78 protein-coding genes and 2 tRNA genes (1 of these 80 cut by a window edge) are annotated in these 103,547 nt (G+C 41.7%); 30 read left to right on the top strand and 50 right to left on the bottom strand.

All coding sequences use genetic code 11. The features are described 5' to 3' along the window. The 6 genes from HX021_RS12410 to HX021_RS12385 all read right to left on the bottom strand — a co-directional run bounded on the left by HX021_RS12410 (position 1) and on the right by HX021_RS12385 (position 3,173). Positions 1-72, bottom strand: a tRNA-Asp gene (locus HX021_RS12410). A 58-nt stretch (positions 73-130) separates the two neighbouring features. Beyond that, positions 131-204, bottom strand: a tRNA-Asp gene (locus tag HX021_RS12405). A 73-nt stretch (positions 205-277) separates the two neighbouring features. Then, positions 278-1,351, bottom strand: a complete 1,074-nt coding sequence (gene prfA, locus HX021_RS12400; RefSeq protein ID WP_286590681.1) for a peptide chain release factor 1 — start codon at positions 1,349-1,351, stop codon at positions 278-280. A 98-nt stretch (positions 1,352-1,449) separates the two neighbouring features. Beyond that, a complete protein-coding gene (locus HX021_RS12395) occupies positions 1,450-1,779 on the bottom strand; it encodes a DMT family transporter (protein WP_286590680.1) in 330 nt (109 codons plus the stop codon). Positions 1,780-1,845: 66 nt separating this feature from the next. Then, positions 1,846-2,466 (bottom strand): Crp/Fnr family transcriptional regulator, encoded by a 621-nt coding sequence (locus HX021_RS12390; protein WP_286590679.1) that lies wholly within the window; start codon positions 2,464-2,466, stop codon positions 1,846-1,848. Further along, a complete protein-coding gene (locus HX021_RS12385) occupies positions 2,418-3,173 on the bottom strand; it encodes a UDP-2,3-diacylglucosamine diphosphatase (protein WP_286590678.1) in 756 nt (251 codons plus the stop codon). The genes HX021_RS12390 and HX021_RS12385 overlap by 49 nt, the downstream gene beginning before the upstream one ends. A 364-nt stretch (positions 3,174-3,537) precedes the next feature. On the opposite strand from HX021_RS12385, the gene HX021_RS12380 reads away from it, so the two are divergent. Continuing rightward, positions 3,538-5,661 carry a prolyl oligopeptidase family serine peptidase gene (locus HX021_RS12380; protein ID WP_286590677.1) on the top strand — a complete coding sequence of 708 codons (2,124 nt, stop codon included), beginning with the start codon at positions 3,538-3,540 and terminating at the stop codon, positions 5,659-5,661. Between the two features lie 130 nt (positions 5,662-5,791). On the opposite strand, the gene HX021_RS12375 is transcribed toward HX021_RS12380, so the two are convergent. The 18 genes from HX021_RS12375 to HX021_RS12290 all read right to left on the bottom strand — a co-directional run bounded on the left by HX021_RS12375 (position 5,792) and on the right by HX021_RS12290 (position 23,906). After that, a complete protein-coding gene (locus tag HX021_RS12375; RefSeq protein WP_286590676.1) occupies positions 5,792-6,985 on the bottom strand; it encodes a thioredoxin family protein in 1,194 nt (397 codons plus the stop codon). Between the two features lie 158 nt (positions 6,986-7,143). Next, positions 7,144-8,331 carry a C1 family peptidase gene (locus HX021_RS12370; RefSeq protein ID WP_286590675.1) on the bottom strand — a complete coding sequence of 396 codons (1,188 nt, stop codon included), beginning with the start codon at positions 8,329-8,331 and terminating at the stop codon, positions 7,144-7,146. A gap of 198 nt (positions 8,332-8,529) precedes the next feature. Then, a complete protein-coding gene (locus tag HX021_RS12365; protein ID WP_286590674.1) occupies positions 8,530-9,582 on the bottom strand; it encodes a TerC family protein in 1,053 nt (350 codons plus the stop codon). A 1-nt stretch (position 9,583) separates the two neighbouring features. Further along, positions 9,584-10,555 carry a polyprenyl synthetase family protein gene (locus tag HX021_RS12360; RefSeq protein ID WP_286590673.1) on the bottom strand — a complete coding sequence of 324 codons (972 nt, stop codon included), beginning with the start codon at positions 10,553-10,555 and terminating at the stop codon, positions 9,584-9,586. A 50-nt stretch (positions 10,556-10,605) separates the two neighbouring features. After that, positions 10,606-11,169 (bottom strand): DUF3109 family protein, encoded by a 564-nt coding sequence (locus tag HX021_RS12355; RefSeq protein ID WP_286590672.1) that lies wholly within the window; start codon positions 11,167-11,169, stop codon positions 10,606-10,608. A gap of 5 nt (positions 11,170-11,174) precedes the next feature. After that, entirely contained in the window at positions 11,175-11,960 is a 786-nt protein-coding gene (locus HX021_RS12350) for a DUF3108 domain-containing protein (protein ID WP_286590671.1), read from the bottom strand. Positions 11,961-12,054: 94 nt separating this feature from the next. Beyond that, positions 12,055-12,600: a DUF2480 family protein gene (locus tag HX021_RS12345; RefSeq protein ID WP_286590670.1), complete on the bottom strand. Its 546-nt coding sequence runs from the start codon at positions 12,598-12,600 to the stop codon at positions 12,055-12,057. A 61-nt stretch (positions 12,601-12,661) separates the two neighbouring features. Continuing rightward, positions 12,662-14,767 (bottom strand): peptidylprolyl isomerase, encoded by a 2,106-nt coding sequence (locus HX021_RS12340; RefSeq protein ID WP_286590669.1) that lies wholly within the window; start codon positions 14,765-14,767, stop codon positions 12,662-12,664. Between the two features lie 227 nt (positions 14,768-14,994). Then, complete coding sequence (gene lptC / locus HX021_RS12335; RefSeq protein WP_286590668.1) at positions 14,995-15,621, bottom strand: LPS export ABC transporter periplasmic protein LptC; 627 nt, start codon at positions 15,619-15,621, stop codon at positions 14,995-14,997. Between the two features lie 4 nt (positions 15,622-15,625). After that, on the bottom strand, positions 15,626-16,951 hold the full coding sequence (gene bamG / locus HX021_RS12330) for a BamG family beta-barrel-assembly machinery protein (RefSeq protein WP_286590667.1): 1,326 nt from the start codon (positions 16,949-16,951) through the stop codon (positions 15,626-15,628). Positions 16,952-17,116: 165 nt separating this feature from the next. Next, positions 17,117-18,100 carry a DUF6427 family protein gene (locus HX021_RS12325; protein WP_286590666.1) on the bottom strand — a complete coding sequence of 328 codons (984 nt, stop codon included), beginning with the start codon at positions 18,098-18,100 and terminating at the stop codon, positions 17,117-17,119. A gap of 20 nt (positions 18,101-18,120) precedes the next feature. Next, positions 18,121-18,330, bottom strand: a complete 210-nt coding sequence (locus HX021_RS12320) for a CcmD family protein (RefSeq protein WP_286590665.1) — start codon at positions 18,328-18,330, stop codon at positions 18,121-18,123. A 150-nt stretch (positions 18,331-18,480) separates the two neighbouring features. After that, the gene (gene ccsA / locus HX021_RS12315; protein ID WP_286590664.1) at positions 18,481-19,149 is read right to left on the bottom strand and encodes a cytochrome c biogenesis protein; all 669 of its coding nucleotides are present in this window, start codon (positions 19,147-19,149) and stop codon (positions 18,481-18,483) included. Positions 19,150-19,186: 37 nt separating this feature from the next. Further along, complete coding sequence (locus HX021_RS12310) at positions 19,187-19,846, bottom strand: heme exporter protein CcmB (RefSeq protein ID WP_286590663.1); 660 nt, start codon at positions 19,844-19,846, stop codon at positions 19,187-19,189. 77 nt (positions 19,847-19,923) lie between these two features. After that, positions 19,924-20,322 (bottom strand): hypothetical protein, encoded by a 399-nt coding sequence (locus tag HX021_RS12305; protein WP_286590662.1) that lies wholly within the window; start codon positions 20,320-20,322, stop codon positions 19,924-19,926. 104 nt (positions 20,323-20,426) lie between these two features. Further along, positions 20,427-22,262, bottom strand: a complete 1,836-nt coding sequence (locus HX021_RS12300) for an ABC transporter ATP-binding protein (protein ID WP_286590661.1) — start codon at positions 22,260-22,262, stop codon at positions 20,427-20,429. Between the two features lie 155 nt (positions 22,263-22,417). Further along, complete coding sequence (locus tag HX021_RS12295; protein WP_286590660.1) at positions 22,418-22,945, bottom strand: hypothetical protein; 528 nt, start codon at positions 22,943-22,945, stop codon at positions 22,418-22,420. Positions 22,946-23,117: 172 nt separating this feature from the next. Further along, positions 23,118-23,906 (bottom strand): SAM hydrolase/SAM-dependent halogenase family protein, encoded by a 789-nt coding sequence (locus HX021_RS12290; RefSeq protein WP_286590658.1) that lies wholly within the window; start codon positions 23,904-23,906, stop codon positions 23,118-23,120. Between the two features lie 420 nt (positions 23,907-24,326). Here HX021_RS12290 and HX021_RS12285 point away from each other — a divergent pair, with 420 nt between their 5' ends. The 11 genes from HX021_RS12285 (at position 24,327) to HX021_RS12235 (ending at position 33,981) form a co-directional block, all read left to right on the top strand. Beyond that, positions 24,327-25,292, top strand: coding sequence for a PhoH family protein (locus tag HX021_RS12285; protein ID WP_286590657.1), 966 nt, complete (start codon positions 24,327-24,329; stop codon positions 25,290-25,292). Between the two features lie 41 nt (positions 25,293-25,333). Next, entirely contained in the window at positions 25,334-26,284 is a 951-nt protein-coding gene (locus HX021_RS12280) for a phosphoribosylaminoimidazolesuccinocarboxamide synthase (RefSeq protein ID WP_286590656.1), read from the top strand. Positions 26,285-26,317: 33 nt separating this feature from the next. Further along, positions 26,318-26,698 carry an STAS domain-containing protein gene (locus HX021_RS12275; RefSeq protein ID WP_286590655.1) on the top strand — a complete coding sequence of 127 codons (381 nt, stop codon included), beginning with the start codon at positions 26,318-26,320 and terminating at the stop codon, positions 26,696-26,698. Between the two features lie 54 nt (positions 26,699-26,752). Further along, positions 26,753-27,664 (top strand): ribonuclease Z, encoded by a 912-nt coding sequence (locus HX021_RS12270; RefSeq protein WP_286590654.1) that lies wholly within the window; start codon positions 26,753-26,755, stop codon positions 27,662-27,664. Between the two features lie 75 nt (positions 27,665-27,739). After that, positions 27,740-28,798, top strand: a complete 1,059-nt coding sequence (hisC, locus tag HX021_RS12265; RefSeq protein ID WP_286590653.1) for a histidinol-phosphate transaminase — start codon at positions 27,740-27,742, stop codon at positions 28,796-28,798. Positions 28,799-28,802: 4 nt separating this feature from the next. After that, positions 28,803-29,942, top strand: coding sequence for a bifunctional histidinol-phosphatase/imidazoleglycerol-phosphate dehydratase HisB (gene hisB / locus HX021_RS12260; RefSeq protein WP_286590652.1), 1,140 nt, complete (start codon positions 28,803-28,805; stop codon positions 29,940-29,942). Between the two features lie 67 nt (positions 29,943-30,009). Then, positions 30,010-30,609, top strand: coding sequence for an imidazole glycerol phosphate synthase subunit HisH (gene hisH / locus HX021_RS12255; RefSeq protein ID WP_286590651.1), 600 nt, complete (start codon positions 30,010-30,012; stop codon positions 30,607-30,609). 12 nt (positions 30,610-30,621) lie between these two features. Next, on the top strand, positions 30,622-31,374 hold the full coding sequence (locus HX021_RS12250; RefSeq protein WP_286590650.1) for a 1-(5-phosphoribosyl)-5-[(5-phosphoribosylamino)methylideneamino]imidazole-4-carboxamide isomerase: 753 nt from the start codon (positions 30,622-30,624) through the stop codon (positions 31,372-31,374). A gap of 1 nt (position 31,375) precedes the next feature. After that, complete coding sequence (hisF, locus tag HX021_RS12245) at positions 31,376-32,128, top strand: imidazole glycerol phosphate synthase subunit HisF (protein ID WP_286590649.1); 753 nt, start codon at positions 31,376-31,378, stop codon at positions 32,126-32,128. A gap of 87 nt (positions 32,129-32,215) precedes the next feature. Then, positions 32,216-32,800: a bifunctional phosphoribosyl-AMP cyclohydrolase/phosphoribosyl-ATP diphosphatase HisIE gene (hisIE, locus tag HX021_RS12240; RefSeq protein ID WP_286590648.1), complete on the top strand. Its 585-nt coding sequence runs from the start codon at positions 32,216-32,218 to the stop codon at positions 32,798-32,800. A 275-nt stretch (positions 32,801-33,075) separates the two neighbouring features. Beyond that, on the top strand, positions 33,076-33,981 hold the full coding sequence (locus HX021_RS12235; RefSeq protein ID WP_286590647.1) for a WD40 repeat domain-containing protein: 906 nt from the start codon (positions 33,076-33,078) through the stop codon (positions 33,979-33,981). A gap of 15 nt (positions 33,982-33,996) precedes the next feature. Here the strand turns inward: HX021_RS12235 and msrC are convergent, their stop codons facing one another. From msrC to HX021_RS12200, 7 genes are all read right to left on the bottom strand, one after another. Then, entirely contained in the window at positions 33,997-34,470 is a 474-nt protein-coding gene (gene msrC, locus HX021_RS12230; protein WP_286590646.1) for a free L-methionine (R)-S-oxide reductase MsrC, read from the bottom strand. Positions 34,471-34,690: 220 nt separating this feature from the next. After that, complete coding sequence (locus tag HX021_RS12225) at positions 34,691-36,547, bottom strand: beta-N-acetylhexosaminidase (RefSeq protein ID WP_286590645.1); 1,857 nt, start codon at positions 36,545-36,547, stop codon at positions 34,691-34,693. Between the two features lie 93 nt (positions 36,548-36,640). Further along, on the bottom strand, positions 36,641-36,781 hold the full coding sequence (locus HX021_RS12220; RefSeq protein ID WP_286590644.1) for a hypothetical protein: 141 nt from the start codon (positions 36,779-36,781) through the stop codon (positions 36,641-36,643). 3 nt (positions 36,782-36,784) lie between these two features. Beyond that, positions 36,785-37,366 carry a Holliday junction branch migration protein RuvA gene (gene ruvA, locus HX021_RS12215; RefSeq protein WP_286590643.1) on the bottom strand — a complete coding sequence of 194 codons (582 nt, stop codon included), beginning with the start codon at positions 37,364-37,366 and terminating at the stop codon, positions 36,785-36,787. Positions 37,367-37,399: 33 nt separating this feature from the next. Next, complete coding sequence (locus HX021_RS12210) at positions 37,400-39,682, bottom strand: NADP-dependent malic enzyme (protein ID WP_286590642.1); 2,283 nt, start codon at positions 39,680-39,682, stop codon at positions 37,400-37,402. 93 nt (positions 39,683-39,775) lie between these two features. After that, positions 39,776-41,200, bottom strand: coding sequence for a D-alanyl-D-alanine carboxypeptidase/D-alanyl-D-alanine endopeptidase (gene dacB / locus HX021_RS12205; protein WP_286590641.1), 1,425 nt, complete (start codon positions 41,198-41,200; stop codon positions 39,776-39,778). Positions 41,201-41,377: 177 nt separating this feature from the next. Continuing rightward, on the bottom strand, positions 41,378-42,868 hold the full coding sequence (locus tag HX021_RS12200) for a TlpA family protein disulfide reductase (RefSeq protein WP_286590640.1): 1,491 nt from the start codon (positions 42,866-42,868) through the stop codon (positions 41,378-41,380). Positions 42,869-43,373: 505 nt separating this feature from the next. Here HX021_RS12200 and HX021_RS12195 point away from each other — a divergent pair. Next, positions 43,374-45,149: an aminopeptidase P family protein gene (locus tag HX021_RS12195; protein WP_286590639.1), complete on the top strand. Its 1,776-nt coding sequence runs from the start codon at positions 43,374-43,376 to the stop codon at positions 45,147-45,149. Between the two features lie 166 nt (positions 45,150-45,315). Here HX021_RS12195 and HX021_RS12190 read toward each other — a convergent pair whose 3' ends face one another. From HX021_RS12190 to HX021_RS12180, 3 genes are all read right to left on the bottom strand, one after another. Beyond that, positions 45,316-45,723 carry a response regulator gene (locus HX021_RS12190; RefSeq protein ID WP_286590638.1) on the bottom strand — a complete coding sequence of 136 codons (408 nt, stop codon included), beginning with the start codon at positions 45,721-45,723 and terminating at the stop codon, positions 45,316-45,318. Further along, on the bottom strand, positions 45,720-47,597 hold the full coding sequence (locus tag HX021_RS12185; protein WP_286590637.1) for a PAS domain-containing sensor histidine kinase: 1,878 nt from the start codon (positions 47,595-47,597) through the stop codon (positions 45,720-45,722). The genes HX021_RS12190 and HX021_RS12185 overlap by 4 nt, the downstream gene beginning before the upstream one ends. A gap of 233 nt (positions 47,598-47,830) precedes the next feature. Continuing rightward, complete coding sequence (locus HX021_RS12180; protein ID WP_286590636.1) at positions 47,831-49,609, bottom strand: alpha-L-fucosidase; 1,779 nt, start codon at positions 49,607-49,609, stop codon at positions 47,831-47,833. A gap of 239 nt (positions 49,610-49,848) precedes the next feature. Between HX021_RS12180 and HX021_RS12175 the strand changes: the two genes are divergently transcribed. The 3 genes from HX021_RS12175 (at position 49,849) to HX021_RS12165 (ending at position 56,477) form a co-directional block, all read left to right on the top strand. Further along, positions 49,849-52,935, top strand: a complete 3,087-nt coding sequence (locus HX021_RS12175) for a SusC/RagA family TonB-linked outer membrane protein (protein WP_286590635.1) — start codon at positions 49,849-49,851, stop codon at positions 52,933-52,935. Between the two features lie 99 nt (positions 52,936-53,034). Further along, on the top strand, positions 53,035-54,591 hold the full coding sequence (locus tag HX021_RS12170; protein ID WP_286590634.1) for a RagB/SusD family nutrient uptake outer membrane protein: 1,557 nt from the start codon (positions 53,035-53,037) through the stop codon (positions 54,589-54,591). Beyond that, entirely contained in the window at positions 54,585-56,477 is a 1,893-nt protein-coding gene (locus tag HX021_RS12165) for an alkaline phosphatase (protein WP_286590633.1), read from the top strand. The genes HX021_RS12170 and HX021_RS12165 overlap by 7 nt, the downstream gene beginning before the upstream one ends. Before the next feature lie 56 nt (positions 56,478-56,533). Here HX021_RS12165 and HX021_RS12160 read toward each other — a convergent pair whose 3' ends face one another. The 3 genes from HX021_RS12160 to HX021_RS12150 all read right to left on the bottom strand — a co-directional run bounded on the left by HX021_RS12160 (position 56,534) and on the right by HX021_RS12150 (position 59,091). Next, on the bottom strand, positions 56,534-57,961 hold the full coding sequence (locus HX021_RS12160; RefSeq protein WP_286590632.1) for a hypothetical protein: 1,428 nt from the start codon (positions 57,959-57,961) through the stop codon (positions 56,534-56,536). Between the two features lie 192 nt (positions 57,962-58,153). Beyond that, on the bottom strand, positions 58,154-58,621 hold the full coding sequence (locus HX021_RS12155; protein WP_286590631.1) for an RES family NAD+ phosphorylase: 468 nt from the start codon (positions 58,619-58,621) through the stop codon (positions 58,154-58,156). Next, complete coding sequence (locus tag HX021_RS12150; RefSeq protein WP_286590630.1) at positions 58,621-59,091, bottom strand: Xre family toxin-antitoxin system antitoxin; 471 nt, start codon at positions 59,089-59,091, stop codon at positions 58,621-58,623. The genes HX021_RS12155 and HX021_RS12150 overlap by 1 nt, the downstream gene beginning before the upstream one ends. Before the next feature lie 562 nt (positions 59,092-59,653). Here HX021_RS12150 and HX021_RS12145 point away from each other — a divergent pair. The 8 genes from HX021_RS12145 (at position 59,654) to HX021_RS12110 (ending at position 72,562) form a co-directional block, all read left to right on the top strand. Beyond that, positions 59,654-61,417, top strand: coding sequence for a hypothetical protein (locus tag HX021_RS12145; RefSeq protein ID WP_286590629.1), 1,764 nt, complete (start codon positions 59,654-59,656; stop codon positions 61,415-61,417). Beyond that, positions 61,401-64,931 (top strand): DEAD/DEAH box helicase, encoded by a 3,531-nt coding sequence (locus HX021_RS12140; protein ID WP_286590628.1) that lies wholly within the window; start codon positions 61,401-61,403, stop codon positions 64,929-64,931. Before HX021_RS12145 ends, HX021_RS12140 begins: the two co-directional genes overlap by 17 nt. A 19-nt stretch (positions 64,932-64,950) precedes the next feature. Then, a complete protein-coding gene (locus HX021_RS12135; RefSeq protein ID WP_286590627.1) occupies positions 64,951-65,658 on the top strand; it encodes a hypothetical protein in 708 nt (235 codons plus the stop codon). Further along, a complete protein-coding gene (locus HX021_RS12130; RefSeq protein WP_286590626.1) occupies positions 65,646-66,296 on the top strand; it encodes a hypothetical protein in 651 nt (216 codons plus the stop codon). Before HX021_RS12135 ends, HX021_RS12130 begins: the two co-directional genes overlap by 13 nt. Positions 66,297-66,300: 4 nt before the next feature. Continuing rightward, positions 66,301-67,053 (top strand): hypothetical protein, encoded by a 753-nt coding sequence (locus HX021_RS12125; RefSeq protein ID WP_286590624.1) that lies wholly within the window; start codon positions 66,301-66,303, stop codon positions 67,051-67,053. Positions 67,054-67,089: 36 nt separating this feature from the next. After that, entirely contained in the window at positions 67,090-67,461 is a 372-nt protein-coding gene (locus HX021_RS12120; protein WP_286590623.1) for a hypothetical protein, read from the top strand. A gap of 315 nt (positions 67,462-67,776) precedes the next feature. Further along, positions 67,777-71,031 (top strand): SusC/RagA family TonB-linked outer membrane protein, encoded by a 3,255-nt coding sequence (locus HX021_RS12115; protein WP_286590622.1) that lies wholly within the window; start codon positions 67,777-67,779, stop codon positions 71,029-71,031. A 7-nt stretch (positions 71,032-71,038) separates the two neighbouring features. Beyond that, a complete protein-coding gene (locus HX021_RS12110) occupies positions 71,039-72,562 on the top strand; it encodes a RagB/SusD family nutrient uptake outer membrane protein (RefSeq protein WP_286590621.1) in 1,524 nt (507 codons plus the stop codon). 58 nt (positions 72,563-72,620) lie between these two features. On the opposite strand, the gene HX021_RS12105 is transcribed toward HX021_RS12110, so the two are convergent. The 4 genes from HX021_RS12105 to HX021_RS12090 form a co-directional block, all read right to left on the bottom strand. Further along, the gene (locus tag HX021_RS12105; protein ID WP_286590620.1) at positions 72,621-73,706 is read right to left on the bottom strand and encodes a Gfo/Idh/MocA family protein; all 1,086 of its coding nucleotides are present in this window, start codon (positions 73,704-73,706) and stop codon (positions 72,621-72,623) included. 41 nt (positions 73,707-73,747) lie between these two features. After that, positions 73,748-74,362 (bottom strand): barstar family protein, encoded by a 615-nt coding sequence (locus tag HX021_RS12100; protein WP_286590619.1) that lies wholly within the window; start codon positions 74,360-74,362, stop codon positions 73,748-73,750. Position 74,363: 1 nt separating this feature from the next. Continuing rightward, complete coding sequence (locus HX021_RS12095) at positions 74,364-76,289, bottom strand: heparinase II/III domain-containing protein (RefSeq protein ID WP_286590617.1); 1,926 nt, start codon at positions 76,287-76,289, stop codon at positions 74,364-74,366. 383 nt (positions 76,290-76,672) lie between these two features. Beyond that, the gene (locus tag HX021_RS12090; RefSeq protein ID WP_286590615.1) at positions 76,673-79,066 is read right to left on the bottom strand and encodes a TonB-dependent receptor; all 2,394 of its coding nucleotides are present in this window, start codon (positions 79,064-79,066) and stop codon (positions 76,673-76,675) included. A gap of 318 nt (positions 79,067-79,384) precedes the next feature. Between HX021_RS12090 and HX021_RS12085 the strand changes: the two genes are divergently transcribed. Then, positions 79,385-79,885 carry a hypothetical protein gene (locus HX021_RS12085; RefSeq protein WP_286590614.1) on the top strand — a complete coding sequence of 167 codons (501 nt, stop codon included), beginning with the start codon at positions 79,385-79,387 and terminating at the stop codon, positions 79,883-79,885. Positions 79,886-80,175: 290 nt separating this feature from the next. Beyond that, a complete protein-coding gene (locus HX021_RS12080; protein ID WP_286590613.1) occupies positions 80,176-82,539 on the top strand; it encodes a glycoside hydrolase family 3 N-terminal domain-containing protein in 2,364 nt (787 codons plus the stop codon). A 51-nt stretch (positions 82,540-82,590) separates the two neighbouring features. On the opposite strand, the gene HX021_RS12075 is transcribed toward HX021_RS12080, so the two are convergent. From HX021_RS12075 to HX021_RS12040, 8 genes are all read right to left on the bottom strand, one after another. Continuing rightward, positions 82,591-83,634: a sialidase family protein gene (locus HX021_RS12075; RefSeq protein ID WP_286590612.1), complete on the bottom strand. Its 1,044-nt coding sequence runs from the start codon at positions 83,632-83,634 to the stop codon at positions 82,591-82,593. A gap of 134 nt (positions 83,635-83,768) precedes the next feature. Next, positions 83,769-85,205, bottom strand: a complete 1,437-nt coding sequence (locus tag HX021_RS12070) for an alpha-L-fucosidase (RefSeq protein WP_286590611.1) — start codon at positions 85,203-85,205, stop codon at positions 83,769-83,771. Positions 85,206-85,279: 74 nt separating this feature from the next. Beyond that, positions 85,280-86,863 (bottom strand): SusD/RagB family nutrient-binding outer membrane lipoprotein, encoded by a 1,584-nt coding sequence (locus HX021_RS12065; protein ID WP_286590610.1) that lies wholly within the window; start codon positions 86,861-86,863, stop codon positions 85,280-85,282. An 11-nt stretch (positions 86,864-86,874) separates the two neighbouring features. Further along, positions 86,875-90,201, bottom strand: a complete 3,327-nt coding sequence (locus HX021_RS12060) for a SusC/RagA family TonB-linked outer membrane protein (RefSeq protein ID WP_286590609.1) — start codon at positions 90,199-90,201, stop codon at positions 86,875-86,877. Between the two features lie 22 nt (positions 90,202-90,223). Further along, positions 90,224-91,348, bottom strand: coding sequence for an ROK family protein (locus tag HX021_RS12055; RefSeq protein ID WP_286590608.1), 1,125 nt, complete (start codon positions 91,346-91,348; stop codon positions 90,224-90,226). A 542-nt stretch (positions 91,349-91,890) separates the two neighbouring features. Then, entirely contained in the window at positions 91,891-93,471 is a 1,581-nt protein-coding gene (locus tag HX021_RS12050) for a SusD/RagB family nutrient-binding outer membrane lipoprotein (protein ID WP_286590607.1), read from the bottom strand. A 19-nt stretch (positions 93,472-93,490) separates the two neighbouring features. Further along, complete coding sequence (locus HX021_RS12045) at positions 93,491-96,715, bottom strand: SusC/RagA family TonB-linked outer membrane protein (RefSeq protein ID WP_286590606.1); 3,225 nt, start codon at positions 96,713-96,715, stop codon at positions 93,491-93,493. Positions 96,716-96,761: 46 nt separating this feature from the next. Then, positions 96,762-97,928: an ROK family protein gene (locus HX021_RS12040; protein WP_286590605.1), complete on the bottom strand. Its 1,167-nt coding sequence runs from the start codon at positions 97,926-97,928 to the stop codon at positions 96,762-96,764. A 237-nt stretch (positions 97,929-98,165) separates the two neighbouring features. Here HX021_RS12040 and HX021_RS12035 point away from each other — a divergent pair, with 237 nt between their 5' ends. Next, complete coding sequence (locus HX021_RS12035; protein WP_286590604.1) at positions 98,166-99,377, top strand: acyltransferase family protein; 1,212 nt, start codon at positions 98,166-98,168, stop codon at positions 99,375-99,377. A 94-nt stretch (positions 99,378-99,471) separates the two neighbouring features. Continuing rightward, positions 99,472-99,750: a 30S ribosomal protein S15 gene (gene rpsO / locus HX021_RS12030; protein WP_286590603.1), complete on the top strand. Its 279-nt coding sequence runs from the start codon at positions 99,472-99,474 to the stop codon at positions 99,748-99,750. Between the two features lie 111 nt (positions 99,751-99,861). Here rpsO and HX021_RS12025 read toward each other — a convergent pair whose 3' ends face one another. Then, the gene (locus tag HX021_RS12025; protein ID WP_286590602.1) at positions 99,862-100,521 is read right to left on the bottom strand and encodes a DUF6266 family protein; all 660 of its coding nucleotides are present in this window, start codon (positions 100,519-100,521) and stop codon (positions 99,862-99,864) included. A 622-nt stretch (positions 100,522-101,143) separates the two neighbouring features. On the opposite strand from HX021_RS12025, the gene pnp reads away from it, so the two are divergent. Both pnp and HX021_RS12015 read left to right on the top strand, forming a co-directional pair. Further along, the gene (pnp, locus tag HX021_RS12020; protein WP_286590601.1) at positions 101,144-103,330 is read left to right on the top strand and encodes a polyribonucleotide nucleotidyltransferase; all 2,187 of its coding nucleotides are present in this window, start codon (positions 101,144-101,146) and stop codon (positions 103,328-103,330) included. A gap of 149 nt (positions 103,331-103,479) precedes the next feature. Continuing rightward, positions 103,480-103,547, top strand: the 5' end (the start) of a protein-coding gene (locus HX021_RS12015) for an RNA polymerase sigma factor (RefSeq protein ID WP_286590600.1). Its footprint extends 502 nt past the window's final position; 68 of the gene's 570 nt are visible here — the first part of the coding sequence; its start codon is at positions 103,480-103,482; the stop codon falls past the right edge of the window.

Here is a 103,547-nt window from a genome sequence, read left to right as displayed (position 1 = left end):
GTCTGGACGGGACTCGAACCCGCGACCCCATGCGTGACAGGCATGTATTCTAACCAGCTGAACTACCAGACCTAAAAATCTTAAAAACTTATTTTGTTAAAGAACCAATTGAGATTGCTCTCTTTTGAAGCGGTCTGGACGGGACTCGAACCCGCGACCCCATGCGTGACAGGCATGTATTCTAACCAGCTGAACTACCAGACCTCAACCCTTCTCCTCAGAAGGTGTGCAAATATAGCGTTTGTTTGTGTATCTGCAAAGGTTTTTTGAAAAAAAACTAGTCTACTTGACCTTCTTTCATCTTCTCTGCATTCTCCGCAAACTGCAATGCATCGATAATACCTTGAATATCACCATCCATAATAGCAGGTAGGTTATACATCGTCATTCCAATACGATGTTCAGTAACACGGCCCTGTGGATAGTTGTATGTACGGATTTTCGCCGAGCGGTCTCCTGTGGACACCAGTGTTTTCCTTTTTGCGGCAATGTCACCGTTTTTCTTGTTCAGCTCAAGCTCATACAGTTTGTTGCGCAGCATTTCCATGGCCAGCTCACGATTGGCCAATTGTGAACGTTCCACTTGACAGACGACAACAATACCAGTCGGTTTATGGGTCAGTTGCACCTTTGTTTCGACCTTGTTGACGTTCTGTCCGCCAGCACCACCAGAACGAGACGTTTGCATCTCGATATCTCCTGGATTGATTTCAACATCCACATCTTCAGCTTCCGGCAAAACAGCCACTGAAGCCGCAGAGGTATGCACACGGCCCTGGGTTTCAGTGTCAGGAACACGCTGTACACGGTGTACACCAGACTCGTATTTTAATTGACCATAAACATCTTCACCGATTACCTTTAAGATGACCTCCTTATAACCACCAGAAGTTCCCTCCGTGACATCCATTACTTCGTTGCGCCAACCTTTGGTTTCGAAATAGCGGGTATACATGCGGTACAGGTCACCAGCAAATAAAGCAGCTTCATCACCACCTGTTCCACCACGGATTTCAATGATGGCATTTTTAGCATCTTCAGGATCCTTAGGAATCAGCATTAAACGGATTTCCTCTTCTTTTTCCTCTTTTTCAACCAATAATAAATCCAATTCCTCTTTGGCCATCTCACGAAGTTCTTGGTCCTTTTCGTTCATGATGATGTCTTTATTGGTATCAATATTACTCACCATATTTTTGTAAATATGGTATTGGTCAACGATTTTGCCCAAATCTTTATATTCTTTATTTAATTTGGCAAAACGTTTCATATCTTGCATGGTATCCGGGTTGCTTAACTCAGCTTCCACCTCTTCCCATCTTTCCTTGATCGCTTGTAATTTTTCTAACATATATCAAAAATGCTTCTTCTAGGAATGTATGACCTAGATTACTATTGAGAGTACAAAAGTAAGGAAATTTTGTTGCTTTTAAACTACCTAGCCAGCTATTAATGAGCGGAAACTGCTTTTAGTCCAATGATAGAGGCGATCAGTGTGAAAATAAAGAATATGCGCCAGAAATCCACTGGTTCTTTGAAGAAAAAAATACCCATTAAAACTGTTCCCACGGCACCAATGCCTGTCCAGACTGCATAAGCAGTTCCCAAAGGAAGTGTCTGTGTGGCTTTTATCAATAAACCCATGCTGGCAAATAGGAATACGGCAAAAGCTCCGTACCAAAGCCATTGCTCACTTCCTTGTGCATCTTTGGCTTTGCCGAGGCTCGTTGTAAAGCCAATTTCGCATAATCCGCCTAGTACTAAAAATACCCAATTCATATCTTTTTGATGTTTTGTTTCAGGGACAAATTTCCAATTTTAAATGGAGAATAATTTTAACAAATGTTAAAAATTGGTATGGATGTTTGCACGGATCCGGCTGAGTGTGACTTGGCTAACACCAAGGTAAGACGCGATATAGCCCAGTTTGATACGCTGGATATACTGAGGGTATTTCTGTAGCAATTCCGAATACCGTTCTTGTGCCGTATTGAAAAGCTTGGACATCGTTCGTTGCTCAGCTTTGATAAATTCCAGTTCTGCCATCTTTCGTCCCCAATTGGCAATGGCAATATCAGTTTCATAAAGCTCAAATAGTTGTCTTTGATCAATCTGGTAGAGGACACTATCTTCTAACAGATCGATATTTTCGTAACCCGGTGTATCGTGAACATAACTGTTCATGGATATTAATGTTCCCCCCGGGGAAACAAAGTCAAGGGTGATCTGTCTGTCTGAAGTTTCGTAGTAGACCCGGGCTAATCCGGAAGCCAAAAAATAGATGTCTTTTTGAATCTTATCCTGTTTAATCAGTAAACTGTTACGCTTCGCGGTGATTTTCTTACTGATTTGCTCAAGTTTAGCGGTGCTTTCCGGGGTAAGAAAATGATAGCTCTGGAGACATTCCGATAATGAAATTATGATTTCCCCGCCCATTTTTCCAAGCTTAAGGTTTCTCCATCCCATACGGCATAAGTATAATAATTCATCCATTCACCAAGGTTGAGGATTCGGCTCTTCGAATGGAGTTTAACATCGTATGGAAGATGCCTATGACCAAAGATATAGAAATCGTGATGCCTGTGTGCCTCGATTTCTTTTGCATAGCCGATAAGCCATTCTTTATCTTCGCCCAAAAATTTTTCATCTTCATTATTGGCAAGCCTACTGTGTTTGGACCATCGTGTGGCAATTCCGATGCCGAGATTGGGGTGTAGACGTGCAAATAGCCATTGGCAAAAAGAACTTCGAAATACTTTCTTTAACAGCTTATACTTATAATCGCCCGAACCTAAGCCGTCGCCATGGTGCACAAAGAAAAGTTTACCGTCAAGCTGAAGCTCAAGTTCGTTATCAATAATCTCAACATTCAGTTCCTCTTTGAGATAATCGAACATCCACATATCATGATTTCCTTTAAATAAGGTGATGGGAATCCCTAGATCGGTAATTTCCGCCAATTTACCCAGAAAGCGTATGTAGCCTTTTGGGACAACAGTGGCATATTCGAACCAAAAATCAAAAATATCGCCAACAAGATAAAGATGGGCAGCATCCGTCTTGACCTGCTCCAGCCATTGGACGATACGCCGCTCCCTTTCATGGGACAGTTCCTGTGGATAAGACCCTAGGTGAAAGTCCGAGGCAAAATAGATTTTTTTTCTTGTTGACATGTGCCCAAAACTAAAAAAAATGGCGGCGAATACAAAATTCAGTCTCCAATATATTTCGGTGGAACTTAGGCAGCTCCGCAAGGGGGGGCGTAAATAGGCAGTGCTTCAGGATCAGGTTTTCTCATCGGGGGCTTGAACTGATCTGGCGGTCAATGATAACAGGCATAAGGGATTCTGCTAGGATCATATCGTATGAATTTTTTATGCCATAACACTCACTTTCGAAGAGCTGTAGCAGTGACAAGTGTATTGGGCTGCTTTCATATTGTTTTAGATTTTGGATAATCGCATGTCCTGAAGGGGTAAAGTCTTGAATCTGAAATTATATTTGTTATTTTTGGGTGAAACAAGTATAAAATTTTTTATGATAAACAAAAAATTAGGTCTTATCCTGATGATTATAGGTATGGCAGGCACAGCAAGCACTGGTTATGGACAACAGCTAAAATATCCGACAACGAATAAAGGGACTGTTGTAGATGAATTCTGGGGTGAAAAAGTAGCTGATCCTTATCGATGGTTAGAAGATGACCGTTCAGCGGAAACAAAAAGCTGGGTGCAAGCTGAGAACAAAGTGACATTTAATTATCTAAATGGTATTCCTTTCCGGTCAAAATTAAAAGACCAATTGACAGATATATGGAACTATGAAAAAATAGGTACGCCATTTAAAGAGGGGGAGTACACCTACTTCTTTAAAAATAATGGATTGCAGCAGCATGCTGTTCTCTATCGTAAACAGGGAGAGAAGGGCGCCGAGGAAGTTTTCTTGGATCCCAACACATTTTCCAAAGATGGCTCGACTTCTTTGGCAGATGTTTCGTTTTCCAAAGATGGAAGCCTGGTTGCTTATTCGATTTCTGAAGGTGGCTCGGACTGGCGAAAGGTCATTGTATGGAACACAAAGGATAAAACACCAGTTGGAGAGACCTTGGTCGATGTGAAGTTCTCAGGTATTGCCTGGAAAGGTAATGATGGTTTTTTCTACTCAAGTTATGATAAACCAAAAGGGTCAGAGCTTTCTGAAAAAACCGACCAGCATAAGCTGTATTATCATAAACTTAAAACAGCACAATCCACGGATAAGCTGATTTTTGGTGGTTCATCAACACCAAGGCGCTATGTTGGTGCTTCACTAACTGATGACCAAAGATACTTGATTATTTCTGCGGCGAACACAACGACCGGTAATGAACTTTATTATCAAGATTTGAGTCAGCCAAATAGCAAGATTGTCTGCCTGCAGGATCACTTTGATGCCAATACTTCTGTCGTCGATAATATTGGAGATTCTTTTTTAATGGAGACTAACTATAACGCTGCCAACAACCGTCTGGTAAAGGTTGACTTGAAGAATCCAGCGAAGGAGAACTGGAAAGATGTAATTCCAGAGACCGAGCATGTGCTTTCGATCAGTACTGGCGGAGGCTATTTGTTTGCGAATTATTTGAAGGATGCTGTTTCTCTTGTGATTCAGTATGACTATACCGGCAAAAAAATGAGAGCGATTGAATTGCCTGGGATAGGAACAGCAAGTGGATTCTCTGGCAAGAAGAAAGAAAAAGAGATCTATTTTGGTTTCTCCAATTATATTACACCAGCATCAAGCTATAAATTTGATGTCAGCTCTGGTCAGTCCACACTTTACATCAAACCTAAAGTTAAGTTTGATACGGACCTATACGAATCAAAACAGGTTTTCTATACCTCCAAAGATGGTACCAAGGTTCCTATGATCATTACTTATAAAAAAGGAATTGAATTGAACGGAAAAAATCCAACCATTGTGTATGGCTATGGAGGGTTCAATATCAGCTTAACGCCTTCTTTCAGCACTTCGGTGGCTGTCTGGCTGGCTAATGGAGGCATTTATGCGGTGCCGAATTTGCGTGGTGGCGGTGAATATGGACAAAAATGGCATGATGGCGGGAGACAGTTCAACAAGCTAAATGTGTTCAATGATTTTATAGCTGCTGCACATTATCTTCAGGAAAATGGATATACCTCCCCCGAATATACAGCTTTGTCGGGAGGATCCAATGGAGGACTGCTGGTCGGAGCGACGATGACCATCGATCCTACGGTGGCAAAGGTGGCCCTTCCGGAGGTTGGTGTTTTAGATATGTTACGTTATCACACTTTTACGGCAGGCGCAGGCTGGTCATATGATTACGGCACTGTCAATGATAGTAAAGAGATGTTTGATTATCTGAAAGGCTATTCACCGGTACATAATGTAAAAACAGGTGTGTGCTACCCGGCGACAATGGTTTTTACCGGTGATCATGACGATCGTGTTGTACCTGCTCATTCCTATAAATTTGCTTCTGAATTGCAGGCTAAACAAGCATGTGATAATCCTGTACTGATCCGTATCGAAACGAAGGCTGGACATGGAGCTGGTCGATCCACGGAAGTATTGATCAATAGTACAGTAGATAAATATGCATTTGCGCTCTGGAATATGGGGATCAAAACATTAAAATAGGAAGCAACAAAAAGTTTTCGTTATACTGGGATGTTCGTGTTTGCGCAATAACCTGGTTAATATCAATAAAAAAGTCCGGCTAGTGAGGTAGTCCGGACTTTTTTATGCATTCTTTTTGGAAGGGGGCCTGTTAATTTTCCCAGGTTTGCACGTCTTTCATCATCTTGTCCAATGTTTCCTGATAAATGGGACGATCATCTTCACTGGCCATCTCGATGGCTTTGTTCTGCCATTTTATGGCTTTCTCTTTTTCACCTTTTTTATACAGCAAATTTGCATAAGTATCTAAGAAAGCGCTGCTAGGATCCTCAATAATGGATTTCTTACTCCAGCTAATCGCGGCAGCTATACATTCGGGATCACTGCTGTTATTAAAAATGGTCCAGGCAAAGGTATTTAATTGATGCGGTGTGAAATCCTCTGACGATAGATAATCGTTGATGGTGTTTTTCATCGCAACATAATTTTTGACTTGGAGATAATAGTGTGCTTTTATCTTTTTGAACATGGGAACGAAATCAATGTCCGGATATTTTTGGGCGAGCTGGTTCTGATAATTGTCCCACTGAGGTTCTTGCCTAGCATCGATCTTGATCTGTAATAGCTCATTGACCACCACATTGGCTAATGTCCGATTGGCTATGCCCGGTGATTCCAACAGGATGTCTATTTTCTCTTTGTTGTTACGAATCAGGTTGAAAGCTTTGGAATTGGTAAATTTTGCTGCTGCCAGTAAGATATGTACATTCTCTTTCTTAAACAATTCATCCGTACCCAATGAATTCGCCAAGGTGTTTTCGGCTCTGCGGGCTGTATTCTCGTCATACGCTATATTTGCTGCTTTCAGCATTTGCTTGGCTGTATAGATATCCTGTGGGCGTTTTTCGAATTTTTTTAATAACGTGTAATATTGTGTTTCCGGATATAACCCATCGGTTACATAATTGATAAAATCAGGGGCATCACTCGCACCCACAATGCGGTGTACAGCCTGGCCCTGTGGGTTGAAGATCAGAAAGGTAGGGAAAGACTGGATATTATATTCATTGGAGATGCTGCGGGCATCGGCATACCATTTTTTGACTTCAGCATTGTCAGACGCTGTGGAATCCATCTGTACACGGACACTGATAAAATCTTGATTGATGGGTTGTCCGACTTGTTCCAGAGGGAAGATCTCATTGCTCATATACTGACAGGGACCACACCAGGTGGCGAATAGTTCCATGAAAATAAACTTATTTTCTGCCAGCGCCCTTTCCTTAATTTGTTGCCAACTTTGCCCTTCTACAAATTTCACTCCCTTGGTTTGGGAATGAGCCATACTCCCCAAAAAAATTGTAAGGAATAATGCGATTATGCTTCTCATACTCACTGAACATCTAGATTTATAATTATGTTTAAGTTATCAAATTAATCTGAAAACAAAAACACCTCGGAAACATTAATTTCCGAGGTGTTTTTAACCGTTAGAGAAATCGCTTACTTGATATTTATCTTCGATTTCAGGTCTTTTGTCAAACCACCTTTATGTAACATTAACGATGTTGTTTTATAACGTACAAATTCTTTGGTAGCATACAGATAACCTTTATAGTCATTGGATGTTCCCCAAGAGTTTTTAACGATATAGTATTCTTTGCCATTTTGATCCTTTACAAGACCAACGATGTGCATGCCATGATCATCTGTTGTTTGCCAGTTGTCAAACGCTTTTTGTCTTTCTTCAGCCGTAACTTTGAGCTCTGGTTTTGGTCCAACGAACATACTTGCTTTTTCTTGATCAGTCATTTGTTCAAATGGTTTTTCGGGAACATAAGCCACACCATTTTTCCATGAAAATCCTTTTTCAGATACGTCAGTTGCCCAGGCAACAGTGTAACCCTTTTCTAAAGCATTGTCGATGATATCCGTTAGGTCATTCATCTGAACATTGTAGAAACGGTCAAATGACCAGTTGTCAGGGATTAATAATACAAATTGGCTGTAGTATGGATGGTCAGTAACGGAAGCGATACCTACATAATCATCAGGATTGATACCAATCACTTGGTCAGCAAAAGTACGTGGCGTATAGGATTTTCCATTGTAATCGAATTTTTCAGGAACTTCACCTAAGTACGAATCCATTGCTGAAGTATACGCTTTTTCCCAATTTGGGGTCAATGTTTTGCTTTTTACAACTGCGCCTAACATGGCATCCAACATGGATGTCATTTCACCGAAATTGTTGCGTGTGCTACCATAGTGCAGACCTGTATAGGCAGACTGTGGCATTGTTCCATATTTACGGAATGAATTCAGGACATCATGGAATTGACCACCTTCACCCAAAGACAAACCGCCATGAAGACGTACATAGGTACGTGCTTTATCTAAATAGGTATTGCGGGCAGTATAGATTTGAGAGATTTCAACCGGCTTTTTGCCCATACGAATCATCTCAGATTCAAGGAAAGAATTTCCCGAGTATGACCAACAAGTACCTGATGAACCTTGGTCCTTGATTGATGTGTTACCTAAGTTGATAACTTCAGTAAATGTAAATCCAGATTTGCTATTGTCATTTTGATTCGCTTTCAGCGAATTGATCAAATTGTCCTGTGCTTGTACTTGGAATGAGGCTGCAAAAAGAGAAGCCGCTAGTACAATCGATTTATTCCAATTCATTGTTAGTATTTTGTTAATTTAAAGTGGTGCTAAATTAAAAAAATTAAATTTAGTATGTCAATTTCCTCTGTAAAATAATTGTTCTTAAAAATAGCAGGGATTTTGTGCGTTTTCTGAATGGCTTGGAACCTTCAGCAGTGGTAAGAAGCTGAGCACCAAAAGGTCGTAAATTTTTACGACCTTTTGGTGCTCAGCTATTTATTCTATAATTTCTTTTTTCTTAGGAAAGAGCAAGGAAGCGATGATACTTATAGCCAGTATACTAACGATGACGATGAGTGAATGTGTCGTCGTAAAACCAGCTTCTGCCAACCAATGATGCAACAACATCTTTAAACCGATAAAAACCAATAGAAAGGCTAAACCTACTTTTAGATATTGGAATTTATGAATAATATTGACCAAGAGGAAGAACATGGACCGTAATCCGAGGATAGCAAAAATATTGGAGAAAAACACAATATAAGGATCCTTGGTCACTGAGAAAATCGCGGGAATGGAATCCACCGCAAAGATAAGGTCCGTGAATTCAATGACCAGCAATACGAGAAATAGAGGGGTCATATATTTGACGCCATTTTCTAGGTGAAAGAAATGTCCTGCATCTAACTTAGGTGTCACTTTGAAATATTTCGAAGCAAATTTGACAACCGGATGGTTCTGAGGATCGACTTCTTCCTCTTGATTCCGATTGATGAACATTTTTATCCCTGTAAATACCAGGAAGGCTCCAAAAACGTATAGAATCCAACCAAATTTAGCAATCAGGGTCGCACCAAGGAATATAAAAAGAAAACGCATGATGATGGCTCCCAGAATTCCCCACACCAATACTTTATGGTAATAGCGTTCCGGAATCCCAAAGGAGGTAAAAAGCAATACCATGACGAAAATATTGTCTACAGAAAGTGCGTATTCAACCACGTATCCGGTCAGATATTCCAGGCCAAGGTTTTTATTATAGACATCCAGGCTGGCAGCCAGATCCCCCGGGATGATCTTGATATCGTGATGGTGTTTACTAATGATCTCCTGCAGGTGGTCCAGGTCGTGGATATTGTGTAATTCAAATCCATAATGACGGAGGAGCCAATAGAATCCCAGGGAGAACAGCACCCAAATGGCACTCATGATACTGGCCATTTTTAAGCTTACAGGTTTGTCACCTTTGGAAAATAATCCAAGGTCGATTGCTAGCATCAGTGCAATGAAGATGAGGAAACCTCCAAAAAACATTAATTCGTGACTCATTTTATTTTTTTCGTTCTGTTGTGTACTTTACAAGTTGCTGTAAACCTTCTTTATATTCGCTGTCGGGAAAATCGTCCAAGATACGAAATGCGTCTTGCTGGTATTCCAGCATTCGCGCTGTTGCATATTCCAGGCCGCCACTGTTGCGTACAAAGTCAATGACCTCAGCAACTTTTTTAGGGTCTTCATTATGATTTCTGACCAGGTTTATCATCTTTCTTTTTTCACTGCTCCCTACTTGATTCAATGCATAAATCAAAGGTAAAGTCATTTTCTTTTCTTTGATGTCATTTCCCAGGGGTTTGCCAATATCATCGATACCAAAGTCGAATAGATCATCTTTTATCTGGAACGCGATCCCTATTTTTTCGCCAAACTGGTGGAGCTTGGTTACAGTGTCCTGGTCTGCATTGGATGATGCCGATCCGCAAGCACAACAAGAAGCAATTAAGGAAGCAGTTTTCTTCCTGATCACCTCAAAATATATGGACTCTTCGATGTCCAGCTTGCGGGCTTTTTCAATCTGCAGCAATTCACCTTCGCTCATTTGGTCTACAGCTTCGGACACGATTTTTAATAAATGATAATCCTCATGTTTGACAGATAGCAAAAGCCCTCTTGACAATAGAAAATCACCCACCAAAACCGCTATTTTGTTTTTCCAAAGCGCATTTATTGAGAAAAAACCTCTACGCTCATAGGAGTTGTCCACTACGTCGTCATGCACCAGAGAGGCTGTATGCAGCAATTCTACCAATGCAGCACCTCTGTAGGTCGATTCATTGATTCCGTTACAGATCCCTGCAGAGAAGAATACAAACATCGGCCGCATTTGTTTGCCTTTGCGCTTGATTAGATATTGTGTAATACGATCCAATAAGGGAACGGAGCTTTTCATCGAAGCTTTGAATTTCTTTTCAAAAGCTTCAAGTTCTTGGATTATAGGACGTTGGATCTCTCTTAATTTTGACATGAATTGGGGTGAAATACCAAAATAGTTAAAGCTTAAAGATAATGATTTTGTTACAACTCGTCGACTGCTTTCTCAAGATTTTTGTACCACTCTTCACCATAAGTCCGAATCAGCGGATCTTTTAAAAATTTATAGACAGGTACCTGTAATTCCTTCCCAAAACTACATGCATCTTTACAGATATGCCAGCGGTCGTAATGCAGCACATCAAACTCTGGATAGTGTGTGGTACGAATAGGGTAGAGGTGACAGGAAACGGGTTTGCGCCAATGTACCTCACCTAACTCATAAGCTTTTTCAATGGCACATTTGGTAATACCGTTTTCCCAGGTTACATAAGCACATTCTTTGTTCCCGTCAACACAGGTTGTTGTTAGATCACCATCCACATCAACCACATATTTACCCTGTTCTTCAATGGCCTCAATACCTTTTTCAGTCATATAGGGCTTTACTTTTGGATAAATCTCCTCTAAAATTGCCTTTTCGCTTTCCAGTAATGGTGCGCCGGAATCACCTTCAATACAACAGATTCCCTTACATTTTGATAAATTGCACACAAAGTCATTATTGATCAGATCTTCATGTACCAACACATTTCCTACTTCAATCATTCTAATTATTTTGAGTAGCTCGCTTTTTGTCCAAGTTTATACTTTAATCCGTTTGCTTCCAAGAGTTCCAAGGTGACAGAACCGATCAATATATCCACATTGGCTTTAACTGGGATCCGGTTACCATCATTGGTCACCCACAGGTAAAGCTTACTATTTTTTTTAAAGATACGTCCAGGTTTTATCTCAGGACTAAATTTAAGGCACTCTAATGTGCCCAATTCTGTTTTTATTTTTTCTATTCCTATGTATTGAATACCCAGGGTTGCAATTTCATCATTCAGGAAATAGGTCAACTTAAAAGATTCACCCGGTTTAACAGTGGAAAGATCCAGGTTACGAGCGAAGTAGTACGATGATAATAAGTCGAATGTCTGGTCAACCTTGGATGTAAATGTCCCCTTATTACCGACAACAGTATGGGTCTGTTGGTTAAAACGAACTTTATCATTCCGCCTATAACCTCCTTCACGGATATTTTCGGTATAATAATAGGGTAGGAATGTTTTACTGTTTATGTAGGAATTATATTCATTCCTCACGGTATATATCGCGAAAGCACCAGCAGTTCTGCCTGCAGCATATAAATGGAATGCCGGGTTTCCCTGGCCATCTTTTGTGTCGGCAACAGTCAGCGTTCCGGTGGCAGCCGAAATAATGCCATAGCGGAGTCTATATTTTAATTTTTCTCCAGCTTTAAAAGCGGATTCCTTTAAATGGGGCAGATCCTGGGCAAAAACAGTACTTACTAAAACCGATAAGTAAAGAAGCAAAGTCGATATAAGTTTCATGTACGTAAGTTTACGAAATTTGTTCGAAAAGAAAAGCTATTTTCATCCAAATAAATTACCTTTTCAGAACGATGAAGTTATCCTGTATTTTTGCTTATATGGACTTGTCGGATGATTTCTGCTCCTTATTGGTTCTCTTAAAAACGGGAACAGTTGAACAAGGTTCGCCATACATAATACTTTTTGCTACTTTGCTGAGCTTCACGGTAAACTGAACAAATACGGATTCTGGAATAAGAATATCTCCACAGCCCTTAACAACCACCCGTTGATCTTGGAACTGCAGCATATCAATCTGCTCAATCGCTGCGGCATATTGTATCCGTAGCAGCTCATCCAAATCTCCAAAGATGATACGCGTAGCATATGGCTCCAACTTATTTGCCAATAACATATAGGCCCAAGTAGGAATTATAGCATCCGCGGTACAGGTAATCGCAACATGTTTACCCGAATATTGGGACCAGTCATGTGCTTTGATAAATTCACGAAAATCCTTTTCCTTAAGGATCAGACCATGGAACAAATTATCCTTGATATCATATAATACATTGTCAGTATTGGGATGATAATCAGCTAAGTCTACAGTTACTAATCCGCTTTGCGCGACTTTATTGACAATATTTGTTTGAATTTCCATATGCATATCAAAAAAAAACCGGACGATAATTCGTCCGGTTACAAATTTACTTAAAAATCTTCTAAAAGAATTTCACCCTATTGTCAATGATTTCAGCTTTGTCTTGTAAAGCACGGAAAATAGATCCCCAAGCACGTTGGGCTTTAGCCGTAAGCATTTGCTTCTTTTGTCCATTGATATCCGAGATTGCCGAAGGATTCGTGAAACCGTTTACTTGTACCACGTACACACCTGTATTTCCTTCGATCGCTTTGGAAGGTTTGTTTGGCTGAAGGCCAAAGACAGTGCCCACAACTGCATTCTCTAAGGCTACGCCAGGAATAACAGGATTGGCAAATACAACATTGTCCACATGGATGGCGGATTTACCTACTTTCTGAGCGACTTGGTCAATCGAAGAAGCGCCAGCTAAAGCTTTGTCAAATTTATCCTTTAGGACTTTTGCTTTAACCATATTTTTAACCGCTGGTTCGATATCTTTCTTGACAGCATCTAAAGGAAGCGTTCCTTTGGGTTGGATGTTAACCAAGCTGGCCAGGATATAGGATGTTTCAGTTTCAAAAACCTTATCGGATACATCACCTTTCTTAGCTTCAAAAGCCCATTTTATCAAATCACGTGGTGCTTCATTTCCGTCAAGGACATTATCCATTGCGGTAACACGTGAAGCCGTTTTAGCTTCTAGGCCCAGTTTCTTCGCTTCTTGAGCAAAGTTTTGGGTCGTAGCTGTAGACAAGAAAGCTGTGGCTTTGCTGTGGGCATTATTTAATGTTTCTTTACCACTGTTGATAACCTTGTCGATGATCGCAACTTTTGCATATTTTGCTGTACCTATTTGTTGTTCGATTTTGATAATGTGAACACCAAATTGAGATTTTACAACTTTAATATCACCGGTTTTACCTTCAAAGACTGCTTTTTCAAATTCTGGAACCATGCGGCCTCTTGTGAAAGTTCCGAGCTCACCACCATTTGCTTTGCTTCCAGGGTCATTGCTGAACTGAATGGCCAATGCTGCAAAGTTGTCACCTTTCTGAATAAGACCTTTGATAGAATCTGCTTTTGCCAATGCTTTGTCTACACCACCTTCTGTGGTTGGATCCAATAAGATATGCGAAGCTTTCACTGAATCTGGACCTACCACAGTAGAGACAACTTTTGCAATTTCGTAAGCACCATTGCTTAAGAATGGGCCAACTGTGGTCCCTGCAGCTACGTTAAATACAACTGAATCCAAGGATGGGCTCAATTGACCTTTTTTCACATAGCTGAATGGATATTTGTTGTCAGAGTTGATCGATGCAAACAAAGAATCATCTTTTGCTACGATAAGGTCTTGTTTTAATTTGTCGATGGACTCTTTTACTTGAAGAGAGTCTTTGGCAAGAGGTTTGGCATCTACGATAACGTATTGGATTGCACGAGTTTCTTCCTGTGATTTGAACATGTTTTTATGCTCATCATAGTATTTTTGGTAATCCGCATCAGTCACTTTAGCTTCGGCATCTTTGACAGATGCATAGTCTAAAAGAATGTATTTGAAGTTTGCCAGCTTATTACGCTCTTGGTATTCTTCATTTGCTTCCAATGATGTTACATAAACGCTGTTAGAAAGCAATTCACCATATTTACTGCTCAGGCGCTCATCTCTAACACCTTCAAGTAAGGCTTCCCATTGGTCAGCTACGGCCTGGTTTCCAGCCGTGTTTACCTGGCTCAGAAAAGTCATTAATTGACCATGGTCAAACTGACCAGTCTGTGGGTTGGTAAAAGCTTGAACGATCTGAGGCGAAGGATTTGGTCCTTTTACTAAATCATTTAATTCATCTTTTCCTACAGTCAAACCAATTTTTTCGATTTCTTTTTTCAAGATTTCTCTCGATAAAAATTGATTCCATACCTGTTGAACGGCATATGTTCTCATTTGGGGGGTGACAGCACCGCCCATTTGTTGTTTGAACATTTCTTCTGTTTGTTCAACCTGTTGATTGAACTCAGGATATTCAATTTCAGTTCCGTTGACTTCCCCTACACGATTTTGATGTCTGGCCCAAAAAGGAGCTCCTCCACGAACGACATCGCCTAGTAAAAATGCTAAAATTGCGATAGCCATAGCCGCGGTCAAGATGACGCCAGCTTTGTTACGCAAAAAGCCCATTAATCCCATAGTCTGCTTATTGTGTTTATATTGTGTAAATACTTGTATTTCGTTAATTTATGCATAGCATAGCAAAATGCGGTGCAAGATACAATTTTTATAAAAAAAAACGGAATATTTCCTGAATGTAATAAAACAAATTTGAAAACTATTTGTATCAGGATATTTTTTTAACGGCATCACCTCACCATCCCAGAAGATTGTGTGAAATCCATCAATATCCGGTAGCAAAAGCTTTATTTGCCGATTGAAGGAAATAAACTATTGTTGGTAATGACGGTATATCCCGTTGCATTGCTGATATTGATGTTTTTAAAGTCCTTGTCCGAGGTGAAGGAAGAGCCTTGCAGATTACCGCGATTGTCTTTAAAAAATGCGGTAATTGGCACATGGTTATAAAAGGTGACATTGTCATTGCTGTCTGCTTTGCCCTCATCATAGATAATTTCCTCTGTTTTGATGACAGAGCCATCAGCCATTGTGACTACGACATTCTTGGTAAAAGTGGTCGTTTTTTCTTTCTCTCTACGGATAGCGTGGTCAGAGGTGATGCGCTGTGTTTCTTTTAGGTTGTCGTCGTAAAATATGATTTTTATACTCTTAGGAAACTCATATATTTCTGTACTGTCATGCTTGATACGCATTTCCGGCGCGGTTAGATTGGCTTTTACACGTGTGGAATCGCTATAGATAATATCTACATGGCGAGATATATCCACTGCTTCCTCTTTTTTCAGGTTAGCAATCCGGTCGACCTCCTTTAAGTCAGGTTCACATGAGGCCAATGAGAGCGCCCCCAGTAAAAATATCATTACTAGGGGCGTATGTTGTATTATCGGAAGTGCAAATACTTTGCGTACCATACTTTTAATCAAGTGGAGGTTTTCTAAACCAACGGTCATTCAATGTAAACCCAATATTGAAATTGATGTAACGTTCACGGATCAAGCTGTTATTGATTTTACCCATCTGGCCAAATTCGGCGGAGAAGTTGACTTTAGAAAAGGCCCCAGAATATTGGTTTCTTGCGAAAGGTAAACCAACACCGATCGTTATAGCCATGTCATTGATATTTTGATCGCTGAGGAAATACTGCGTTTTATTGTATCTAAAACCTAGCCGGTAATCCACCTGATTCAAATATTTGAGGGAGGAAGCATCGGGTTTTAATTGACCACCAATGGCTACACCATAATTCTTGCGCAAGCGATTTTCACCTTCCCGTACCTGGAATCTGGACCAATCGGCATATTTGAAGTCCGCTCCGACCAGCCAACGCCCGTTACGGGCCAATGTAACCCCCACATTATGCTTTAATGGGAGCGTCAGGTGCCTGCTGATTCGACTAGAGACATAAGTGGTGTCTAAGGGAATATTTTGATTGTCGGGATCTGAGGATGGTGTGACCCGGGTAATGAATGAAGTGGATCTGTCTTTGATATCATTGTTTAACGAACCGGAGTAACCAAAGGTTAATGCGTACTCCTTGCCCAGCGGTTGTTCGTACTGCAAACCATAATCAAAGATAATCCCTTGAATTTCACGTTTATCCTGACGTTGTGTATTCAATGCACCCGAATTAGGAGAGAATTCAACACGGCTATAATCATTGAGCGTACCAAAGAGATAGGACATGTTGGCTCCTATACTCAGTCCTTTAATAATACGGACACCCCAACCGGCATAAGCCTTCGTCAGACCTCCTTCTCCGGTAAAGATCTTGTTGTGGATCTCACCATTTAGCGTTTCCTGAGAAGCCGTACGATAACCTACATCTGAAAAGGGCAATATACCCATGCTGATACCACCAAACCTTTTCATAGGAAAAGTCATCGTGATATGACTAAAGGCAAAATCTGCCGTATTGTCTGACTTGTTCGTAGAATTTAGTTGTGTGAAATTGCCATATAATCCTGCGTCAAACGTTGTGAAATTTGCCGCCGAATAAGATGCAGGGTTGCTTGGATTGGTGTTGTAGACATTATTGATCCTACGGACACCGGTATTGATGCCGCCCATAGCTCTATATTGCGGTAATAAATCCTCACGGATCTGACCTATCCCTAGTTGGGAATAAGGTGAAGCGGATGTCGTTTTCTGAGCAAATGCGGTCGTCGAACTAGCTAAAATTCCACCTGCAAACAACAGTTGGAGTGATTTATTTTTTAGAGAGCTTATAAAGCGTTTCTGCATGGTCAATCTATAAAATTGAGGACTAATGTTTTTAGTGAAATCTATGAGTTTTAACCCTAGTGATTAAATATTCTGTGCTTTTATGCGCATACAAAACTATTCAATTTTTGCGAGCTTGTTAAACCGATTTTGTTAAAAAAGGTTAAACACTTGTTGTACAGGTGTTTAGAAAAACTGAAAGTAGATTATCGTCAGTGCTATAATGGCGTACACAATTTCAAAAAACCATTTCTTTTTGACATAGGTAAAATAGTAAGCCATATATATAGCAATCGGGGGGGCGCAGAGTAGGAAATGTGCTTCTGTTAATTTCTTGTTCCAATAGAAAGACGCTACGGCTAAACATAGCATGAAGAACAATAACTGAAATGACTTCCGGATATGGACAATGCTTTTAAAAAAATTGTCTTTGAGGATCAATAAAAAAAGTACCAGTGTGAATAACACGGGGATCAATACCAAGTAATCGAACAACTGAATACGGATCGCCGTTGGGAACTTATAGGTAAAAGGTAACCAGATCGTGTAAAACAGATCCATTTTTCCAACCCATAGGTAAATCACAGCCAAGATAAAGTATACCGTGGCAAGCCCTAACAATGGTGTAATCCACTCGCGCCAACTGAAGGGTCTAAAGATGAGCAAACTGATCCATAGTAAAAAAAACATGCTTAAAAACGGGAAGTAAATTAAGCTTCCGATGCCAACGATCATGCCAAGATCGAACATTTCTGCTTTGACGTCAGTCTGACGATAGAGCGATAGCAATTTGCTCAACATCCATATGGAAATAAAATTACAGATGAGTGTTGGAGAAAGAATCAAGAAGGGTAGAAATAGACTGGCCAAAGTCATATACATCAATGCGACCAGAAAGCTGGGTTTCCCCAATAGATTGAAGTGGCTGGTTATACGATTGAGGATTGTCGCCTGAAAGATAGTTAATATTAGGGTGATAAAAACATTCGTTGCGGGCGAGAGGTTGATTAAGTTGTTTTCTCCCAAAAGGTTGCCAAGTGCAGGCTCAAAGATTACAGAATCAAGTTTATCAGGTAGATGGAGAAATATGCCTAAGCATAAGACAAACCCTACCAAAGATAGAAATAGAATATTTATTGGTGTATAGTTTCTAAATTGACTTATAATCATGGGGAGTGATGAATAGGTTGCTACTTATTCTTTTTTTCCAGTTTGCTGATACGACGGTCAAGCAAGAAGAGGAAGAAGGCCAGGCCAAGAAAGATGACCAGCATAACCAGTACGACCACATAGATTTTACCCTCACTACGTAGTCCCGTGGCCATTTCTACGTCATCCTGTGCAAATGTACTTAAAGTCGATAGAACGAATAATACAATGGACAATGTTATTTTTTTCATCTCTATATTAATTAAGCGTGCATAGTTTCAGCCTATCAAGGTGCTGTGCTGCACGTAGTATGTTTTTTTTATTTATAAAATCCTTAACGAGGACTGTATTGTTGATTACAAATAGCTACCTGATGTAGGCGTTTGTATTTTGTTTTGTCCTTACGAATTGAACTCGTGTTCTTTTTTTTCCAACAAGCGTATTCTATAGCGGAGTGAACAGATCCAGAAGGCGATCATTGGCCAGCCTATCATTGCTGCATAGAATGTTGGACGGAGCTCATTGCTCATCTGTAATTGTCCGAACGTTGCATTGCCACCACTCCCAGGATGTAGCGAATCTGTCATTTTGGGGAGAATATAGAGCAATACAATAATGATGGGGAATGCAAAAATGTTATAGACAGCAGATATTTTGGCTCTTTTTTGTTCCTCTTCAAGTGCATTTCGCAAGACAAGATAAGCAAGATACATTAAGGTAGCTATGGCCGAACCATTTAGTTTCGGGTCATTTGGCCAGGGCTCGCCCCACGTTATATTTGCCCAAAGCATGCCTGTGGCGAGTCCCAGAAAGCAAAATGTGATCCCGGTATTGACCGCTTCTATGGCCATGAGATCGTATTCTTGTTTTCCGGTGTTGAGGTATTTGATGCTATAAATAACAGAAATGAGGTACATCACGATCATGGCGGACCACATCGGGACATGAAAATAGACATTCCGTATGCTTTCGTGGAGGATGAATAGGCGCGGAACGGGACCCAATAGCCCGTTGATAATGACCGCACAAATAATGACTACGGCTAATATTTTCCACCATTTTTTTCTCATGGGTAAATTGAATTTAATGTGTTTTCAATGCTAACATCTAATCTCGCCAAAGGTACGGAAATAACAATAAAGAAATAGTGATCGTGATTACATTAATTGCAAGTAATACCATTATTTCTTTTGCACTTGAAGCCCTATCAAGTCCTTCCATCGCATTGCGTGAAAGCTTGATCAGTACAATCAGCAAAGGAATAATGGCGGGGAAACTGAGGATGGCCATCAAAGTACTGTTATTCCCGGCCTTGGAACTTATGCCCGAGATCATGGTAAATACACTGGCAAAACTTATACTTCCTAGGATGACAGCGATAAAATATAAGACCGGATCTCCGAGTGGATTCTTAAATATGATAGAATAGACGAAGTAGGCAATGGTCGCTAGGATGACCATGAGCAACATATTGTAAATGACCTTGGCGAGGATAATGGCCCTTGGGTCAACTAGGGAGTAATAATAAAGTTGTCTGTTGGGATTTTCCTGAACAAAGCTTTTGTTGATGGCATTAATGGATGCAAATAGCATAATGATCCAAAACAAGGCGTTCCAAACAGTAGTATCTACTGATTTGAATGCTTGATAACACACAAATACAGTAGATACGACGTATAGCAGAATTCCGTTGATGGCATATTTTGATCGCCATTCCAGAATGATATCTTTAAGAATTAAGGTTTTTACCTGCTGCAGTAAAGTCATATACCGCAAAGATACAAATGAATTTTGACCACGGGAGGTGGCCAAAGGATCTATTCTTAAAAAAAATGTTTTTTTACTTATGTATTAGAAATTTTTGATTTTGCGGCATCAGTCGTATTGTCAATTTTACTTGCCAAGTTTTGAGCGGCGTTGTTTGCGTGATCCAATGCCTCCCTACCAGCTTCTTTGGCTTTATTTTTCAATGCATCAGCATCACTTGAAGCCTTGCTGAATGCCGACTGTGCTTTTGACTTGAGGTTATCTAATTCCACAGATGCTCTATTTGCCAGTTTTTGTGCTTTTTTAGCTTCTTTCTTAGAAAGATCCTTCAATGATTTAGTTAAGCTTTTAATGCCATCATTTGCACGATCCAATTGTTTTTTTCCGTCATCAGTTCCTAAAAGATACCATGCAGCAGCTCCCGCAGCCAATCCTACCAAAGCAAATGCCACTAATCCATTTTTGCTATTTTTCATAATTCTTCTATTTTATTGTGTATGTCAAATAATAATCAAGTATGATACCAAATGAACAATCACTGAAAGAATTTGTTTAAAAAGAATCAATAATTAACAAAATTTTACATATCTATTTTTTGCTGTTTGGATTGCAGGGTATAGAGGTGATGATAGAGACCGCCCGCGGACTGAAGGAGTTCAACATGTGTCCCAGATTCAGAGACAATACCATTTTCAATCACAATGATTTTGTCTGCATCCACAATGGTGGATAGCCTATGGGCGATGATGATGGAGGTACGCCCACGCATCAGTTCTTCAAGTGCTTCCTGCACCTGTCTTTCCGATTCAGAATCTAATGAGGAGGTTGCTTCATCTAGGATAAGGATCGCCGGATCTTTGAGCAGGGCACGGGCAATGGCAATACGCTGGCGTTGCCCGCCGGAAAGTTTGACACCGCGTTCACCGACGATGGTATCGTATCCTTCTGGAAAATTCAATATAAATTGGTGAGCATTGGCACGTTCAGCGGCGGCAGTGATTTCGGCTTCTGTCGCGTCAAGTTTGCCATAAGCAATATTTTCGCGGATCGTTCCACCAAATAGCAGCACATCTTGGGGGACAATGGCAACCTGGTTCCGTATATCACAGAGGTCAAAATCCGTGGCCGGTTTGCCGTCGTAAAGTATTTCACCACTGTTGCTCGTATAAAATTGTAGTATTAATGCTGCAATAGTCGATTTACCGGTGCCACTGGGGCCTACGATGGCGACTTTGTCTCCTGCATTGGCTGTAAAATTGATGTCCTTAAGGATTTCAATATCCGGGCGGCTTGGATAAGCAAAGGCAACATGGTTGAAACGAAGGTTTCCGCTCATAGCTTTGCCGATTTCCTTACAGGAAGGTTCAACTTTAATTTTCTCCTGTGGTTCACCCAGAATTTCCAGGATCCTTTCACTCGCGCCTAAGGAGCGCTGAATATTTGCATATAATTCAGGAAAGCTGCCCATTGATCCGGCAACAAACATAGAATATAAGATATAAGTCGTCAGGTCGCCCACAGACATTTCATGGATAGACACCAAAGCAGCGCCATACCAGATCACCGCGATGACTGCACCGAAAATACAGAAAATGATAAACGATGCAAATGCCCCGCGAAAGGTCGCTCCTTTGACCGCCAGTTTTACAACGGAGTCCATCTGGTTGCTATAGCGGTTAAATTCAAAATATTCATTGACAAATGCCTTCACATTGCTGATGCCAAGCAGGGTTTCCTGAACAATACTATTGGACTCGGCCATCTTATCTTGTGCTTGCCTGGAGAGCTCGCGGATGAATTTTCCAAAGATAATGGCAGCCACAACGATAATGGGTAGGATACAAAGGTTCATAAGAGCCAGTTTTGGCGATACCCAGACCAGTAAAAACACTCCGAAGCAGAGACTGATCAGCTGTCTCAGAATTTCGGCTAAGGTGGTGGTCAGTGTATCTTGAATCTGTGATAGGTCTGCGGATAACCTGCTGTTGAGTTCTCCGACACGACGGTTTGCAAAAAACTCAATCGGTAAGGAGATCAGTTTCAGATAGCTGTCTTTTCGGATCATCGCTAACGCGCGTTCTGCAATCTCAACAAAGATTCGTATCCGAAAAAAAGAAACGATGGATAGAAAAGATAGAATGATGAAGGCAATTCCACCTATATAATACACTTCTGGAGGCAGCCATGTGAATTTTTGTTTGCCCTGGGCGGCATCAATCATGGCGCCGAGTAAAGCTGGGAATGCCAGCATGGCCAAACTGGATAATACCAAGAAAAACATGCCAAGGCCAAATTTAAACCGATAAGGCCTTAAATAGGTCAGTATTTTCGATGCCTTTAATAAGAGTTCCTTATTTAATTTTGGTTTTGGTAGATCTTCTTCTTGTTTATTGCCGCTATTGAAACCTCTTGCCATATCCGCTACTTCAAATTTTGTTGCGAGGACAAATGTAAAGAGATTAAAAATATTTTGCTATCATACTTTGGTCAATTTTTTAGGAATTGTTCCATCTTTCTTCCTTAATATGAGATTTTGTCTTTTTTATTCAAGCATCACAGCTGATGTTCTGTTTACTGCAAGCTTCTGTCTGAGGAAGTAAACGTTGGTTTTTTACTACGATAAAGTAAAACCGAGAGTATAATGATGACTAGCAGGGCTAAATAAAACCAGATGCTGCTAAATACGGCACTTCCTCCAGTTTTATCCGTTTCAGTCCGTAATTTTTCATTTTCTTTTTGCAATTTGCTAATCGTGCCGATATAGGCAGAAACCTGCTTGTCATACTCTGTGGCCAACTGTTGAAATTTATCTTTTTCAAAGTCCTTGATTTTTAGTAGCTTCTGTGTTTCAAGAAAAATGTTATTATCCGTGATGACGATATCTTTCAGGATATCCATGCTTTTCTGCATATCGCCCTTTGATTTGAACAAGCCAAATAGCCCTGATTTTTGTGTAAGGCTTGTGTCGAAAGCCCCAAATTTCTGTTGTCGGGCATTGAGCAAGTCATTTACGAGTTTGCGTTGTACTTCAAACGAGGTGGAATCAGCATTGTCCTGGGCATTGACGTGCCCAAGAGTACAACAAAGTAACGTGAACAAAAAAAAGAATTTTGAAGATTTCATAAAAGTTGAACGATCTATACTATTAGTTTTTCGGAAACTATTGAGCCGTTAATGGATTTCTAAATTGCCTAGAAAATAGAAATACCCAAGCTCCTGACAGTTCCATTGTCATTGCCAAATGATTATAATATTAATGAAAGTTATAAAATTAATCTTTAAATTCTATACGAATGACATTGGAGTCGTCATCATGGAGGCCTAAAAGCTGGCTCGCGTTCCCTTTATTGATCGCAATTTCAAGATAATTGCTGATCCCAAATAAGCATAACTTTTCACCTTCACCCACCTCATTGTAATGCCAGGAAAGATTGGTGATGGTTTCATTGCGTTTAAAATACAGAACGAAATTTCGGCCTTTCTGTACCTTATTGAACAGATCTTTGGAGATATTGGTAATGGCATTGCCAAAAGCATCCACATAGATGATATTGCCGCGGATCATATCCTTATCAAAGATAGGTTGTAAAGTAACTTTTTCGATGAGGTGCTGCATCGGGGTGCCGATCTCTTTGAGCTTGCCACCTTTTGCAATATGACAGGCCGATTTGGAAAGGATATCTGCCAATGGGAAATGGAGATACCTCAAATCCTGCATCAGATTCAGTTCATACAATTCCTGTGGTTCGTTGCCGTTCAACAACAGACTGAAAATACCATTGTCTGCCCCTACGAAATAATGGCCATTGTATTTCATGCCAATATATTTGGAATCCTCGTGGAATAGGGTGTTGATACCGATGATATGTACCGTTCCCTTTGGAAAATAATGATAGGCATTGCCCAGGACAAAAGCAGCGCGTGGGATATTGAACGCTGGGATCTCGTGTGTGATATCGACAATATTAACATCAGACAACTGCGAAAAAAGACTTCCTTTTAGCGCGGCTTGATAAAAATCTTTATGTCCTAAATCTGTTGTTAACGTAATTACTGCCATTATAATCTAAAAAAGATTGAATTGCTGTCGAATTCCCTTATTTGAATGAATAGAAATAGAAGTCCTCTAGCTTTTTATTGTATTGCCGAAAATCTATCCAAATAGAGGACAAAATTACTATTTATCAGCTGATTTGTAAAGCTAATTGAAGAACTTATTTTGAATATATCTTTTATTGGTTGATATACACAAACATAGAGAAGATTTCGGTGAGAAAGAAATTTTTAGGGTCTTTCCATACCTGGTTTGAGAAATGCTGATGGGAGGCTGAAACATAAAAGTATATTCCACTTTTCTTTTTGCAAAAATCTCGCTCCGATGAGCTGTTTTTTCAATAGAATACGTTAATTTTGAATAGTATTATACAGAAGAGAAATTGTGTAATGGCGACAATCTAATTAATTCTAAATAGGATAAAATTTGAACGAATTACTAATTGCATTAGATGGTCTGAATTTACCCATGCTATGGGGAGCAGACAATGAGCACTTCGATTATTTGAAGAAGCAGTTCCCAAAACTGAGGATTGTTGCTCGAGGAAGTGAAATGAAAGTGCTGGGAGATGCGAAGGAATTGGAGCTGTTTGAGCAATCGTTTAAGGATGTCATGGAGCATCTGGAGAAATTTAACAACATCTCCTTGTTGGATTTTGAAAATCTTTTAGGGGCAAGTGTAGGATCTGCTGCCAAGCAGGAAAAAGAGCTTGCTGCCAAACATGCTGCTTTTGGTGCTGAACCCATCGTTTATGGGCCCAACGGTATAATTGTACGGGCACGTACACCCAATCAGCGTAAGATGGTTGACAGTATTTCGAAGAATGACATTCTATTTGCCATCGGTCCGGCCGGAACGGGGAAGACCTATACCGCTGTGGCTTTGGCAGTACGGGCCCTTCGGAATAAAGAGATCAAACGGATCATTTTGACAAGGCCTGCTGTGGAAGCAGGAGAGAACCTCGGGTTTCTGCCGGGCGATCTTAAGGAAAAGGTCGATCCTTACTTAAGACCCTTGTACGATGCTCTTGACGACATGATTCCGGCGGAGAAGCTGAAAGGATACCTGGAAAATCGTACGATTGAAGTGGCTCCATTGGCTTTTATGCGTGGCCGCACGCTTGACAATTGTTTTGTGATTCTGGATGAAGCGCAGAACGCAACGGATATGCAGTTAAAAATGTTTTTGACCCGTATGGGGCCAACAGCAAAATTTATCGTTACCGGTGATATGACACAAGTGGATTTGCCCAAGAAAAATCAATCCGGTCTGTCGACGGCTATTCGTCTATTGGAAAATATCGACGGAATAGATATCATCCACCTGAGTGGGGGAGACGTTGTCCGCCATAAATTGGTGCGCCGTATATTAGAAGCCTATGGCGATATTTAGCCATAGTATACATAAAATTAATAGTTGAATTTACTTTGAACATGAACGCTATAAAAGAAACAAATTTCCATTTCGAAAATCAGACGGCTTTTTACCGAGGAAAAGTACGGGATGTGTACACGATCGCAAATACCTACCTGGCTATGGTGGCTTCAGATCGTATATCAGCATTTGATGTGGTACTTCCTCGTCCCATTCCCTATAAAGGACAGGTGTTAAATCAGATTGCTGCTAAATTTTTAAAAGCAACAGCTGATATTATTCCCAATTGGGTGGTATCCGTACCGGATCCGAGTGTGACGATAGGTCAGCTATGTGAACCGTTTAAAGTAGAAATGGTGATCCGGGGTTATTTATCAGGGCATGCTTGGCGTGAATATGCAGCTGGTAAACGTGAAGTTTGTGGTGAGTCACTTCCAGAAGGATTGAAGGAGAATGACAAATTGCCTGAACCGATTATTACACCGACGACCAAGGCTGCTGTAGGCCATGATGAGGATATTTCGCGTACAGATATCCTGAAAAAAGGAATCGTAAGTGAGGAAGATTACATACAGTTAGAACAATATACCAAGGCACTCTTTCAACGGGGGACTGAAATGGCTGCTCAGCGCGGCTTAATTTTGGTCGATACAAAATACGAGTTCGGGAAAAAAGACGGTAAGATCGTTTTGATCGATGAAATCCATACACCAGACTCCTCACGCTACTTTTATGCAGAAGGCTATCAGGAGCGGCAGCAAAAAGGTGAGGCGCAAAAACAACTGTCTAAGGAATTTGTGCGTAAATGGTTGATCGAGAATGGATTTCAAGGTAAAGATGGTCAAGTTGTCCCAGAAATGACAGATGCTATCATAGCGTCAATTTCTGAACGCTATATTGAGCTATATGAGCATATTGTCGGTGAAAAATTTGTATATCCAGACCAGGAGAATGTGCTTGAACGTGTTGAAAGAAATGTGGCTAACGCGCTTAAATCGCTAAATTATTAGTACATTGTATGCTCAAACAAAGGAGATAGACGTATGAAGTATACTATTGATAAACACGATCGCTATATTGTCATAGAGCCTCATGTCGAAGTGATAGATGCTGATAATGCGGCAAAATTGAAAGGCGAGTTTTTGTTGCGCAATACCATTGGACAGCGGAATATTGTATTGGATATGGCCCATGTGCAGAAAACCGATGAAGTCGGTATTCGTTTGGGGATATTGGCACACCGTTTATGCCAATCCGTTGGGGGGATATTTATTTTAGTCCATCTTTGCCCCACATTGATGGATATGGTCCGTGTATCGCATCTGGATAAAACCCTGAAAATAGCGCCGTCTTTAAAGGTAGCGGAAGATTTGATTTTTGCACATGAACTGGAATCTGAATATCGGGGAACAATTGAGGATTAATATGAAGTAACCAGGTGATTCCATGTCTTCATTGAAAAAGCAATTAAATTACATATGAAATTTGAAGTTCTGATATTAGGAAATAGTTCTGCGACACCGATGTTTGATCGTCATCCGACTAGCCAAGTGCTGAACTTTAACGAGCAATTGTTTTTGATTGACTGTGGGGAGGGTACGCAGATGCAGCTCAGTCGATATGGAATTAAAAGTAACCGGATCAGTCATATTTTTATCAGTCATTTACATGGAGATCATTATTTGGGGCTTGTGGGATTATTATCGTCCATGCATCTTGTCGGCCGAAAGAGTGATCTCCATCTATATGGCCCGGCTGCCCTGAAGGAAATCTTGGATATACAGTTCCTACATTCCCAGACGGAGCTGCGGTATAATCTCATTTTTCATGCGGTTTCACCAGATCAATCGGCGGTGATTTTTGAAAATAGAACCCTGAAAGTAAGTGCGTTCCCATTAACACATCGGATCGCTTGTACGGGATTCCGTTTTGATGAAGGACCCCGGGCCAGGACATTACTTGGCGATGTTGTGCAAGCATTGAATATTCCCACTGTATATTATCCGTCCATAAAAAAAGGAATGGATTATATCGATGAAAATGGTAAGGTCTATCCGGCAGATGAATTGAGCTTGCCTGCTCCTGCATCCAGAAGTTATGTGTACTGTTCAGATACCGTACGGACGCCTGCATATCTTCCTTATGTGCAGGGAGCAAACCTGATGTACCATGAAGCTACTTTCTTGCACGATATGGTTGATCGGGCAAAAGAGACTTTTCATACGACGGCGCTTGAAGCGGGAGAGATTGCCATGGAGACCCAGGCAAAGAAATTGTTGCTGGGGCATTATTCGGCGCGGTACCGTGATTTGAGCCCATTATTGGAAGAAGCACGCTCAGTATTCCCTAATACGGAGCTTTCAGTTGAAGGTAAATGGTTTTTAGTTTAATGCGAATGAATAATTGTTTATTATATTGTATTTAATCAACAATTTATCTAAGTTTACGGCTCTAATTTTTTTATAATGGATAATCCATTCAACTTAAACAATCTACTACGGGAAAATATTCAAAAACTCGTGCCTTATTCGTCTGCAAGAGATGAATTTAAAGGGGAAGCATCTATCTTGATTGATGCTAATGAAAATCCTTTTGGATCCCCACTTAACCATGATTACAACCGATATCCAGATCCTCTCCAACATCAAGTCAAAGCCAAACTCTCCAAGATAAAAGGTGTACCTGCCGAAAATATTTTTCTGGGAAATGGAAGTGATGAGGCTATTGATATATTATATCGTGCATTTTGTACACCAGGAGTGGATAATGTCATCTTGGTTCCACCAACTTATGGGATGTATGAAGTTTCGGCCAACATCAATGACATCGCATTTAAGAAAGTAAATCTGACAGCTGACTATCAGTTGGACCTGGATGGTATTGCGGAGGCAATCGATGCATATACCAAGTTGATTTTTATCTGTTCACCCAATAATCCGACAGGTAATTCTATCCGCCGTCAGGATATTGAAACTATATTGAATAATTTTCAGGGACTTGTGGTCGTCGATGAAGCCTATATCAATTTTTCAGCGGTAAAATCATTTACGCAAGAATTGGCTGAATATCCAAATTTAGTGGTCCTACAGACCTTGTCCAAAGCTTGGGGCCTTGCTGCCCTTCGCCTGGGAATGGCATTTGCCAGCAAAGAGATTATTGCTGTTTACAACAAAATCAAACCGCCTTATAATATTAATCAGGCAACACAAGACATCGTGCTGGAAGCCTTGGATAATGTTGATCAAGTCAATGACTGGATCAAAGAAACTGTGGCGGAGCGCGAAAGACTGGTGCGTGAATTATTGGAGTTAAACTACGTCCAACATATCACTCCATCTGACGCTAATTTTATTCTGGTCAAAATGGATCAGCCCCGCCAGGTATATGATTATCTGGTTCAACACGGTATCATCGTGCGCGATAGGTCCAAAGTTGAACTTTGTGAAGGCTGTCTGCGGATTACAGTGGGAACTCCTGCTGAAAACCAAATACTATTAAAAAAACTTAATCAAATCAATACATAATACTATGCCTGATAACTTAAAACGTGTACTGTTTATAGATCGAGACGGAACATTAATTTTGGAGCCGGAAGATGAGCAAATCGACTCCTTTGCCAAATTAAAGTTTTATCCCGGAGCTTTGCAGTACTTGCCACGTATCGCAAAGGAGCTGGATTTCGAATTGATCTTGGTTTCCAACCAAGATGGTTTAGGAACATCCTCCCATCCGGAGGAAAATTTCTGGCCTGTCCATCATTTTGTGATCGATACGTTTGCAGGCGAGGGTGTTGTATTTGCCAAAGAACATATAGACAAGACTTTTCCGCATGAGAATGCTGATACACGTAAACCCGGCATCGGAATGTTGAATGAGTATTTTGATTCTTCGCGCTATGACCTCAGTCAATCATTCGTGATTGGCGATCGTGTCAACGATGTAAAGCTCGCTCAAAATTTAGGCGCTAAGGCCATTTGGCTGCGGGCCAATGATCAATTGGGGGCGCTGGAAAACCTTGCCGTAGATTCAACTGTTATAGCTTTGGAAACAACAGACTGGAAGCAGGTGTATGAATTCCTGAAATTGGGAACGCGTACTGCTGAGCATCATCGCAAGACCAACGAAACGGATATTTTTATTCAGTTGAACTTGGATGGTTCTGGTAAATCGGCTATTGAAACAGGATTACCGTTCTTTGATCATATGTTGGACCAGCTAGCACGGCATGGTGCCCTTGATTTGACGATCAGAGCAAAAGGGGACCTTCATATCGACGAGCATCATACGATCGAAGATACCGGAATTGCTTTGGGAGAGGTCTTTTTAAAAGCACTGGGTGACAAACGTGGAATAGAACGTTATTCCTATACCCTGCCTATGGATGATTGTTTGGCCCAAGTGGCATTGGATTTTGGCGGACGTAATTGGATCGTATGGGATGCAGCGTTTAATCGTGAGAAAATAGGGGATATGCCTACAGAGATGTTCTTCCATTTCTTTAAATCCTTCTCAGATGCTTCTAAATCCAATTTAAATATCAAGGCAGAAGGAGAGAATGAGCATCATAAGATAGAGGCTATATTTAAGGCTTTTGCCAAGTCCATCAAGAAAGCTGTGCGACGTGATGCAGATCATATGCAACTGCCCAGTACAAAGGGTGTTTTGTAGTTTTTTAATTAATAAAAAGAATCGATGGGATAAATGATACTCAAATCCCGATACTCAAATCTCAAAAATGATAGGAATTATTAATTATGGCGCAGGGAATATCTTTTCCTTGACTGCAGCGCTTGACCGCGTAGGAGTGGCCTACGGTATGGTCAATACCGCTGATGAGATCGATCAGTATGATCGGATCATTATTCCTGGCGTGGGGCACGCTGGCGCTGCAATGAACAAATTGCAAGAATCGGGATTAGTGCCATATATTAAAAAACTGACCAAACCGGTTCTAGGTATTTGTGTCGGTATGCAGCTGCTGACAGAGTTTTCGGAAGAAGGAAATGCTGCTATGCTGAAGTTATTTCCGTTGAAAACGTTACATTTTGATGCCCGGGTTGCTGGTAAAGTACCTCATATGGGCTGGAATAGCGTTTCCATCCAGGCAAATAATCCTTTATTTGCGAATATTGAAGATCAGACTTATTTTTATTTTGTACACTCCTATTTTATAGAGTTCGATACAACATATACTGCCGCAAAATGTGTCTATGGACTGCCATTTTCGGCGGCGATTTCCAAAGGTAATTTCTTTGGAGTACAATTTCACCCCGAGAAATCGGGGAAAGCAGGCGAGCAATTATTGCTCAATTTTTCAACTATTCAAATTGACTAAAAATATTCGACTATGTATATCATTCCAGCAATAGACGTTTTGGACAAAAAAGTTGTCCGTTTGAGAGAAGGTAATTATGATGATGTGACTACTTATGATATTAGTCTGGAGGCACAGATTGAAAATTATCACGCCAATGGGACTGAATTGGTACATATCATTGACCTCAATGGGGCAAAAGGTGATTTTAGCAATCAAGCCTATTTATTTGATATCATTCAAAAAACAGACATGAAAATTCAATACGGTGGTGGTGTCAGAAGTATTGAGAAAGTAAAGGAACTCGTTGATGCGGGGGTTTACCGTGTGATCGTGGGCACTCAGGCTATTACAAACCCATCATTTTTGGAAGAACTTTCCACATTGAATGAGGGGAAGGTAAAATATGCGGACCATATTGTGATTGCCATTGATGTACTGGATGAGGTGATCAAATATTCGGGCTGGCTGGAAAGCTCACCGATTAAATTGATTGAATATATTGATAAGTGTCTGGCGTTGGGATTTTTTAGGTTTTTGTGCACCGACATCAGTAAAGATGGGAAGCTCGGTGGAGCTGGTGTGGAATTGTATCAAAAGTTGTTGAACCATTCACCTATCATTAAACTGATCGCTTCTGGTGGTATCAGCTCGATGGATGATATCAAAAATCTTCAAAAACTGGGCGGTATAGAATCTGTCGTTGTTGGAAAAGCAATTTATGAGAACCGGATTTCCATTGATGAGATCAAAGACTGGAATCTAAAAGCGTTAATCAGATTTTAACATGCTAGCAAAACGGATAATTCCCTGTTTGGATGTCAAAGACGGACGTACCGTAAAGGGAGTCAATTTTGTTGATTTACGCGATGCTGGAGATCCTGTTGAACTGGCGTACGAATATTCCCAGCAAGGGGCTGATGAGCTCGTTTTCCTGGATATTACAGCCACGCATGAGGGACGCAAGACAACAATTGACCTGGTCAAAGCAGTCGCACGTCAGGTAAATATTCCTTTTACGATAGGTGGGGGAATCAATGAAATTAAAGATGCGGAGATCTTGTTGAATGCGGGTGCGGATAAGATTTCGATCAATTCGGCTGCTGTGCGCAATCCAGCGTTGATCAATCAGATGGCCGCTGCCTTTGGAGCACAGTTTGTGGTCGTTGCGGTTGACACACGGGCTATTGAAGGCGGGGACTTTGTGCATTTGAGCGGTGGCCGCATTAAAACTGAACTGAATACCTTGGACTGGATTCTTGAAGCGCAGGAACGCGGTGCAGGCGAAATCCTTCTGACTTCAATGGACCATGATGGTACAAAGAACGGGTTTGACAATGATTTTTTAAAAACAGTCAACGACAAGATCCATATCCCGTTGATTGCCTCTGGGGGTGCTGGAAATCAGCAGCATTTTGTTGAGGTTTTTCAACAGGCAAACGTGGACGCAGCACTGGCAGCTTCGGTTTTCCATTACGGCGAAATATTGATCCCGGATCTCAAACAGACCTTGCGCCATCATGACATCGTCGTCAGGTAGTAGCGGATATAGGACCGGGAATACAGGATAATATAAGTAAGCTAGCCGCTTACAGAATACGAAAATTGATTAAAACTACACATACTCATGTTAGATTTTGCAAAAAGTGACGGCCTTGTTCCAGTAATTGTGCAGGACGCCCAAACCCTGGAAGTGTTGATGTTGGGCTATATGAACGAGGAAGCCTGGCAAAAAACGCAGGCCGAGAAGCGTGTGACTTTCTTTTCCCGGAGCAAAAATCGTCTTTGGACGAAAGGGGAAGAGAGCGGAAACTTTTTAAATGTAAAGAGTATCCATATTGACTGCGACAAAGATACTGTCCTGATTAAAGCAGAACCAATGGGGCCGACCTGCCATACCGGTAGCAGAAGCTGTTTCAATACCGACTTCAACCAGAATTTTCTATTGGAGCTGGAACGTATCGTCAATCACCGTTATGAGCATCCCTCGGATGAATCTTATGTAAATCGTTTACGTTCCAGAGGAATCAATAAGATTGCCCAAAAAGTAGGGGAGGAAGCTGTTGAAACGGTAATCGCAGCGTTAAATGAAACAGATGAAGATTTTATCAATGAAACCTCAGATTTATTGTTCCATCTGATCGTGTTATTGCGCGAGAAAGGATTTTCATTGGAAACGATCGCAAAAAACCTGGAAAGTAGACATCAATAACGGCTCTTTGGGCCTACCATGAACTGCTCTTAGCCTGCGTAGCGTATAAATTCCAGGGCAGAAGAACAGGCTTTAAGTTCAGATGACAAAATAGTTTAAGAAGTGCAGTATATTTGTAGATATACTGCACTTTTTTATGGCTGTGTATGGTATAGCAAAATGGAAATAACAGCATGGTACTGCCATGCCGGCAATCAGACACATCTGCTGCATGTTTTCAATAAAAGAAAAGTAGCAAAATAATCTCTGCGAGGAGATCTACAGAGCTTGATCAAATGATGGATATTAAATTAAAGGCAACCTTACAGGGGCATCAGAACCCTATTTTTTGTGTGGAAAAGGGATACTACCCGAATACGTTCTTTACAGCAGGTAACGATAAAGGAGTCGTCGAATGGGATGTGGAGAAGCAGGCCTTCAAACGTATTCTCTGTGCTGTGAGCTCATCCGTATATGCACTACGGCTGATTCCTGATACCGCTATTTTAGCCATCGGATTGCGCGAGGGGAAACTGCTTTTTGTGGATGTTGAGCAGCAAAAACTTGTGGCAAGTTTACAGTTGGGGACGAAAGCTATTTTTGCTCTTGCCTATATGCAATGGAAAAATGAACTGCTGGTTGTCGGGGAGGAAGGACGGCTTTATGTCGTCGATCTGGATACCTATAAAAGCATCTATAATATACCTGTTTCTCCTACAACGGTCCGTGCTATCGCGGTGGATGAAAAACTGGCTCGCATTGCCTTGGGGGACAAGGACGGAAACATCCATATCTTGGACAGTGAAGACTTCCACCATATGACAAGCACTAAGCTGCACCATATGCCTACCACTTCATTGGCTTTTTTACAGGGGAAGTTATTGAGCGGAGGGCGCGATGCACAATTAATTGTTTCGGATGTGAACCGGCCGGATCATAATTTCTCCTTTGTGCCACACCTTTTTACGGTGTATGGAATCTATCCACATCCTTCGGAACCCCTTTTTGCTACAGTAAGCCGTGATAAGTCGTTGAAATTTTGGTCAAGCGATGATTTTGCCCTATTGAAAAATATGAGCCGGGAGAAACTAAAAGATGGCCACCATCTGTCTGTCAATGCAGGTATATGGTCCGATGACGGTCAGTATTTTTTTAGTGTCAGCGATGATAAGCTGGTAAAAGTCTGGGAATTTAAGGCGTAAATCAATGAAGTTCCGCTAACAGTCCAGTAATTGTAAAACCTGTGTGAGATACTTTTCATCGATTTCATCGAAACTGTTCAACGCGCTGCTATCCACGTCCAATACCCCAATAATCTTTCCTTGTTTCCATACAGGAAGGACAATTTCAGATTTTGAGAGTGAACTGCAGGCAATATGTCCGGGAAACTGTTCGACATCCGGGACAATCAAGGTGGACTCCTGTGCCCATGCGCTACCACATACCCCTTTTCCTTTTTTTATGCGAGTGCAGGCAACAGGTCCCTGGAAAGGGCCAAGCACCAGCTCTTCTCCATCGATCAGATAAAACCCCACCCAAAAGAAATTGAACTGTTCTTTTAATGCCGCAGCAATATTGGCGAGATTGGCGATCTGATTCTTTTCACCGTACAACAATCCCCCAATTTGAGGAAGTAAGTTTTGATATTGTTCTTCTTTGCTGCCTTGGGCAATCTGTAGATCCTCTGCCATAATAATTTATTTAATTCTTGTAAGTGCTAAAATTCAGGGCCGTGTCCCTCGTGAGCGTTTTTTCATTGGGTAAGAACGTATCCGACGGTCGTATCGGTATTACTAACCGGAGGGACCCGGACCATGGGGGGAAACCTCAACAGGTCTATCCAATAAAAAAGCGCTAATATGCTGTTCAAAGTTAACAGAATATTAGCGCTTTCACAGCAAGGCTGTGTTATTATTTCTTTGTATTGATAATATTTACCCGGATGTAGTTGCTTCTTTTGCCGGAAGGCGTAACGACAACAGCCTTGAAGATACGTTCCTTGCTATTAGGAACGGTGATTTTCACCGGACCGGTATATTCTAAGTCCAGTTCTGACGGATCATAGTTGTCCAATGTATAGAAAATCTTTGCACCTTCAACAGATGGTTTTAAGTTTTCAATCGTGTATTCTGAAGCATAAATAGTGGTGTCCTTGATACCATAGACCTCAGGTACGCGGTAGAATGTGCTGGTCTGGTCAAGTTTTGCCAACTGGCGTGCGGCACGCTGTTCTGAAAAATTCTTCCAATTTTTCTTTTCAGGCTGTGTCCAGGCGATTTCAGAAAGTGCCAACACACGTGGCAACAAAGTGAACTCGACTTTGTTGGAAGAACCGATATATTCTGTCCAGATATTCGCCTGTACACCTAATACATGCTTTTTATTTGCTTCTGAGATCTTGCTTGGCATAGGGTCCGATGAATAGACAGAGTTCAATGTCGAAAGTCCGCCGATGCTCAAAGGTTCTCTGTTTTGGTCAGGCCCCTGTTTGTGATCAAAGTATAGGCCATAACTATTTGCGGTGATGATGACATCATGCCCTTGGTTGGCCGCATCAATAGCTCCTTGGTCACCACGCCAGCTCATGACAGTCGCATTGGGTGCTAATCCACCTTCCAGGATTTCATCCCATCCGATGATGCGCTTTCCTTTGCTATTGATATATTTTTCCATACGTTGTATGAAATAGCTCTGAAGTTCGTGTTCATCCTTAAGGTTGTTGTCCTTGATTCTTTTTTGACAATGTGGACAGGTTTTCCATTTAGTCTTCGGACATTCATCACCCCCGATATGGATATATTCGCTTGGAAAAAGTGGGATCACCTCGTCAATGACATCTTCCAGTAATTTGAAGGTCTCCTCTTTTCCGGCACAGAACACATCATCAAACACTCCCCAGGTCTGCGCAGCAGTATAAGGGCCCGGGTTGTCGCCACAGCCAAGTTCTGGATAAGCCGAAAGTGCCGCCAAAGCATGACCCGGCATTTCAATTTCAGGTATGACGGTGACATATTTGGATGTGGCATAGGCCACAACTTCTTTGACCTGCTCTTGGGTATAGAAGCCTCCGTAAGGTGTATTGTCATAGTCCCCGTCAGTCTTGTAATTGCCCAAAAGAGTCTGCTTGCGTTGACCGCCGATCTGTGTGAGCTTAGGGTGTGATTTAATTTCAATACGCCATCCCTGATCTTCTGTTAAATGCCAGTGGAAAGTATTCAATTTATAAGACGACAGAATATCGATGTATTTTTTGATAAATTCTACAGGAAAGAAGTGGCGCCCAACATCGAGGTGGAGGCCACGGTAAGCAAAGCGGGGTTCATCCTGAATGCTTGCCTGCTGGATTTCTAGACTGGCTTTTTTATCCACTGGTAACAATTGGATCAGCGATTGCATCCCGTAAAATAAACCTGCGGCTTTACCGCCAACGATCACTTTATCGGCAGTAATATTGAGCTCATAGGCTTCTGTATTTCCTTTCTTTGCATTTTTGGATGAAAAATAAATGCTATTGCTCTTGGCTGACTTGGCCAAAGGTAAATCGAGGTTATAGTTACTTTTTAAGAAATCCTGAAATAAGACAGCAACTTTTTTGTCCTCTTCGCTGTCAAATGCAATGTTTGTGCTCGCATTGATTTTGAAAGATCCATTGTTGATCTGAACATGTTGCGGTAGCGGTACGATGTTTAATGTAAGGTCTTTTTTTTCTTGCGCAAATACAGTTGCTCCTAGACTGAGAGCGAGCGCAAGTGAAAATAGTTTTTTCATGTGTGAGATTATAACTGAAATAAGAAGCCCTAAAAATAGGATAATAAATACGATTTAGCAACGACAGATTGTAACAAGTTTAAGTTTGTGCCATCATTCTTCAATATCCTGCTCGCCATCATTCGCATCGCAGGGTTTCACGTATGACTGTATTTTGTCCTGTTTGTCATTCGTAGATCTTGGCAGCCCATCCATGTTTTCCACAGCATGATCATGCCCGATAACAAGGATCACGTTTTAAAGTCGTTTTAATGCTAATTTGATCATATCCTCGACCGAAAGATTGCTTTCTGTCTTTAAGATTGCATTCAATACTTTTTCGGCGGCAGCCTTATTGAATCCGAGCATGACCAATGCAGATAATGCTTCGTCCGGAATAGATTGGGATTGCTGCGGTGTTGCCAAAGTCTCTACGCCTTGTTTTTTCAACTTATCCTGAAGTTCCAGGATCAGACGCTGTGCGGTTTTAGGCCCGATGCCCTTAATTTTCTGAATCAGGGCAACCTGACCATTTACGATGGCCGATTGTATTTCATCGGGTGTATTGGAAGAGAGGATCATTCGCCCTGTATTGGGACCAATACCTGAGACAGATATCAGGTTTTCAAATAATTTTTTCTCACCCTCAGTCCCGAATCCGTAAAGGGTATGTGAATCTTCCCGAACCTGGAGAGAAATAAATAATTTACAATTTTCCTGATCTTTAATTTGAGAAAAGGTATGGAGGGAGATGTGAACATAATAGCCAACGCCACCCACATCGATAACGACATGGGTGGGGGCTTTATATGCTAATTTTCCGTTGAAATATTCGTACATAATACTACGAATATAGGAAGATTTTGAGCTATTCTATAAATTTTTGAGATGTGTTTGAACATCAACTACGGCAATGGTAACCATATTGACGATTTCACGTACAGAACTATCTAATTGCAGCACGTGAATTGGTTTGTTCATCCCTAGGAGGATTGGCCCTACAGCTTCTGCCTCACCAACTTCCTGCAATAATTTGTAAGCGATATTGCCTGACTCCAAGTTCGGGAACACCAATGTATTTGCCGACTGACCATTCAAACAGCTAAAAGGGAAATTGTCTGCCAACATATCACTGTTAAGGGCGAAGTTGGCTTGTAGATCTCCTTCTGCGATTATTTCAGGATGTTGATCGTGTAAGATCTGAGCGGCTTCTCTGACTTTGGTGGGTGTTTTCCCTTCACTGGAACCGAAGTTAGAATAGGACAACAGGGCAATACGCGGCTGAATGTTCATACGTTTGACAGCTTTGTCCAGAAGCAAGGTAATGTCAGCCAGTTCCTGTGCGTTGGGATCTTCATTTACAGTGGTATCTCCCATGAAGATCGGTCCTTTTTTGGTCAGCATCATATACATACCCGCAACACGGCTGCCTGGTTTTGCACCGATGACATGCAATGCAGGGCGAATGGTATTCGCATAGTTTTTGGTCATGCCCGAAATTAAGGCATCTGCTTCACCAAATTCAACCAATGAAGCACCGAAATAATTCCGGTCAAACATGAGTTTACGGGCATCATAACGTGTTATGCCGCGGCGTTGTCTTTTGTTATAAAGATGTTCAATGAATTTTTTTGAACGCTCTGTTTCATTGTCAACCTCAGCAACAGGATCTACAATCTCAAGGCCATCCAATTCAAAAGCATATTCTTTGATCAGGCGCTCAATCTTGTCCTTTTTACCCAAAAGGATTGGAATAGCAATGCCTTCTTCTTTGACAATTTGGGCAGCACGTAAGGTTTTATAGTTATCTGCTTCGGCAAAAACAACACGTTTAGGATCTCTTTTTGCTGCCATTGTCAAGTTACGCATGATCGCATCATCTTTACCAAGACGTTTGCGTAAAGCATCACGGTATTTATCCCAATCCTCGATTGCAGCTTGAGCGACACCAGATTCGATCGCAGCTTTTGCAACTGCCATAGAAACTTCGGTAATCAAACGTGGATCCGTAGGTTTGGGAATGATATATTCTTCAGAGAATTTTAAATTGTTGGTATTATAAGCTTGGTTTACCTCTTCCGGAACAGGTTGTTTTGCCAGGTCAGCAATTGCGCGTACCGCTGCAATTTTCATTTCCTCATTGATGGCTGTTGCGCGGACATCCAATGCGCCACGGAAGATGTACGGGAATCCCAGGACGTTATTTACTTGATTTGGATAATCTGAGCGGCCCGTCCCCATGATAATGTCATTGCGGGTTGCCATGGCCAGATCATAGGCGATTTCCGGATTCGGATTTGCCATGGCCAATACAATCGGATTCGGCGCCATGCTGAGCAGCATTTCTGCCGACATGACATCTGCCGCAGATAAACCAATGAATACATCAGCATCCTGAACGGCGTCTGCGAGCGTGTGGATATCACGGCTAGTGGCATATTGTGCTTTCATGCTATCCAGGTTTTCCCGATCTGCACGAATGACGCCTTTACTGTCCAACATAACAATGTTGTCTTTGCTGGCACCGACCGAAATATACATCGCTGTACATGACATTGCTGCAGCTCCGGCACCGTTTACCACGATTTTAACTTTGGATAAATCTTTCCCGATGATTTCGCAGGCATTGATCAACGCTGCCCCGGAGATGATGGCTGTACCATGCTGGTCATCATGCATGACAGGGATGTTCATCTCCTCTTTTAAACGGCGTTCGATCTCAAAACATTCCGGAGCCTTGATATCTTCAAGGTTTACGCCACCAAAAGTCGGCTCTAAAGCTTTGACAATATTAACGAATTCATCGACATTTTTGGTGTCAAGTTCGAGGTCAAATACATCGATGTCTGCAAAAATTTTGAACAATAAGCCTTTCCCTTCCATGACTGGTTTACCAGCTTGAGCGCCGATATCGCCAAGGCCCAAAACAGCTGTACCATTACTGATAACAGCAACCAAGTTCCCTTTTGCGGTATATTTATAAGCATCTTCTTTGTTGTCGGCAATAGCCAAACAAGGCTCTGCAACGCCAGGAGAATATGCCAATGATAAGTCTCTTTGCGAATTAGTTGGTTTTGTCGGAACAACAGCTATTTTTCCAGGTCTACCCATTGAGTGGTAATTTAACGCTGCCTGTTTACGATTAGTGTTACTCATTACGATTTTATTAATTTAAGGCTACAAATCTATCATTCTTTTTGATATTTGGAAATATTTGCCAATATCTTATTATAATTAGACAATAATATGTTACTTCAATGTGTCCAGCAATTTATACATCTGCCTACGCATATTGGATGCTGGTCCCGTATAATTGTTGACCAGTAATGTAAAGGTGAAAGACTGTCCTGCTTTATTGGTATGCACACCGGTATAGCCGAGTACTCCACCGATTGTTCCACTTTTCATCTTCATACCATTAAAGGTAGGTAGGCTTTCATAGAATGCCGGATACCAGCTCTGTTTTTGTGCATACTGCATGATCTTGTTCATCGCCAATGTGGTTACCCTATTTTGGGGCGAAAGGCCAGATCCATCCACACTATTCAATTCGCCTACATCGATCTTTAACTTGGCATTCCAATATTTCTGCACATAATTGGCGCCATCATCTGTGCCTGTTTTGCCCGCCGTTGTATAGGCGATGGTCTTTAATAAGGCTTCTCCATAGAGGTTGATACTTTTTTGATTGAACCAATAGACAATCTTGTCTAAGCTGGGAGATAAGTGAACATCCAGGAGCTGCTTGTTGGATAGGTCGAGGGAGTCCATTTTGATACCTGTGGCTGGCGGGGCATCAGCGATGACTCCTCGTTTGTTCAATGTTTCGTTCAGCTGGAAGGCCAGGTCATAGGCCGGGTCAGGTGAGGACAGTTCAATGGTTTTTTTGAGATCCAATCCATAGGTGCCCCGAATAAAAATTTTGGTAGAATAGGGTGCTGAATAGGCATAGACATTGTCTCCACTACCGGTTTTTCCGGTAGTGGTTTCATTGATGATTTCCAGGTAGGGAATCTGGGTGCTGTATTGGACAATCTCGGCTTTTGAGCCAACTTTGTTCCCGGGCTGGAAATTTACCCCAAAAGCATTTTCACACCAGTTAAGCGCCGAAACTCCAGCGCCATAATAATTACCCATATCTGTCCATATCCATCCGCCAGGAAGCTGGTTGCCATGGAATAATCGGTCATCAGCAATCACGCCACCATGGATACTTTTAATTCCGGCTTGCTGGATCAATGAAACCCATTTGTTTAATATAACTTCAGCTTTTGTCTCGGGATACCGCGAGCTTCCTAATGTAGGGTCGCCAGTTCCTGATACGATGATATTCCCATTTAAGGAGCCATTTTCGTCAATATCACCGGTATAGTATAGCGTTGTTTTGAATTGATGGTGCTTACCCAGGAAATCCAAGGCTGTTGCGGCAGTAATGATTTTCATGGTCGAGGCGGTTGCCAGTCCCATATGTTCATTGGCCGAATAGATGGTTTGTCCAGTTTTTCCATCGAAAACGGTCAATGAACTGATGCCATTCTTTAAACTTTCCTGATGTTGAAATTGATCGAAGGCATGTTGAATCTTTGTACGGATATCTTGAGCAAATAAAGGAGCCGTGATAGCAGTTAAAGTATATGCTGCAAAAGCAATGGTATGTAGTGCAAATTGTTTCATCAAATAATATAGATTTACTTCAGCGCTTTTGACCAAGCATGGGCTTAGGCGAAAATTTAAAAGTCTTCGGTAAATCTAATCAAAATCGATGAGATAGTTAGTGGTTTGGATGATTTAAAAGGTCGTAGCGTGCCCTATTTTAACGCGGTAAAATTCATTTCTATTAACCGATAAAGCTTATTGATCGGCTAGGGCTTGCTTAATCCACTGGGCAGCTTTATCATTTCCCATATAGGTTCCTATGCTTTGCTGCACCAAGGTTCCTGATTTGTTAAAAATTAGATAACTCGGTATGACCGGCATATTGAATTGATCGTAAAGGTCTTTCATCTGGTTCTTAGCGATATAATAATGTTCTCCCCCTAAAATATGAACATAGTTTTTCCAGCTTTCATAATTTGAAGTCTCATCGGTAACATACACGAAAACGACATCATCCCTGTTAGCATACTGTTTTTTTAGATTTTTGCTCGTTTCAAAAGATTCAATACAAGGCCCACACCATGTAGCCCAACAATCCATAATGATCGCCTTTCCTTTGTACGGCTTAAGGATGTCTGTCCATACTGCATTATTGCTTTTATCGAATGGTAAATAATATTCATTTGATGCATTTCTGTTATTTGACATACTGGTTTTGTATGTTTCTAAGATATACTCTCTGAGCTGCGCATTCTTAACAGCTGTAGTTACCTGATAGTTTAGGTTATTCAAAAGCGTTGCATTCTCCCTGATTTTGGTGATATATGCTGTTGCGATCAGTATGTCATAAAATAAATTTTCTTTTTCAGTGAAGATGTGTCCAAATAGTTCTTGTAAACGAGATTTGAATTTCACTGATCCTTCCGTTGTAATATCAGGGAGTGCCAGCAAAGAATCTTGCAAGATGCTTTTCAAATAACCGTATTTAAGTGTCATCAAAGAAGAAGGGTTGGTATAATCTGACGTAATGAGTGCATTATAATAAGATAAATCTCTTTTTGGAATAGCTTGAAGAGCTGCTAATGAATCTAATCCAAGGCTCTTGTTGTAATGGGATATATCTTTTTGATAATCCTTGATCAAGCTTGTTTTGACAAAGGCAGTATTCAGCTCCTCTTTGATAAGTTGTTTTACGAAAGGAGAGGTTATGCCGGCAGTGGCATTATCCAGTCTGCCAGCCTCCATCTTTAATTTTTCGTCACGAAATTCATTCGCTGTATGATATGTGCTTAAACGTTTTTCTTTGTTTTTATGGCCACTTCCAAAAACGAAGCTATTTATTGCCTTTGCAATAGATTCAGATTCATCAAACATAGTTTTAAATCTTCCGTTATATTGTAATGTGTAATGTATGCTGTCAGTATAATTAATAATTAGTATATCTCTTTCATTAGGAACTAAGGCTCCTGTAAGGTAATGATTGTTGTACCGAAAATAATACCGACTGGGGCCAAAGGCATAAAACGATAAAAAATATGTAGAGTCATTAATACGTTCGAATTGAGCTGGTACTTCTTCGGTTAATAAATTGGTGTAAAAAGGTTCTGACAAAGGGATACTATCTGAATAATTTCCTTTTAATGAAATGGTTAAAGAAGTAAATCCACTTTGTACAGGAAGGGTGTCTTGTGCAGAAACGGTCAAGAAACAGCTCGATAGTATCCAGATAAAGATTAGCCTAATCATATGTTAGAAGTTAATTTGCTATAAATATTTCATGTCCTTGTTGCAATGTATGCATTCCACCGCATCTCTTGCTGACCCCTCATAAAGTTATCTAGTGAGGTAACTATTCTATCATAGCCGCAATGAAGTCTCATTTCTGAAAAAACAATGAATTAAGTATATAATGGTTTTTAAAAAAAATTGCAATACCAGATAGTTTGTCTCTCTAATTTATAGAAAGTAATTGTATGGTTAAATATCTTTTTTTGAAACTACACATTTGTGTAATAAAAATTATCATGACGTCATTAAATACATAGGATTAAAAGATCATTTTAGCCTAGCGAAAAGTACTTTAGTATCATGAGATTTTCAAATCAAATGATTTTTTGATGGATATGATATTTCAATAAAATTATTGGGCTGTTCGTTATTCAACTGTAATGTCAATTTTTGTCCAGCAGATTTGCTTCTGTTGTCACAATACTCTAAAAAATCCTAACTTGCATAAAATTGTAAAGACGACATGAAGCATATCGAAAAATTAGCTGCCATTCGTGAGGCCATGAAGATTCAAGGAATCGATGGATATATTATTCCATCATCAGACCCTCATATCAGTGAATATCTACCCGAACGTTACAAATGTATTGCCTGGGCATCAGGATTTACGGGTTCTGCCGGCACCCTGGCTATTACGCAGGACTTTGCCGGCCTCTGGACTGATTCGCGTTACTTTGTACAGGCGAATGAACAATTGGCCGGTACGGGATTCGAATTGGTTAAATTGAAAGCACAGGGAGCTGCGGAATATGCTGATTGGCTTGGAGAAAAATTACCTGCTGGTGCAAAAGTTGCTTTTGACGGTAACCTGGCTTCCTTATTGGTAGCACAAGCGGTCCAAAATACCTTAACACCATTGGATATTGCCGTGGACGGTCACGTTGATCTTTTGTCGGACCTATGGTCGGGAAGACCAGCTTTGCCAACTGCGCAGGCTTACCTAATTCCGGAAAGTACCACCGGTCAGTCGACGGTGGACAAAATTGCTGCTGTCCGGGCCGAAATGAAAAAAAATAGAACCGACGCACATCTGATCTCATCCTTGGATGATCTTGCCTGGTTATTGAATATCCGTGGTCAGGATGTCCCATGTAATCCTGTCGTATTGGGCTTTGTCTTAATTACTGATAACACCGCGACACTTTATATTGAACCATCAAAACTGACTGCCGAAGCTACTGCCGAACTGAAAGGGTACGGTGTGGAGGTTGCGGCCTATGAAGCTATCTTTAATAGGATACCCACATTACAGGCTGCTGCAATCCTGATCGATCCAAAGCGTACCTGTTTTGCTGTGTTCGATCGTGTACCTCCTGCGGTCAAAATTGTCGAAAGAATCAATCCTTCTACGACCTTAAAGGCGATCAAAAATAAGGTCGAAATTGAAAATAACCGGCATACTTTTGTAAAAGACGGTGTTGCATTAACCCGTTTTTTTAAATGGCTGGAGGAAAATGTGGCTTCTGAAGAACTTTCAGAATTATCGATTGCCGATAAATTACGCGGATTCCGTGAGCGTCAACCGGGATTTGTCGACGTTTCATTCACAACCATTGCAGGTTATCTGGACCATGGCGCATTGCCACACTATTCGGCTAATGAAAAGTCTAATTATACATTGAAAGCGAAAGGTTTACTCTTAGTAGACTCCGGTGGTCAGTATAATACCGGTACGACAGATATTACAAGGGTCGTATCACTTGGCGGACTTACACAAGAAGAAAAAGAAGATTATACCCTTGTTTTAAAAGGTACGATTGAAGGTTCACAGGCGATCTTTCCCGCGGGTACCCGTGGATATCAGATCGATGCGATTACCCGCCGCCCCCTGTGGGAAACCTTACGTAATTATGGACATGGAACCGGACATGGGGTCGGTTTTTTTCTGAATGTGCATGAAGGGCCACAGGTATTCAATGCAGCTGCAGTAGATGTAGCTGTTGAACCAGGGATGATCACCTCCATTGAGCCGGGCCTTTATCGGGTTGGGAAACACGGTATCCGCATTGAGAATCTGGTATTGACACGTAAAGCCGGATCTTCTGAGTTTGGGGATTTCCTGGATTTTGAAACGTTGACCATATGTTATATCGCCACCGATCTCATTGAGAAATCTTTGCTGGAGAAAAAACATATCCAATGGCTGAATAATTATAATCAGTGGGTATATGATCAGCTCTCGGGACATCTGACCGTCGAAGAGAAAAGCTGGCTGGCAGATAAATGCCAAGCAATCTAATTGATCGTACAGGAGAGGAGCAACCCTACTGCAATGCCCCAAAAAATTAACGTTTTTTTGATCGGGTATGCCAAGTAGTTGTTCCTCTTTTCTTTGCCAATATAGCCATATGTCAATAAGCTTCTTCTATCTCCACTTACCATATGTCCACAAGTAGCGGCTGCAATTATGGTGTTTCATTCAGGATATTATATAATCGTTTTTTATCAAAAGGTTTTAGGATGAAACCCTGTATAAAGGGATAGTTGGCCAGCTGTTCCTGGTCGGTTCTGCTCGATGAAGAACTGATAATGAAGATCCTGGTTCGCTCAATAAAATCAGCTTTGTCCTCAAGGGCATCCATCATCTCCCAGCCCGTCATAAAGGGCATATTAATATCGACAAAAAGAATGGGGGCGGGGGTAGATTCCGTGATCACATGATGATCGAAGAAATCCAGGGCATCCAGGGCATTTTTGAAAGCATGAAATTCGATCGGATAGGTTGAAAATTCTTCGAGCATATACCCAAAAATAGTACGTAGGATGGCATTATCGTCGATCAGAATTATTTTTCTTTTGTTTTCTTGCTTCATCGCTTGCTTTCTAAAAATTTGACAGAAAAGGTGCTTCCGGCATTGATTTCACTCTGTACATCTATTTTACCACCTAAAGATTCGATCTGATAGCGTATCAGAAACAATCCAACCCCTTTGCTGTCAAATCCACGGTGGAAAATCTTCTTGAACATGAATAGTTCTGATTTGTATTTGGGAAGGTTGATGCCCAGGCCATTATCTTTGACTGCCAATAAGGTGCCCTCTTCCTGCTTGTAGGTCCGGATCTCAATCTGGGGGGCTTTATCACTTGCGGTAAACCGAAGGGCATTGCTGATCAGGTTGCTCAGGATACTCTCCAGATAAATTTTAGGGTAATAAATTTCTTTGACATTGAACTCGGTTGATATTGTCGCATTCTTGCGCTGTATTTCGTCGATAAACTGCTGCTTTATTTTCTTCAGGACATCGGAAAAATTACATTGCTCATAGGTCAGGGACTGGTTGGACCGCAATTCAAGTATCTCGCCCAAATCATGTAAGGTTTCGGTGAGCTGATTGTTGCTGGTCTTTAAAAGCTCCAGGAAGTTCGCTTTTATTTTTTCATCATTACTGTCCTTAATTCCGTCAATTAGCATCTGCATATTGCTGAGTGGGCCTTTTAGATTATGGGCTAGAATATTGGCAAATTCCTCCATTTGGCGGACCTTGGTTTCCAAGTCCATTTTCACCAGGTCCGATTCGAACTTTTGTCTTTTTAGGATTTCAATATTCTTTTTCGATTCGGAAATATCCAGGACCTGGACGATCAAAAATAAAGGTGTACTGCTCTTATCAAAGACTGCGGAGACAGTGACAGAACACCATACAAAATGACCATGCTGGTGCTGATAGCGCTTTTGTAAGGTGAAGGTCTCAATTTCACCTTGGATGAGCTGGTGGCGCAGGCTGATGTCTTGCTTAAGATCATCCGGATGCGTAATATGCGTGAACTTTATTTTCCGTATTTCATCTTGGGAGTATCCCAGGATTTTTGTCAGTGTATGATTAGATTCAATGCAATAGCCTGCCAGATCCGTCAGTGCCATTCCAAGTCCGGAAAAATGGAAGGCCTGATTGAATTTATGCTCATTGAACCTTATTTTTTCTGTCGACTCAACCTGCTTGGTGATATCAGAAACGACCAATGCGACACGATTTTGGCTGTGGTGGATCGGTTTTATCTGGAGATTATACCATTTATTTTGATGGTTTTCAAAATTGGACTGGAATTCCATCTCAAATTCCTGATCCAACTGCAGTGAACGCCCGATCAGTTTTAGGGCAGGGTTTGCCAGCTCTTCCGGGAACAGATCGGATAAGTTTTTGTTTAAAAATTCTTCGGGCGGGTAGAATAAGAGACTGGGATCATTGGTCCAATAATTTTTGAATACGCCTGCATCAGTCACTTCAAAAACAAGGTCATTGAGCGAAGCTACCAACAACTGCAATTGTTGTTGCTTATCTTTTAAGGTGCGATTTTGATTGACGATTTTCGTGATATCGACCAGCGATATTAAAAATCCCACTGTGCTCCCTTCTGCAAAAGGGCTCATGTTGACTAGCAACCACCTGAATCCGAGCCCTGTGGCTACCCCAAGGATGGTTTCCTGCCGAATCTGATGTTCAACAACAGCAATATAGAATGGCGTCTGCTCGGGTTTGAGTGCAGTAAGATCATCGGGTGAATAGAATGTGATGAGCTCATGTAACTTGCTGCTGTCATCCAGGATGTTTTCAGGGGCAAGGAGCTGCTGCGCACGTTCGTTGCGATGCAGGATAGTTCCATCGCCTGCTATAAGGAGCAATCCTTCCAGTCCCGTGTTTAACGTTGAAGAAAGAGATGTAGCTAAGGAATCACGTTGCAGATGCATTACCCGACACTGTTTAGGATTAATTTTCTTATTCAGTTAAGTATAGAGACCATGCAGGTCCTATGTACAAAATTGGTAACTTTTATCCCAAAATAATAAATAAATATTAAAATAGATAACTTTTTATATAATGAACTGCTCAATTGCCTGCGGATGCTTTGCGGTTTTTAACAAAATAAAAATCCCCTGATACAGTATCAGGGGATTTTTATTTTGTTAAAAACGATGTTTAGTTAGTTGCTTTTTTCAAGCCACATCCAATTGAACCAAAGTGGATTTGTCTGTTGACTTGTATAAGTTACGATGTATTTGCCGGGTTTTTCAAATTTGAAGGTACCGATGCGTTTTTCGACAAACTCTTCTGTGTAATTGTTTTCATTTGGTTCTACGACCATTTTCTGTGTTGGGGCAAAACTGCCTTTGATTTGCTGACCGGTGACATGGACTTCAAATGTACTGGTTTCTTGGGTGGGGTTATGCGCGGAGAAGTCCAGTGAATACGTGCCGGCTTCGGGAATGGTCACTTCCCAATCAATTTTGGTATTCCCCGTCAGGATGGCGTGTGTTGGGTTCTTCCCATTATAGCGTACGATTTTTAGGTCGTTATTGAGGCTATTGGTAGACTTTAGTGAAAAACCACCAAAGGTCGACTCGGCAACCGTATTTTTGTCCAGTTCCAGCTGACCATCAAAGGTGAGTTGGACTTCCGATACATAATGGTCCGGCTGATCTGTTGGTAAATCGATGTGGATCAGGCTGAGCTGCTGCTCATATTTTAATGGAGCCAGTGTTTTTCCATTGGCAAGGGATACATGGGTAGGCCTGGATTTTATACCTGTAATACGGAGTTTGTGATCCAGGGGCCAATTAAAGACATGGGCGTACACGATGGTTTTGTGCTGTTCCTTTTTAGTGGTGAGGTAGCCCCAATCGAAGTGGTTATTTTTTAGATCCAGCCCTGTATTGCCATAGATGCCTTGACCATACCTGTTCAACCAAGTTCCAACTTCATGCAGGCGGCTTACACTTTCGTAGGGCACGGTACCATCGGCGCGGGGACCAATATTTAAGGTAAATCCACCATTGAGACTGACATTTGAAATGAGGGACTGGAAGATCTGGCTTGTTGATTTCCATTCATTTTCCTGTCCATTGTATCCCCAGGAATGTGCTATGGTACCCGGAGTCTCCCAAGGATGTGCGATGTAATTGCTGCCAAATTGATTGTCACCAAGGGTTTCGAAGTCCACATGGTCAGCATCTGTTGGCAAGCCTAAGCGCGAGTTTATTAAACAGTTGGGTTGTAGCTCACGGATTAATTTTACCACTTGGAGCAGTTGTTCCTTTTTGATAATGGATTTTTGGTAGGGGATCCACATGTCAAACCAGACCAGGGCGATATCGCCATAGTTGCTCATCAGTTCACGGAGCTGTAGAATGACCTTTTCCTGCCAATATTGATTGTATTGCGCATCAGTGACATGCCCGGAGAGCTCCTGCTGATGATTCCAGCCATAAGGGTGTTCCCAGTCGATCCAGTGTGAGTAATAGAAGCCGAGTTTCATGCCATGCTTTCTACAGGCGGCGGCGATTTCCTTGATGACATCACGGTTGGACCCACTCAATTTAGGCAGGCTATAAGTACCGACTTTGGTATCCCAAAGTGCCACACCATCATGATGTTTTGTGGTAATAATGATGTATTTCATTCCGGCTTCTTTGGCAAGGAGCACCCACTGCTCAGGATCAATCTTGTCCCAATTGAAGCGTTTGGCCAATGTTCCATATTCTTCTTTTGATACCCGGTTGCGGTATCGCAGCCATTCGGCATAATTATTCATATAGCGCAAAGGTTCGCCCTTCCACATGCCCTCAGCAGCACTGTATAGCCCCCAGTGAATAAACATGCCAAAGCGAGCATCCTTAAACCAGGCGGCCTTTTCTGTATGCTGCGCAAAAAGCCGGACAGAAGCACTGATTAACAATAAGGATAAGATCAGGATTCTTTTCATGTGTCGTATCATATAAGGTTGTTCTGTTTGAGCTGGCAAGATAAGGAAAAATTCGATTTAGCAAATTGGGTTTTTAAATGTATACACATGTAGACAAATAGAAAAAATATGTTATTTTTATAGAAACCAAAAAATTATGTTTGATTAAAGGGAGTAGACCTAGGTTTATATTTTGTTAACATAACATTAAAACTATAATAACCCGAGTTTTCTACTTTCGCCACCAATTATCAATCCATATGAATAAAATTCTAATCCTACCTCTTGCGCTTGGGATTGCCTATCAGGCACAAGCATTTCCGGTCAAATCACCTTTTCCATCTGCTATAGGAAGTACCCTCTTTCAGGATGAGATAAAGGGAACTGTTGTTTCAGATCAAGGCCAGACCATTGTTGGTGTGAATGTGAAGAACGTACAGACCGGACAGACCGTTGTGACCGATGCAAAAGGTCAATTTCAGTTGTCGGCCAAGCAGGGCGAAACCTTACGTTTTAGCTTTGTGGGCTATAAGACACAAGATCAGCAAATTGTGGGCAATAGCCTCCAAGTGACATTAATAGAAGATGCCAGCCAGCTGGAAGAAGTCGTGGTGGTTGGTTATGGAACGCAGCGTAAAAGTACTGTTTCCGGTGCTGTTGCTACGACCGATTTGAAAGGAACAAACAGCCGCTCCATGGCGGGGATAGGGGAAGTGCTGCAAGGTAAGACGCCTGGTGTTACAGTAACAGCGGAGGGCGGGGATCCAACTTCTAAACCGAGTATCAATATCCGAGGTATGGGCGGTATCAATGGTGAACAGCCTTTATACGTTGTTGATGGTGTACTTCAGGCGCGGGCCCCGGAGCTGAACCCCAACGACATTCAGGATATTAGTGTGTTGAAGGATGCTGCAGCTGCTGTCTATGGAGCACGTGCGTCCGGTGGTGTTATCCTGATCACAACAAAAGGCGGTAAGAATGGGGATTTGAAAATTGATTTTGAAGCGAAATACGGTGTGCAGAAGGCACACAACTTGATCAAAGCGCTGAACGCAGCAGATCGTGCCATGATCTCCAATCAGGCGGCCGACAATGCGGGCGTAGCACGTGACCCGGCTTTTGATGCAAGCAAATATCCGGATGGACAGATCACCCGTACCGATTGGATAGACGAAATTTTCCGTACGGCACGTGTACAGGATTATAATCTGTCGGCGAGTGCAGGTAATGAGAAATCTTCTTTCTACACTGGCTTCAACTACCGAAATGCTGAGGGGATATTGATCAATACGTATTCTAAACGATATAATTTCCGTGTAAATTCACAGACCCAGGTGACTCCTTGGTTGAAGTTGGGTGAAAATATATCCTACTCCTTTACCAATGGGCAGGGCGCCAATACAAGTTCCGGCTATACGGGGGCTGTATTATCTGCCATTCACTATCCAAGAAATGTATCGGTTTATGATGATGCTGGAAAGTTCTCTGGATTACCGGTGGAATACGGTCCAGGTACTTATGGTGATGTAATCAATCCCGTGGCTTACCTAAGCCGGTTGGATGTCAATAATCCCGTACATAATTTATTGATCAATCCCTATATTGAGCTTAAATTGCTTCCGGGCTTGAAATTTAAATCAAACTTTGCCTATACAAAGCAATTTACCGATTTCAAGGAATTTACGGCACGTATTCCAGAAATTGGAAAACCCAATATGTCCAATTCGCTTGCGGTTAATACCAATCGTCTGACAGATATCTTGACTGAACAGACATTGACCTATGAAAAAGATTTTGGTCTGCACCATTTCGACGCCTTAGCGGGATATATGTATCAAAAAACAACGGAAAACTACAGTAATGTGGTGGGTGAAAATTTCGATGATGAAGCCAAAAACTACCGTTACTTGGTCAATGCTGGACGTATTCAGCCTATCGCAGATGGTAAGCTTGAGCAGGCATTGATATCGTATCTTTTGCGTGCAAACTACAACTACGACAACCGCTACATGTTGACCTTGATCGGCCGTCGGGATGGTACTTCATTGGTGGCAAAAGACAATCGTTTCCAGAATTATGGTTCTGTATCCGGAGCCTGGGCAATCCACCGTGAGGCATTTCTTTCGGATTCCGAAGTAATCAATACGTTGAAATTAAGAGGAAGTTATGGTATTTTAGGTAATTTAGGAACGTTGGTCTCTACGGCTGTAAGTCCATTATTACAGCGTGTGGACAACTGGGTTGGTAAAACACCAACGTTAATGCCTGGATACATTGAAAGAATCATGGGCAATCCTATTTTGACCTGGGCGCAATCGAATCAGACAAATATTGGTTTAGATATCGGTGTATTAAATAATCGTTTGACCCTGAATGCGGATTATTTCGTTAAGCGGACAGATCGGATGTTGATGGATATCGCATTGGCAGGGACAACTGGTTTGGAGACCAAAACTGTCAATGGTGGACGTGTTACGGACAAAGGAATTGAACTTGCTGTGAGCTATAGCAGCAAATCAGATGCTGCTTTCCAATATAATATTTCAGCTTCAGTCAACAAGATCTCCAATAATGTGGATTATTTAATTGACGAATTTCCAAAAATAACCTCACAGATTGATTACCGCGGCATATTGAAACCTTTATTGACCGAACCGGGGCAGCCACTGTATTCGTACTATGGCTTGGAAACTGCAGGTCTATTTAGGTCCAATCAGGAGGCTGAGCAGTATAAAGGCAGTAATGGAACTAAAATACAACCTAACGCCCAGGCCGGGGACATGAAATTTGTGGATCAAAATGGAGATGGCGTAATTGATGATAAGGATCGTGTATTCTTGGGAAGTGCCTATCCGGATTTTAATTACGGATTGACATTCAATGGTAGCTATAAGAACTTTGATGTCAATATCTTTTTCCAGGGAGTTCAAGGGAATAAATTGTTCAATACCTTGAAATATACCGGTCTAAATGCAGCATCTGGGCAGCCTTACAATATGTTTGAGGAAATTAAGAATGCGTACTCAGAAAGCAATCCAAACTCCAATATACCGCGTGTATCGGTAAAAGATCCGAATGGTAACTTCTCCAATGTATCGGATTTCTATGTGGAAAATGGATCGTATCTCCGTTTAAAAAACTTTGTTGTTGGATATACGCTTCCACAGGAGCTGACTCAAAAATATAAGTTGCAGAAATTACGGTTCTTTGCTTCGGCAACCAACCTGTTTACCGTGACGAAATATACGGGAATGGATCCTGAGGTCGGGATGAACGATTATGGTGTTGATGCGGGCCGTTATCCGCAGTCACGTACATTTATGTTGGGAGCAGCGGTCACTTTTTAATCTCAAATTTGGATAAAATGAAGGATGATATAGGTTTTTCAAATCGGTGAACCGAATGATTAAACTTGATTGTCCTGTGCATATTTAAAAAATACTCCAATGAAAAAAATAACTCGAAATATATGTTTTGCCCTGCTTATAGGAAGCATGGGAATGTCTTTTCAATCTTGTACCAACAAATTGGATATCCTGCCAGAGGGAGCTCCGTCAAAGGCAAGTTTTTGGAAAACGAAAGAAGATGCGATAAAAGGGGCTAATGGGCTCTATTACCTCTATGATGAAGAGGATTTCTATGGCCGTGGGTTTGCCTGGTTTATGAATGCCAGCGACGATATGGTCACCGGAAGAAATAATGCGCAGGCTGAGAATATCCGTACGTTTAACAGCAATTATATTGGTGGTGGCTACACTGAGTCACAATGGCAAATGCGCTATGCCATTATCAAACAGGCCAATGATATCTTGCGCTATGTTCCTTCGATCTCCATGGATGAAGCCTTAAAGAAACGTATCCTGGGCGAAGCCAATTTTAATGCCGGTTATATGTACTTTCAGTTGGCTGCTAACTATGCAGATGAACGCGCCGGAGTACCTATCGTTACTGTTGAAAATATGGATAACGAAAAGGCTACACCTAGAGCAGCTAATATCGAAGAAAATTATCGTCATATAGAAAAGCTGCTGAAAGAAGCTGCTGATCAATTGCCTTTTTTCAATGAACTGGAAGAAGCGGATTATGGCCGGGCGCATAAAGTGGCGGCATGGGCGGTGCTTTCCAAAATGTACCTATATAAGAAAGATTACAAAAATGCTATTCTCTATGCTGATATGGTTATTAACCAAGGTAAACGTGGACTTGAACCTAATTTTAAGGATGTCTTCAAAGCATCAAATAACTGGGGTCCTGAATATATCTGGTCTGTCACGAGTACAGCAGCAGGGACAGATGGCTGGGGCTCGATTTTACCGGGTGTAATGCTGACCAATGGTGCCTGGGGCTTATACAACGGTTGGGGGTATTACATGCCAACGAAAGAGTTGTATGATTCTTATGAAGCGGGGGATGAACGTCGCGCAGCAACTATTTTAAAACCGGGCGATAAATTTGTTTTCTTTGGCAAAGAGCGGGTATTCGAGCCGGCAAGTTCCGCGACCTGTGACATGCAGTTCAATAAGTATATGGAGCCTTTCTCGCATACTGATCCAGTAAAAACTGGGCATGTGAGTCCAAATGGAAATCACATGGCCACGGATCTGAATGTGCCTTTGATCCGTTTTGCAGAGATCTTATTAATCAAGGCCGAAGCTTCGATTATGCTCAATGGTGCCGGAGCGGGAGATAAAGAATTGAATATGATCCGTAAACGTGCCAAACTGATTGAAAAGACGGGCATGACTTTGGCTGATCTGAAACGCGAACGCCGTAATGAACTGGCCGGGGAATTTGCAGACCGTCACCGCGATCTGGTACGCTGGGGTGATGCACAGGATACCTATGCTAAGCCACTTCATACCTATGCGATGAAGAATGGTTCAGGCATGCCTGTCGAGTTTGCAGGTCGTAAATTTGATCCGAAAATTCACCATGTGTGGGCTGTACCGCGCAGGGAAGTCGATAATAGTGCAGGTTTGATTAAACAAAATCAAGGATGGTAAACGTTTCAAAAGTCTTCCAAACTAAATTGGGTGGCTTATTGATCATCGCTAGCTTGTGCGGAGGACCTCTGGGGTCTTCCGCACAAACACTCAATGAAAAATTTGAGCAACTGATGTTCAGCCGGGAGAAAGAAAAGGCGGGAGCTACCCCTTATGCTGGCCATAGTCATAACGATTATTGGCAGAGTCAACCTTTCTATACGGCCTATTATTCGGGTATGCAATCCATTGAAGCGGATATTTTTCTGCGCAATGGGCAATTGATGGTTGCGCATGATGCAAAGGAAATCAAGACAGAAAACACACTAAAGGCGCTTTATCTGGATCCTGTTGCTAAGCTATGCCGCAAAAATGGCGGAACCGCCTTTGCAGATCAATCAAAACAGCTTCAGCTTCTGATTGACGTAAAAGAAAATTATAAACAGGTATTGCCCGTTCTTGTCAAAGCACTTGAACAATATGGCGATCTGTTCAATCCGCTTAAAAATCCCAATGCCGTTAAGGTCATCGTGACCGGTGGGCGTCCCAAGCCAGCTGGATTCAAGGATTATCCCAAATGGTTGTTTTTTGATGGCGAAGTCAACTGGGACTATGATGCTGCGAGCCTGGCACAGACCGGCCTGATCAGTGCCGACCTGAAGGATTATACGGATTGGAACGGCAAGGGACTGCCCGAAAATATTCCAGCGATCAGGCAGGCTATTGCCAAGGCGGATTCGCTGGGTCTCCGTTTTCGTTTTTATGGGACGCACGATAGCCCAAATGCCTGGCAACAGCTTATCAACCTGGGGGTATACTGGATCAACACGGACCGCCCGAAGACCCTGGAGCTATTTCTTGACCAGCATGAGCGTTCGTCATTTCAGTTGGAAAAACCGCAAGCGCTTTATAAACCCAGTTTTCAATACGATGGACAGGACCGCCCTGTAAAACGTGTGCTGCTCTTGATTGGCGATGGTATGGGGCTTGCAGCAGTGAAGGCAGCGGCCTTGGCAAATGGCGGTGCATTAAATATGACAGCGCTCAAACGTGTGGGGCTTTCGCAGACTGAAGCTTTGAATACGGACAATACCGATTCGGCAGCAGGTGGCTCGGCCATTGCTACCGGACAAAAAGTCAATAACCGGTCCATCGCTGTGGATGCCCAGGGTCAGCCTCTGCCTAGTGTGGCAGCGGTATTGGCCGATCGTGGCTGGAAAACTGGGGTCATCAGCATCGGTGATGTGACCGATGCAACACCAGCAGTTTTCTACGCCCATCAGCAGGAACGAAATGAGAGTGAATCCATCCTGGGGCAATTTCAGCAGTCAACCATGGATTTTATCCTCGGTGGAAAGCCCGACTGGCTGAAAAGCAAGCGCGACTGGAAGGGGTACTCCGGCGTTTCGGTGCGGGAAAATACCCTGGACCAACAGGGAGGGAAACAGATTGTTTTCCTGTCGGACGAACTGGTAAAGCCCGTAAAAGATGGCCGTCCGCCCATTTTGACCCAGTCCATGCTGGATGGTGTCAAATTCCTTTCCCGGGACAAGAAACCTTTCTTCCTGATGGCTGAGTCGGCACAGATCGATTATGCCGGCCATGCCAATGATCTGAAGTATTCCATTATGGAAACCCTGGATTTCGACAATACGGTAGCTGAGGCTTTAAAGCTGGCGGATCAGGACCCGGAGATGCTGGTTGTCGTCACTGCCGACCATGAAACAGGGGGGCTTACGGTGCTGGATTCGGACCGTAAATCAGGACGTGTGATGGTCAATTTTAGTAGCAATGACCATACGAATGCTTTCGTTCCGGTATTTGCGTATGGCGCAAGATCTTTCCTGTTCCAAGGTGTCTACGATAATACAGCGATTTTCCACAAGTTATTGGAAGCCGCGAAATAGTTTTCAATTTTCCTTTATATTTTCAAACCCCGATTGTGCCCAGGCACAATGGGGGTTTATTCTTTGTATTCTCGGCCTGTAGCGATGTCAATATAATAATACTCCTTCACGGATCCCTCACCTTTTACCTGGACCAATCCATCAGCATAAATGGAATGATAGCTTTTTGAGCCGATACGCTGTTTTGTCTTATTGTTGTACAGGATATATGGGCCATCGCTGTGTTCCTGTAGAGCCAAAATCTGCTGCGGGCCATTCAAGACTTCAATATGGTTGAAATCGGGTAATAGGTCCCAATTTTTCTGCGCGGCATTCCAAAGCCCCATGGTTGGATCAAGTTCACCCTTTTTGACGTCGATGAGATAGCGGTCATCCATCTGGTAGTGGTATTTTATTTTACCTGTTTTCCAGTCTTTTTTAAGTGTGTTCGCTGTAAATAAGAGCTGTTTGTCCGGCCATACCAGATTGCCTACCTGATCCAGTATGAAAAAGTCGTTCACCTGAATTTGGTCCAATAAATTACCGTCTTTATCGATGTACAACCATTCGTACGCCCAGATATCATCGTCGTAGTTGAACTTTCCGAGGATAAAATAAGGTGAATTGGCGACAGAATATACCAGGGTAACCTCGTTTAAAAAAGCGAGCTGTTTGGGCCTGGCCTGCCGGATCTGCTTCGGAAAGGCTTTGTCGTATTGGGGGAAGGCATAGGTATCGCCCGAGGTTCTGTCTTTCAGCAGTTTTGGGATGGATGGGGTATAACGTTCCTGATTGATGGAGTCCAGCACCAAGGACTGGTTTTTCCAATGGAGACTGATCGCGTCTGTACCGCTCAAACCTGATTGTGTAGCGTCTTGATGCCGGATGTCATAAATCGAAAAACTAGCGGTGCTTGCCGGGATATAACGGCCATTTTCCAGCACAGCCTCAATATTCCCCTTGACTTTTTTAAAACGTTGCTTGTCTATCCGGTATAGCTCCTGGTTCAGGACAACATGGCTGTCATCTAAACTGTAAGCTGCCAGATTATAGCTGTTTTGATCATAGGGAATATCTTTGTGCAGCAGGACTTGCCCGGTTTCCAATACACGGATCTCAACTTGAACATAGGTGGCTGTTTTTTCTACATCGCCCCCCATGATGTGCCAGTTCCATTTCCAGAAAGGTAGCTTTTTATCATATTCCTGCCGCTTCATCAATAAGGTCAGCTTGCCAAGTGGCAGCAGTTGAAGGTCAGCGGTTGAATAATCTTCCATAAGATCTCCTTTGAAATTAATAACTGCACGCTGATTCTTCTCATCCCCTACCAGGGCATAACCTGTAACCGTAAAAGGTTGGGCATGATAGAATGTTTGTTTCAACTGTTTATTGAAAGCGCTGTCCACATAGACGAACTGATTGCCTTTGGTCCGCAGAGGTATCCAGGTGATGGGCTTCTGTTCTGCAGTTGCCTGTGGTTGCGGTTCTCCTGCGCAGGCGGTCATGCAAAAGAGGATTATTATAGCTGTGAGAGTCGATTTGATCATTTTCTTCTTTATGAGCACTATGAGTGGCTAAAGTAGCAGAAAATAGCTTCAGGGAAAATAGCCGATTTCAGTGATATGTGAGATAAGCTCATGGCGGGTACATAGCAGATCCTGTCCCTGTCCGCCGTTAGCATATACAGCGCAGCTCCCTTAATGTGTACTTGATTTTAATCTTTGGTCAATTGACAGGTCAATAAAATCGATGATCTCCACTTGGCCGAATGCTTTATAGAGTGGATTGAGAATAATATTGTATTCTAAAGGGACAATAGTCGATGGCACGCGTAAGGCAAAGAAATCCCGGTCTGCGGCTAAAGCCGTGAACACCTGCGTGGTTTTGGAAGAATAGGGATATTGATCCCAACGCTCGGGTAGGGCACTGATCTGCTGCACCACAAAGCTGTCCGGATACGTAATCTTAGCAATCAGTATTTCTTTGGGAAGATTGGCGATGTTATCGGAATGCACATAATATTCCAGGAGTGCCAGTGAAATATTTTCAGAACAATAGACTGCTCTTGTCCCAACTTCGTTCCACCGGCCACCTACTTTTTCAGCGCCAATGCCTGATAATGTAGTGTCTTTATACTTTTTATTGGCGAGGCGATAAACGATCATCAGCTGTATACATTGTATTGAATTCTGATAATTTCACTTTCTACCATCTCAAAACCCAGGCTGCTGTCCAGCAGCTCAAAAGGTTTTTTGTTTCCCAGTGCCCTGGAAGGGGTGATGAGCCAATTTTTAAAGCGCTCCTGGGAATCAAACACATCAAAACCTAAACCAAATAACCTAGAAATTTCATAGATTCTCTCTGAGGTCTCCTGGCTGTATACTTTTTTCTTTTGCATGCTGCTGATCGAAGTGGGCAGGATGTTCTCAAATTCTTTTTCGGTGACACCAAGATTTTCAATTAATTGTTTCCAATCCTCCTTTTTTACCCCTGTCCTGATTCTTTCGATTAATTCAAGTTTTATCGCTGGAGCATCTTTCACATGACGCACCACCCATGCAGGAGAAAATTTGGCTATTTTCCCTTTTGCTGAATGTTTTTCAATTAGCTCTGGTTCAATTGTTTTGGTGATCATAATTGTATTTGTACGTCTTATTGATAGTAAATTTACAATTATTTATGTTCTTAAACAAATGCTGCGAAATATTTAGGTCAATTCATGCTTAAATGGTTGTTATGGTGCTTCCCTTAATCTTTGTCTTCTTAATCCTAGCGTTAAGACGCGTATCAGGATCTTTGTAGCCTAAAAGTGAGTAATTTTTCAAGAGTATTTGGTTTTTAATATAGATATCTTTATATTTGTATATATAAACTATATTTTTGTATCGTTTTAGTGTTTGTGAATTATATTGTCACTAGGTATTTATCTGTCTATCCGCCAACAGCAGATAATTATCTTTTCGCCGATTAACGAAAATTCCGATACATCATATCAATTGGATTGTTGGCCCTTTCTTACTTACACCAAGATGCGAATGTTTACGCATATATTATTGATGATCTCTTTAGTCATCTTGGTTGATATCTATAGCTTTTTTACAAATTAAGTATTGATTATCTGCAATACCAGCCCAAAATCTGCATGGCCAGTTTAGGGATGCTATTGTTCAATTTTTAAACCTTAAATCAGATTATGTATGGAAATTAATAGCCAATTGATCATCGACCGTTTGTCCCAACGGATGGATCTTGATCGCGTTTATCTCCTCAATTATCGGTTTTTAAATCAGGAGTATCATCATTTGCTTCTGGTCCTTAAGCCTGTGAACGGACTTTCACATAAAGTACTCAAACCTATTGTCGAGCTCTGTCTGATAGGTCAGGAAAACGTGTCCTTTGAGATCATCCTGATCGGTGAGCTGCTCAATAAGATAAAGATAGGTAGTATGTACTATTCATATGTTTCATCAGCCAGGTTTAACCTATATTGTTCGGGTAAGAAAAATGCCATATCGCTTGGTCACAAAGAGCTGAAAAGTGTGATGGAGATCGCTGCGGAGCTGTATAAACAGGTTTCGCCTGTTTCCATGGGTTTTCTGCAGGGGGCTGAGACATTTGCCGGGCAGGGGAGTTATCTCAGGGCAGTGTTCATGCTGCACCAGGGCATCGAAAATCACCTCCGGTTTTTACAGACATTGATCGACGGAAAAGCAAATAATGTACACCATTTAAATAGTAGGATAAAAAGCCTGGATGAGCACTTCTCCACCTTAAAAGCATCATTTATCGGTAATACTGAAGAGGAAAGGGCACGCTTTAGCTTATATGACGCTGCTTTTAATGCGGTGAAACAAAATAAGGATCTTGAAATATCTGCTGTGGATGCCTCATGGCTGTATGATCACAGTAAGTTTATACTGGATGCCGTGGAGCAGCTGTACTTCAGTTTTATGGGCGGCCTCCATATTGAATATGAAAGATTGCTTGCTGAAATGGAAGCGCAGCAACTGGCGAAGTCAAAGGCTGCTGCCGAAGAAAAGAAATCGGATATAGGAACATCATCGGTCAAGGCCAATGGATCGGTCTTGCATGCGTTTCCCTGGCCTGAACATGATCAGTCAGCGATCCATCATCTGCTTGATCAGATCCGCAGGGAGCATACGCCCGAACAGATCATGTTGCTCAATTATTATGTGAGCAATGCCTATGGTAGAGCCTTGTTTGACTATCCGTCTACCGCTTGTGGGACTGCCGATATCTACCTTGTCGTGCTCAAAAAGAGAATAGGTTCATCTTACTTTCGGAAAGTATCCTACGGTAAAGTTACGGCGGTCATATCATTTCTCAATACCGACTTTATAGCCGCAAAATTACAGAAGGGGAGTCGTTTCTCCCATACGATCTGGAATGAATCTGCTATTCTCTTTCGGGATCCGAGCTATAAGCCATGTTATGCCATTGCTCCCATTAATTGGGCGGATACCCTATCTAAAATCGAACATTGCTGGAAACGTAATTCCGCATTGATGCGGGGGCTGTTGGACATCCTGACAAACGATAACTTTTCCAGCCGGCAACTGGCCGTCATGTTACTAAACCAGCTGATCGTCGTCGGACTGCATACTTATCTCTATATCCGTATCGGCTATGCCCCACCGCATATAAGCACGGAAGAGCTGATTGAATGGACCTGTGTCTGTGATAAAAGGGTGAAAGCGTTTTTTAGCTCCAAGGATGCGGTGGAGAATATCCTGAATGCGGAGGTATTGAAGCCAATGAAAGGACGTATCCATGCGCTTCCGCAGGAGCTGGCCCAATTGGATATGGACTATTTTAAGTCCAGGGCGAAAGATATCGCCGATTTCTTGATGGATTTAGGTGGCCAGAGCCTAAGCTATATGGAAGCGAAATCGGGTATTGGCGCAAACCGGTCAAAAGGAGGTGATGATGGCCAGCAATAACCAACAGGAGAACAGTACCGGGCTGGATACAGCTCAAATTGTACCCTTAGCAGAAAAAAATAGCTTTATTATTCCTTGGGAAGAAGCGGGAAGCATGAGGTTCTCCAGCAATTATTTTGAGCGCTTATATGCGGGATCTGTTCCAATAAAAGATTACAGGTATTATCATCGACCTGTACGGGTTTCGGCAGTAAGGAGGTTTGAATGGTCCATTTTTCTCGCAGAGGGAAACAAGAGCCGGGATGTAGGTCTTGTTGTTGAAATGCTGGATGCAGGGCTTAAAGTGAGCTGTGACTGTAAGAAGCGGCATACAAAACTCTGCGACTTTGCCATTATTGGACTTTATGGCAGATTTGAGCATTCCGATATGTTTCTTGAAAATCTGTTTGTGAAACAAGTCGACGATCTGCCCGAAAGCCAGCACAGGTTTTTTCAGTTTGGGGTTTATCATTCCTATGGCCATGGCCGAAAGGTTTATCTAAAAAATCATGAGCAATTTGGTCAGGTGTATACCTATTTTGATCATCAGCCGCTTGAAGCTGCATTAAAGAAGAATGAATCCGAGCGTCTTTGGACGGCACCTCACCGGGCTGCTCCACCCAAGTTTATGTATGTTGTTCCAACTGAGCGACAGGTAGATGGTTTACCTTTTTTAATTCCGTTTATAATCGATAGAAAATTAAACTACTTGAGAGAAGAAGCTGTGGATGCAATGCCCAATATTGCGGAATCCGATGTTTTAAAAGTGGACTTATGCCGTAAGATCTTACGGTATTCTAATATCCTGGAAAATGAGGCAGACCCTTCGGATGGGCACCATGTGCCGGATGAGGAAGCAGGGGATGGGGGGGACGTATTGAATGATCAAGCAAAGTCGATCAGAAAAGAGCAACTGATCAGTGCCTGGCGTGATCTGCTGGAAAAATCAGGTCAGGTATTTCCGGTCACATTTGTGAACAGAAATTATACAAGAATCAATCTTGAACACATTAAATGTCCCTCGAATTTTAATGCTAGGCAGCGTAATGTGCTGTTGGCTGGAGAAGACCTTCGTTTAAGACTCCATCTACAGGAACAAAGCGATCACCTGCTGCTGTCACTGATCGTAAGTTATAAAGGTGAGGAACTGAGCTGCTGTGTTTCAGAATGCAGTTCACATTTTTTCTTTATCAACCTTGATGACAATACCTGCTTATTTGTTGATCACCCGGAAAAAGAGTTTCTGCTACGCTCCTTTTCTGGTTTTTCCAATAAAATAACGGTTCTACAAAAAGACTATTCAAGTTTCTTTGACGATTTGCTCGTGCCTTTGTCAAGGTTATTGCATATCAGCATAGACTCCTCAAAGAAAGCGTCTGTGTTTGTTGAGAAAACAGTCCATATGCCTGCTCAATTTAAAGTTGTCGTGGAGAACGAGGGGGAAACTTATTTAAATTTTGGACTGAAGTATATATTGAATGAGACGGAGGAATGTGAAATCGCTAGCGGTGGAAACCTGATCCTAAAATCAGACGCTGGCTGTTGTTATTACATCGAGCGGGACCTCGCCGCAGAAAATGAATTTAATGCTTTTGTCGAAGCGCAATCGTCTCATTTTGAAATGGGAAAGAATAAAGCCGTCAAGCGCTTGGACACGGCATATTGTGACCGAAACTGGCTGTATGAATTTACAAAAAAATGCACGGTCAAAGGCTACAAGACCTTCCTGAATAAAATTCCTAAAGGGAAGAGTTATTACCCGCATCAGCTGAAGTGGGAGGTATTGGATGTCCGTCAGGAAAATAATCTATTTTCTATTCACATTGTTTTCAGGTTTGACACGTTCAAGTTTCTGCCAGGAGATTTTGAAGAAAACATGAGATACAATTGCGGCAGCATAAATTTGGGGGATCAATCGTATGGCTATATCAAGGCATCGGATAGGGCGCTGTTTGAACCTTTATTTACCTACGGCACTGTAAATGGGGCCTGCATTCAACTGACTTCTGCCCAGCTGCTTTCTTTTCAAACGCAACTGGAGACAATAGATCCAAAAATTATACAGGGGAGCATTCGCCAACGTCGGGAAAAGCTGGAACGGATCAACGAAATTCCACTGTTGGAAACTCCGGAATCGGTCAATGCCCTGTTGAGACCCTATCAGCAGACCGGGTATAGCTGGATGGCATTTCTCAATGAATTCCAGTGGGGGGGTATCCTGGCCGACGATATGGGACTGGGAAAGACCCTGCAGGCGATTACACTCCTGGAATATTTTTATCAAAATAATCCTCAGGCAGACCCATCTATTATTGTCGTCCCCAACTCTCTGCTTTTCAATTGGGAGTCGGAATTTAAAAAATTTGCGCCCGACCGGAAATTATGTATTTATCATGGTCGGAACAGAAGGGAGGACATGGAAATGTCGAAAGGAACTATTGTGGTTACGACCTATGGAACGGCGATGAGCGATGCTGATCTATTACAGGAGCAACTATTCAGTTATATGATCCTGGATGAATCGCAGGCTGTGAAAAACCGGAATTCAAAACGTTTTAAGACACTTTATGCGCTAAATACCTGCTATCGCATCGCCATGACGGGAACGCCTGTTGAAAATGAAATTGCGGATCTCTATGCACAGATGAGTATGGTCAACCCTGGATTTTTTGGCAACTACCGCAATTTTAATAGCATGTTCGGCAATAAAAAGGAAGATGAAGTTCCAAGAGATAAGATCGAGCAGTTGCAAAAAATGATCGCCCCATTTTTATTGCGGCGGACCAAAAAGCAGGTCGCTTTAGACCTGCCTGAAAAGACGGAAACTATCCTTTATCTGGATATGCTGCCCGAGCAACGGAAAATATACGATACTTACAGGAAACGTTTTAAGGCGGATATTGAGGAAAACCTGAATAGTGATGATTCCGCTAAATCCAAGTTCATCGCGCTTGAAGCACTGATGAAGCTCCGTAATATCTGTAATTCACCGCAATTGGTTAAGGGATCAGATTACCAGGCTGATTCCATAAAATTGGACTATATCGATCAAATCCTGAGGGAGGTGATCCCCGGGCATAAGGTATTGCTTTTTTCCTTTTTCACTTCCATGCTGAAACTTGTGGAGGACCGTATCCGCCAAAGAGGGATTGCTGCAGTGCGCCTGGATGGCAAGCTTTCCCGGGAACAACGGCAGCTGGCAGTCGACACATTCCAGCAAGACGATGCCTGCCGTGTTTTTCTGATCAGCTTAAAAGCCGGCGGAACAGGTTTAAACCTGACGGCTGCCGATTATGTATATATCCTCGACCCTTGGTGGAATCCCGCTGCTGAAGCACAGGCAATCGACCGTTGCTACCGTATCGGTCAGGATAAGCATGTGATGGCCTATAAGATGGTATGCCGGGATTCTGTTGAAGAACGCATCTTGGCCCTTCAGGACCATAAAAAAAGAATGGCCGAAGGGCTGATCCTGGATGAAGCTAATCTGATGAAATCCATCAGTAAAGAAGAACTGCTCAAATTATTTGAATAACCAGTGATAAACTTAACTTATGAAAACTGAACCTACAATTAAAACTTCTTATTCGGGAATGATGGATGCCCATGATTTTGTGATGTGGTACACTTATTTTACACGTCGGCTAAAGCAGGGATGGCGCCCCGATGAGCTTTCTTTTTTAATGGGAAGACCGGATCATGTGTATCTGGATTTTGAAAAGATATTTCAGGTTCCACAATTTTTGCTCCACGAAGCGCTGCTCCTGGATAGGATCTACGCATGTGCCCAGCCAATAGAGATGGAATTTCACCGGGATGATTCTTTTGACGGAAGTGAGAAACGGCTGGTTCGCCTCATGATCGAGGAAGATGAGGTGAAATGGTCCTACAAAATTGTGATACCCTGGAAATTTTCGACAAAGAAAGATTTGACAAAGAAAACGACCACTAAACCACCGCTGCTTCAATTTGAGGAGTGGAAAGCCGAAAAGGACCTTCAGCTTGAATCGGATGCGATGCTGCACGTACGGCAGCGTATCGACCATTTATTGGACAGTGGGTTCTTTGCGCAGGGTGCCGCGCCCTGGCAACTGTTCCGGAAAGTGGAATATACCGGACAGGTACACCTGCAGATCTTTCCAAGGCACCTGAAAAATGTGCTCTATAGCCTGATCCAACAAAATAAATTGGTGGTCAGGAACGTGGATAGGGGCTATTCGTTTTATCTGGTCGATAGCGAGGAGGAGCGATGCATCATTTGATCAGCCAACCTGCAATGGAGCGATATCGTACGGAATGCTCCATACGGTACGCGGGTATAATTTATCTCTTGATCTTAAACCGGATTAGCTGTGGTTTTACCAGGGAAGAGCTCGCATTCCTAATGGGGCAGGAGGGAAACTATATCAAAGCGATGGAAGAGCTCCAGATTCCTGTGGGGGATTTGGAAATTATGGTTCATCTCAATTGGGTATTTAATCAAAGAAAAATAGATATCAGCACGTTCGATCACTCGACGAATTATCCATTTGAGCTGTCCATCTGGGAGGAACAGGGGATTCGTTATTACCAAATGGAATATGTTATCAATACGGTGGAAACGGTTGTGTTTTTTTACCTTATGGAGGAGATAGGGGGACGAGTGCCTGAACCTGGCCGGATTGGGATTGAGCGGATAGCCGTAAAAAAACTGCTGAATAAATTGCTTGCCATGAATCACTTTAAGAAGTATAGGACAGCGCTTCAACTTTGGCGATGGGTAGAAAAACAGATCGACGAACGAATCCGTGTCAGCAGTTTGATGGAAGAGCTGGAGTTGATGGTAGGGAAGAAAGGAGCAGCCCCATTACGTAAATCTAAGACCAAAAGTTTTGGTTACCGTTATATTCAACACAAATAAAAATATGAGAGATACCCAACCAGTACCCTTAGTGGTACCCCGAAATTTTAGATTGATCTGCGAGCTCTTTGGAGTACCAGTGGCTGCCTTTATACAGTTGTTTCTGGACCATTATTCTTTTATGGATCTACATCTTAAGGATAATTCCAGTTATAATTTGGCCACCCGAGGAATTAGCTTTGTCAATCATCTGGTTAAAACAGAAAAGACTCCTTCACTCATGTTGGACAAAAGTGAAAGGGATCTAGGTGTTAAACTAACGCAACGTCAGGTAAAAATAGCCGTAAATAGAAATTACAGCATTGCAGAACGAAGGAATAAAGGACGAGTGATCACAGGACAGCTTTATGATCTTTTTGCTAAAAAAGTGATGCTTAAAGATACTCTTTATTTAGATGAGAACACCTGTTTCAAACTGAGTAAAGATCTGTTGTTAACTTGTATCTTAAATAATATTCATCCTGCCCGTTGTATAAACACGTTGATGGAACAAGTTTCCATTCCGAATTATTTAGCGACGATGCACCTGGATAGAGGTACCTATAATCCCATTTTGGGCTTCATTCTCCGCGTGCAGGATGGCTATGGCAATATTATCGACTGGGAATACCGCCATACAGCTGCTTTTCAACAATTTATTATGGAGCTCCAGGAGCTGAATAAACGATATTTCTTTTATCGGTCATTGGATAGGAGGATAGCCATCTATCATACTTGGCTGGATGATTTTTTAGAAAATAGGAATAAAGACCTTTAATTAAAATTAGCATTAATCAAAAAGAATACGAATCAGATGAAAACTTTAGAAAGCATTAAATTAACAACAGAATTTAAACAGTTCTGCGATATATTCAATTTTACTCCAGAGGAAGTGGTGCAGGAATTTATTGACAAAATTGACATTGCACAGTATATGTGTTACCCCACTCATCCTGATCGCTGGGCAAATTTATTTGCCATGGAGTATATGATTCAGTATACACAGTCTGAGGGGATCATGTTTGAATATGAAGAGTTTGCCGAGAATTGGGTGAAAATCATGGATGCTGGTGGGGATGATGTGGTCGAAAAGACAAAGAAACTCCTGGAAGGCTGGCATAATAAGGTTCTGGAAGACCGGATCCATAAGATTATGAAAGGAGAAGACGACCGCTCAACACAATAATTGACTTATAAAATTATTGCTGTTTCAGTAATCATTGCATAAGGCAAAGCCGTAAAAGAGCAGCCCTCATTGCACCAGCTTCCCTTCAAGAATAGCTGGTGCAATGAGGGCTGCTGTGACCCTGTCTACCTGTTCGCACTAGAATTACTGACCTGAGCATACATGTCATGCAAGAAAGCAACAAGTAAGTTGTTATCCTTATGTTAAGGTTTTGTTGCTTGCTAACCCGGTTTAGTTAAAAACTGTTAATCTTTTATTCACCCTATCTTCATATAGCATTTGTAATCTTGTACCCATAAATCAAATGCACTACTTATGAAATTTAAAACCAACAATGCCTTTTGGTTATTATGTGCCATTGCAGCGAGCTCACCAGCTGTTCAAGCCAAACCTCTCCTATTAACCTCATCAGCATTGATGCATGCCCAGCAGGGCACGATCCGGGCCCGTGTCGTCGATGCGCAGGGAACTCCGGTTTCAGGAGCAACTATTCAGAACCTCAGCAGTAAAGTATCTGCCCAGTCAGATGAAAAAGGAAACTTTCAGATCACTGCCAAAATCGGAGATGAACTCAGCATTTCTTATGTGGGCTTTCGTGCCCTGGTCCACCGTGTTACTCAGTCCAATGGGCAGATCTTCTCCCTTCAGGTTGCAGAAAATACACTGGAAGAAGTCACAGTTTCCATTGGTTATCAGAAAATAAGAAAATCCGATGTAACGGGAGCAATTGCCAGTGTCAAAGCGGAGGAATTGAATTTAAGTGCACCAAAATTATCACAGGCATTGGTTGGTAAAGTGGCGGGGGTACAGGTGTCGCAGACAAGTGGTGCACCTTATGATGGTACTAAAATCCGCGTCCGTGGGATGGGCTCGATCAATGCTGGATCGGATCCATTATATGTGATCGATGGTTATCCGGCCGGAAATAATTTAAATATCAATCCCAATGATATCGAATCGATCGATGTGTTAAAAGATGCAGCCTCGGCAGCGATCTATGGATCGCGTGCGGCTGGCGGTGTGGTGCTGATCACCACCAAACGTGGTAAAGAAGGTAAAAGTCATATTGATTATGAAGTGCTGGGAGGGTTTGGCCAGCTTTCGAAGAAGGTCGATCTGCTGAATGCCGAACAGTTTATTGATCTTTTGATCGATGGACGTAATAATTCGTATAAAGACTTGCTTACAGCAAAAGGTATCGCATGGAGCGATAGCCGGCGTTTTGATGATAATGCAACCCGTATTGCCAATGTTGGAAACGCCGGATCCGTGAGTATTCCGGATGCATACTATGATTTTGCTACCGGAACAGCAAAAAAATCCACCTATGATACCGATTGGCAGGATGCCCTGTATCGTAACGCTCCTTTCCAACGGCACAATTTATCTGCTTATGGGGGCAATGATAAAAACAGGTATTTTCTGAGCGGCTCCTACCAGAATCAACAAGGAATTATGCTGGGGACAGATCAGAAGGTGTTTAATTTTCGTGCAAATATAGATAGTAAGGTGAGTAAAAGACTTACAGTCGGTGCAAATGTATCATTCACCTACAATGATAACAATGAGGTGACCACCGGTCGGTACGACCGCAGCCCTTCCATGGCGGCATTGATCTATCTGCCTACACTTCCCGTCTATAATGAAGACGGTTCTTATGCCCAATACCTGATGGCCGACCTCTCGGCGAATAATTATGGTATTCAGAATCCTGAAAATCCGTTGGCATATGTCACGGAGATCAAAAATAACCGTCGGGGCAAGAGGGGGTTATACAATGCCTTTGCAGATTTTTCCATTATTGATGGACTGAACCTGAAGGTGAATGGTGGATTATCCACCTACGATGAAAAGTACGATTACTTTCGTCCGACAAGTATTTCCGATGGTAATAACAGACCTAATTCTCCACAGGCAATCTCTGCCGCCTATGCGGATGCCAAGACCAGAAATGAGTTGGACAAGCTGTTGGAAACAACGTTGAATTACAACAAAACTTTTGGTGAAAAACATCAGGTTTCTGCACTTTTGGGCTATTCCGCACAGCGAACAGACTTAGATTATCAAGGAGTGCGAGCCAATGGATTTCAGAATAATGCCATTGGTGAAATCACAGATAAAGGAGCTGACCCGTCGAATTTCCAATTGCTGAAGGACGATACCTTCAAACGTATCACCACCCTGCAATCTTATTTCAGCCGTGTAAACTATAGCTTTGATTCCAAATATTTCCTTTCGGCCTCTATCCGGACAGATGGCTCATCGAGATTCGGACCAAATAATAAATGGGGAACTTTCCCTTCGGTTTCCGGAGGATGGACGATTTCCAAAGAGCATTTTTATACCAACTGGCTGGGGCAGCAGTCGACCGTTAAATTAAGAGCAAGCTGGGGACGCAGTGGCAATAACAACATCAAGGAGTATCGTGCGGTATCGGTATTTAACTCTCCTGCCGGGGTGATCCTGGGGGATAAAGTTGAGACAGGATATACAGCCGGAGACCTGTATGATCCTAACCTGAGCTGGGAGACAACCTCTCAATATAATGCGGGATTAGATCTCGGTCTGTTGAAAGGCCGGTTGAACATTATGACCAATTTTTATCTGAGCCGTTCATTTAATTTATTGTTTGATCAGCCGATTTCTGCAGTATCTGGATCTACGACCATATTGACCAACCTGCCGAATTCTAAAGTGCAAAATAAAGGCTTTGATGTGCAGATTGATGCGACTTTGCTGCGTAAGGATGAATTTGAACTCGGCGTTAATGGAAATATCAATGTCAACCGCAATAAAGTGCTGGACCTGGGCGGTGCCTCAACAATCCTGACCAATGGTGCCGAACGTTCTTACCTGACCCATATCACACAGGAAGGAAGTCCGATAGGGATGTTCTATGGCTTTAAGGTATTGGGTGTGGCAACTGAGGAAAACTATAAATCGGTGGCCCCATCTGCTGCTTCAACAACCCCTTTACAGCCCGGAGATCTTTATTTCGAAGATGTGGACGGCAATGGTATTGTCAATGATGCCGATAAGAGGGTAATCGGTAATCCACATCCCAACTTTACCTATGGTTTTGCCCTGAACATGCGGTATAAGGCATTTGACTTAAGAGCATCGTTTAATGGTGCTCAGGGTAATAAAGTACTGGATGGCTACGATTACTACCTCTATAATATGGAGGGATCCGGAAATCAATATGCTGATGTTGCCGACCGATATCGTTCGGCCCAGAATCCGGGAAATGGAAAGGTGTACCGTGCCTCCCGTGGTGGTACACAGAGTAACAGTACACGTCTGTCCGATTTTTACCTGCAAGACGGCTCATTTTTCCGCATGACCAATATTGCTTTGGGGTATAATATGCCTAAAAGCTTGGCGGAGAAGCTGACCTTGTCCGGAATACGGATCTATGCAACTGTTGATAATCCATTCACGATCACTAAATATAAAGGCTATAACCCTGAACCGGACTATAACCAGCGCGGTAATCTGACCCCAGGGGTGGATTATGGGCTTTATCCATTGGTAAGATCTTATAACCTTGGTCTGAAAGTTACTTTTTAAAATATACATGATGAAAAAAAGATATATACTACCCTTTGTTCTGCTGGCACTATCTTCATGCAGCAAGGATTTTTTAAATCAAAAAGACCCCAATGCGGTTACGATCAATGACTATTTTAAGTCAGAAAACGATGTACTACTAGCCGTTAATGGTCTTTATCAATCTTTACGTTCGGGAAGCACCCTTGGTGAATCCAGTACGCTGTACAATGAAGAACGCGCTGATAATACAGGCCGCAATGACAACCAGTCCAACGCGGGAGAGCCTTTTCAATTTAATGATTTCTCCTTATTGCCGAGTAATACCTATCTCAAAACACATTGGTCAGCCATGTATGCTGCAATTAGCCGCTGTAATGTCGTCCTCTCCCATGTGGATGATGTGACTTTCTCCAGTGATGAATTAAAGGGACGCTATGTTGCAGAAGCAAAATTTGTGCGGGCATTGCTGTATTTTCATCTGGTCCGCAAGTTTGGCGATATTCCCTTGTCTACAGTGCAGGTGACCAGTAAGGAACAGGCGGATGAGCTGGCCTTTCGTGAAAAGGAACCTGTCGTTTACCAGCAGATTATCAAAGATCTGACAGAAGCCTTATCGAGCGATATTCCGAATACGCAACATGACTATGTGGTAGGTAGGGCATCCAAAGCTGCCATCAATGCTGTATTGGGACAAGTATATTTAACCTTGGGCACCACACAGACTGCATCAGCTGCCGAAAACTTGGCGAAAGCAGAACAATACCTCAATGCAGCATATCAGCTGCGGACCTTTGGTAAATTAAATGAGATACCCTATACAGAGGTGTTTGATGTGAGCAAGAAAAAGACCTGTAAGGAACTTATTTTTCAGGTGGAGTATAAGCAAGGTGACCAAAATTACAGTTCCAGTATCGCGCGTAATTCCCAGGCTAAAGGCGAGACGGTCAATTCCAAGTATCCGTCGACAGGTGTGGGTGAGGTGGTGAAACTGGATCTGATCAAGGACTATGAGCAGGGCGATCTAAGGAAAGATTTTTCTGTGAAATTTGCGAAAGATCCACAGGTAAACGATTGGTTTGTGACCAAATTCAGGGACAATAGTGATGGGGCTGGAACGAATGGTTGGGGCGGCAACGACTGGATATTGATCCGTTACGCAGATGTGATGCTGCTGCTGGCAGAAGCTAAATATCATCTGGGTAAGGAAGGTGAAGCGATTGCCCTGCTGGATGAGGTCCGCCAGCGTTCAGGACTTCCTGCTTATGCCACTTCAATGTTAAATACGGCCTACCGTACCAAATATCCGACATTGAAAGATGCTATTTTGCATGAACGCCGTGTAGAGTTGGCTTTTGAGAATCAACGCTGGTTTGACCTGATCCGTAACTATAATGCACAGGAACTGGTCAGTTATTTCAAGACCAAAAACCAGGCTGATTATGGTAATGCCAAAATATCCAATATCTCCACAAAAGATAGGTACTATCCAATTCCCTTTGATGAATTTAAGCTCGATCCGGAGCGTATGTACCAAAACCCGGGTTATTAATAAAAAAGATCAATACGATATGCGGGATCATGGCCCACATATCGTATTTTTTTGAAGCCTAATTCAAAAAAATGGATTTCCCTTCTTTGGCCGATCTTTGGGCCGCCTCAAGAATTTCGATGACAGTCACATTGTTGCTTAAAGAACTTAAATCTTCCGCTGCTGACTGCTTGTGTTTTAATAGTTCTTCCAGATAAGCGATATGATGTTCAAAATAAGGAGTTTCTGTCGGAATGATCTGTGGCTGGTCGTTATGCTGACGGTATTTCACCAGCTTTTTGTCATTCTGCGCATAAAGCTGGGCCTTGGTACCAAATACCTGAAAATCTTTTACACTGTAAGGCCATGCCCAGGATGCCTGGATAATCCCGGTACTGCCATCCCGATAAGTTAAGATGATGGTGGCATCATCTTCTACTTTTGGATAGACGGCCGGTTTCAGTGTTTGTGTAAATGCGGTCACGGATACGGGCTTCTCTCCATTTTTGATCCAGGTCATCAGATTGGCACCATAACAGCCGAAATCCATCAGTGCACCACCGCCATTTTTTTGTGGATCTGTGAGCCAGTCCAGGAAATAATTGCTGCATCCAATCTCTTTGGGGCCTTCATGCCCATCTTTCACAATCATACGGGTAATTTGCCCGACATCATTTTTGTCAACCAGATCTTTCAACTGCTGATTACTGCGGTACCAGGTGGTTTCATAATTGACCAAAAAAGGAGTCTGGTTTGCTGTGGATAAGGCAGCAATACGTTTGGCATCGGCCAATGTGGTCGCCAATGGCTTTTCCACCATCACCGGAATCTTAAGGGGCATACAGACTTCAGCCACCTGGATATGCTCATTGGTTGGATTATAAGCCAAGACAACCTCTGGTTTGACATGCTTTAACAAAGTGGGAAGGTCCCGGTAAAACACGGATGCTGGCAGCTTGTATTGTTCCTGGATTTTTTTGGATAATGTTTCATTGCTTTCGGCAATGCCAATGATTTCTACTTTTTTTTCTTTGTACAGGTTTAATAAAAGAAATACATGGTCATGGTTGAGACCCGCCACAGCGACTTTGAGTGGATCATGGGCATAGGCCGTGCTGTGAAACAACACAGTGAACACAAAAAATAGACGGATAAGATGTTTCATAGTAAAAGTTTAGCTAGCTAAAGATAGTAGTTTTTGGCCGATCAATAAATCCAAATTATTTCCGGGTGGGACTGAATGATCTCGGTGACGATATCAAAATAGGTTTGGCCTCGGCCTGCCTGTAGTTCTTCCAATTGCTGTTGAAAATGGGCGTGATTAAAGGGGGAACCTGATTGGAGCTTATCTTGGTAATAGGCCAGTGTCGTCTCGACACCCAAGGATTTTCTGCTATGTGCTATATCTTTCCAAATGATACCCTGCTGTTTCACATCTTTTAATTTTCCAAATCCACCATATAATAAGTCATTGAATCCATCAAGGTTGCCGACTTGCCAGTCCTCATCGGCCATATAAACCCGGTTGATCTCAGCGTAGAAACCTGGGATGTCTCCAATCTGCCTTCCTTCAATGATGACAAAACCAAGATCTGGATTGCTTTCGACAGCACTTTTGAAATCTGCCCAGAGTTTCTCATGGGGGAATGCGGCGGTATAGTCCGCATTAAGCCATTGATCTGCCAATACGAGAAAGCCAGGCCGAAGTAGAGTAGAGGTGTTGAGGAGTGAGGTCAGGGTCGTCCTAAACTCGACAGGACCCGCACCGTTCACAAGAAGCTGGGCAAGAGTGCTAATGATATTTCTTTCATCAGTTTTCATGTCATTTCATGTTCTCATGGGGACGAATGATAAACGTGTACTTCCCTGATGACTTGATTTTTTTGGCCTTCAGGTTGATGCGATAGAGTTGCTTGCCCCAGACTTGGCTCAAACGGGAATCGTCTTGTGGAATGGTATCATAGCTGGCAATGAACTGGCCTGGGTCAAACTGTAAGATGGCATTTCCTTCTCCCAAGGTAATTTGCCCTTTATGGATTGTAGGTTCTTGAGCAACCAGAAAATGAATGATATTGGCTTGGGTTGGATTCTTAATGCTAAATTCATCCCGAATGCTCAGCCCATTGGAGGCTAGTGCATAGCTCCGGTGCCATTGTTCAACATTGGCGGACTTTGGATAAGCCTTTGCTATATCCAGCTGGAATCTGTTTTGATCAGGGAAGAATGCTACGTTTTCGGCTTTGTATTCCTTACCAAAAGATTGGTCAGCACCATTGATCATGGGGAGGTTGTGGTAGGCACTTTGCATGGTCCAAATACTGTACCGCTCATCGCTAAAGGTCTTCTTGGTATAGGTGCCAACCCCAGCGTCGATGAATAATGGTTTTTGATCCTGATAAAGGATGAAACTCCCGACGTCATTGTGGTTGTGACTTTCATTATTAAATCCTCCTTTGGCTGCAAAGAAGAAATTATCTTTTTTCAGGTACAGAAATTGTGTCTCCGGATACCATTTAAAATTATTTTGGGGAAGGGCGGCCTGAGTTGTTGCTAACTGCGGATAACATCGGAGATCTTCAAAGGCGCGAAAGATGTCCCGCGATGGTTTAAAGGTACTGCTTTTGTCACCCAGGTTTTCCATGTACCGGGCGAACTGCATCATGTCATTGCTGCTAACGTCCTGGCCATAGCGATAAATCAATAGGGGATCTCCACCACCTTTTGCGGAGGCATCAGCAAAATTGACTACCCATCTGTTTCCGCCAATATACGATTGCGCGATATATTCGCCCATATCACGGATCATCGGTTGGTCAAAGATATTGACTTGGCCATTTGTTGCGAGGGAAAGTATTTTGAGATAATCATACAGCTTGCCCGCCGCATGCCCCCAGTAGGAAGGACCTTCTTCACAGGCACCATCTGCTTTGACATAGTTCATGAAGCGATCCACGGAAGACATGGTTTTATAGATTCCTGCGAGTTGGATGTCGGGATTGTCCTCGACCAAAAGTAGGCAGGTAAGTACGTTGAAATTGCACCATGGATTCCAGTTGTTGACCAACTGTCCTTCTTTGAGTTCCAATGCCTGCCACCACATGTCGTTACGGTCTAAGTAAGGCTGTACAATGCGTTGTTCGATATGCTGTTTTAGACGGATACTGATTTCAGGATTTATCTTGTTAAAGGTATCCCGGAAGAAATAGTGTACCCAGGATAACAGTGAGCCTACATCTCCGGCCATGAGATCGACAACCTGGGTGCGTTCCTGAGGCAAAGACCGTTTGGTGGACTGAAAGGCTGGGAGATGGGCCGATAGTGACCAGGTAGCCATTTCTGTAAGTTGCCAACTGCCATTCAGAATTTGGTCAATGTATCGACCTTTGCCTTCCGCGAGTTCCGCCAGTAAAAGGTTAGCCAATGCTGTACAGTTTTCATTCATGGGCTTTTCCATGATCGTACGGTTGCCCGAACGCTCATATTCTAGGTAATCTGTTGCTTTGACCACTTGCCATTGGTAATGGAGAGCGTTATCTCCTTTTTTGATGATGTTATCCCTAAAAGGGGCCATGAGCTGATCCCAGGCTGCACGGTCTGCATATTTTGGATAGGGAACCCAGTTTTTGTCTTTAACTAAGCTGGATTTAAGATTCTCCAGCTTGAAAGTTCCTGTGAGTAAGTTTAAATCCTTTCCCAACAGCCCTTGGAGGGACAGGCTGAGGAAGAAGAGTATCAGATATTTTTTCATGATTATCACCTGTAATGTTTTTTTCAATATAATCTTTGGGCACACTTTCTAGTAAATTGCAGCGCTTAAGGTCCGCTGCGGATACAACCGGCAATCGGATAATGGGATTGTCGGATACCTCCAACGATTCTTCGAAAGGGATGCATTCTTCATCTTGATCATATGACTTTTAGATTTAATTGGATTGAAAAATAAATTTTCTGTAATGTGAATTTACAGTATTGAAAGCGAATCAGCATTGTATTTTATCGCAATCGTTTTCGTAGCGGATAGGATGAGTTTGATCGGAACTGACAGAGGCCAGCACAGAAATAGCCTCTGAAACGGTCAAAGTCCCAGAGGCTATGTGGTGCTAGAATAGCTTTTCCTGCGAATAGGTATTGTTAGAATTCAATTCTATAATTAATGGTTGGAATGATGCCGGTCCATTTTTGAGGCTCAATGATCCTTTTGCTGAAATTGTAATGCATGCCCACTGTATTTTCTCTATTTAAGGCATTTTGAATGTCGAGGATGACCAGGTGACTTACTTTTTTACGGTTAATGCGGTAACTCGACGAAAAATCGAGCCGAACATAGGGGGCTGCCGTTAGTGTATTGATACGATCCTGGTCGATGACTTCTTCATCTAGCCGGAAAGATTCCTCCTCCAAAATCGGTGAATATTTTCTTCCTCCAGCATAGATCAATTTGGCATTTAACCCAAAGAGATTGTTTTTATTCTTCCCAACGGTCCATTCTTTTCCAAGGAGTAGATTGCCCACATATCGGGTGTTGAATGTTGTATTGTATTCTTTTCCGTTTAGAGCCTTGAATTTAGAATCAAACAAAGATGATGTTACCATAAAATAATAGCCTTTGCTTAGTGATTTTTCCAGGGTTAGCTCGATACCGTAATTTTTTCCCGTCCCTTTGTTGATGAGCTGGCGGTAGGTGGATGTTCCAATGGCAGAGATATCAGAAACATTGAGCAGAGAGAAGTTGATACTGGGATCGGTTGAGACTGGAACATCGTATAAATGTTGATAGTAGACCTCTGTTTTGAAGCGGAGTGTCCGATTGAAATTCTTTTCATAACCGATAACTGCCTGTGCCGATTTAGTAGGTGATAATTTCGAACTAGAGGTTATGTTGGACTCTTTTCCCTCCGAATGAGCAAAGTAGTAAGCAAGTGGCTCGAGCCGATTATATAGCCCTGTTCCAAAGGATATGGTCTGGTCGGCTGCGACTTTCCAATTTAATCCGAGTCTTGGTTCCACTGTCCAGCTTTTGCTCAGTACAAAATAGTTGGCATGTACACCTGTATTGAGGGTCAGTCTATCTGTTAATACCGTTTTAAGTTGTGCAAAAGCATCATAAGTACTGGTACTTCCGTTTTGGTTGATCCGTTCTTTCAGGGCAGCGTGCTGCGTGTCATAACTCAGGGCATAAAAGTCATAACGCAAAAGACTTGCATTGATGCCGGCACGGATCGTATTTCTGCTGTTAGCCCTGTAGTTTAGGCTACCGGCATACCGAATGGCCGTATTGGTGAATTTGTCCCTGCGATAAAGGCTGGCGATATAATCCTGCGTCAAGGTATCAGTGGTATTGGAATTGCGGCTTGCCGACATAGAGAGGATATTGTTGAAATAGAGCTTATCGTTGGCAATGTACTGGTGTTTTAAGCCTATACTTCCGGCATTAAAACCTAAGTTCATGTCCTGGGCATCTGTTCTTTCTTCCCATTTCTGGTAGTCCCGTTCAGCCGTTTCTTTCAGTTTGCCGAGCCCGCCGATTCCAAATATGGAAAATGTACCAGCTTTCTTAGTCGGAAAGACAAAATTGAAAGAAAGATCCTGATATTTAGGGACCCCGGTATCGGATACTTTTATACCTGCTTTTTCGAGCAGACTCAACGAAGAATAGCGATAGCTGATGAGATAAGACGCATCACTTCCTTTCCTGAATGGCCCTTCTAAGGTGGCGCCAACACCAAGCACACCAACATTGAAGGTGTATTCACGCTTGTCTGTATTGCCTTTCCTAAACCTAAGATCAAAGACTCCGGATATCGCATTGTTATATTCTGCTGCCAGTCCGCCGGTATAAAAGTCAGATTTACCCAATACCATGGTATTCAGCATGCTGATGCCGCCACCTGCGGCTCCCTCTTCACCAAAATGATTGGGGTTGACAATTTCAATCCCTTCTAGTCGCCATTGTAAGCTCTTGGGCGAATTTCCACGTACAATAATCTCATTGTCATCCCCCCCGGCAACTGCTCCTGGAAAACTCTGGGCCATCCTTGCCGGATCGAAAAATGCACCAGCATAGCGGTTGGTTTCCTCTGGAGAGAAGGAACGGCCACTGGTCATGGCCATCTGATTTAACGGCTGTTTTCCCGCATCGGCATAGACTACAGCTTCGTTTAATGTATTTGTTTGTGGTTCGAGTTCGATATTTAGGATATTTTCACGGCCACTGGTGATGAGAATCTCGGAGAGTTCTTCCTGTCTATAGCCAGCCATACGTGCCTGTAATACCTGACGACCTACAGGAACATGCAATAGCCTAAAAACACCTTGTTGATCTGTACTGGCCGATTGTGTCTTGCCATTGGAAGAAAGGACAATCGTGACCCCAATAAGTGGTAACCTGGTATTTTTGTCCAATACAGTTCCTTTCACAGTTTCCGTGACAACTTTTCTGTTTACCTCTGTGGAATCATTCTGTTGTGAAAATGATTGCTTGGCCTGAATGGACAATGCAATTATTAGGATGGAAGATAGTTTCATATGGATTAAGCTTTATCTCTATGACAGCTAACTTGGACTTTACCCTTGTCGGACAATGAAATTTTTTATGAAATGGGTTAATTATTGGAAATAGAAGACCCTGTTTTTTTGTGATGTGCTTAAGTTTTGCTGTGTAGAAGTTATTAACAAAAATAGCGCTATGTGTCAGGTGATTAACATGGTTGTCAACAGTATCTGTGTGGCTGTGCTTAGGTTTGAATACATACCTTAGTCCGTCAATGGGTGGCGGGATGGATGGATGTGTAGCAATTGTATGGGAACCTTCGTTATAACACTATAACTAATGAAGAAACCAAGATGAGCAAATTAATAATCGGGATGTTTGCCCTGTTTTTATGGGCTAGCTGTAGTAAGGATCATGTTGATCCAGAGATGATGGCCCCTTTGGAAATACAGAAGCAGTTGGAGGCTTATTATTGGGAGCCAGTACCAGTAGCAGGTGATGAAAAGAATGAGCTGTATCATTATAAGCCCCAGGACTGTGAAATGGATAATCTGTATTCCTTCTCCTTTAGTGAAAATGCACAAAAACTTATTGTTGATAGCGGGGATGAGCAGTGCGATAAGGGTGAGGATACCTTTGAAGAAACGATCATGCAGGGTGCCATTGATCGGTCGTTTACCTATGATCAGGAAAAAAGCAGTATGAAATTTGTGAACAGCGATCAATATGAGAGTTACGGTGTCCTGATCGATGGGGACTATTTGGTACTGACCTATCGAAATAACAATCCGACCGCTAATATCATTCCGATGGAATATCACTTTAGGGGAAAAAGTAAAACAATAGCACAGTAGTCATATTTCCTATATCATTTGGTTAAAAGACGGCTTGCCGTCTTTTTTTATCTTTAGAATTTAGCTTGATTATTTCTATTAAATGGTTATTTTAGCAACATTGAAACCGGTTGCATAAACTGAACCGCCTTGGGGAAAATAAAATACCGATGTCTGAAAAAGACAGACAATGGGCAAGAATCCCACCAAGCGAACGATGAATGTACCGAAAAATAAACACGAATGAAAAACCGAGTGTTGCGCTTCATTGAGGCCAATGAAAACGGGCACTTTTCCATAATCATTTACATATGAAACTCCGAATCCTACTTTTGGCTGTGATGACGGCATGGCTGCATCCACAATTGCAAGCACAGCAATTTCCGTATAAAAATAGTTCATTATCGACCGAACAGCGGGTCAATGATCTTTTGGGACGGATGACGGTTGAAGAAAAGGTAGGGCAGCTGAGTAAGGTGCTCGGTTGGGACATGTATGAGAAAAAAGGAAATCATATTGCTGTTAGTGACAAGCTTAAAAAGGCCGTGAAGGAACAGCGGATCGGTTTGCTCTGGGCGACGTTGCGGGCTGACCCCTGGACGCAGAAAACACTTCTTAACGGCCTGAATCCCCAGGAGGCGGCACGAGCAACCAACGCCATTCAACGTTATATGCTGGATAGCACACGGCTGGGGATCCCCTTGTTACTTTCGGAGGAAGCCCCACATGGTCATATGGCTATTGGGGCGACGGTATTTCCAACCGCAATCGGACAGGCAAGTACCTGGAATCCGGGCCTGATCCAACAGATGGCCGCCACAATCGCCAAGGAAACGTATGCTGTTGGGGGCAAAAATGGATATGGTCCCGTATTGGATCTGGCCCGTGATCCCCGTTGGTCCCGTACCGAAGAGACTTATGGTGAAGATCCATACTTGATCGGGCAGATGGGGCGTGCCATGATCCGTGGCTTTCAAGGAGAGCAGTTAGGGCAGCCGGATAAAATAATTGGTACGCTGAAGCATTTTGTAGCCTATGCGGCTCCTGATGGCGGACATAACGGGGAGTCTGTGTCGTTTGGTGAACGTAGCCTGAGACAGTATTTTTTACCACCTTTTGAGCAGGCGGTAAAAACAGGTGCAGGATCGGTTATGACCGCGTATAATAGTATCGATGGCATTCCATGTTCTGCCAATCCATGGTTGTTAAAGCATATACTCCGTCAGGACTGGGGGTTCCAGGGATTTGTCGTTTCGGATCTTTTGAGTATTTCGGGACTTAATGGGGGGCATGCTACCGCGGCCACCGCTGAAGAAGCAGCCTCACAAAGTATCCATGCGGGGTTAGACGTCGACTTGAGCGGATCAGGGTATGGTCCCAACTTATTGACGGCGGTGCGGCAGGGCTTGGTGGAACCTGCGGTATTGGATACGGCAGTAGCGCGTGTATTGCGGATGAAGTTTAACCTTGGGCTGTTTGATCGTCCTTATGTGGATGAGAAATTAGTCGCCCAGAAAGTTGCGACAGCGCACAATAAATCGGTGGCAAGACAAGTGGCCAGGGAATCTATTATTTTGCTTAAAAATGACCAGCATGTTTTACCTCTTAGCAAAAAGCTGAAACGCATAGCCGTGGTCGGGCCGAATGCCGATAATGCGTATAACCAGCTGGGAGATTATACGGCGCCACAGGCTGAAGGTAAAATTCAGACTTTATTAACAGGGATACGTGCGGCTGTGGGGAAGGGGACACAGGTTGACTATGTCAAAGGCTGCGCAATCCGGGATACAGCAAATTCAGATATCGCTGCTGCGGTGACAGCAGCACAGCAGGCGGATGCTGTGATCCTCGTCCTTGGTGGTTCAAGCGCCCGTGATTTTAAGACATCCTATCAAGCGACGGGAGCAGCAAATGTTGATCCCAATACGGTCAGTGATATGGAAAGTGGTGAAGGTTTTGATCGTGTCTCATTGGATATGATGGGGGATCAGATGAAATTACTGCAGGCTATTCAGGAAACGGGAAAACCGGTCGTCCTGGTTACCATCATGGGAAGACCACTAAACCTCAATTGGGCCGCTGAACATGTACCGGCGATCGTGAACGCATGGTATCCCGGACAGGAGGGGGGGCTGGCTATTGCAGATGTATTGTTTGGTGATTATAATCCCGCGGGACGATTGCCGGTTTCTGTACCCAGATCGGTGGGGCAGTTACCCGTGCATTATAATCATGCCAAACCAAAACACCACGATTATGTAGAGATGTCCGCCAAACCCTTATATACGTTTGGCTATGGATTGAGCTATAGCACATTTGCATATTCCAACTTACAAGTAAAACTGGAGGAAAAGGCTGATGATTTTGTCTGTACAGTATCTTTTGACGTAGAGAACACAGGAAAATTGGATGGTGACGAAGTGGCCCAGCTCTATGTTGTTGACGAAGTGAGCTCTGTGGTTACCCCCATTATGCAGTTAAAACGATTTGAACGGAAACCCATAGCTGCCGGAAAGAAGACTTCCTATTCTTTTGAACTGACGAAAGAGGACCTCAAGATATGGGCTGTGGATCATGTGTGGAAGGCAGAGAAAGGAAAATTTCAGCTATTGGTGGGGGCATCGTCCGATGATATCCGCCTCAAGGGAGAAATGCTGCTGAAGAAGGATTATTAATATCTATTGATAGCTGTTAAAACAGGGCTTTTTCAGAGATGCCCTGTTTTATTATTTAATAACAATATGTTTGATCCCTTTTCTATTCCATGTATAGGTAATATGGATCAAACCTTGCTCATCTTGGATAATAGTGGGATAGGAATACTCATCCCCTTTGATTCCATTTTCAAGGGTGAGGACATCTTCCCATTGTAGACCATCTTTGGATGTTGCGACGTGGAGTTGGGTGCGGCCTTCCCACCAATCTTTTCCTGCTACTGCCGGATTGTAAACGATCATGAATAGACCATTGTTGAGGCGAATGGCATCTGTTGCTGAGTTTGGGTTGAGGAGATTCGTAGCCTGCCATGGCCCCCAGGTCATTCCTTGATCTGCCGAAAATGCAGTCATCACTTTATTCTCTTTACTGCGGCAGAGGACCTGAACTCTTCCATCCCGATGTTGTACAATACTAGGTTGGATGACCTGGATGCTAGTGTCCTGCCGGATCTTGCTGATGGACCAAGTTTTTCCATGGTCATGACTAATTTCCAGATGTGCTTTCCATACTTCTTCTTTTGACTCCGTACTGGATGGAGAAAGTACAAGCCCATTTTTCAAGGTGACAGGCTTGTTTTTGATAGGTCCTAATATTCCTTTAGCTAAAGGGTTGGAGGGAGACCAGCTACGTCCCTTGTCCAAGGAATATTTGCTATAACCCCGCCATTCTCTTGGATTGGGACCTATTTTATAATATAAAAAGAGCGTATCTGTACTAGGGTATTGAAAAAGGACGGGATTCCAAGTTGCATGGCGCTGACCATCCAATATTCCATCCGCAATCTGTACTGGTGATTCCCACTTCCCGTTTGCATACAGCGAGCTCCATATCACGACATCAGGATTGGACTCATGGGTACCGCCAAACCATGCCGCCAGTAGACTGTCCTTGCCGATGGATTGGAGAGTCGAGGCATGGCATTGTTCGAAACTGACCTGACTTTCTGTAAAAATATGTGCTGAAGAAAGGATCCTGGGTTTGTAGCTATTACATGAGTTTAGGACGAGGATCAGGAATATGTATAGGATAATATTTCTTTTGATATAGATCATGTTTTGGTAAGGGCTATGGTTGCTCTGTGATAGGAATAACAGTACTTTCCGACGTTTCTGCTGTGATGGGTACGCCTGTGTAGGATAGTAACCCAGTTGGAGACAAATATGATCCAACTGGGATGAAAGGAGTATTATTTGCTTTGCAATTGAATTGCTGTTGCATAATTAAAACGTGTACCTGGACTTCTTAGCGTAATGTGATTGTCGTGTTGAGACCAATCTAATTTGCCTTTATGACCGAGGATCTTAACGCGTTTTACCTTAAAGCCATCGGGTACCTGGAAGATATATTCATTGGGTTGTTGATAGGTATCACCATCAGAAAGGTGGAAGACATTGACCACTTTGCTGTCTTTGCTTCTTGTATAATAATAGTCATCTTGATGGTAAGGAGCGATGGTACGTGTCGCATACACGGCATCCTGATTGATCTTCATCCAGGCGGCCAATTCATTAAGGCGGTCATAGGCGGCCTGATCGTAGTCACCGTTTGGACCGGGTGCGATATTGAGCAGATAGTTGCCCCCACGGGAAATGATTTTGACCAGCGTTTCGACAATTTTTTTTGTTGGTTTATAATTGTCATTGGGAACATAACTAAAAGAATTGCCCATCGTAATGCAGCTTTCCCAGGGAATATCCAATGGATGATCAGGAATAGCCTGCTCGGGGGTCACATAATTTTCCCAATTTCCAGGGACGGTACGGTCTACGACGATAATGCCAGGCTGGTTTTTTCGGGCCATGCCACCAATGCGGTCCATGTCGATGTTCTGGTCCATTTTGATGGTTTGTTGCCAATCAACAGATTTGTCAACCGTTTCCAAAGGACGTACCTGACCACCATCCAACCAAAGAATATCTACTTTTCCATATTCTGATGTTAACTCATTGATTTGGTTATAAGTGAAATCTTTGAATTTCTGCCAGCGGTCTGGGTATTTTTTTGGATCATAATTGACGTTTCTGTCTTTTGGTGGAAAATACGACCACCAATAGTAGTCGGAATGCCAATCTGGTTTGGAAAAATATGCCCCGATCTTAAAACCATCATTGCGGAAGGTGCTGAAGATTTCCTTGGTTACATTGGCTTTGGGGTTGCTGGAAAACGGTGTCTTGGGGGAAGTAATTTTATAATCAGACTCTTTGGTGTCGAACATGGCAAAACCGTCGTGATGCTTGGTGGTAAAAACCACATATTTCATGCCTGCCGCTTTGGCCGCATCAGCCCATTTCTGTGGATTGAAATCCGTAGGATTAAATGTTGTCTGCAGGTTTTCGTAATTTTTGAGATATTCAAAATAGGTTTTCCCATGTTCCGGCTTGCGTTGTGTCCATCCCTCATCTTCGGGGCAGATGCTCCAGCTTTCAACAATCCCCCATTGGCTATAGGTGCCCCAGTGCATGAAAAGGCCAAATTTCATATCCTGCCATTGTTCAAGGTTTTCGATCACCAATGGATCTGTAGGTTTTTGATAGCCATTAGACACATTGTGGGCTTGGCCAAATGCGACTGTTGAGCTTGTTGCTAATAACGCGGTTGATATAATGGTTTTAAGTTTTTGCATGGATAAATATACTATAAAATGATAAAAAGAAAGCCACGAAAAGTGGCTTTCTAACAGGTAGATGTAGAGTGGGATTAGTGAACGTCCCAGAAAAGTTTGGTGTTAATGTTATCTTGATCTTTGACAGCATTATAATTCGCTGAATTATAAACACTTTCTGAAGGAGGAAGATTAAATTTAACTGGAACTGTTTTTTGAATATCTGCATTTTGTACAACAAAATCGAATTTAGGTAAGTCCAACCTGCGTTGCTCAGACCAAGCCTGCACTGTTTGCAACACATTGAAGTGTATCCACTTTTGTGTGGCGATCAATTCAAGTTTATTGGAAGCACCTGCCCAGTTTAAATTGTTGATGTATGCGGTAATCGCAGCATCGGTTGGAGTTTTAGGAGCAGCGACAGTATTGTCATTTGATTTGCTTCGAATGATGCGATAAAGATCGATTGACTCTTTTATACTATTTTCAAAGGCTGTTTTTGCAGCAGATGCATTTCCGGCTTTATTGTAGTATTCGGCCAATAATAAATTTGTTTCCGTTGCTGAAAATAATATTCCAGGAAAATATTGATTCCTAGAATATGTTGATCGATTGTAGATCGCCAATGTACCTCCAGTTGCTAATGCTGTTTGATTTGCACTTGCTTTACTTTGGTCTAGTCCGATGTATTTACCAGCTGCCTTTTCACCTGGCTCAAACATAAACGGTAATCTAGGATCCTCTTTATCTAGCATATGATCAACCATTCGCTTACTGGCTAAATTGGCATACCACCCACCGGCTTCGAAGGCATCCCGGATATTTTTTGTTTGAATACTGTTGTCATCAAGATTATAAATATCCAGTTGTGCATTGTCAGCGTTGGCTAAGATTAATGGATTAGAAGTTTGATTATTAATAATTTCTGCAATCTCTTGGCTCGCCTGTGTAGCAAATTTTGAACTAGCAGAAACTCGTGTTAATAGTCTTAATCTAAGCGAGTTGCAATATTTTTTCCATAATACAATATCACCATTGTTAATAATATCCTGAGTTTTAAATCTATTGGCCGTAGCGCTACTAACCGTAATTGTATTGAGTTCTTTACTGATGCTTTTTAGATCAGTCATCATTGCTGCGTAGATGTCTTCTGCTTGGTCATAAGCAGGGTATGAGTTTTGATAATCACTATTATTTGAACTCAGCATACCTGCTTTAGACCACGGAATAGCACCATGTAAATCTACGGTTTGTTCTGTCTGATCGTAAAATAGAACCTTTGCAGTTAAATAATAGATCCTGTTCTCTTTTTTCTCAACATCTGCGGATTTATTGTAAATTGTTTCCAGTTCTCTATATTGCGCAAGGCCCTCATAATAACGAGACCAACGGTCTTCAATTGCGGCAGCTCCAGGTAAAAGTTGGTTTGTCTCATTAATCCAACCGGTCGTATGTAAATATCTAAAAATTGTCGGTCTGAGTGTAACAAATAGATTTCTATATTCAGGAACGATAAGTTGTCTGTAACTATAGATCATACCTGCAAATTGTTTTTCAACAGTCGTCTCAGTTACCTTTCCTTGGTCACGATAGTTTTCATCAAATGAGCTTTTGCTGCAAGAATTTGCAAACGTTAATGTGGCTGCACATAGCCCCATATATAATATGTATCTTTTCATGTCTTTAATAATTAGAAGCTAGCACGTAGCATTAAACCATATGTTCTTGTTGCTGGACTAGTTCCTGCATTGGAAACTTGATCTACCCAATTTGAACCACCAGTCATTTGTTCTGGATCTAAATCCTTTATACTTCTATAGATAAAAAATAAATTACGTCCAAAAGCTGAAATCTGAAGGTTTTTAGCTCTTAATTTCTGAGCAACAGATTTTGGAAGACGATATGCGATCGAAAGTTCACGCATTTTAATGTAGTTGTTCTTTTGCACGTACAATTCATATCGTGAGTTGGAATATTGTGGGCCGCCCCAGTTATAGGTATTGTTATAGTAAACTGCTTGTGAGATGATGTTGTCATTTGGTGAACCATCTGCTTTAACACCCTCCATTAACATACCATCATGATAGACTGTTTCTCCATTTGGACCAGTGTTTCCAGTCGTTGCAATACCTTTTCCATTGGCCGTGTAGTAGCTAAGTCCACCATGTTCAGCATCCATATTATTTAAACTTTCTTCCAAAAGTCCCCGGCTAATCATCCAGTTTATACCAGTTGGCATAACATGGCCTCCCCATCTGAAATCAAGTAAAGCATCCAATGTGAAATTTTTATATGTAAATGTATTTGTTAACCCACCTACAGCTTTCGGCATTGCATTTCCAGCTTTAATCCAGGAGTCGGCATCCAATTGGTATAGTCCATTATCCTGAACAATTTTATTGCCATTAGCATCAGTAGCTAAAGGATGTACCATGATATCCCCCATTGGTTGACCTACTTTGGAGACTAATTGGGCCGCAGCGCCATCATAATCTTTGTGCAATAGCTCAGAGACTCCACCTGGCAGTTCTTCTACGATATTTTTGTTCATAGAAAAATTTAAAACAGTATTCCATCTAAAATCTTCACCTTGTATAGGTGTACCTGTGATTGCAAATTCCCAACCCTTATTGCGTAAGGTACCCACATTCGCAACAATTGAACTTGAACCCATTGAGATTGGTAAGGTGTAATTCAGGATCTGGTCTTGAATTAAGCCATTGTAGTAAGTGATATCAAAGCCTAAACGATTATTAAATAACCGGGTCTCCAAGCCAAATTCATATTCTTTCTTCCGTTCTGATTTTATATTTTCATTTCCAAATGCACTTGTCGGCACGTTGGTGTAAATTACAGCCTGGCCACCTAGGGTTTGTACGCCCATGGTGTTTTGTGTATAACTTAATGGACTTTGATAAATCTGAGGATAATTACCTACGATACCAAATGAACCTCTTAATTTAGCATAATTAAAAACTTCTGGAAGTTGGAAGGCTTCTGATAGTAATAAACTGGAATTTACAGAAGGGTAGTAGGTCACATTGTTGTCGGGGTGCATGGTTGATATGATTTCTCTTCTTAGCGTTCCTTCAAGAAACCAATAATCCTTGTAATTAAAGTTCAATGTTCCAAATAATGCATCTCTAAGTTGGTTTCTCCGGAAATTATATTTCGAATTTCCCCCAATCGTATTTACGGAGGCATTAATATCATACCAATCTCGAACACTTAATCCCCCAGCTGTTTCTCTTTGGACATAAGTGTCTTGACTTTTGGTCGCTGTATAGCCGAGCATTGCCCCAACTTTGATATCTTGGTTGATCTGTTTATTATATGATGCCAAGAAATCTGCATAATAAATGTTGGCATTTTGCTGACCTAAACCGAAATATCCTGTGTTTTCATAAGCTAAAGGTTTCTCATTAGGTTGCTTGTCTTCTGTTCGGAGGGATGTCATATCAGCAGAGAAACGTGCTCTCAATGAAAAGTCACTTGTTACCTGCCAAGTATTGGTTACAGAGCCTAAAACGCGGTTAGAATATTCATCATATTGTTTGGCCTTTGAATTCCAGATAAAATCCAGTACGTCTGTTTTATAACCATTGTATATTAAGTTTTCACCTGGCGTTAAGCTTTGATTTGTACCCGTAACGTATTTATAACCGAGACTGGTTTTATATTTGTTGAGATACCATTCGGGATTATCAAATGTTGAAATCATCCCTGTGAAGTTATTTATTAAGCGATCTGTAAGGAATGGTCTATTATGTGTATGCTGATTAACATAATTAACAACGATGTCTGTCGTTAATTTATCCCAAAGTTTGAAGGAGGAATTTAAATTAGCGATATTCTTTTTATTGGTAGATTCTAAGGCCGTCATTTGATTATCTTGACGAGTGACCGAAAACCTAGTATTTGACTTATCCGTTGTATGACCTAGTGCTAGGTTGAATGTTGTATTGTTAGGATTGTTAAATAACTTACCATAGGAGTTCTGAGCAGAATAGGGCCGCACTACACCATCCCAGGAAATTATGTCTTTGCCGTCAAATTTTGGGCCGAAATTTACTGTTGCTGGTAGTACACCACGTGTTACGCCATTAATAGCAAGACTTTTGTCGTAGTAATAAAACATATCATCTGCTTGCCCATCATCTTGATAAGCCTTTGTATAACCTGGACCTCTTACATCTTGGAACCTTGGTAGATAAGCAATTTGATCATGGGTATACGTTGCATTAAAATCAATAGAAAATCCATTTCCCCCTTTTCCTGATTTGGTTGTTACCAAGACCACACCATTCATTGCTTCCGATCCATATAGAGCTGCAGCCGAAGCTCCCTTCAAAATACTGATATTTTCTATATCTTCAGGATTCAGATCTTCAAGACCATTTCCACGTGAGCGTTGGTCACCCCAATAGTCTGAGTTGTTAAAATTAGTTTGACGCATAGGAACCCCATCAATGATAACCAAAGGCTGCGAGTTTCCAGTAATAGAGTTTGTACCACGGATATTAATATTGATACCAGATGTGGCCCCACCTGGCGCAGCAGATATGCGTACACCTGGTGCTTTACCATACAATGCTCCAGCAAAGTTTGGTGAACCTGTTTTTGTTAATTCTTTCGAATCAACTGTGCTCATGGCATAACCAAGTTCCTTAGGAGCACGTTTAATCCCCATGGCAGTGACAACGACTTCCTCTAAATTTGAAGCATCCTCTGTCAATTTAATGTTGATAGTTTTTGTAGAGCCAACTACGATTTCTTGTGGTTTGTAGCCGACAATAGATACACGCAAGATCTCGCCTTGTGAAGCCTGAATTGTAAAAGATCCATTGGCCCCAGTTTGAGTGCCTCTGGTTGTTCCCTTTACTGAGACGGTTGCGCCAGAAATTGGTCCATTAGCATCTGAAACTATTCCAGAGATGCTTTGCTGAGCATATAGCGATGTTGCACTGAAAAGTGTACATAGCGCTAATCCTGCAGTTTTTTTGTAAAATAGACTCATGTTTTAGGTGTTTGTGTAAACGTTAGTTAATTATGTTGGTAATGTATTTCTCTATGACTAGTGCTGTTGTTCCGAGCTGTTGTGCTCTTTTGTTTAAATGGGAAATGCTCAGCGTGGTCTTTTTTGCAATCTTTGGAATGCTATATTCATTAATTGCAACTTGAATGTGCGGAGCTAGGATATCTCCAATTTCTGCACCTCGGCCACTTATGATAATTTTATTTGGGTTTAGAATATGTATCAGGGTTGATATTCCTTTGCCAAGTAAATATCCAATTTTCCCAATGTTATTAATCGCTACCTGATCTCCGATTTGAGCAGCTTCTATTAGGGCGTCAATTTTGTTGATATATTCTTTAGCAAGTTTATCATAAATAGAATATTCGCCATTTTTTATATCTCGCTCAATATTCCGAACAGCAGCACTAATAGAGGCTTCCACCTCTAAACACCCCCTTTTTCCACATGAACATAATGTCAGCGTATCTGATAGAGGAATATGGCTGAATTCACCGGCATAACCCGAAGTTCCCTTAAAAATATCATCGTTGATCAAAATACCCAAACCAACGCCCCAGTTGAGATTGATCACTAGTGAATGGGATGATCCTTGCGCATCGCCAAACTTACGTTCGGCTAAGGCAATACAACGTGAGTCATTATCAATAATCGTTGGGAGACTGAATTTCTGTTTGACTAATTTCCGGATATTATATAGAGGGGACTCTTCATGATAGGATTCATTGAGTCCTGTATCAGAATCAACAAAACCTGGCATGCTTATTCCGATACCGATCACCTGGTCCATTACGATTTGGGTGGTAGAAATGAATTTGTCTAAAGCCTCCAAAATAGCATCTGTAGCATTTCTATCCCGAAGATCTATTGGAATATTGTTGTGCGAAGAAATGATCTCAGCTTTAAGATTTGAAGAAGATATGGAAGTATAAAATTGATCAATTGCTATGCTGATAATGCTATACTTTAGATCTTCATTGATCATATATTGTATAGCTTTTCTTCCGCCTGTAGACGCAGCATAACCTTTCTCGACAATAACTTTTTTTGTCAAAAGTGTATTAATCTGCTTGGTGACAGAAGGGATGCTTTTGGACAAAGAACTTGCAATATCTGCAATCGGTTGCATCGGTCTGTAGTACAAAATTCGTAAAATTTCGCCGCCCATAATTTAGTTCGATTGGATTAGTAAATTGTTAGTTTCTTTAGTTTATTAATGGCCGGCAATATTATTATCAATGTCGACGCAGTTTTTCATAGTCTTGGCTTATGTACGAGTCATATGTTATCCATTACATAAGCTTTATATGTTAAAGATAAATACTGTTTGTGTTAAGTTCAAAATTCTTTTTAAAATTTTTAAAAAGAATTTAATAATAATGTGTTTTGGAAACAAAAGAAGCCTCTTTTCGTTTATATGCAATGAAAGATTTGATAGGGATTGTAACAAAGTCGCTATAGTTTTAATCGTAACCGATTAGGAAAAAGTATAGTATAAAGAGCGAAAGGCTGTGATAATATCATTGATTTTGGATATTTTGAAAAAGAAGATAATTGGAAATCTAGGTTTTATAACGTGTCTGGAGTCAAAATAAAAATAGCCTGGGATGATCTCAGGCTATTTTAAAAAGAATAATTTGTCGTGTTTAATATGCCTAGCGGTTAGATCAGCTATTTAACATCCCAAAATATTTTAGTTGTTCTCGTATCCTTAGCTTTTACAGCATCATAATTTGAGCTGTTGTTCGAAATTTCTGCGGTTGGGTACAACAATCGTTTTGGAGGATTTGCATAGTTGGCGAGTCCAGCAACTGGGTAGGTCAACATCGGATATCCTGTGCGTCTTAACTCAGCCCAAGCTTGTTGTGCCTGTAGAAAACCATAGTGCAACCATTTTTGTGTCCATATCAATTCTAGATTCTTTGCTTGCGTGCTTGAAAATGCAATAGTCGATTTGTCTACAAAGTTATTGATAACATCGTCATCTGGTTTCCTCTCAGTTTTCAATCCAGAAGTATTTAGATTATTTAAATAATAATAGAAAGAGACGGATTGTTTAATCGCTATATCATAAGCAGTTTTTGCTGCAGAGCTAGTCCCCCATCTTAATAAAGCTTCTGCTTTGTTAAAGTTTGTCTCAGAGGCAGTAATGATAATTCCAGGTAATGCATTGTTATCGAAAATAGTAGCCGAATCCAATACGGAGTAATCTTGATAATTTTTCTCCATATCCGCAGAAGTAAAGGTAATAGGCATTGCTTTATACTCCTTGTTTTGTACAAACTTACCATTTACTGTTTTTCCAAATTTATCATAAAGAACAGGAATTCGAGGGTCATTTGAAGGTAACATGACCTTATTCAGCATGTGATCTGTAGCGAATTGATTGGGACCTTCGATCAAAGCCTGTCTCAATGTCCCGGTATAGTTTGTTAACGGTTGTAATAAGATGTCTTCATTTCTCGGGTTGTAGTTTGCCGTTGCACTACCATCTGCTAATGGATATTCTGCCGGATTGTTTAGCATCTCAAGTACTTCAGTTCTTGCTTTTGCTTCATCCACAAAAGAAATACGCATTAACAATCTAAGTCTAAGTGAGTTTGCATATTTACGCCATTTGTCTACGTTACCACTATTAAGAATATCATATTTCGAAAAATCAGGGTTGGTTGTTGCAGTAGACAGATAAGTGTTTATATTTTTCAATTCACTGATAAATTGGTAATATAATTCTTTTTGAGCATCAAATTTTGGTTTAATGATTGTACTTGTTGTCGGTAAGCTACCTGCTTCACTATAGGGAATATCACCAAAGTTGTCAATAAGTTTCGAAGCTTCATCAAATAATACAATTTTACCGGTTTGGATAAAGATTTCTTTGCTGGATTTTTCCGTTTCTGGAAGTTCGGAATATGCTTTTTCCATACTACGTGTTACGCCTAATACCCCTGGTGCATAGAAGTCAGTCCAATAAGCATACGAGTAGCTGTCATTGGGTTGATACATCGTATTTGAAGGATAAAACGAAGCTGTTTGTGTATAGATAGCTTGATTTGATAGAATAAATGTACGATAATGGTAATATGCCGGTCTTACACGGTCATTATTTAAAATCTCGGTAAAAAAAGCTGGAATATTAGCTTTTGTTGAGGCATCTGGGTTTTGAAACTTGTCATCAAGTTGTGATTTACAGCCTACTATTGTTGATAGGGCTGAGATCAGAGTAAATATAGAAAGAAAAGTTTTTTTCATGATTCTTTGGGGTAAAAAATTAAAAATTAGCATTCAATGAGAAACCGAAACTTCTAGTTGCTGCAGATGAACCAACGTCCACTCCTTGTGCCCACCATTTATTTCCTACTGGAGCCTCTGGATCAAGATTCTTCAATGTGCGGTAAAAATAAAATAAATTTCTACCGAGCAATGAGACTTTTAGATTGTTAATTTTAAGCCTTTTTGTAAAACTATCAGGAATCCGGTAACCGATGGATAATTCTCTTAGTTTAATGAAGTTATTGTCATATACTGCGCCTTTTTCAGACCAAGAATCTGCACCCCAACCAAACGTATTCATGTAATACTCTGCGGCACTTAAGTGTACGTCATTCGTTTCCCCTGTGTTAGTATTTACTCCTGGTAATGTGACTCCTGTTTCGCGGTAAGGCAATGTGTTTTCATATAAACCAGCACTCATACCATATTTAAGATTTTCAGAAACCATTTTACCTCCAAAACGATAATCAGCTGTGAAGTCTAACATGAAGTTCTTGTAGGTAAATGTATTTGTCCAACCGCCGATAGCTTTTGGCATAATGTTTCCGGCAAATTTGTATTTTGTTTTGTCTATTACATAAAATCCTTCGTCTGAAATCAGGTTATTACCATTTGGATCTTTGGCAATATCATAAACATAAATATTGCCTAATTTCTCACCCTCTCTGGCTGTGATTTTTAAAGAATTTTCATCCGCAGAATAGAATACTAATTCTTCAACACCAGGAGCTAAAGTTTTGACAGTTGATTTATTAAACGAATAATTTAGTCTTGAATTCCATGTGAAATTATCATTTTGGATTGGTGTACCATTGATGGAGAGTTCTAATCCATTGTTAGCTATTTTTCCGATATTCAAAATTTGAGAAGTAGCACCTGTTGAAGCGGGTGTTGTCAGACCAAGGATTTGATCGTCAATATAATTGTTGTAATAACTTGCATCCAATCCTAGTCTATTTTTTAAGAACTTCAGTTCTAGACCTATCTCAACCTCATATTTACGTTCGGGTCTCAAGTTTAGATTTCCATAATTGTTTTTATAGGTTAATGATGGAACAGCCCCATTGATAGTCAATAATGGATTCTGGTTGTATGCAATATTTGCCTCATAGATGGCAGCATCATTACCCACAATACCGTAAGAAGCGCGTAGTTTACCATATGAGAATTTATCCGACTTGATATCAAACGCATCACTAAAAATAAAGCTTCCACTAACGGAGCCATAACGATAGTTATTGTTGGAGGTAGGCAATGTAGACGAATACTCCGAACGATAGGTACCGTCTAAATAGGCAAATCCTTTATATCCAATGTTCAGGGAGCCAAAATAGGCATATTTTAGCATCTCCTTTCTAGTGTTCGATGTAGTCGCTTGTGCATAACTGTTGCTTAAGCTGAACCAGTTTTCAGTAACAAGCCCACCTGCCGTACTTGAAGATTGGTCATCATAGCTTTCCGACCTTGATTGGAAACCTACACTAGCTGTATAGTCAATATCTGCATTGATTTTGTTACTATAAGTCGCCATAACATCACCGTAAAGGATTGAATAAGCTCCTTTAGAGGTTGCGAACCCTCCAGAACTACTTGTTGTTGAGTTATAGGCGGTGGCGTACTCGTTGTATTGCTTGTTAGTACTTGTTGCAGAAGTAAAGTCATTACCAATTCTTCCACGAAGTTTTAGGTGGTTCACAACATCCCAGTTTAAAGTAGCACTGGTTAAGATTCTGTTTTCAGTTTCGTCATAACTATTTTTGTATTGATTCCAAAAATAGTCTAAAAGATTAGAGGCTCGCATGGTGTATTTAAAGTCCTCAGGACGCCCTGTTCCAAATTTGGAATATTTATAACCATCGGTGGTATGATAAGCATTTTTCATTGCGGACATGTCCTCCGTTCTGCTGAAAAATCCGTCAAAGCTTCCAAGAACTTGACCTAATAAATATGTTCTATTATGCGTATTGGTATTGATGAAGTTTGCAACGATATCCGTTGATAATTTATCACTAAGTTTAACCGTACTATTTAGGTTAAATGTATTTCTGTTTTGTTTACTGCCAGGACTTGTACTTTTATAATCCATTCTTGTGGCACTCAAACGATAGTTGATTTTGTCTGTTTGATTTGAAATGCCAACATTGATATTAGAATTGTACCCTTTGTCAAAAACATCATAATAGTTGTTTTCACGAGCCTTGTATTGGCGTACTTGCCCGTCCCACCACAATACATCTTCACCAGTGAATTTTGGCCCAAAACTTCCATATGATCTGTAATAAGGCCTTCTTCCTGATGGGGAATTTGCATCTGGAAACCATCCTTCAGCTGTGGCACCATTTGCGATATTGGTTGCCTCGTCATAGCCAGGACCATAGATATTTTGAAATTTTGGTAAGAAAGCCGCTCTTTCAATAGATCCATTATAATTGAAGTCAATTCCAAGGCCTCTGCCTTTAATACCTTTTTTTGTGGTGATAACGATAACGCCACTTGCAGCATCTGATCCATATAATGCACTGGCGGCCGCACCTTTTAAGATAGATATATTGTCAATGTCAGCAGGGTTAATATCTAACATACCATTCCCTCTAATGCGTTGGTCATCCCAATAATTATTGTTGTTGGACCCAGTGGCACCACCTTGTTGGTCATTACGGATAATAATACCGTCAACGACATATAGTGGTTGACGTTGGTAATTTAAAGAATTGATACCACGAATCTGTACGTTAACAGCACTGGCAGACCCTCCTGGTGCAGTAGTAATTTTTACTCCAGGTGCCTTACCGTAAAGTGCGGATCCAAAGTTCGTATTGCCCGCTTTCGTAATTTCTTCTGCTTTGATATTGCTCACTGCATATCCGAGTGCTTTGGTCTCGCGTTTGATACCCATAGCCGTCACGACAACTTCATCTAAAGCCGCAGCGTCTTCATTGAGGGATACTTTAATCGTTTTAGCTGAAGTCACTGTAATTTCTTGCGCTTGGTATCCGACAATAGAAATACGTAATACCTCTCCCGGGGATGCTTGAATGGTAAATATACCGCTTGAGTTTGTTTGCGTACCTTTTGAAGTGCCTTTAACAGAGACTGTTGCGCCAGAGATAGGACCCTTAGCATCAGTGACCGTCCCCGTAATGGTTTGTTGTGCATAAAGCGAGGTAGCGGTAAATAGCGTACATAGTGCTAAACCTCCTGCTTTTTTGTAAAATAGACTCATTTTTTAATGATTAGTATGACAATAAAGTTGTGATTAATCTGAAGGATTATTTTGTTAAAATCTTATTAATATAGTTTTCGACCACTATGGCAGCGGTTCCTTTGATCTGTGCCTGTTTGTTTAGCGCTGACATCTGAATATGTGTCGTTTTTGCAATCTCTGGAATACAAAACTCATTGATGGCAATCTGGATCTGAGGATTCAGGATACGGCCCAATTCGGCTCCTCTGCCACTTACGATAATCTGTTTTGGATTGAGGATGTGGATGAGTGTTGAGATACCTTTACCCAGCATATAGCCAATTTTACCAAGATTATTGATGGCAATCTGATCGCCTACATTGGATGCTTCGATCAATGCATCTATTTTATTTAGATTACTTTTGACCAACGTACTGTAGATCGAATATTCGTTTTTTTGTATATCGTTTTCCGTATTACGGATCGCCGCATTTAGGGATGCTTCGACTTCCAGACAGCCTCTTTTTCCACAAGAACAGAGGGTGTTATTATCAGAGAGTGGAATATGGCTGAATTCTCCAGCAAACCCAGACTCGCCCTTGAAAACTGTGCCATTGATAATAATGCCTAATCCTACACCCCAATTTAGATTAATGATCAGTGAATGTTCAACATCTTTGGCCAAGCCAAATTCTTTTTCGGCAATGGCTATACAGCGCGAATCATTCTCAATGACCGTAGCAATTTGATAAGCAGCCTCGATGCTTCCCTTAATTTTGTACAAGGGGTGGTTGTAAGTATAGGATTCATTGACACCAAGCTCTGAGTTGACAAACCCTGGCATGCTTAAGCCAATACCAATGATCTTGTCTTTCTCAACAGCTGACGCTTGCAAAAGTCTTTCAATCTCATTTAATAATAGGTCAGATGAATTACTGGATTTTAATTCTAATGGAATGTCCCTATGTTCCAGTAGCGCATGATGATTCAGATCCGTTAACGTAAAGGTAGAAAAATGCTGATCAGCGGAAATTGTCAAAATATAAAAATCCAACGCCGGGTTGATCGCAAATTGAATCGGACGCCTACCTCCAGTAGATTCCGCAAAACCACATTCAATGATTATTTTCTCCTCCAAGAGACGATTAATAACCTTCGTAATGGAAGGTGTGCTCTTCGCGAGTTTCTTAACCAACTCTGCTATGGAGAGAGCTGAATCAAAATAAAGGTTCTTCAATATTTCTTTTTCCATCTGTTTAAGTGGTTTCTTAAAAGTTGGTTAAACTTTTGTTAAAGATATGTTAAAAAGAACGTAAGTTCCAAATACTTTTTAAAAATATTAAAAAAGTACAGCTGATAACCATGTTGTTAATCATGTGTTCGTGAAGAATTTTGGATAATAATTCCTGTTTATGCTTTTGTTTTATAGATTCCGCATAAAAATGAATAGGGAATACTTATATTTACGCTATAATCATTTTATCTTATTATGAAACAACGCTATTATTCCTTGGATGTATTTCGTGGAGCGACTGTGGCCCTGATGATTATGGTGAATAATCCGGGTACATGGGCACATATGTTTGCTCCGCTAAAACATGCATCCTGGCATGGTTGCTCACCAACTGACCTAGTTTTTCCATTTTTTTTGTTTGCAGTAGGTAATGCCATGTCTTTTGTCATTCCCCGTTTGCAGGAAGCAGGGCCAGCCATCTTCTGGAAAAAAGTACTTAAGCGTACGGTTTTGATCTTTGCAATAGGGCTTTTTATAAACTGGTGGCCTTTTGTGAAATGGGAGGGGGCCGAACTAGTTTTTAAACAATGGGTGGATACGAGTGATCCCAGTCGTGGAATCCGCATTTTTGGTGTCCTGCAACGGATTGCTGTAGCCTATTGTTTAGCTTCTATCTTGGCTTACTACTTTAAGGAAAAGACAATTATCTGGATCTCAACAATCATGCTATTGGGCTATTGGCTTATATGTGCTCTTGCTGGTGGGACGGATCCCTATAGTCTGGAAGGCTGGTTCGGTACAAAATATGATATGGCTATCCTGGGGCTTCCGCATCTGTATAAAGGAGAGGGGGTGCCATTTGATCCAGAAGGTTTGATGAGTACGCTGCCAACTGTTGTGCAGGTTGCCTTTGGTTATTTGGTCGGCGTATTTATAAAAAAACAGGGCCAGGTAGACTGGTTATGGTCCAAAGTGCCAGCATCGCATGAACCGCACTTTAAATTGCTTTCAGGTATGTTTGTCACTGGATTTATCTTGCTTGTATTAGCCTGGATCTGGGCATTGGGATTTCCGATCAATAAAAAGATATGGACAAGTTCCTATGTGCTGTATACAACCGGGCTGGCTACAATGACGCTTGGTGGTATGATTTGGTTTATTGAAGTACAAGGTGTCAAAAATAAATTGACCAAGTTTTTTGATGTTTTCGGTAAGAATCCGCTGTTTATATTTGTATTGAGTGGTATTCTACCACGATTCTTGGGGCTATTCCGGATTCCTGATGGCTTGAAGGAAGACGGAAGTCAAAAATATATTGATGCTTTTGCCTGGTTCTATAAATATATTTGTGCTAAAATCCCGGGAACACCTGAAATTGGGTCATTTGTATATTCCCTGTGTTTTTTGGCATTGATGTGGGGAATTTGTTATTGGCTGGATAAGAAGAGGATCTATGTGAAAGTGTAGCGTGGGTACCTTGTCTGACATTTGCGAATTCAAAAGTTTTTACTACCTTTGCAGGCAATTAATAGATTTTTAACGCTTTAATATTATTCAAGAAATGTATTTAAGTAAAGAGTACAAAGCTGGGATCTTCGCAGAATTCGCTGGATCAGCTACCAACACTGGATCTACAGAAGGTCAAGTTGCTTTATTCACAAAAAGAATTGCTCACTTAACTGAGCACTTGAAAAAAAACAGAAAAGACTTCGGTACACAACGTGCCCTACAAAAACTTGTAGGTAAACGTCGTTCTTTGTTGGCTTATTTGTACAAAACTGATATTGAAAGATACCGTGCTATCATCAAAGGCTTAGGCTTGCGTGATATCATCAAATAAGCTTTTAATAAGAATTTTGAAAGCCATCCAAATCTTTGGGTGGCTTTTTTGTTTGATGAAATATCTCGTTTATGTCTCACACATCTATGATCGTGCCCTTCATAACTGTCGTCAAACCTGTATCTTGCCCAAGTGCAGACTGTCTGTATTACCTCCACCATAGCTCTCTACAAAAAATAGATACACTTCATAAGTCGCTTCCTTTCTGTGTGCTGGAATATTAAGATGTTGTTTGCCAGCTATTAATCGGTTTTTTGAGTCGTTCATCAAAAGTGGATATTCAGCCCCACTATCCGCTGCGTTATACAGGATTAAGAAGGAATCGTAAGACCTCGTGTCAAACTTCTTCTCCAGATAGGTATCATATTCCCAAGTTACCTGAAGCACTCGGTCTTCTTGATCGAAATCCATCGTATAGGAAGTGATGGGGTTGGGACTTCCTTTGGCAACCATAAATTTCTGCCAGTTTACCACAAAACCGTCTTCTTTCTGGATAAGTGCTTCGTTTAGATTATAAGACATCGCAACATCATATGCCCGCTTTGGGTAACTATATGCCTTATAACCTATCTTGATGATCGGATTTAATAGGCTAATATGCGACCTCACAATTTTGAAGCGTGTTCTACTAAGCAGCTGTTCAGGAGTGGGCTCCCGCTTTTTAACACGAGGGAGTGAACGTACATAATTTCCTGTTTTCGTCAACACAAACACAACGGAGCCTGCTTTCCCGGAAACAGCCCCATTAACGCCATTTTTGATGATTGCCATAATAGCTTGATTATAAAATAGATAATCAAGATAGAGATTAAATCTGAAACATCCTAGCACCAAATTATACCGAAAAACAATTTTCAATCAATTTTTAGACAGTAATCAATCAATGATTATTCAGTTGGTACTGAACTATCACTGAGCAAGCACTGAACGAACACTGAATAAGCACTGTCTAAAAGTATAATTTGATCACTAGTTGATCTTCATGTGTTGTCCCTAAAAATTAAAGGGGAAAAAAGGAAGGAGCTAAGTTTGTGTAACAAGAATACCCAAATTTGAATCACCATTTCTGTCATGATAGGTTCATCTGTTGATATGGTTTATATTAAAAGAACCTAGGTTCGAATCTTTTCTGGATTGGCCGTTGTTGTTCGGGAAATGTTCCAAAAAATAGGATCTAAAAAAGTCTCCGAAGGTGCTTTTTTAGGTGCAGATTTCCAAAGAATGCTGGCAGGATGCTTCACTCTCTGTGGCCTAAGTATTCGCTTTGCATATTTAACCTGCCGTTAATTGCAGTAATCTTAATATTTTAGTTTACCTTTGTGCTGAAATTAAACGTATTTAAAATATTGGTACGCTGCCAACAAGATGAAAAGCGTGCTACAAAAACGATTAAATGAATTACAACGAAATTAAAACAACTATCGATATGGGTAATGGCACCCAGATCGAATTGTCGACAGGGAAATTAGCTAAACAAGCTGATGGAGCTGTTGTATTGAAACAGGGGGACACGATGTTATTGGCCACTGTTGTTTCTGCTAAAGAAGCTAAAGCAGGAGTTGATTTCTTACCTCTTTCTGTTGATTATCAGGAGAAATATGCAGCTACAGGTCGTATTCCTGGTGGCTTCCTGCGTCGTGAAGCACGATTGTCAGACTATGAGGTATTGATTTCCCGTTTAGTGGATCGTGCATTACGCCCTTTATTCCCAGAAAATTATCACGCAGACACACAAGTACAAATTAGCTTGATCTCTGCGGATAAAGATATTATGCCTGATGCTTTGGCCGGCTTGGCAGCATCTGCTGCAATTGCAGTTTCAGATATTCCTTTCAATGGACCTATTTCTGAGGTTCGTGTGGCAAAGATTGACGGCCAATTGGTCATAAATCCGAAATTGTCCGAACTTGAGAATGCAAGCCTAGAATTTATCGTGGCTGGTTCAGCACAAGATATTGGCATGGTTGAAGGGGAAGCAAAAGAAATTTCCGAAACTGAGATGGTGGAAGCTATTGCTTTTGCACACGAGGCAATCAAAAAACAAATCGCTGCCCAAGTTGAATTGGCAAATCTGGTCGGTAAAACGGTGAAACGTGAGTATAATCACGAACCTGAAAATCTTGAGCTGAGAGATGCGATTTTTGCAGCTACTTATGATAAAGTATACGCGGTTGCAAAGTCGGCTTCAGCCAAACACGAACGTTCTGAAAACTTTGCGAAGATTGCGGAAGAGTATCGTGCAACAATGCCAGAAGAACTGGATGATGACACCGCATTTTTGTTTAAAAAATATTTCCACGACGTACAATATGATGCGGTTCGTAACCTTGTGTTGGATGAAGGTATTCGTTTGGATGGTCGCGATGTACGCACCGTGCGTCCAATCTGGTCTGAAGTAGATTATTTGCCAGCGGCACATGGCTCCGCTGTATTTACGCGTGGTGAAACACAGTCATTGACTTCAGTTACATTAGGTGCTAAAGACGATGAGCAAATGATCGATGGTGCTTTTATCAACGGTTATAACAAATTTATCCTTCACTATAATTTCCCTGCATTCTCTACAGGCGAAGTAAGACCAAATAGAGGCCCTGGCCGACGTGAAGTTGGGCACGGTAACTTGGCGATGCGTTCATTGAAACAGGTATTGCCTCCAGATGCTGAAAACCCATACACGATACGTGTGGTATCTGATATCTTGGAATCGAATGGTTCGTCCTCGATGGCGACCGTATGTGCTGGTACATTGGCTCTTTTAGATGCTGGTGTAAAATTGAAAGCTCCGGTTTCTGGTATTGCGATGGGATTGATTTCTGATGAGAAAAGCGGTAAATATGCCATCTTATCAGATATCTTGGGAGATGAAGATCATTTAGGTGACATGGACTTTAAAGTAACCGGTACTGAAAAAGGGATTGTTGCTTGTCAGATGGACTTAAAGATCAATGGTTTGAAATGGGAAGTCTTAACGCAAGCTTTGGACCAAGCCAAAGAAGCGCGTTTACATATCCTGGGTGAAATGAAGAAAACCATTTCTGCTCCTCGTGAAGATTACAAACCACATGCCCCTCGTATCGTTCAGTTGCTGATTGATAAGGAATTTATCGGTGCCGTAATTGGCCCAGGCGGTAAGATCATTCAAGAAATGCAACGCGAGACGGGTGCGACTATTTCTATTGAAGAAGTTGACAACAAAGGTGTTGTTCAGGTGTTTGCGGACAATAAAGCAGCAATCGATGATGCGGTAGGTCGTATCAAGGCAATTGCTTCTAAACCTGAAATTGGAGAAATCTATGAAGGAAAAGTGAAGTCAATCATGCCATTTGGTGCTTTCGTAGAGATCATGCCAGGTAAAGATGGTTTATTGCATATCTCTGAGATCGATTGGAAACGTCTTGAAACCATGGACGGTATTTTCAAAGAAGGCGATAAGGTCACTGTTAAATTACTGGATATCGATAAACAAGGAAAAATGAAGCTTTCTCGTAAAGTTTTGTTGCCACGTCCTCCAAAAGAAGATAAACCAAAGCAAGATAAGTCAGCTGGCGAAGCTCCCGTAGCTGGTGCTGGCCAGGAATAAGCTTATATTGAATTACTATAGAAAAGCCCGCTTAATGTGGGCTTTTTTTATGAGCATTCTTACTGAAGTCCGGTTCACACCTGTCGTTCAGCATACTGGGTTTTTGAATACTAAGTATTTTATCTATCTTAGGTTGAATAAACCTACAAATGATGACCTACAAATCACCTAGTGATCAAGAATTATTGCACCTGCTTAAGCAAGGGGATCAATATGC

The organism is Sphingobacterium sp. N143 (assembly GCF_030325625.1).
GTDB lineage: Bacteria > Bacteroidota > Bacteroidia > Sphingobacteriales > Sphingobacteriaceae > Sphingobacterium.
Note: the sequence above shows the minus strand (reverse complement) of the source record. Positions and strands in the feature narration are given on the sequence as shown.

Coding starts and splice junctions, on each gene's coding strand:
- prfA (WP_286590681.1), bottom strand. CDS start 1,351: ATGTTAGAAAAATTACAAGCGATCAAGGAAAGATGGGAAGAGGTGGAA.
- HX021_RS12395 (WP_286590680.1), bottom strand. CDS start 1,779: ATGAATTGGGTATTTTTAGTACTAGGCGGATTATGCGAAATTGGCTTT.
- HX021_RS12390 (WP_286590679.1), bottom strand. CDS start 2,466: ATGGGATGGAGAAACCTTAAGCTTGGAAAAATGGGCGGGGAAATCATA.
- HX021_RS12385 (WP_286590678.1), bottom strand. CDS start 3,173: ATGTCAACAAGAAAAAAAATCTATTTTGCCTCGGACTTTCACCTAGGG.
- HX021_RS12380 (WP_286590677.1), top strand. CDS start 3,538: ATGATAAACAAAAAATTAGGTCTTATCCTGATGATTATAGGTATGGCA.
- HX021_RS12375 (WP_286590676.1), bottom strand. CDS start 6,985: ATGGCTCATTCCCAAACCAAGGGAGTGAAATTTGTAGAAGGGCAAAGT.
- HX021_RS12370 (WP_286590675.1), bottom strand. CDS start 8,331: ATGAATTGGAATAAATCGATTGTACTAGCGGCTTCTCTTTTTGCAGCC.
- HX021_RS12365 (WP_286590674.1), bottom strand. CDS start 9,582: ATGAGTCACGAATTAATGTTTTTTGGAGGTTTCCTCATCTTCATTGCA.
- HX021_RS12360 (WP_286590673.1), bottom strand. CDS start 10,555: ATGTCAAAATTAAGAGAGATCCAACGTCCTATAATCCAAGAACTTGAA.
- HX021_RS12355 (WP_286590672.1), bottom strand. CDS start 11,169: ATGATTGAAGTAGGAAATGTGTTGGTACATGAAGATCTGATCAATAAT.
- HX021_RS12350 (WP_286590671.1), bottom strand. CDS start 11,960: ATGAAACTTATATCGACTTTGCTTCTTTACTTATCGGTTTTAGTAAGT.
- HX021_RS12345 (WP_286590670.1), bottom strand. CDS start 12,600: ATGGAAATTCAAACAAATATTGTCAATAAAGTCGCGCAAAGCGGATTA.
- HX021_RS12340 (WP_286590669.1), bottom strand. CDS start 14,767: ATGGGATTAATGGGCTTTTTGCGTAACAAAGCTGGCGTCATCTTGACC.
- lptC (WP_286590668.1), bottom strand. CDS start 15,621: ATGGTACGCAAAGTATTTGCACTTCCGATAATACAACATACGCCCCTA.
- bamG (WP_286590667.1), bottom strand. CDS start 16,951: ATGCAGAAACGCTTTATAAGCTCTCTAAAAAATAAATCACTCCAACTG.
- HX021_RS12325 (WP_286590666.1), bottom strand. CDS start 18,100: ATGATTATAAGTCAATTTAGAAACTATACACCAATAAATATTCTATTT.
- HX021_RS12320 (WP_286590665.1), bottom strand. CDS start 18,330: ATGAAAAAAATAACATTGTCCATTGTATTATTCGTTCTATCGACTTTA.
- ccsA (WP_286590664.1), bottom strand. CDS start 19,149: ATGAGAAAAAAATGGTGGAAAATATTAGCCGTAGTCATTATTTGTGCG.
- HX021_RS12310 (WP_286590663.1), bottom strand. CDS start 19,846: ATGACTTTACTGCAGCAGGTAAAAACCTTAATTCTTAAAGATATCATT.
- HX021_RS12305 (WP_286590662.1), bottom strand. CDS start 20,322: ATGAAAAATAGCAAAAATGGATTAGTGGCATTTGCTTTGGTAGGATTG.
- HX021_RS12300 (WP_286590661.1), bottom strand. CDS start 22,262: ATGGCAAGAGGTTTCAATAGCGGCAATAAACAAGAAGAAGATCTACCA.
- HX021_RS12290 (WP_286590658.1), bottom strand. CDS start 23,906: ATGGCAGTAATTACGTTAACAACAGATTTAGGACATAAAGATTTTTAT.
- HX021_RS12280 (WP_286590656.1), top strand. CDS start 25,334: ATGAACGCTATAAAAGAAACAAATTTCCATTTCGAAAATCAGACGGCT.
- HX021_RS12275 (WP_286590655.1), top strand. CDS start 26,318: ATGAAGTATACTATTGATAAACACGATCGCTATATTGTCATAGAGCCT.
- HX021_RS12270 (WP_286590654.1), top strand. CDS start 26,753: ATGAAATTTGAAGTTCTGATATTAGGAAATAGTTCTGCGACACCGATG.
- hisC (WP_286590653.1), top strand. CDS start 27,740: ATGGATAATCCATTCAACTTAAACAATCTACTACGGGAAAATATTCAA.
- hisB (WP_286590652.1), top strand. CDS start 28,803: ATGCCTGATAACTTAAAACGTGTACTGTTTATAGATCGAGACGGAACA.
- hisH (WP_286590651.1), top strand. CDS start 30,010: ATGATAGGAATTATTAATTATGGCGCAGGGAATATCTTTTCCTTGACT.
- HX021_RS12250 (WP_286590650.1), top strand. CDS start 30,622: ATGTATATCATTCCAGCAATAGACGTTTTGGACAAAAAAGTTGTCCGT.
- hisF (WP_286590649.1), top strand. CDS start 31,376: ATGCTAGCAAAACGGATAATTCCCTGTTTGGATGTCAAAGACGGACGT.
- hisIE (WP_286590648.1), top strand. CDS start 32,216: ATGTTAGATTTTGCAAAAAGTGACGGCCTTGTTCCAGTAATTGTGCAG.
- HX021_RS12235 (WP_286590647.1), top strand. CDS start 33,076: ATGATGGATATTAAATTAAAGGCAACCTTACAGGGGCATCAGAACCCT.
- msrC (WP_286590646.1), bottom strand. CDS start 34,470: ATGGCAGAGGATCTACAGATTGCCCAAGGCAGCAAAGAAGAACAATAT.
- HX021_RS12225 (WP_286590645.1), bottom strand. CDS start 36,547: ATGAAAAAACTATTTTCACTTGCGCTCGCTCTCAGTCTAGGAGCAACT.
- ruvA (WP_286590643.1), bottom strand. CDS start 37,366: ATGTACGAATATTTCAACGGAAAATTAGCATATAAAGCCCCCACCCAT.
- HX021_RS12210 (WP_286590642.1), bottom strand. CDS start 39,682: ATGAGTAACACTAATCGTAAACAGGCAGCGTTAAATTACCACTCAATG.
- dacB (WP_286590641.1), bottom strand. CDS start 41,200: ATGAAACAATTTGCACTACATACCATTGCTTTTGCAGCATATACTTTA.
- HX021_RS12200 (WP_286590640.1), bottom strand. CDS start 42,868: ATGATTAGGCTAATCTTTATCTGGATACTATCGAGCTGTTTCTTGACC.
- HX021_RS12195 (WP_286590639.1), top strand. CDS start 43,374: ATGAAGCATATCGAAAAATTAGCTGCCATTCGTGAGGCCATGAAGATT.
- HX021_RS12190 (WP_286590638.1), bottom strand. CDS start 45,723: ATGAAGCAAGAAAACAAAAGAAAAATAATTCTGATCGACGATAATGCC.
- HX021_RS12185 (WP_286590637.1), bottom strand. CDS start 47,597: ATGCATCTGCAACGTGATTCCTTAGCTACATCTCTTTCTTCAACGTTA.
- HX021_RS12180 (WP_286590636.1), bottom strand. CDS start 49,609: ATGAAAAGAATCCTGATCTTATCCTTATTGTTAATCAGTGCTTCTGTC.
- HX021_RS12175 (WP_286590635.1), top strand. CDS start 49,849: ATGAATAAAATTCTAATCCTACCTCTTGCGCTTGGGATTGCCTATCAG.
- HX021_RS12170 (WP_286590634.1), top strand. CDS start 53,035: ATGAAAAAAATAACTCGAAATATATGTTTTGCCCTGCTTATAGGAAGC.
- HX021_RS12165 (WP_286590633.1), top strand. CDS start 54,585: ATGGTAAACGTTTCAAAAGTCTTCCAAACTAAATTGGGTGGCTTATTG.
- HX021_RS12160 (WP_286590632.1), bottom strand. CDS start 57,961: ATGACCGCCTGCGCAGGAGAACCGCAACCACAGGCAACTGCAGAACAG.
- HX021_RS12155 (WP_286590631.1), bottom strand. CDS start 58,621: ATGATCGTTTATCGCCTCGCCAATAAAAAGTATAAAGACACTACATTA.
- HX021_RS12150 (WP_286590630.1), bottom strand. CDS start 59,091: ATGATCACCAAAACAATTGAACCAGAGCTAATTGAAAAACATTCAGCA.
- HX021_RS12145 (WP_286590629.1), top strand. CDS start 59,654: ATGGAAATTAATAGCCAATTGATCATCGACCGTTTGTCCCAACGGATG.
- HX021_RS12140 (WP_286590628.1), top strand. CDS start 61,401: ATGATGGCCAGCAATAACCAACAGGAGAACAGTACCGGGCTGGATACA.
- HX021_RS12135 (WP_286590627.1), top strand. CDS start 64,951: ATGAAAACTGAACCTACAATTAAAACTTCTTATTCGGGAATGATGGAT.
- HX021_RS12130 (WP_286590626.1), top strand. CDS start 65,646: ATGCATCATTTGATCAGCCAACCTGCAATGGAGCGATATCGTACGGAA.
- HX021_RS12125 (WP_286590624.1), top strand. CDS start 66,301: ATGAGAGATACCCAACCAGTACCCTTAGTGGTACCCCGAAATTTTAGA.
- HX021_RS12120 (WP_286590623.1), top strand. CDS start 67,090: ATGAAAACTTTAGAAAGCATTAAATTAACAACAGAATTTAAACAGTTC.
- HX021_RS12115 (WP_286590622.1), top strand. CDS start 67,777: ATGAAATTTAAAACCAACAATGCCTTTTGGTTATTATGTGCCATTGCA.
- HX021_RS12110 (WP_286590621.1), top strand. CDS start 71,039: ATGATGAAAAAAAGATATATACTACCCTTTGTTCTGCTGGCACTATCT.
- HX021_RS12105 (WP_286590620.1), bottom strand. CDS start 73,706: ATGAAACATCTTATCCGTCTATTTTTTGTGTTCACTGTGTTGTTTCAC.
- HX021_RS12100 (WP_286590619.1), bottom strand. CDS start 74,362: ATGAAAACTGATGAAAGAAATATCATTAGCACTCTTGCCCAGCTTCTT.
- HX021_RS12095 (WP_286590617.1), bottom strand. CDS start 76,289: ATGAAAAAATATCTGATACTCTTCTTCCTCAGCCTGTCCCTCCAAGGG.
- HX021_RS12090 (WP_286590615.1), bottom strand. CDS start 79,066: ATGAAACTATCTTCCATCCTAATAATTGCATTGTCCATTCAGGCCAAG.
- HX021_RS12085 (WP_286590614.1), top strand. CDS start 79,385: ATGAGCAAATTAATAATCGGGATGTTTGCCCTGTTTTTATGGGCTAGC.
- HX021_RS12080 (WP_286590613.1), top strand. CDS start 80,176: ATGAAACTCCGAATCCTACTTTTGGCTGTGATGACGGCATGGCTGCAT.
- HX021_RS12075 (WP_286590612.1), bottom strand. CDS start 83,634: ATGATCTATATCAAAAGAAATATTATCCTATACATATTCCTGATCCTC.
- HX021_RS12070 (WP_286590611.1), bottom strand. CDS start 85,205: ATGCAAAAACTTAAAACCATTATATCAACCGCGTTATTAGCAACAAGC.
- HX021_RS12065 (WP_286590610.1), bottom strand. CDS start 86,863: ATGAAAAGATACATATTATATATGGGGCTATGTGCAGCCACATTAACG.
- HX021_RS12060 (WP_286590609.1), bottom strand. CDS start 90,201: ATGAGTCTATTTTACAAAAAAACTGCAGGATTAGCGCTATGTACACTT.
- HX021_RS12055 (WP_286590608.1), bottom strand. CDS start 91,348: ATGCAACCGATTGCAGATATTGCAAGTTCTTTGTCCAAAAGCATCCCT.
- HX021_RS12050 (WP_286590607.1), bottom strand. CDS start 93,471: ATGAAAAAAACTTTTCTTTCTATATTTACTCTGATCTCAGCCCTATCA.
- HX021_RS12045 (WP_286590606.1), bottom strand. CDS start 96,715: ATGAGTCTATTTTACAAAAAAGCAGGAGGTTTAGCACTATGTACGCTA.
- HX021_RS12040 (WP_286590605.1), bottom strand. CDS start 97,928: ATGGAAAAAGAAATATTGAAGAACCTTTATTTTGATTCAGCTCTCTCC.
- HX021_RS12035 (WP_286590604.1), top strand. CDS start 98,166: ATGAAACAACGCTATTATTCCTTGGATGTATTTCGTGGAGCGACTGTG.
- rpsO (WP_286590603.1), top strand. CDS start 99,472: ATGTATTTAAGTAAAGAGTACAAAGCTGGGATCTTCGCAGAATTCGCT.
- HX021_RS12025 (WP_286590602.1), bottom strand. CDS start 100,521: ATGGCAATCATCAAAAATGGCGTTAATGGGGCTGTTTCCGGGAAAGCA.
- pnp (WP_286590601.1), top strand. CDS start 101,144: ATGAATTACAACGAAATTAAAACAACTATCGATATGGGTAATGGCACC.